Here is a 115,343-nt window from a genome sequence, read left to right as displayed (position 1 = left end):
CCAATGCAATGGCCATTTTTATGTTTGTCGGTTATTGCGCTTGCGGTGATTATAGAGCGTCTTTGGGTGCTTAGCCGCGCTTGGTTTACCGTCCTTGAAATCAAGCGTAAACCTCACTTTTTTCGTAGCAAAGCAGTCGGCGCTTTGCGGTTACAAGGGTATGTTTTTGAGTGGCGTAAGCGGTTAGTGATCTTAAGCATTATCGGCACGCTAAGCCCATTAATGGGACTCTTTGGCACTGTCTGGGGGCTGGTATTAATGTTTAAAACCATTGCCGAAACTCAGCAAGCTGTAACACCCGCGTTATTAGCGGATGGGTTATGGGAAGCTATGTATTCAACTATGGCAGGACTAGCGATAGCCATGCCATGTTTACTTATTTATGGCGTTTTGCAAGCGATGGTTGAGCGTTTTCAAAGCGAGCTTGTGCTTTATATGAATACCCAATTTACCTTGGTGGAGGCAGATAATGCTTGAGCTGCCGACACCCAAACCTCAGCACCTAGGTGCTGATTTAACCGCGTTACTCGATGTGCTTTTTATCGTCCTTGTATTTTTGCTGCTCAGTGTGGCGGTAAAACTCAACGTCTTGGAGGTCAACTTACCAACAGCGGGAAAAAATGGTGAGGTTGTACTGGAAAAAACACCTAAGGTAGTGAGCATCATGTTCAATCATGATCAAATAGCCTATGCCTTAGACGAGCAGCCGTTTAGCGCGGAAAACACGCTGATACAAGCGCTTGGTCATTTAGACAAGTCAGAGGTGATTTATATCGCCGTGGATAAACAAGTACCCAGTGAAGCACTGGTATCACTTTTTGCACAGCTTAGTACACTCGAGATTCAAGTCGCGAACTTAATTGTTAAAAGCGAATAAAAATAATTACCATTTAGATTGGTGTGTGTTATATTGCGCCGCGACAATCGCATTTCATCTTGGATGAGCCTGTTTAGATAAGACAGGACTAGGGAAGATCAGGGGCAAAGTTGAAGTGCGTGTAAAAAATAACGACACTCGGAGTATTCTTATGCGTTTATCTAAATTAACCCTTTTCATCGCGCTTGCCACTTCTGCCACCTGGGTACAAGCTGCTGCTTCTTCCAATGAGGATGTTTCTCAGTCGACAGTGGTAAAAACAGACTTAGATGCAGTGACTGTCACGGCAACGCGTACCGCAAAAACCGCATTGCAATCGGCACAAGCGGTGAATGTTATTTCGTCGGAGCAAATAGAGCGCAAATTAGATAGCAGTGTATTTGAGACCTTAGATACCATTCCTAATGTTTCTGTCAGTGGTGGGCCAAGAGCGGCTGGACATAAGTTCAATATTCGTGGTTTTAGTGACGCGGAAGACGTGATGGTGACGATTGATGGCATGCTGCAAACTTTTGAAAAATATCGCATGGGTAGCCTGTTCACTGATCCGGAATTATATCGCTCGATAAGCATTAAACGAGGCACGAGTACTGTGCTGCATGGGGGCGGTGCACTTGGTGGTGTTGTTCAGTTTGAGCTAAAAGACGCCGCTGATTTTTTACAGGATGGTGAAGTCGCTGGCGCTAAAATTAAGCTTGGTTATGACAGCAACAATGCCCAGAAGAATGCCTCTGTGATCGCTTTTGCAAGGCCGAATGATTCGCTCGACTTACTAGCTGGTGTGGTAAAGCGCGACAGTGATGATTGGGAGCTTTCTAATGATGAAACTTTGGACAACTCGGCAATCGAAAATAGCTCTGTTCTGTTAAAAGGGGAATATTTTTTAGGTGATGATGCCATTGTGGGGGCAAGCTACACCGAAACCACAGATAACCAGCGAACCGAGTTTAATACAACAGATCCGGGCGCATGGGGGACGGTGTACCGTGAGGTAGAGCAGTCCGTTACTAACCTGAGTTATGAACTCAACCCTGCGAATAATCCTTATCTCAACCTAAGCGCTAAGGCCGGTTATACCAGTAGTCAAGTCACTGAATCTGATGGTGTCGGCATGCTTGAGGACTACATAGGTATTGAATCAAACTATGAATACAACATCACCACTCTGGATGTAATGAACACCAGCGTATTGGACTCACATACTTTGACCTATGGCGTGCAATATACCGACAAAGAGCGTATTGGTGAAAAGACCGCATTACCGTGCATAAAACTCAACTACGAGACCTACGCCTGTGAGCAATACGGCACGACAAAAGTGACAGCCGAGATGACATCTCAACCAGGTGGTACACAAAAGCGCTCCGGTGTGTATATCCAAGATGAATTTACTTGGCAGCAACTTACTGTGATCGCAGGACTTCGCTATGAACGCTATAGCACCTCACCAACGGCTAAATTCCAACAGACGTTTGCAGCATTAGATAGTAAAGTGACACACAGTGATTGGGCGGGGGCCCTGAGTGTAAACTATCAACTAACACCACAGTGGGCGGTGTTTGCAAACCGCCAAGAAGGTTTCCGAGCACCACTCATTGACGAATTATACGATCAATACGGTGGCAGACAACCAGGATTAGCGTTAGACGTAGAATATAGCAACAACACTGAAGTTGGCGTGACCTATCAGGCAAATAACATACTCACTGACAATGACACATTAACAGCACGTTTTATCTATTTTGATATCTCGGTAGACGATGAAATCACGTCGGTCACCAGTAATGTGACCAATCCCGTACCAGCACCGCGTTATGCGAATCGCGCTAGCAATGATAGAGACGGCATTGAGCTGGAAGTAAACTTTGCAACACCGCGCTTTTACAGCAACTTTTCTTACAGTGACATAGACGGAAAAGATCAAGACAACGAGCCTTTATGGTATTTGCCTGCAGACAAAATGGCTTTGGATTTAGGCGCCTCGTTATTTGATAAAGCCGTTCAAGTTGGTGCACAAATAGTAAGGCGTGGCGATCGTGATGTGCAGGTGATGGACCGTGCAACAAGACAATACTCAACGCAAACACAAAAAAGCTACATTCTGACCGACTTATACGCGAGTTGGGATATTAATGCTGCGTTTAATCTAAGAGTTGCTGTCGATAATGTCTTTAACAAAGAATACAAACTGATGGCTGGTACCGGTGGTGGAATAGGCGATTACGGTTTTGGCCGCAATATTAAAACCCAGATCAGCTGGCGTTTTTAAGGAGAGATCATGAAGCAATTAATTCAAGACTATAAAACCTTGTTAGCGGGTGAGCCAAGACTGCGGCCCGTTGATGCAGCGATGCAACTTGGTGTAAGTGAAGCCGAGTTATTGAATGCTCAACAGGAAGAAGCGGTGACTGCCACGGTAACGCGCTTAGACGAAACGCAGATTGCCGATATCCTCAAAAGCCTGAAAAAACTGGGTAAAGTGATGGCGCTGACGCGTAATGGCAGTGTGGTAAATGAAATTAAAGGGTTATACGAAAAGCTCTATGTTTCGGACAATAATGGCAAACTGAGTGGTATTGCAATCAATCCCGGCGGTATCGACTTGCGGTTATTTTTGTATCGTTGGCAAAGCGTATTTTTAGTCGAAACTGAAAGCCACACGAGCTTTCAATTTTTTGATGAAAACGGCCGTGCGGTACATAAGGTTTATACTACGAATGAGTCGGACTTTAATGAACTGGTGAATATAAAAGCACGCTACCAACTAACATCACAGCGCCCATTTAGCGTGAAGCCATTTGAACTGGTGGAGCCTACAATTACTCAGCCGAGCGCTGAGCAACTAGATAACTTTAGGAGTCAGTGGAGTGAGCTTGAGGATGTGCACCATTTTCCAAAGCTTTTAGAGACATACAACCTTGAACGGTTGCAGGCCTTTGAGCTCGTCGGCTCACCATGGAGCTTTGAGCTACAGAGCTTTGAACTTGCTGATATTTTTCAACAAGCAAAAACGTTTAAGCAAGAGATTATGGTATTCGTTGGCAACCTAGGTGCTGTACAGATCTTCTCTGGGCAGGTTGAAAACCTCAAGCAAGTTGGCCCTTGGTTTAACGTCTTAGATCCTGAGTTTAACCTGCATGTAAAAGCAGACGAGCTAATCCGCGCGTTCGTGGTCAGAAAACCCACGGATAACGGCAATACGGTGGTTACCTCTATTGAGTTTTTCGATGCCAATCGCGAAACGGTACTAACGCTATTTGGCCGCCGCATTGAAGGCAAAAAGCAAACCAATGAGTGGCAAGCCCTCTGTGAGCGATTGATCCACAAAGGACAGGTTGCGGCGTAATATCTGAGCTATAGAAAAGCTATCTTTTACAACCAGCTATATTGAAAAGGGCTCAATAAACGAGCCCTTTGATTTTCTAGTGCCAAATAGGCGTGACTTCTGAGACCAAGATTATTCGTTTAGAGATGGTATTTTGCTGCGCACTCTCCATTCTTGTCGCCATTGCACTATGGCACAGTGGACGGGAAGTACCACGTTGACACTCGTCCATAATCACTCCTGACCCCACCGGTAATTCAGTAAAGAGCCGAAGATCTTGGGTACTAACATTATCTATAGGGGTGTTTACCGCGATACCGTCAGCTATCACAAACTCCCCGCCTGATACATTTTCTCTGGCCAGCGTAAGGATTGAGGTAATCGTTTGATGACTTAACCCGTCGAAATGAAGCGTATTAGGGGTTACCAAGCAATCCGCGTAAGGTGTCGGATAATAGCCAATAAACTGATGCTCAATATGGTACGACGGTGCCGAAATTGAATGTTGGATCAAAAATTCAGTCAGCGCTGTGATCACTGGGTGGTTGCAAATCAATGTACCGTCACTGCAATGTGTTATTGCTTTGAACCACCTTTGTTTACCCCCTGCGTCCGGGTTTAGTTGTTGAGGTAAGCCGTATACATAGTATTGGCCACCTTGTCGGTCCTCGGGAGTGATAAGGTGTGTGTTAGCGTCCTTGACGGTATAACGCACGATACCTCTTGCGTTTTGACCGGATGGAATATAGGTATCTAAGCCTAATTCAGGTTCCACCTGTTTCAGTAACAACTCAATATCTTGTATTGAACCAACGTTGAAATTTGGCAAAGAATATTGGCAGAAACCATTTCTTAACAATGTAGTTTTAGTCATTTTTGATTCTCCTATCTGACTTGCTTGATTTGTTTTCATAAAAATTTCAATAAGCTTTTTCATATGCACCTCATCGGATTTGTTTTGGTGTTTATAGATTTGCATTTAATTTATTGATTTTGAAGGAAATGATAGGAATCTAAACGGAATGAAAACTGAATTTTATAGTGAGTTTTAATGTGAAGGGCTTGTTCGAACGAATGGTTGCTGTACCGTATGCCTCACTCAGTTTTAGCTTAGTGGAGATTAATTGAGCTGGGTAACTCGAATTAATATTAATCTATGCTTTCTCAATAGTTTAAAGGGCTGTGGGCAGGACAAATGGAAAGCCTTTTGGGCTAGTACATCTAGGATGTATATTTTCTCTTGCACTTTGGAGGAAAGCTATGAGTAAAAGTGAGCAGGAACAAGTAGTCATCGGTAGAATCTGAATAAATCCACGAAAACTACTTGAGTAGAGAGCGATTTTTCTATTTACAGTAACAATTGAGCGGTTACTTTGTTAATCCTCAAAAAATGCAAGTATATTAGGAATTGTACGGCCATAATCTATTTTTTTACTATTCGAATCATTTAGATACAACTTTAAAGAACCTCCACTGTCTAGAGTCATGACGTTAGACATATTGAGTCCATACATCTCTAGCACATCCTTTGCGTATCTATAATTTTGACACTGGCTTACCAGAATGACTAGCTTTTCATGCTTGTTTCCTGGGTTGTTATCAGCATCAACTGTACCGACAAATCCCCTTGGATAACCACCTCCAAAGCTGCAGTTGTATCCTTTTATGGAACTTAAATGATTGGTAGTAAAGGCATATGCGTAAGATACTAAATTACTGCGCCGATATGTTGCATTATCAAAGTCAGTCAATGCTGCAAAATAATCTCGTGAATCATTGGGTTGGAAGGAAGTGACATCATCAAATTCATCAACACGCCCTACAAATGCTTTACCGCCACCGATTTCAAGCTTAGCTAAATTATCAAGAGCGTAGTGCCAAGTTTGGTCAATGCTATCCTCGTAATACCCAGAATCTTCATGATAAAAGGAATGTTTTAATTCTCCTCCCTCCATCCAAATTGAATGTGAGCGGTTAGGAAATAATATCCCTCGCTTTTCACCTACGTTTGAACTAACAGGGCCAAAGTAACTTAAGTTAGTGAAACCGACATATGATTGAGTCAAATCAGTGTCTAAAGCTTTTAAAGCATTATGAAATCCGTATCCGCTGGCTGCTTTGAAGTAATAATATGGGGTGCTATCTTGGTGTGAATTTCCCCCCATCATCCAGGACTTGGCCGCAGAGTGCTTTTCAGAGCTAATTATTAGTGGGTGTCCGCCTTTATCTAAGTTAACAATTATCACGTAATCGTCGGCTCCGCTGCTATAACTGATTTTATACACATCAACACCGGATCCAATAATGCCATCAGTATTGCTAAAGGTTTTATAATTGGTGGCATTAACCGGGGCGCTAGTCATAGCATCATGAGTAGGTAGCGTGAAGGTAGCCTGTGATTTGAGTGAGTAACTAGACAAAGCGATAACACTCAGTATTGGTAGAAATTTCATATTAAACTCCTTTTGTTAATTTCCCTTAACTTTATTGACTTTTAAAAACTCCGTTAAGGGTGGTTATTTCTACCTTGACGCACCTGTTTGAACTAGGAAGCAGTGCTAATTCTTGCTTGCTAAATAAGAGTGTTTGATGCTGCTTTACATGGTTATAATTTCTATTGTTATGATTTTTAATGGCTTTTTATCTTTTTTTGAGCAAGATTTCGTAAAGTTCACAACGATGCAAGTTACCGAAGGGCTAGTGACTTTCATAATTTATTATTAAGGTAACAAAGTGAAATTATATTTGAAAATTATGTTTTAATTGTATAGAAATGTAATATAAATGTGGTTTTTAGACCGGTAAGTGAGATTTTTTGGTATGCCTGAGGGTAAGGAGCGCGAAATGGAACAAGTTTATAACTTTGCGGATGAGATGCAATTAGAGTCTTTAAGGCAGCTAATTGTTGAGAAGATTAATCAGAAAGGACTATCTGAACAGCAAGTTATAGACAGTGCTTACATGAGTGATAGAAGCCTTCGCAATTATAAGACAGAAGGCTACTTAGCCAGTTTAGCGCCACTCTCGTCATCGACGGTAAGTAAGCTAAAGAATCTATTGACTGCGCTTAATATTGAGCCTGAAGAAGTGCTAGAGTACCACCAAAAGCGAATAGAAAATCAACAAAACAACCACCACTCAGACCCTACAAATCAAAATGGACAGCAAAGCAATACTCAGTTTCAAGGGTGCACCTTTAACGGCGGGGCGAATGCACCAAATGTCATCACTGGTAATAGGGACATTACGCTTAACTTTGGTGCTAAAGACTAAAGGTAGCCTTAAATTCCGATAAGGGGTGGTTTGACCCTGTAAATTTAAGCTAGTTAAGAAGCTTGTATCTTTCATAGCGAAGTACTCGCTATTTGAAGCTCTTAAGGCTTAATTGCTCCCGTTTTTAAAATTTTAAAAGTGATTTTATATGAGTGCTGATCCAAAGGAAGCAGAGGTTGGTTCAAGCATTGGCATCGAAACCAATGCATATGATAATGATGTTCCGCAGCAACTAAGCCAATTTGATAGTAGTACGTTTGAAGAAGCTGTGATCCAAGGGAACAGAGATGTTCAGGTCAATAACTATTTCTCAAATGCTGATAAGAAACCACTGAAGTATGAAGCACTTCAGTTAAGAACGTTTCCAAAAATTGCGAGTAATGAGGTCATTTTAGATGACGTCAAGTTAGCCGAACTTAACAATTTCCTCATTTGTCACAACTGGCTGATTATTGAAAAAAACAACGAGAATGCCTTTTATCTCTCAGAGGCTATTGCTGCTGCTTTACAGCAAACCGAAATATCATCTTACTACATACGTCACAATTCATGTCGAATGACTGAGTACTTAGAATCAAGATTTCCTTACGTAGAAAGTCAACACGCGTATGTTATTAGGCAACCAATAGAAGACCTAGAAAGTTTCGAGCGCTTTATCGAAACCCGTGAAAACCTAAATGCACTAACGTCTAAACTAAAAGCACGCAAGGCGACGTTGCTTATGGTATTGGATAGTAAAGGCGATAGTGATTGTCCTAGAAGGATCCAGGAATACCTGCGTTTCAACTCTATAAGTGCTATGCAAGGTTATTGGCAGCCTGCAATTCACTTTACACATGACCCGTTACCTGCGGCGGCAATAGATAACGATGATTGGTTGGGGTGTTTAGTTATTTCGCTAACTTGTTGGTTTAACAACATGCCACTGGTGTTATTTCAAACAGCAATTGCTAAGGCATTTGATCATAAATTAAAACAAGCTAAAGAAATGGGGGAAGGGGTAGAAGCGTTAACTCATGCTTATGCTCGTTGGCAGCAAGATCCTGATGCGTTTTTAAAATTAGCTGGGCTTGAGCTCTCATCATCGTCAGGCTTGGACATTTGTTGTATCCGGCTAAGTTCGCTAAAGCAGGCAAGCGTATATCGAGAAAAGTTGCTTACAAACAATCCATTCCAACTAGCTGTACTCTCGCCAATTATTGAGGAAGTCATTTTTGATCAGGATATAACAAACGAACTCCTTGACATAGATGCACTTTTTTCAGACCTTGCCTATCTCTACTTAAAGCTTTCTGAAGCTGGGGTAATGACTGTAAGCAGTGATTATCTATTAAAGATATTTGAGCGTTATCGTCAGTGCCAAGATTCAAAAATAATTCATTTTATTTCATTTGTTAGGGCGCTTTCTTATCAAGATAGATTTAAGTCGGCCATCGATGAATTTATTTATCAACTACTAGGACAAGTGGAAAAGAAAGAGAAAGATTTAATATCTATTTCAGACTTGGAAATTCATATTGAAAACTGGGTGCCTGCATTTAAATCAACCTATGAAAATAAGCTTAAAGAGGTGGTATGTGATTTCAAAAATCACCTCTATTTTTTGTTTAATACTCTAGCCTACTCAATTGAATTTGAAAGTGAGTCTGAAGTTTTGTCATTGGAGTATATATTTTCTAAAAGCTATGAGCTTGGGTTGGATAAGGGTAAAAAGTGCCCTAGTTTTGCGGTGCTTCGTTACTATTTTTCTGGCTATTTATATAGTGATGCATCTCATTTATTAAAAATACTAAAAAGTATACTTTCTGATAGTGAACAGTGTGTTTTAACTTTAATGATTGTAAGAATTTTTGTTTTTAGTCTTATGCACCGTGTGTTAGAAGGAAATAATCAACTTGACGATAAGGCAACCTCTTACTTGATTACGTTAATTTTTGAAGAGGGAGCGGAAGAGTTAATTTACCAATTGCTCGCGATGCCTAGTTTGAATGAAAGTTTAAAGAAGAGAAATATCACTGCATTTTTAACTGCATCAATTTATATAAAACAGACGCTGATCCAAGCGCAATATGTCACCGATGAAAGCGCATATGAGCATTACGACATGATGCTTACAGAGTTGGATGAAAAATTCAAACGATTGAATCAATTGTTTGCCATTGCTTGCACCAGAAAACAGTACGAGCAAATTAAAGCGGATTTAAGAATTCAGCGAGATAAGGCGTTAGCGCAGTACAGAGATTGTAGAGCAGATAAAAAGCTGAGGATGCTACTAAAGCTAAAAAAAGGCGTGTTAAGCGAAGCTATTAAACAATTTAAAAAACCTAGAAGAGAATCCTACCATGCATGAAAGCGTCTCTAATTTGAGCAACTTAATCAGAAAAGTCGATACTAACTTTCACAATCCGAGAGTTCATGGAGAGGGATTTGTTGTCACTTGGAATAAGAAAACCAACCAAATCGTAACCAAGCAAGGTTTGCTATCTGATTTATTTAATAAGAAAAATTATGAATATTTCTTTGTTAAATCTCATACAAAACCAATCGTCATTAGCAAAATTCCATTTGAATGGCATGAAGGTGCAAGTGAGATTGCACTAGAGTTTTATGCTACTTTTCAGCTTAAAATTACAGATCAAACTGAAGCGCATAAGTTAGTCGAAATCTTAAGTATGTCCGGTACGCCGGAAAAAGGATTATTTAATTTAATAGATAAGCACCTGCATCACTGCATGTCGAAAATGTATAAGAAATGTTTGGACTCACAAAATAGCAACTTATTAGATGAGTTTTATCAGCTAGAGCTACAGCGTGGAGAAAGCAGTGAATTAAACACGTCGGTGTGCGAGCAAATGCAGCAAGAATTAAAAGGAATGGATTTTAATATTGGCTTCACACTGCGTAACGCACCAGAGCGATATGCCGAATTTAAATATAGTACCAAGATTAAAGAAACGGGCTTAGAAGTAACGTCCGAATGTCAAATGACATTGAATAACTACCAAGCCTATCGCAAGTCTGAAATTAGCGATATCGAGGGGGTGGTAGCACACATGAAAGCGGGTATTGATAGAGCAATCCGTCAGCATATTTTGGGCAAATCTGAAATGGATTTGCTGAGCAACTTCAAAACGGCAACGAGTCAAGACGTCTCTATCTCCGATCAGGTTAAAAATAGTGTTAAGCAACAAGCTACCGCAATTGGTTATGAACTTAATTCATTTCATACATTACCAAACATTGCTCCGCTGAGGTTATTGAATGGGTTGATGCTCACGTTTGATAAAGAAGATGGCGCATTTAAAACGGGGATGTTTGGTAGCCGTGTAAGGTTAAATATTCGCATGGAAGTTAAGGCGAAAGAAGGAGAGTTTGAAAAATATCGTCACTTATTTGCAAGTAGTGAAAACGACAATCAGATTGATTTGTTAGCGATAACGCAAGCACAAATTCTCGACAGAATAAAAGTACTAGTACACGACATTTGCAAAGAAGTGATGTTGAATGACAAGTTTAATCATTACAAAGCATTAAGTCAGTTTGAAGAATTAATTCGGCCTCAACTTGAAGGTGAAATTGGCAAACGATTAAGTGAACAGCATGGCTTGGTGGTAAGTATTAAGTCACTAATGGCAGTTGAATCTGAAGATGCCATGAGGCTTGAAGAGCTAAGAGGTAAAAAAATACCAATCCAATTTAAGCATTTTTTTGGTGGACAAGACGGGATTGGTGCCGAGTATTCATTCAGTGGCGCATTTGAAGTGCTCGGTCTAGTCGTCAGTGATGCCGGTGGTGAACATAGTTGGGAAACGTTTGAAAAATGGGACTTTGGTTACCGAATCGATTCTCCTGAGCGTCATACCAACACAGCCCTTAAAGGGAATGACGATAGAGTCTGTAAAAAATTGGCGATTGAGAATGAACTAGAAGATATAAAACAGGAAGTTATTAGGCTTTTCAAGGCATCAACATTACTTATCCCTTCCATTACGCTTTGGGTAAACAAACGTGAATATAACGCAAAGTTACAAGATGAATTACTCAGTGAGGTATCGGCTCTGTTGAGGCGCAGTCGAGGAATGGATCTACTGATTGAAAGACTAGAAATTAAAGACGAAAGCCTGATCCAAGCGCAGCTTGATAGTCGAGATCGTAAGCTCAAATCAATTGCCGATGTCGATAGTATGCGTTTAGAGCAGCGTTTAGTTGATTTAAAACAAAGCAAAGACGAAAAGCAAAAGCTGGCAGACGAAGTTACAGAAAGAAGGTTGAGTTTCCTGCGCGACAGCGATGATTTTGAGGACTTACTAGAAGAAAAAGAGCGTATCGAAAATGATTACCGTCATTTAAATACTAAAGAGTCGACCATAGAAGAGCTACTACCTGCCCCTAACAGCCATGCCTCGAGCGATATCGAAGAATTAGCTGATGTACTTACTAAATCCAATAACCAGTGGGAAACGAACGATGAAAAGTAGGAAAAACCTTGTTGCTGCTTCAATCATGACAGCTTTGCTATCCGGGTGTGCAATGACTGACGACACTAAAACTCGAGCTGAGGGAGCATCGACAGGTGCGCTCATTGGTGGTGCGCTTGGTTTGGTGTTAGGTGACAATAAGCAAGCCGCTATGATTGGTGCATTGATTGGTGCTGTTGCCGGTGATCTTTATGCCAAGAGTGTGGTTAAGAAGAAGCAGGATTACGCTAATACTGAGTTATATATGCAAGATGTGATTAAAGGGGCACAAGAGAAACTTATCGCAGCAAAAAATGAAAGAGAAAAAATTCATTTGGAAATAGAAGGTTATACCGCTCAGTTAGAAAGCATTGAGGCAGAGTCTCAAAAACGCAGTGCTGAGTATAGTGGCTTAGAAACGCAAAAAGATAGCTTGTCTAAAGCGGTTTCCAAGTCAGCTAAGTTAGTCGAGATATTGACTGAAGAAATTCAGTACCAAAAGGATGTGCTGGCACAAGAAAGAGAAACAGTTTCTGTACAATTAGCCTCACATAGTGAAACGGTTATTCAACAACTTCTTGCTGAAAAGAACGAGCTAGAACTCATGCAAGCCCAGCTAGCTTCATTAGATAGACGGAAATTATACTAATGCTGAAGCGGGTTATATATTGCTTGTTTTTGTCTTTGCTATCAGGTTGTGAGACGACAGGTGATCCAACAACTGGTGGGCTGTATGGATGGAGCGAAGAAAAAGCAAAGCAACGACAGGCACAGCTAAACCGAAGGGTAGTGGATATCGAAGCTCAAATGAATGCGATTGAAGAAGAAAATCAAGAGCTTGAAAGTGACAAGGTACAACTAACGCAGTTGATAGTAATACAAAGTGAGAAGTTAAACGCTTTAATTGCAAGCCATGATGCGTTGCTGGGTAAGATAGAAACATACAAAGGTCTTGAGCGTATTAATCAGACAAAAATTAGCCAGCTGAAAACACGCTACCCATGGCTCGGTCTGAGTCGAGAGGAGGTCTTGAGACAATTTCAAGAAGCGGCAAGCGAATCACGACAACAGCAAATGCTAAACCAGCTAGAGAGTGAGCTTGAATCACTAGCACAAGAAATAGATATGATACTTTGAGTAATGTAGATGTCGATTAAACCAATAAAAGCACAATATTATTGCAGCAATATAGAACACTGTAGTAATGCTCGGGCGCATAAGTTATTTACTAAATCATATGCCAACAAGTGTGGTGTTTGTGCTCAGCCATTACTGTTTGCGCGTTGGCATTTTTCGTTTGTTACTTCCTTTAGTTGGGTACTTTGTTTATCAACATTAGCAGCGCTGTCTTATCCATATTTCTTTCCTAAAGAATATGAAAATATTACTTTTTCTGGTGTGAAGACTGAAGTTCAAGAGTCTAGTGCTGTCGTGGAAGTTACTCTTCATCGAACAACCAACATTGATTTAGTACAACAGATTGAGTTGATAACAGAAGATGGTACTGCAAAAGCAGCTGAGGACTATCGAGCTCTTGATATTGCTTTACAGTTCCAGCCTGGTGAAGTGCAAAAATCAATAAATATTCCTATTATTCCTGACTCTGATGTCTATGAAAACAATGAAATGTTTTACATTAAGCTGAAAAATGTGAAAGGGCAGCCGTCACATATCGTGATGATTGTCGAAGCTGGAGTAAACAAAGACTTAGTGGAAAAAAGCAGCCTTTTGGTAAGTAACCTTTCAGCTCTTGCTGCGGACCTTTCGAATGATTTGAAACAGCTTGAGATCCTTGGTAACTATTTGTCAAGAAAAGAAAACCCAAAGGCTAACTTGGTCAAGAATTACCGTGATACTCAAGATAATATTCAAAGAGCGAGAGAAAAATACATTATTCTGTTTAATGAAGCTTTAGATTTGGATCCTAATGTTTTGAGAAATGCACTGGACTCCCACCTTGAAGCGCTGAAAAAACAACAGTTTCATACTCAATATGAAGCAACAACAGTGATGAAAGCTCAGTTACTTGACTACTTGAGTTCCAGAGTTTCTAACTCGCCTAAGTGGCTTGAAGAGTTAGGTGAGGTGGTAAAACTTGAAGTGAAAGCAAATAACAATGGTAGTGTTATCTAATCTGGGTTGCTTGTTTATTGGGCTAACTTTCAACTAAGCCAATGGGCAGCGCACTCAGCGCTGCTGCATACTCCCCATCAACAGAAGTGAAAATCGAGAGAACTTTTGTTCATTATTCGATGAGTTAGCAATAGCTCATTGAAGCACCCTCAAATACCACGAGCCTTCAGCTTAAGGTGTTTAAGTTCAACCATTACATCGAACTACAATATTTACCTGCAAAACTTTCAAGCAAACCGATTGCTGGCTAAAGAGCTGGCAGAGTGGGTTGTCTGTAATTGACGTTTGTAAAAATACTGAGCTAGTTTGAAATCGTTTTATATCAAATGCTACAAGTAGCACCTTCCTTTTTCTAATCTATTTCCTATTTCTTTCCGAAGTTTTTAACTTATTGATATTAAATGGCTTATTGGTTTGTGATTTTGCCAAATATCGGCCTCTGGCATCTGCCATTATCGCCTTAACCTTATGTCTATCGGGCAAACAAGCAAATGCCTGATGCAAGGTGAACTCTGGCTGCAGACAGATTTTACCTCTCCTTTAAAAACAGAATGAGAGGAATTTACTATGTCTTTTAAAATTGAAGCATGTAATTTTAATAATATTGATGTCGCAGTTAAAACGTTGAAAGAAAACTATGTGGAAAACTTTCCGGCTATCAGAGTTACCAAAGATAAAATCTTAGGTAAAGGGATTTCTCTATACCTACTTAGTGATATAAGCCAAGTTCCACATAATCCAATAGCCACTTTTGGATTGAGCAGCGCGTATGAAGATGAAGATGTTTGGAAAGAAGTAAGGGCATCATTAAGCGATGGCTTTGACCCTAAAAAGGATGCAGTTGTCGGCCAGCTTAGTATATCGAGTAAAGATGTCGCAATTACCAGAGTGGTTTATGGCCTATTATTAGATAAAGCACAACAGATGGGTTTCGAGCGGTTGTTTTTTATCCTGAGAGGGAATGTTGATTTTTATAAAAAGTTATTTAACGCTATACTGATTAAAAATGATTGCAACTATGATATTGGGGTTAATAGGAAAATATCTGCTCTAGTTGTTGAAACGAAAGAAATAAAGAAAAGGGGGCTTCGCTTCCTAAATCGAAACTTATCATCTTGCTTTAATAAGAGTGATTGTCTAATTAAAAGGGAAATTATGAATAAATCTCATTGGGATGAATATAGTAGTGCATTTGACTCTATTATTACTCCACCACAAGTCGAACTTTATAATACAATTGCTCCGCTTTTGTCAGGAGTTGTTCTGGATGCTGGATGTGGAAATGGAAACTTAGCCGCTTTTGTTAATGGTGAAGTTTCTACTTATCACGGTGTAGATACGTCTCTTGATATGGTGCAAAAAGCCAACGCCAATCTGCAGAGACTGAAAGAACCACAGCGATTTCAAGCATTTCATGTCCAACTAGAAGAGTTTGTTAATACGCATCAATACGACGTGATTACATTAATAAACAGTGTTTACGCGATGGATAATCCGTCTTTGGTTTTTAAACACTGCTATAACTTACTTGCTCCGGGTGGTCTGTTAATTATCGCAAACCCCAATGAAAACATGACAAAATCTCACATGGAAATGATGATTGAGTTGTATGAAGCGCAATTTAGAGACAATCCTGCTGTTGCAGATTTTAAGAGATTGAACTTACAATTTGTCACACAATACCAACATTCTTTTTATACTTTAGATAAAGTTGAAGGTTGGCTAGAACAAGCTGGACTGTCTGTAACAAACAGAGATTGCACTCACTTTCATGGTGCAATGAATTTAATCGTAGCTAAAAAGTAGGAAAATAAAAATGCGCTATCAAGATCTAGTCGATTTGTTGAATGCTTCGAATCAAGCAGAATACACTGCAAGTTTTTATCGTGCCATCTCACATATCGGATTTGATAGCGCAATTTATGGTTTTTTGCCAAGCCATGAATTTGTTAAACACTTGAACCAAATGCCTATCATACTCGCCACCGAAAACGCCCCTCTGGATTATTTAAAGTACTATCAAGAAAATGAAATTTTTAAGCCTGAGACAGATATCTTCGTAGCTAAAATACTTGCTGGTCATCGAGATCCAATAAACTGGTGGCGGGACCTACATGGTTTCAACCCCACAGAGTTACAAGTTGCTACCTTGACCCATGCAAAAAACGAATTTGGTCTCAATAACGGTTTTGTCGTCCCGCTCATGTGCGACCACAGAGGCTACGCTTGTGTTACTTTGTATAGCAATTTAAGTGATAAAGACTTTAATCACCTCGTACAGGAAAATGAAGAACAAATCGGATTATTTTGCTCAGCGTTGAACAGCAAAATTTTCTCAGATCCAAACTTAGTTGCTGAGTTATACGACAATTATATAAAAATGAGCGATACAGAGCGTCAAGTGATGCGATACTTGGTTTCGGGGAAACCGATGAAGCAAATTGAAGATCATATTGGAATAACCTATCGCTACGCTGCAAAAGTAATTGATAAATTTAGAAAAAAGCATGGAAATGTTCCAAAAGATAAATTGCTTTATTCGCTAGGGCACTACTTTAGTTGATTTAACGCTAGTATTTCATATCTGTAAGCCAGCGGGAAGTTGCCACCACGCAATAGACTAGCGATTTTATAAGAGTCAATCTTATCGTTTTTGGCTTTACCACCGTGAATAGCTTTCATGCAAAGCGCATGACCAAGCACAAAATCAATATCATGCTCAGCACATAAATCACTACCCAATACCAACAATGCATGCATGGAGGTCAATTCCACAATAATATTTATGAAAAGTAGTATAGAATTTCATTGAGCTTTCTCCTTTTGGTTTGTTCGTCTTGAAGTTTAACTGTTCGCTAAACTTCGGGGTGAAGGTTCAATAGGTATCAAGAAAAGCAACCGGCCGGTTTCACTGCCGATTCTTTTGGCGTTAGAGTATTTGGGAAGGAGTTCAAATTTTGAGAAATATTAAAGATCTTACTGGGATTAGGCCATCTTGGCAGTTCGGTACTATTCTTTTATTAGTAATAATCGTTTTCGGTTTCTTATATTCATTATCTCAGGAAAATGAACTTGATAAGTTTTTGAATGAATGTGTCGGGTGCCTCGTTGATATACAAGAAGTTAACAATCAACAAGTATTTGAACTTGCTATGGCTATTTCAATATTTTCATTAGCAATTTCAACTTTGATTTTAATTATTTCTTTGCCTTTATACCTTTTCTCAAACGATTCTGATAGAGCCAAAAAAGCTGGTAAGTTAACAAATACCTCGTTCGGTTTCATAATAGCTTCTGGAACGGCTGTTATCGGAACATTAAGCTTTGGTTAAAAATACTCTAGCAAGTCTCTCAATTCGGGACTGCTAACAGCTTGTTTGGCTCCGCTTAGCTACACAATTTTAGCCAAGCTTTATCTGCCTGATAGTAGGGCGTTAGTCCATAGAATTCTTATGCGAAATTCACCTAATATAGCCGACGACATAGCTCATTTCTGTCCAAATACGAGTTAGGCGAACGTCCGCTATCGTAATTAGATTTAAGATATTAAGTTGCTGTTGAACCGCCGAGTGTGACACACATACAACAGCCAAGTTTAATTTAGCCCTGTTATTCTGGTTTATTAACGTCAGGTGGTTTAGTTGTGGTCTCTAATTAAGTCAACTCGGGCTAGATTTTATGGCCCACTCATCAAATTGTGCATGAGTGGGCCTGCTTTATTTTTAGTTTGTTGAGCGATCACTTACGATAGGTGATGGCGGGTTTTTGGGCTTATTACTCTGGTGTAGCATAAAGTAATACTGTTGGCGTTCATTGGGTTGATTATTGATATCAATACGTGCAACTCCTGCGATTACATCTAAACCATCGGCACTTTTCACCAAGGGGTAGTCGTTTGGACCGAGAGAGAGTAGTGATACTCTGTTGAACACTAAAGTTTCTACATTCTGAACTGTTTGATGTTGGTTATCTTCACTGACATCAAAATAGTGGTCGCCGCCGTATACATCTTTTCCAATGTTACGCATAAATGCCCCCATACTGATAAGGAAGTTGTTTTCAACTTCAATGCCTTTTAGTCCATAGAACAGCTCGTGCTCACCGACAAATACAATTCTTCCCCCCTGCGCAGCAAATTGTTTTAAGCGACTGACTTCATCCGGAGAATATGAGTTAAGTGGAGTCCAGAGTACGATAAGTTTTATTTGTGGGTCATCAAGATCCCAATCTTCTAGAGACTGATATGTAATAACTTCAAAGCCTAAATCTTCCCAAGTACTGTACAGGTAATTAATAGATTGGCATGACCAACTGCAGCGAGAATCATGAGATCGATCTAGGACTATTTTAGAACCTCGGGCACGGAGGCTGTTTCCTGAAAAACTGGCTAGGTTTTTCGCAAACTGTGTGTTATCAGCTTTGTAAATCCGTTCATTATCTAGAATATTGACATCATTGAATACAATTAAATCTCCACCAGCTGCAGGTGCGACGTTACTGTCAAACGTAAAGCCAATAATTGAATTAGCTCGGCTCCCCTTACTATCTGTCGCAAAGAGTATAATGTTGTTTTCACCTTGAACAAAAGACTCCGCTGGTTGAGTGAGTGCGAAACTGCCACTATTAAGCGCAAAGCTAATGTCTCTTTTAGCCTCTCCATTTATAGAAATAAATAATTTGGCGATACTTGATTGAACTGTTTCAATCTTGCCTTCTATTAAGATGTTACTACTCAAAATTGCGCCAGGTGTTGGAGACAATACTGTGATTTGTGGTGGAACTTTTAATGTTAACTCAGATGTTGGCTCGGAAATTGCGCGATAAGCGCTTAAATCGCTTTCGTTTCCTGTTAAAGCAACATCTATGATGCATGCTTCAAGCCTGCTTTTTATGCTTACATACTTTTGGCACACTTCTTTAACCCGTTGATATTCCGCACTACCAATTTGTGCCTCTAACCTCGCTTGAGTTAACAATGTCCGTGGAAAGTTAAGGTCAACGAAGCTTTCAGGAGTCTCATCATTGAAGTAGTCGAACAAAGAGGATTCGGATGTTACACGCCAACTATTACCATAAATATCATAAAGTTGATTAAAGTTACCTTTGTCTTCAATTTGCTTGCCGTTAGCATCCGTTAAGTCATTGTCGACGTTGCCATCAAAGTATCCAAGTAATCCATTAACGCTGCCCGCACGAGAGTTTGGTAAAAGCACTTCTGTCTCGACAAACTCACCCCGTCTATACACCTTTAGTAATGAGGTGTCTGGCCAAGTTATTTCGTAATGACGATTATTTTGTTTAAAGATACTTGCTTGATTAGGAAGCTCACGAGCACCGTTATTCAATGTTTGTAATTGACCATCAATAAGCACGGCAAGGCCTTCATCATTTGGGTAAAAGGTGACTCTTATTCCTGCTACATTTGCGGCGACAGCGGCATTGAAAGACACATGTTGATTGCCAGGGACTGCGACATAACGGCCCTGAATCTCAAAAGAGTCGATATTGGACTTGGCTAAGATATACTCACCAACACCATTAAATCCATAGTTTAAGCCGTCAAACGTACGTAAATTTGGGTCTCCTGTGACACGAGCTTGTTTGCGCGGGTTGCCTAGGTTGTCGTCAATTGGGTTGCTATCATCTACGGGCTCACCACTGAGCAGAATTAATTGAACTGGTTGGTTGGTGTCCTCGGTAACGGTGATTGTAATGCGCTCTGGTTGAAAACCCGATTTAGAAGCGATGACATGATAATCACCAACCGCGAGTGGTGAAGAACTAAAGGCGCCACTGGTATCGGATGATAATTGTTGAGAAAGCCCAGTGCTAACGCTTGTTAGTGAAACATCAGCACCCGTTATGGGGCTGCCGTCAACATCGGAAATAGCACCTGTAAGCGTATTGAATTGAGTCTCAAATGGGCAAACTTCAGAGCTCCAAATTGGTCGATTAAAATCGTAAAGAGGAATATTTTTGTTTTTTTCTTCGTTGGTTAAGCCAAGAATATCTCCAACAAATCCATAATCTAAATTGGCATCAACACCTAAACCTAATGATAGCGCTAAGCTGCATTTGACTGTCTGTTGTGTATTGTTAAGTACTGCAGTTGCGATATATTCAGCATATGGCCCCATTGCTAATCCTGCTCCTGGGCCATCTAACTCTATTTTATTACCAAAAGGTAATGCGACAGATAACTCATAAGCAGAAAGCATAAACTGTAGTTCGGCTTCTACTTTTGCTGATGTTTCACCTGATAGTTGGTATTCAGGTCCAATTTGAGATATGACGGGTACAAAGCTGTTAACTGGGCTCAGTTTGTCGTTTTGATATTTGAATCCGGTTTTATACTCTCCTGAAGCACTAATACCCATTTTTAAATGGGCTTCACCTGCGACGCCCAAGTAAGCACCTAGTTGCGGATGTAGTTTAACGTTCAAAAACAAAGGTATTGGTCCAACAAACAGCTTTATGTTTTTGTTGACTATAGGGTTGAATACTTTGCTTTTGCTCAGACTGCCTTGATATTCATAGTCAGCATTAAGGTAGGTCTTAGTTAGATAATCTGCTTGAGCAATTGTAGAAAAGTGAGTTACTTCACCTCGAATAATTGAAAACTCTATCCCAATTGTAGCGCTTGAGTTCATCTCGAGTTCTACAACTGACGTGACCTCAGGGCTTAGTTTTTGCTGCAGTGTTCTTGAGAACGTTAAGATAGGAATATCTACACTTGACTGTACCGTATTACTAGCAGTTGAAACCGACTGATTAAGTGTTGCAGCTTGGTTCGTTATAACAAGGTCTAGTTTAACGTCAGCATCTGGAAAAGCTTTGTGTAATGGTGCATGGGAAGTAGTTAAAACATTACCATTAATATCAAGAACCTCACGCATAAACCCGGTGTCATCATCAGCGGTGACACCGACTATAATATCACCGACTTGTATGTCGCTTAACGCACCTGCGGTGATTGTGAGTCTACCCATCTCCGGGGTAATTTCTACTCCCGATTGGCCATCAACGATGAAGGTCGTGTAACCGTCAACGCCTCTTGTTGCTGGCTTCAATTCGCTGCTCGGGTCTAATGTCGCGATGACTTCAGCATCTTCAAGCGGTTGCTCGTCATGATCACCTGTGTAGTCAACAAAATCTATTGCTTCAGCAACTGCCACATGGGCGCTTGCAGAGGTAGAGTAGCCTGATTTATCTGAGGCTGTGACTGTAAACTCAAGGTTATCTCCAGTGTAGTCTTCAGGGATTTTTAGTGAAGCAAAATCAGGTTTATCATTATCAATGTTAAGAACTATATCTGTTGATTCTTCCCATACGATGCTGTCAATTTCAACGGCACTTGATATATCCGCTTTTAATTGTGCCCACGATCCTTTCGCGATGCTCTGAGGTACTTGCAATTGAATCGTTATGTTGTTCAGGTTGTTTACGGTGACAACTACCTGATCAGTAGCACTTCCTCCCTCATCATCAATAACGGTTAATTCGAAGCTTAACTCCTCGTTTTCTGTGACATCTGGAGCCACGAATGAGGAAATTGCGTTACTTTGGTCCAATAACAAAACAGGGGGGCCTGACAGTTGCTGCCATTGATAGCTTTTAATCACCCCATCGTTATCCGTGCCACTACCGCGTAACGTGACGGTTGCCTTTTCATCGACCGTTTGATGTTCTCCTGCTTGAGCAATCGGTAGGCTGTTTGTTGGCTTATTTATATCGTTATCTGAGTCCCCACTGCATGCGACTAAAGCGCCTGTTAACAACGTAATTAGGGTTGTGCGTAGAGGAATGCATTTATGCAGATCCATAACCATCCTTATGTATTTAAGCGAGAGCAAGTTGCTTTGAAAAATAAGAATGCGTGAAAAAGTCTGCATGAAACAGGGTCGAAATTTCCACCTTGTTCAGTATTGATTCATTGAATAAGTTATCTAGGTGTTAACAAAAATGAAGGGTTTATGGACATGGAACACGGCACTATATCACAACATTTTATTTCGACACCTAAATTCGGTGCTTGGAAATTGATTTTTACGCTATGCTCATTTTTTCTAGTGATGCAATTAGTTGGTTGTAATGCGATGCACACTGCGGTGAAAAAGCGAGATTTAAGAGTTGAAACTAAAATGAGCGACTCTATATTTCTTGACCCAGTCAGTCAAGACAAGCGTACAGTGTTTTTACAACTCAGAAATACATCGGATAAGCAGGATTTAGTCATCGCTAACGAGATACAAACTGCATTACTTTCAAAAGGCTACAAGGTTGTTAATGACCCAGATGCAGCGCACTTTTGGATCCAAGCGAATATTCTCAAAGCTGGCAGAACGACCGCTGATGAAAATCGAGGAATTTTAGCCCAAGGCTATGGTGGGGCTGTAGCGGGTGCTATTGTTGGTGTTCAGTTTGGTAGTGGTCGAGGACAAGCAGCTGCAGGCTTGCTTGGTGCAGCTGCAGGCTTTGTTGCTGATGCAATGGTGGAAGACGTTTATTTTAATATTGTTACTGACTTACAGGTTTCTGAGCGCGCGAAATCTGGTGTTGAAGTACAAGAAGGAAATAGAGCTAAGCTAAAGCAAGGTAACTCAGGCTATAAATCGGTGACTTCAAACGAAGTGACTGACCGTAAAAAGTATCAAACACGGATCGTATCTACAGCGAATAAAGTAAATCTGGAATTCGTTGAGGCTCGACCTAGGCTAGTCCAAGGTTTAGTAAATTCTATTTCGGGCCTGTTGTAGCTAGGTGTGCGGTAATATTGAAAATATAGTACTAGGGTGGAAGTATCGTGCCAATACTATGTTTCCATTTATTTTTAACGGTTATAGCGAATAGCAGACACCCGTCATAATATAGATGCAAATTGTGATGGGGGTCTGTGTTAGTGCTCGATTGGCTTGTTATACAGCTTTTAACTCATGAGTCCAATCTTTCCATGAAATCGACTTGCCCGGTAATGCTATTTTTGAGAAAGGCCACACTGATTGAAGCCAATTTAAGACAGTCTGATAAAGTATTTTTTCTAACGCAATACTATCATCTCGAATCCACAAGTAGACTTCGCAGTCATAATTTAGTGATCGGCTTGGATCTATATAAACAGAGCCTAGGCATTTTTCCTTTGAATTGTTAAATATGGAATATGCAAAAGCATCCCTTGATTCAAATTCTTGTTTATGAATTTTTAAGCTTTCTATATTTTCTTCGAGGGTCATATTAACTTTAGGCCACTCAGTTTCAGGGCCAAATATTCCTTGTAGTCTTTTTTGACTGGACATTACTGCTTCAAAGTCTAACTCAGCAACTTCTTCTTCAAGCACTCTGAAGTGAAAATTTTCACTATCAAAGAACGTCGGAGGCTTAAACGATTCAGGAATAAATGGATTGGGCATACTCTGGGCTATCCGTAGTTGTATAACATTTTAGTATTTATGCGACACGCAGTTTGTGTTGCATAATCGCTGGTCGGACTGAGCCGCTACCTGCTCGGTGCGTCAGAGTTGGTGTCGTTTATGCTGTGGGCTTACTTAGAAAAAATAGGCTTTTTGGAGGCTTTAGCGCTCTTTGCTAGTTTGAACAGCTAATCTATTATTAATTAAGCTTTCCCTGCATCGCTCAGTGTTTATTATGTGCTCATTACACCTAAATTTGGCTGGATAAGCAATTATATTTTATAAGTACAGATAAAGGACACCCACCATAACATAGATGCGAATTATGGTGGGTATTTGAGTTAGCCCCAAGTCCCAAACCTCAGGTTAAATAATATGATTAACACTCAGGGCTGTGATTTATAGAAGCTTTCTAACTTATCTAAAAAATCATACAGTTTTTGGTTCATTTCGTCATAGTTATGACTCAGTAAAACTTCTGGCTCATCTACAAATCGATACAGTAAAGCGTCATTGAGATCGTCATTTTCAATCAGTAATGCGACGATATCTTTGGTAAATTCCATATGGCACTGAAAACCGTATACTAAGTCGCGGTAGGCGACAATTTGCCTTGGGCATCCTTCGCTATATGCAATCACTTGTGAACCATTGGTGAGCCCTGGCATATCATTATGCCAATGACCGACATCCAACACTTTTCCAAAATGACTAAATAGTGGGTGTGTCATCCCAGCTTCCGTCAAGGTTATCGGGTACTTTCCGATTTCACGTTCAGGGCTAGGTTCAAATGTTGCACCTAACGCTTCACCAATGAGTTGCGACCCTAGGCATATGCCAAGCACAACTTTTCCGGCGGTAATTGAGTTCAAGATGACTTCTTGCTCACCTTTTGCATCGAAGTGCGGGCATTGCTCAATAGTTGTTGACGGAGCTTGAGGTCCTCCCATGACAATCAAGAAATCTAAGCCTTCGATACTTTTTGGGAGCGGTTCTCCTTGATAAACTCGTGAGTAGGTAATGGTATGGCCGCGTTTATTTGCCCAAGATTCATAGGCGCCGGGCGCTTCAAAATGTTCATGAACGATAAAGTGAATATGCATCTTTGTGCCTTTTAATTTGCGATAGGCTGTAGATGGTATACTAAATTCGGATGGCGTAATTTATACTAACAGACGTTTAATGTTGATAAGTCGCCAAGATGCAAGCTAATGACCTCATCAAAGGTTCTTCTGATAAACAAATCGTAACTAAAACGATTAATATGGCTTCTGGCTATATTGATGACTTTCACTCACATTCGTGGCATCAAATTGTGTTTCCTTTGCAGGGGCTGCTGCAATCAAGTATCGGGGATAAAAGCGGGATCGTACCTCACAATGGTATGCTCTACATACCCGCAAATACAGTGCATAAATCCATAGCGATTACAGATACACAGTTTTTGGCGATTTACCTTAATCCCGACAAATATGTTCAGTATGGAGACAAACCAAAATCCTGTCTGGTAACGCCATTTATAAAAGCATTAATACTGCTTTTATTTGAAAACGAGACGCTCACTCAAGCAGAGTCCAATATCACACATTTGCTAACCGTATTGCGAGATCAGATCGAGATCGCAAACCGTTATGAAATACCCCTACTAATACCTACCGATAAACGCCTTTTATCCATCTTCTTACAGCTTAAAGAGCAACCGGATCTGCCATTTACGTTAAAGGAGTGGGCAACAAAAGTGGGCGCTTCTGAGCGCACTTTGTCGCGATTGTGCTCAAGAGAGTTTTCTCAATCATTTTCACAGTGGAGACAAAATGTAAGGTTAGTTTTATCTTTGCAATTGTTAGGGTCGCAAAAGAGTATACAAGAAATTGCTATCGAGTTGGGGTACGCTTCTGACTCAGCGTTTGTGCAAGCGTTTAAGAAATTGTTCAACCAAACACCGAGAAAGTACCGAATTGCCAACTTACAGCACAACGTAAATTTATTTTGATCAACTTATACCGCTTGCTCGCGACTTGCACTAGAGAAGAAAGTATCTTATCGCGAATGCTTTTAAGTTCTGTCGGGTTTATGTAGTCTAGGTGAGATTTGATTATTGGAGGCATTTCGCGATGTTGCGAATTCTTTTATGTGCTAGCTTAGGATTAGCACCAAGTTTTGGGTTGGTTGCCAAAGAGGTAATGACTCCTGACAAGCTTTTGCAAGTAAAGCGCGTGAGTGCGCTTGGATTATCTAAAGACAACACCCATGTGATTTATAGAGTTACGACGCCAAACGTTGAAAATGATGACTTTGATAGCAAAGTCTATCAAGTGCCGTTAAAGGGTGGGGCGTCTCGACTTATAAGCGCGTATCAAGGGATATTGTCAGACGATAATATTTCGCCTGATGGCAGCAAAAAACTATTTCATGATACTGTAAATGTTGAAGCTGTGCTGGCCACGGATAGACATAAAGCGCTTACGAAAGCCAATGCTTACGTGTTTGATGATTTAAACTACCGCCATTGGGATACCTGGAAAGACGGCAGTGTTAAGCATGTGTTTTATCAGGATCTAATCACAGAAGAAAAAGTCGACATCATGAAAGGGATGCCTTTTGATAGTCCGACGTCACCATTTGGTGGTTCAAGCGATTATGTTTGGGGTCCAAAAGGTGAAAATATCTACTATGTCAGTAAAAAGCTGACTGGCGCAGAATATGCTAGCAGTACCAACACGGATATTTATCGTTATAACTTAGCCAGCAAGAAAACCACCAACCTAACCGAGCAAAACTTGGGTTATGATAAAAGCCCAGAGTTCTCATCCACAGGGCTGCTGGCTTTCTTACGTATGGATGAGCCCGGTAACGAGGCGGATAAGAATGACATCATCGTTAAGCAGGGTGACAGAGAAGTCAACTTAACTGCGCATTGGGACGGCACGGTAAGCAGTTTTGAATGGGGTCATGATGGTAAGCATATTTATTTTATTGCACCAGTTGACGGCACAATCCAGCTATTTCAAGTAGCGGTGAACACCAAAACCAAAGCCAAACCAAAAATTAAACAGCTAACCAAGGGTATGTTTGATGTTAATAGCATTGTAGCGGCTCTAGACGATCAGTTAGTTGTTACTCGCAATAGCATGAATCAAGCAAAAGAGATCTTCCGCTTTGATCTGAATAGCAAAAAGCTTGTTGCGCTGACAAATGTGAATGAAGCGCTTTATGCTGATTTGGATTTACCTCACGTTGAAAAACGAATGGTGAAGACAAAAGACGGCGAAGACATGCTAACTTGGGTTATTTACCCGCCTAATTTTGATAAACGCAAGCAATATCCAACGCTATTATATCTTCAAGGTGGCCCACAAGCACCGTTATCACAGTTTTACTCCTTCCGCTGGAACTTCCAAGTGATGGCTTCACAAGGGTATATTGTGGTTGCGCCAAACCGTCGTGGTATGCCAGGGCACGGCGTGAAGTGGAACAAAGATATCAGCCAAGACTGGGGTGGTAAGGCGATGCAGGACTACCTTGATGCAATCGACGATGTTGCGAAAGAGTCATATGTTGACAACAAACGTATCGCGGCAGTTGGTGCCAGCTTTGGTGGTTACTCTGCGTTTTACTTAGCTGGTAACCACGATGGTCGTTTTAAAACCTTTATCGCGCACTGCGGCATTTTTGATTTGCGCAGTATGTACGGCACAACCGAAGAAATGTTCTTTGTGAACAACGAATTGGGTGGCGCGTACTGGGAGCAAAACAATGCGGCCATTAGCAAAGCATACAATCAGTTTAACCCAATCAGCTATGTGGATAAGTGGGATGCGCCGATGTTCGTGATCCATGGTGGTAAAGACTACCGTGTACCGCTGAGCCAAGGGATGCAAGCTTTCCAAGCCGCAAAACTTCGTGGCTTGAAGAGTCGTTTCCTTTATTTCCCTGAAGAAAACCACTGGGTACTGACACCGCAAAATGGGATAGTATGGCAGCGTGAATTCTTCAAGTGGTTAGAAGAAACCTTATAATTGCTGTAATTAGCATCTTTATTGAGTAGCTGCATTGAGCACGGAATAACAACTCGCTTTCTAGCCGTTGTTATTCCGAAACAAAAATTGATCGCCAAAGCAATATTGTTCGATTGGCAAGACAACGGGCTTGGTTATTTATGACGGTGTCAAAGCTGAACCCACCGATGCGAAGCAAGTTGCTTCAACTTCTAAGCCATAATCAACCTATGTAAATGAAGCAAGCGTTGAGGCGCGATACATTGTAGTCACTTTACACAATTAAGGTGATTTACTCATGATTAAACGGTTATTTTTAATTTTTATTTTAGCTACTTTTTCTTTTCCCCCATTGGCAAAAACATCGGATGACCACCGTGTATTAATTGTTCTTACCAGCCACGACCAACTAGGAGATACTGGTCGAAAAACAGGGTTTTGGCTCCCTGAGCTAACGCATCCGTATTACCGTCTAAAAAAGGCCAACATCAAAGTTGATATTGCAAGCATCAAAGGCGGTTTTGCCCCAATAGATGCGAGAGCACTGACAGAGCCTGATAGTTATCATCAAGTTTTTTTAAATGACGCAGAGTTGATTAATAAGGTGATAAATACCATTCCACTAAATAAAATAGATGCAAATGATTATGATGCGGTAATTTTTAGTGGCGGATCTGGGCCTATGTGGGATTTCCCTGACAATCGTGATGTTGCGCGTGTCGCTTCCGATATTTTAAATAAAAATGGAGTACTTGCTGCTGTTTGTCATGGTGTAGCAGCGATCACGAATGTTAAGCTTGCGAACGGAGACTATTTAGTTAAAGGCAAGCAGGTTACAGGGTTTAGCAATCAAGAGGAAAGTGATTTAGGAACAACGGATATCGTCCCATTCCTATTGCAAAACCGGCTTATCGAACGTGGTGGTATTTACTCTTCAGCAGCTGCATGGCAGACCAATGTAATCGAAGATGGGCAGTTAATTACCGGACAAAACCCTGCATCAGCCACATTACTTGCAGAGAAAATTATCGCAAAGTTAGATAGAAGGTAACTAGCTCCAACACATCATAATCATTTGTAAACCAAGGGGATATAAGCCTATGTTACGTTAAGTTCTTGCCACCAAGCAGAAGGCGGACTGACAAGAGGCTAGCATAAATAAGTCGGTTTATCTTTTTGGTTTTCGTTTCAGATAGTATCCGAATTGTAGTGTGTTCAAATAGGAGGCATACTAAGTCAATCAAAGGAAACTAGAAGGGTGAACAAATGTCTAAATGGATAATAGCTGGACTTTGGTTACTTATGTTGGCTATGAATACAAAGGCAGCTGAAGAAGCGTTAACGATTGATAATGTAGTGCCCAACAACATGGCATTAGCGTTTGCGAATGACGCAAATATCTATCCAGATAGTAGTGACTTCAAAGTACTTAACGCGGTGTTGATGAGTAATGAAAGCGGTGAGCGCTGGGCTGTGGTTACACTCAAGAACCAATCAAGTGGCCGCCGCACGTTAACACATAAACATCTATTGGCACTGACGGCAAATGGTCAACGGATCGCGCCAATGAAACTCTCTGAAAACTTTGATGGCGGGGAAACGCTTTCACTTACATTAGCTTTCGGTGAGAACAAGTTCCCGTTGCTGAGCGTATATACGCGTAACTGAATTAAGTTGTTCTGGTCTCAAAATAGCCGACTTTTGAGTTGGGCTTTTGTTACCAATGAAGGCCTAACAACTAATACTGCGCCTCTCCAAATTAGTTGTGCGATCATGTAACTGGTATAAACAACGAAAAAGCCCTAACAGATGCGTAAGGGCTATATTCGATGTGTTTGCAAGCAATATCTATTCTGCTTTAAAGACGTTTTATTTGAAGGTGAAACCCGGCCTCCACCACTTTAAAAATCTATTTAATAAATAAGATTTCGCCTTGCCTGTACGTTTAGTGCAGGCAAGAGGCGTAGCAGTTTTATAGCCAGGTTTCCTTACCTAGAAATAGTCTTGTTAATTAAGCCGATTAATAAATATGTCTCGCTGTAACATCACTGGGTATTAAATTCCCAAGACTTAGTTTCTTCTTCCGCACAGCTAATCACCATAGCGCTGTTGGTATACTGATTAAGGTATTTAGAGCTGAGGCACTTACCTGTAATGCGGTTGCGGATCTGATATTTATCGTTGTCATAGGGGCCAATAAAATCCCAGATTGAATTGTTACTTGGTTCTGTCGGTGCAGTTAGGCCAAAATGGTCGTACTCTGCGGCGCCCGGATCTGTCAGATAATGCCCATCTAGTGGATCATGGATCAAGTAACCCCCTTGCATACCTTCAAGCGTGACGCGTTTCATGCTCTGCTCGCAGCCAGCCGATAAACCGTATGACATTTTAGAGCCTATGTAGCCAACTGACCACAAGCACATACCATTTTGACCCAGCTTGAGGTGGCGACCTAGCGGTGGTGCTTTGCGGTCAAATGCCCAAGTCTCGCTGTTATCACTACAGTTGATATTGATTAGGCTACCATTGTTTGTTGCTAGACACTGCTTGGTATCTTTATTGCGTAGCGCAAATTTATTGTCTCCGTTGGTGTCATAGATATACCACACTGCAGCAGGCTCAGTAATGGTTTCTGCAGGCCCAAAAGGGGAGCCCGGTGTGATAACACGATATAGCCGGGCATTAGAAAAGCCGATGTTATTCTGGCTTCTTAAATGTTTGCCGTCGGTAAAACGGGCAATTTTATAGCCATCATCTAAATGAGTAAGCCTCAGCTCGTAGCTGTTTGCATTACAGTCTTTGCTAGCGCAGGTATTGTTACTGGTGTCACGTAGACGAACCAGCGCGTTGTTTGTCGGTACGTGGCTGCCGTTGATCTCCCACTGAGCTCCATTACAGCCACCGACGGACAGCGACTCCCCAGAGACAGTCAAGCACCGGCCAGTGGACTTATTTTTTAGTTCATAACGGCCTTGTCTATTGACTGAGCTGAGGTGCCAAGTTGCGTCACTACCTCGATCCGAATATATCTGAAAGCCAGAATCGCCGCCCTTGTCTTTAAGGTAACGGTTATCTTCAGCACGTTGGATTGAATAACCGTCATTAAAAGGTTCAAATACGAAGTGGCTGGCACCATAGGTACAAATGCTACGCACTTTAGATTGCTGGTCTACACAAAGGTTGGATGCACCATGTTTTAGACGAAGGGCATTGTGAAAATCAATAGCTCCCGCGTTGCTCGTCAACTCATTGCGAGTCATGATCAGGTTATTGAGGTCCCATGAGTCTATTACATGTGCAAGGTTGTACATCACTTCCTTCACATCCACATGTCGGGATGTTTGATCTAAAAAGGAAGGGTTGCGGATCTGACTGATACGAGAGTTGTAGTTACTATCACAATGAGAGCCATTCATTGAATAGTTGTCGTAGTCATCAGTGTAAGAGTTATGACGACATGGTGAGATAAAGGCTTCTCGGTACTGGATCAGTTTAGAGTCTTCAAAATTTAGGCTCACAGAAATCAGGCTTGGATTTCGGCTATTGGGCACGACTTCAAGGCCAATCTGACGCAAAGCCTCACCCCAGTTGCCGTCTTTTAAACTCATGAAGTCGAAGAAGGTTGCATAACCTAAAGTACAAGAAGCATTGTTTGCACTGCTCTCTTCCGGTCGGGTAAACAGGTCGGTAAGGTACTGATCACCAGAGCGAATATCATATAAAGTAGTATAAGGAACGAGTCCATCGTCACTGAGATTATGCCAATAAGGCGGTGTATCCAAGTTCGCGCACATATTGTCGAATTCTGCTCGGTGCAAAAAGGTCATTTGCATCGCACTAACAAAGCCTGGGATAACACTTCTAGTGAGGGTATCAAATGTGGTTTTGGAGACAGAACCTGTGTCTATCTGTTTGAACTGGTTCTGGATCACAGTCGCAAGGTCATCTGCCATCTTGCTATATTTCTCGGCAAGACTATAATGTAACCCTTTTAGGTCCGAAGTGGCATCTCTATGTGCTGATTTCATAAGATGCTGAATATCATTTAATGGTCCTGTTAGCTGACTGACTTCCAGATTCGATATACGCGCTTCGAAGTGGGATAAGCAGCCAGCCAATGTTGGGTCCGCACCGTTAATAGACTCTTCGTTCATAGAGTCCATTATCGTGTCGTGAAGTAACGGATAGACTACGCTTAAAGCAGGGCTGCTTTCAAAAGCTAATCCTGCAAAGTTGTTTGCCAGAGACAGCGCGCCACTTTGATAATCGACGGTGGTGGAGGTACTGCTGGTACGCGACGCGTAATCAAAACAGGGGCCTTGTAAATTATTTGCTAATGATTTTTGTGAGATCAGAAGCGAACTTAGTCCTAATGACACACTGAGTGCCAAGGTGAGTTTTTTCATTATTTTTCTCTAATTTGAATTTTTTTTGTTTTTGATGCTGTTACCGTCCCTTTTGGTGATTAAATTTACCTTCTTTGGCATTTTTCAGCTTCAACATGATTGACCCTTATTGAAAAAGTTACCTCCTAACAAGTTACAAAATGGTTTGGAAAAGTAACATCTGAAAATGGAAGGTCAATTAAAAGGTTTTAAAATGAGCTTGTGTTACGATGTTATGTATTTTTAATGTAACTAAAATGATGCTTAAGCGTGAGTTATTACTTATTTACTTAATACAATTGGTATTAGCGCTCAACTCTTGCTTAACAAGCTAAGCAAGAGTTGAATGATGCAGCAAAGTCAGGACTAAAAAGAGAAATAAAGCGCTAGGCTAAGCGCGTAAGGTAAATTTTTGGATCAATTGTGCCAGCGCGCTTGCTTGCTCGCTAAGTTCTTCACCTGAGTGCGCAGCAATTTGAGTGTCTTGCAAAGAGCTGCGACTAGATTCTTCAATATGCGAAACATCACGTGCCATTTCACTTGCAACCACCGATTGTTCCTCTGTTGCTGTTGCAATGGATTGGATCATGGTCGCGATTTCCGATGCACTTTTGACAATTTCTTCAAGTTGCGAGCCTGCTTCTTCAGCCATCAAGACACTTTGCTCAACTTGGTTGACGCTACTTTGCATCGACGTAACAGCATGTTCGGTTTGTAATTGTATAGACTGAACTGTTGATACCACTTCTTCAGTCGCCTTTGACGTCCGTTCTGCTAATGTCCTAACTTCATCAGCTACCACAGCAAACCCTCGGCCTTGTTCACCTGCCCTTGCAGCTTCAATTGCTGCGTTGAGAGCCAGTAAATTAGTTTGTTCTGCAATGCTGCCAATAACACCGATCACATTGCCGATTTGACTACTTAGCTCCCCTAGGTTCGTTACGTTGCTGGCAGTATTTTGAACATCTTTCGAGGCTGCTCGGATTTTTTCAATAGTTTCACCTACCGAACCTCCACCTTGTATGGCAAGCTTTTTTGCCTGCTCGGCATGGCCTGCTGCTACTTGGCTTTGTGTCGCTACCTCTGAAACGGTCGCACTCATTTCTTCAATTGCAGTAGCTACTTGTGTTGATTGATCTGAGGACGATTGGCTTCGTACAGCAATTTGGTTATTGGTTACAGCAATGTTTTGGCTAGATGCACGAACCTCACCAACCACTTTACTGATTTCTCTGAGTAGATTGTTTAACGATGCCGCCATCTTATTCGTTGAAGACGCCAGGCTGTCGATTTCATCTTTACTTTGGTGAACAATATCAGGCTGGGAAATATCTCCATTACTGACTCGCTCGGCAATTTCTAGGACCTGATTTAACCGATTAATAATGGATTTATTCAACGAATAAGCCACTATCGCACCAATTGCGGCCGCAAGTATACAAATGATAATTATAATAAAAAGTGTTGAGTTCAAGCCATCAACTAAATTATCAAGAGACCTTGTTGCATCATCTCTTTCTTCGTTTGCTGATACCGTTAAGATTTTATTCAACGGTTGAAGATATGTTTCATCAGCAATTTTTAACGCTCGACGACTTATTTCAGTACTTGTATTTTTAGCGAAAAGATCGTCGTTAATACGTTTTTGGTATTGAGATATTAAACGCATGATTTCAGACATTTTTTCACGGTCAGATGCTTTGCTTGATTCGTAAATGTAGAGTGTTTTATGCGTTTCCTTAAAAGCTTCAAATAAACGTTCGAATTGAAGTTTTTTACTTGAATCGCCATTGGCATATTCAAGTGCTGAAGCCTCTAGTCGATGGCCGATATCTAATAGCTGGTTGTAATAAATCATACCTGGTAGGTCGTCGTTTTTGATTTCTAGAGCACGGGATGTTTCTACGGAGACCTTTAACCATACGAAAACGCTGGATAATGTCATGAGTAGTATTATTGTGCCAAAGGCAAGGAATAGTTTTCTACTTAGCTTCATGGTTACAACCTGAATATCAAATATGGATTAAGTTCAACTTTGATGCGAAATGACACTATTTACTACCTTGTTACGTAATAATGAATTGTTCAGTGCATTCATCGAAGTACGAGTTTAAGTGGACTATTTTTTGATACTGCTCTTTGAGCGTATTTCTCCTAAGGGTACATTGAATATAGCATATCTTCACAGGTAGCCTGAGTTTCGATAGTTAGTGTTTTTATAGCAGTCTGTTTAGCACTTACTACGACAGTCATCGTGTCTTGCTTACAGGTTATAGTAGATAGCAGGACGCGAAAGTGGGGTTATCTCCACAGCTCTCTTGCTGTTCAAGGAAATAATTTAAGGGCATTTAACAACAATAAAGAGCCCGCTCACTATCTAACACCAGATTAAATGTTTTATTTGTTCTGTTTATTTATACACTTTAATTCGGACTGGTGTAGTGTTTGTTGCGTTTAGTTGAATCTTTTTTGACTTAAATCAGACACAGTCAGTGAGGAATTTTGAACACTAGCGCTAAACTACTCTTAAGGGGCTGTGTGTTCGATGTTTTTGTAGTTAATATAGGCAGGCGCGATGGCCTGCCTGATAGTGGATTAAAACTTAGACGGTGCTGGAGGCACTGTCAGTGCTTTCTTCGGGTTATCTTTTAACTCCTGCAATAGCTCTTTTACCGCACGCTCGACCGACGGGTCTTTACCTGCATGAACCAGCTCTGGTCTATCGATCACTTCGATATCAGGGCTGACGCCCTCATTTTCGATGATCCAATTGCCTTCATTATCAAGAATGCGGAAGGTTGCAGCGATAACCTGACCTCCGTCAACAAGACTTGGATTACCTGAGATACCGATAAGGCCACCCCAAGTGCGAGTACCAATTAGTTTGCCAAGACCTGCCTGACGGAAGTAATAAGGTAGAGCATCACCGCCTGAACTTGAATAGCCGTTGATCAACATCGCTTTTGGACCATCGTGAGCAAATTGTGGAGTTTTTGTTGGCTCAACACCACGACGTTTCCAGTAATTAAGCGGTTTACGAGCAAGCCAAGTGATCATGTGCTCGGGGATAAAGCCGCCACCGTTATATCGGTCGTCGATGATCAGCGCATCTTTACTCGTTTGTGGCATAAAGTTCTTAAATAATGAACGGTTACCATCATAATGAGTATTTGGTAGGTGAACGTAGCCAATCTTACCGTTTGATAATTTATCCACATAGTCAGCGCGTGATTGAACCCATGCCATATAACGTAAGCCTTGTTCGCTGGCGACAGGTTTTACCGTGGTTTTCCAGCTATCATCAGCGCTTGGCGATTTACTCAATACCAACTCAACTTGCTCGCCTTGGGTATTTTCAAGTAGCTCGTAAAAGTTAACTACGTCTTTTACCGAGCGACCATTTACCGAGATGATGTAATCTCCCGCTTTGGCATTCACGCCGGTTTCGTCGAGTGGTGAACGGTAGTCTTCATGCCAGTTCTCACCTTTGTAGATACGCTCAATTTTTACGTAGCCAGACTGATGAGCGCTTATTTCTGCGCCAAGTAAACCATGCTTTTTGCGTTCGGCTGTTGGGGCATCACCAGATTGTACATAAATGTGACCTGCATTGATTTCACCCGCAATTTCACTAAGTACATAGTCTAAGTCGCTACGGTGTGCGACAGCGCTGGCAAGTGGTTGATATTTATCTAAAATTTCATCCCAATCTTGACCGTGGTGATGCTCGTCGTAGAACCAATCACGTAATGTACGCCAGCCTTCCACATACATTTGTTGCCATTCAACTTTAGGGTCGATTTTCAGTGTCATCTTAGATAGGTCAAGCTGACTGCTCTTTAAGTCCTGTTTTGGCTTAGGCGCGATAACACTGTAATTATTGCCAGCACGAGCAATTAGATGCTTACCACCAGCGGCAACCTTATAGCTGCTTACCCCTTCGGCAACCGTCTCTAGTTTGCTATCGGGTTCTGTGCCTAGGAGCTTCAAGGCACCGCCCGTTAAGGTTAGTACGCCACCTTCAACACCTGTAAGCGAACCGTAGTTACCCGCTGGGGCTGAGAGTGATACAACCCGCGACATAAAGCCGTTGGCCTCAATATAATTTTCTTGTTTGTCACTGTCTTTTTTCGTCTCGCCGTCTGATTGAATGCTTAGCTCATCACTTTCAAACGCGTTTAATGGCTTGATATGACTATTCACCGCAACGCTATAAATGCGTGTGGCATTATTAAACATATAATCAAATTCATAGCTGCTAAAGGTGAGGTTATAGTCGCGCTCAGAAGTGAAATAAATGTAGTTACCGTCAGGAGAGAAAGTCGGGTTACGCTCACTGGTCATGTTGTCAGTCAGCCGAGTGATCTTTTTATCCTCAGTATTATAGTGCCAAAGCGAGGCGTAGCGGTTTTCATTGTTCTTAACAAAAACAATATCTTCACTATTTGGCGACCATGTATATTCGGTTAAACCATCTTCGTCGTATTTGGCGGTGTCAATTTTATGCATATCGCCAGATTTCGCATCAACCCACCATAGCGTATGGTTTTTATCAGCAAAGAGCAGTTTGCTGCTATCAGCCGACCAAATTGGCGTAAAGCGCCAGATGGTACCATTGTCGGTTAACTGGATGGTTTTGTTGTTATTTGCTCTATCTTTTAGATAGATCTCATATTCACCTGTTTTATCGCTCATGTAGGCAATATAACGACCATTTGGTGACCAGCTAGCTTCAATTTCGCGGCCTTCTGGCGTGTAAGAAAGATTGCGGGTTGGGCCCTGTTTTACTGGGACTGAGAATAGCTCACCACGGGCAGTAAACAATGCACGCTTACCATCGTGTGATATATCCATTGAATCAATAAAGTCGCTAACGTTTTTACTATATGGCATGGCATATTGACGCACACCTGAAACATCAATTTTTAGCTTCTTCGCGGTCTTTGTCGCTTCGTCAAAGCGATATAAATAACCGCCATTTTCATAGACAATGGCATCTGGTCCAGCTGATGGCCAAAGCACGTCAAAGTCTTTGTGGTCAGTCATTTTTATCGGTGACTTACCATCGCGATATTTATAGAGGTTGAGCGTGTAGTCACGATCAGACACGAAGTAAATACTGTCATTCACCCAAGTTGGTTGCTGATCGGTTGCTTTGTCAGTCGTAAGTTGTTTGGACGTATTGTTTTCAAGATCGTAAATCCAGACATCCTGTGCTCGACCACCACGAGAACGTTTCCAGGTTCTAAACTCTCTGTCGATTGGTGTGTAAACATACTTGCTACCATCAGGGGAGAGCATACCACCACCGGTTTCTGGGATGGCCATCGGCTGCTCAAGTCCACCCTCTACTGGCACCATATATGGGCGACCCATACGTTTGCCCCATGGTGTGCGATTTGCTCTAAAAACGATATGTTTGCCGTCAGGCGTCCAGTCCATCACACGATAATCAAAACCACCGCGGGGAGGCATTGGGCCAACGTCGTTATAATATGTGAGTTGTTTTAAACCAGAACCATCGGCATTGATCACATAGATCTGACGGCTGCCATTATATTCAGCGGCAAAAGCGATTTTGCTGCCATCTGGTGAGAACTTGGGGAAAGTTTCAAAACCTACATGGTCGGTCAATCGTTGGCTTTTACCTGAATTGGTATCTGCAATATAAATGTCGCCAGCGTACACAAAAGTGACTTTATCTTTGTGAATATCTGGAAAGCGGAGTAGGCGAGTATCTTCTGTCTGATACGCCGAAACAAAAGGCGCGGCTGCCGTAGCAATAGCGAGCACGAGTGTTTTTATCTTCATCATAATATAGGCATTTCCGTTATAATTTTGATACATAATAACGATTGGGAAGTGAAATGCACCCAATTTAGATGAGTAGCTTGTTTCAAAATGTGAAAAAACACCCCACCGCGGAGTGTGGTCGCGATGAGATGTTGAGTAGTTGGGGGAGTATCAATGAGGTACTGGTGTACCTCAAGATTGTGTCAACTTAGAACTGTGCAACAAAAGTTAGGTTGCTTGTTTCGCCGCCATCTGTGTCAACAACACTACCTTTAAGGTAGTAAGTGTCATTGAAGAAGTATTTAGCTTCTACCGCTAGGTCTGAGTCATATGAACCTAGACCAAGCGCAAAGTTGCGAGTGAAGTAGTAGTTTGCAAGTACGTTTGTTACAGAGTCATCTACAAAATCTGTATCAATGCGATTGTGTTCTACGTCGATTGTGAAGTAGCTTTCACCACCTACATGCATGAAGTAGCGTGCACTTAGGTTTAGATAATCAAATTCGTCTTCAGTTTCAACAGTGAAACCAATGTAATCTGTAGAATTTAGTTCGTGATTATACTCAGCTTTGAACCAAGTTACGTCACCATATTCAAACTCTTCGTGGCGAACGCTTAGTTTTAGGCTGTCGTTGTATAGGTAACCAAAACCGATAGAGTAATGGTCGTCAGCCTCGCCAAGATCTGCGATGCTACCAGTTACAAACCATTCTTTAGTAATGAAGCCTTCACCACGCGCTGAGAAAGCATTTGAATAATCATCGTTAAAGTAACTTACGCCTACATTGCTGTCCGTATCAAGGTAGCCAAAGTCATCCCATACGCCTACTGATTCTTGAGGTGCGAAGAAATAGCGAGAAGAAAGCATCAGTGCGCTGTTGTCAGAGCCGTCATAATCTGTATAACTAGCAGTGTTGAACCACTCTTTTTGTACGTTACCAGTGTTAGCCTGAGCTGCTGCTGAAACAAGTAGTGAAACAGCTGCGATAGATAGTAGTTTTTTCATAGTCATCCCTTTAATTTCCATATATTGAGCTACATCGACTCAACGGCGCGCATGGTAGTATTAGAAATCTGAACGGAAGCTGACCGTAATGAAAAAAGTTTGGATGTTGGCAAAAAGCTGAGACTTAATTATGCTTTTTGTCTATGAGATAAACGTAACGGAAGAGAGCATGACCAATCCATTCCATGGCATATCAATAGGCACTGAACGCTTTGGAGATGATATTTATCTCACACTTAAGCCGACAGGTAAACTCACTCATGAAGATTATGTTGTTATTACACCAATAATTGAGAGTGCACTGAAAGCAGTAACAAAGCCTAAAATCTATGTGTTTCTTGATGCGACTGATTTTGAAGGTTGGGAGCCAAGGGCTATGTGGGACGACTTCCGGCTCGCCTATGAACATAGTACTGAATTTGCCAAGGTAGCATTATATGGCGGTAAAAATTGGCATCGACTTGCTGCAACAATAGGTAACTGGTTTGTTACTGGTAAAGTGAAGTATTTTGATGATAAAGAAGATGCGCTGAAGTGGGTTAATGAGAGAGATTGATTTAAGTTGAATTAAATTCATTATATATGCGTTGTGGCTCGAGACACTATTCAGATGTGCAAAAAGTGGATTATTCAACCTATCATCAGTATAGTGAATTAACACCATTGGCTTTTGTCATAACGGCTTAGGAGCTTCTACTGTGAAAAAAATACTGATCACTGGTGCGAACCGCGGTATTGGATTTGCGTTAACTAAAACCTATCTACAGGCCGGTTGGCATGTATTAGCGACTTGTCGAGACCCACTTATTGCTACAGAGCTGAATTCTCTCGCACCAACTTTTCCTGAACTCCAAGTATTTGCCTTAGATGTCACTAATTTCGACCAGATGGAAGAGTTAAGTGAGAAACTGGCCCCTGTTGCCATTGATATCGTTATCAACAATGCGGGTATTTATGGGCCGAAAGGCTACGCATTTGGTGAAACCGATATAGAAGCGTGGCGAGAGGTGATGGAGGTTAATGTCTTTTCCACCATGCGACTTGCAGAACTATTTTACACTCACCTTTACAATGGTAATGAAAAGATTTTTGCGGCCATTTCCTCAAAGGTAGGCAGCCATACCATGAATACCAAAGGTGGTGGCTATATTTATCGCAGTTCGAAGGCAGCGTTAAACTCAGTGATAAAAAGCTTGTCTAATGATCTACTAAGTGAAGGGATCCGCACCGTTGCGCTTCACCCCGGTTGGGTCCAAACCGAAATGGGAGGCTCTAACGCGTTAATCACTCCAGACGAGTCTGCCAGTGGGATCTATTCAGTACTATCTCATTTTGTGGATGCACAAAGCGGTGGCTTTTATGACTATAAAGGTGATGCTATTCCTTGGTAATAAACAGATAACTAATTGCGTTAACAAGAGAAATAAAATACTCTGCTACTTAACGAAACAGGTAAATTAAGTAGTGCCTGCATAGTAGTAAAGGAATGTACATAAAGTGGTAGAAGTTCAAAATTTGGTCTTCACACGCCGTGATGGTGAGATGCATCGAGCTGTTTTAGATAAGCTCAGTCTTAGTATCGCGGCTAAAGAACAGGTTGCTATTGTTGGTGATAGTGGGTCGGGTAAAACTACACTGATCCATCTTATTGGTGGCTTGTTAAGACCTGACGATGGCAGGATTATTGTTGAGGGGCATGATATTGCTCAGTTAAATGACACCGAGCAAGCGCTATATCGTCGCAGTCTGGGCATGATATTTCAACACTATCAACTGCTTGCTCCTCTATCTGTCTATGACAATATCGTCTTCCAAGCACAGCTCAATCAATTGACCCCCAAACAAAGTGATGTCAATGCACTGGCCGAGCGCTTGGGGATTTTGCATAAATTAACTGCCTATCCTCAGCAATTGTCAGGAGGGGAGCAGCAACGAGTTGGTATCGCGCGCGCCATGATCAACAAACCTAAGTTACTATTGGCTGATGAGCCGACAGGAAACTTAGATGCTGCAAAGAGCGAAGAAGTGGTATCACTGCTGCGTGAGCTGTGTGAAGAGCAAGGCGTTAACTTGCTTATGGTTACGCACAGCCAACATCTCGCTGACAGCCTCGATAGAAAAATCACCATTCAAAATAACCGTGCTTATGGCTAAAACAATGAAGCGCCTAAGTGCATTATCAGAAGTTCGACTTGTACTCTTTGTTTTTATCCAATTTTACAAAAAACATCTTTGGTTGTTTTTGCTGTTCGTCTTTGGCTTGTCTTTGGGCAGTGCTTTGCTTGGTTCAATTCAAGGACTAAACCAAGAAGCAACGGAGCGCTACCAGCAAACCAGTGCGCTTATTAGTAATCCCATAAGTCATTTTGTGCGCCCAAGCGCAGGCCGAGATATGTTAACTACAGACGTGTGGCAAGCGCTTCGAAGCGCTGGCATCGTTTCGGCTGAGCCAGTTTTGGAAGGTGTATTGACTCTGCCGAACGGTAAAGGACTTCGCATTAAAGGAGTAAATACTTTGCAATGGCTTTCTGCGCCTAAAACACAATCACGGGGAGGCAGGTCAGGTAATCAATCAGCACCATTGCAGTTCGGGTTTAATACTATTTATGTATCTGACACGATGGCTCAACGGCTGTTGCTCAGTAATCATGAAGCGCTCAAGCTTTTTGATGTGGATGTGCATTTCGTCATTTTATCAGAGCTTGCAGATGGTATAGCATTAGCCGATATTGCATTAGTTGACTATTTACTGAATTCGTCAGGTCGAATTAGTTATATAGAGATCTCAAACTCCGTATTAGACGAAGCAAAAGTTAGGAAGATCATAGGTGACGAAGCACAGTTGCAAAATGCGCAAGCGCAGTCTTTCGATTCGTTGTCAAAGGCGTTTTTCTTCAACCTGCAAGCCCTCGCACTTCTTGGCTATCTGGTCGGTGCTTTCTTGAGTTTTAACGCTATAAAGCTGTGTCTGCACGCGAGAAAAAAACTACATCAGCAGCTCACACTACTCGGGTGTATTCAATCAAATGTGGTCGCAGCTGTAGTTATTGAGGTGCTCATCTTAAGCTTGATTGCTGCACTGGTGGGTGCAGGTGTGGCTTTCTTGGGGGCAAACCTACTGGTGAGCGAGATCTCTATGGCGTTAGAGAGTTTATTTGCATTAGATAGGCATTTACCGGTTCATTTCAGTTGGTTAGTCGTACTGCAAGCATTCATATTAAACCTTTTAGTGCTGGCAAGTGTGGCCTATTGCCAGGTAAAACCTATCACTTTTTATAACTCTTGGCAGAGTAAACTAGCCAGTGGAATTTTACTGGTTGTGGTTGCAGGGTACTTTTATATTGATAGTGACGCGCCATTGCATGCGCTTGGTTTATGTCTTTGCCTTCTGTTGCTCTTTTTTATGATAACACCAGTGGTACTTCGAGCCGCGTTCAAACGTATTTCAACTCAGCACCCATTAGTCAAATGGATGAAAGCTGACAGTGGCGAGCAGATCAGAGTACTTGCAATCAGTGTTTATGCCGTATTGCTTGCGGTTGGCACTTCTGTTGGGTTGCAAATTATGGTGAGCAGTTTTAGTTCTGCTTTGCAGATCCATTTAGATGGTCGTCTTAGCGCGGACCTGTATGTGAGGCCTAGCAAAGTATCTGACGCGCAATATCAATGGCTGTTAAACCATAAGGAAATCGATAAGGTTGGCGTATTCTGGCGCGCAGAGATAAATTATGACCTGAATTCAAATCCACGAGACACTCTACCTGCGAGTTTGATGAGCTTTGGTAGCTCTGGTGAACATCACCACAACCTTACTTTGCTTTCGGGAACTTCGCCTAAAAGTGATGCGCTTTATTACGATGCGAATAATAACGTGAGTGGGTGTCTTGCCAACGAGCCAAGTAAGCTATTGTATGGCGTTCAGTTGGGACAGCGTGTTCAGTTGCAACAAGGCAAGAGATATATTGACTGTGAAATAACGGGGTTTTATTACGATTATGGTGAACAGCGTGCCGTATTCGTCGCCGTTAGTGACGCGATTAAAAATGCTGGCTTTAACTATGAGGCATATGGCTTCTCAATTGTTCTAAAGCCAGAGGTTGATACCGCTTTATTTAAACAAAAAGTGATGCAGCAATTTCATCTAAATGATTCTCAAGTGGTTCAGAATCAGCGCTTTAAACAGTACGCGACGCGTCTGTTTGAACATACGTTTTACGCGACGCATGCCTTAAATTTAATGATAGTTGCCATTGCGCTATTTGGGTTGTGGGTATCATTGCTCACACTCGGTGCTAAGCAAATTCGCCCGTTGGCTATATTAAAAACGTTAGGTGTCACCACTTGGCAAGTGTTTGCGATCAAATTAGTACAGAGCGCTATGATTTTGCTTGTGAGTTTAGTAATGGCGACGATACTTGGGGGGATGCTCGGGTGGATTTTACTTAAATTTGTAATGCCAATTGGATTCGGCTGGACGATCCCTTTTCTATTACCCTATATGGACATCACGGTTTTTATCACGCTTATTTTTGGTTTAGCTTTGTTTGTTAGTGTAGTGCCTCTACTCAAACTGAGTCGTTATGATACTGCGGATCTGCTGTATGAAGATTAATCCTGTTATCGCTTTATTGTTGTTGTTCTTGGTAGCCGGTTGCACACCAGAATTATCACAAGTACCTGCTTCAAAAAATGATTTTTTCAATCTTGAGTTAGGTGAACCGGTCTCTCCCTCATATCAGTTAAGTTTTCCGTTTGATCATGGCAGTCATCCTGAGCAAGGCATTGAGTGGTGGTATGTTACTGCAAACTTAAAAAGTGATTCAGGACAAGAGTTTGGTGTTCAATGGACGTTATTTCGAACCTCCGTTGCTAACGTTCAATACGTTAGTCCTTGGTGGGATAATGAGCTCTATTTTGCGCATTTTGCAATTCAAGATAATACTAGTCATCAAGCATTCGAACGTTACGGCAGAGCAGGGCAAGTAAAAATTCAAGCTAACCCATTTGTCACACAGCTAGATAATTGGTATTTGCGCAGCGAGACGGAAACATTTTTTCCATTAACGCTTCATGCTGAGCAAGAGAAAAACCGTGCTAATTTAACGCTTGATACAAGCCCAATGGTACTACATGGAAAGAATGGCTACAGTGAAAAAACATCCGATGGTCATGCCTCTATGTATTATAGCTACCCTTTCTTAACGGTTAAGGGCGAGCTCACTTTTCAAGGTGAAACACATCGAGTAAGCGGTGATGCCTGGCTAGATAGAGAATGGTCTTCCTCGTTTATCAGTAAAGCACAACGGGGGTGGGATTGGTTTAGCATTCGTGGTCAAAACAGGTCGAATGGTGCACTAATGGTATTTTGCATTCGTGATAATCAGCAATTTTACAAAGACTGTCGAGGCACCGAAATTTCAGTTGAGGGTAGGGCGAGCGAAATCGGGCATAAGGATATTCAATTAAGTGTTTTAGAGCAGGTTTCGTTAGATGGCGTGAGTTATCCATTTAAGTGGCAATTACGGCTAAAGCACAAGTCACCTATTCTAATAGAAAGCATAAATCGTGATGCGAGAAACCAGCTTACAATCCCATATTGGGAAGGAAGAGTAAAAGTTTCTGGCGGCTATATTGGTGAGGGATACGCTGAGTTAGTTGGATACGAATAACCTACTCTGTATTGATTATACCGAATAGTCTGTACCCATATTTTTATGTAACGCCGCTCATGAGATAGTGCTAGACCAAAAGAAACAAGAATTTATCCTGAAATCTTGTTTTGGCAACGATTTTTTCTGTCAAACTCGGTCCTAGAAAGCTAGACTCTAAGAATATCTTACTATCCGTGTTGCTATGTTAAATACGTTTTTTGTAACCGACCCCGCACCTGAGTTGCTACTTAACGGAACTTACGATGCTACGCTTGTAGCGTTATCTTTGCTGGTGGCTGTTATTGCCTCATTTTTTACGCTTATTCAGATCGACTTTGCAGAGCAAAATCAAAACAGTCGTATAAATCGGCTCGCAAAATTTGGCGGTGCTGTGGCCATGTCTGGTGGTATTTGGAGTATGCACTTCATTGGCATGTTGGCGTTTTCGCTCTGTGTTGAAGTGGATTACGATCCTTGGCTTACTGCGGCATCGATCTTCCCCGCTTTTTTAGGCTGCTGGGTTGCATTTGACCTGATAACTCGACCAAATGTGACACTGGTGATCAAGGGTATCGCCGCTGTTATTTTGGGAGCCGGTATTGGTACTATGCATTACAGTGGCATGGAAGCCATGCAGCTTGGACCTATGCTGGGTTATGATCCTACACTTTTTGGTTTATCAATTGTTGTTGCAGTGTCACTTGCCTTCATTGCAATTCAAGCGAGAAGTAAACTGCGCGATTATGTCAGCGATAACAATACCAGCATGGTCAGATGGTTAGGAGCTTTAGCGCTTGGTGCATCGGTATCGGGAATGCACTATACAGGTATGCAGGCGGCGAAGTTTGTATCGGACTCACCAGTTATTAGCCTAGAGATGCAAGAGCAGCACACGCAATCACTTGCGCTGTTCATTGCCGCCGTCAGTATGATCATTAGTGCTTTATCCGCGCTTATTCATACAGCTAGCAAGTACCGTTCGGTTGCAGCAGACAAAGCTGCGAATGAATCCAGGCTTGCAGCTATTCTAGAAACGGCAGTTGATGGGATCATCACTATCAACGGTGAAGGGATCATTAAGAGCTGCAACCCATTATTTGAACGAATTTTGGGGTGGTCTGAGCAAGAAACGCTTGGCCGCAATGTTGCCGTATTTTTGCCTAAACCTAAAGAAGCGCAAACAGACATAGCCTTCGACACCGCTTATCTTGAGCGATTTAAAGGGGTTGGCCGTGAGGTAAAGGCGCTGCACAAGCAAGGGCATCTAGTGCCTATTCGGCTGGGAGTTGGTGAGGTTGAGTTAAAAGATCAAAGCGCGTTTTATGTTGGCTTTATTACAGATTTAACAGCGCAAAAGCAAATGGAAAAAGCGCTGATTGAACAGGAAGCGCGTTATCGAACGCTGTTAAATAACATGCCTGGTGTCGCTTTTCGCTGCAATATTGATAGCGACTGGACTCTATCTTTCGTAAGCCCCATTGTGGAACAGCTTACTGGCTATCGGGCAGAGGAATTTATGTCGGGGCAAGTCCATTTTGCGAGCTTGATTGTGGAGGACGACATCAGTTTAACTCACGATATCGTTGAACAAGCGCTGCAGTGTGGCAAAGCGAGTTATTCTTTGGAATATAGGATATTACACAAATCTGGCCATACCAAGTGGGTACTTGATAAAGGCTCATTTGAGTATGATCAAGCGGGTAAGGTCGAAGGGATCGCTGGCGTATTGCTCGATATTAGTGAGCGTAAACACATGGAAGACGAATTACGTGCCGCGAAAAGTATTGCTGAGAGTGCGGCAGCTTCTAAGCAGGCGTTTTTAGCTAACATGAGCCATGAGATCCGCACTCCGATGAATGCTATTTTAGGATTCAGTGAAGTGCTTAAAGAGTCTGAGCTGAAGTCTGATCAAAGTAGGCATGTAAATACCATACTGACAAGCGCAAAGGCGTTGCTGCACTTACTTAACGATATTTTAGATTCAGCTAAGCTGGACCAAGGCAAACTCGATCTGGTTGAAAATGATTTCTGTCTATCTGAGCTACTTGATAACGTGGTATCCACATTTTGGTATCAAGCAAAGAAAAAAGGCTTAAAACTTGAGCTCACAATGAGCCGTGACTTACATCAAACCTATCATGGGGCTTCAGACCGGTTACGGCAAGTATTGGTAAATTTGTTGGGTAATGCGATCAAGTTTACGGCTCAAGGCGTTGTAGAGCTTTACGTTGAGGCATCTCATGACAATCATGTACTATTTAAAATCACGGATACGGGCATAGGGATAGCTAGCGACCGGTTAGACTCCATTTTTAGTCCGTTTGAGCAAGCTGATGAAAGTATGAGTCGCCGCTTTGGTGGTACAGGCCTTGGCACAACCATTAGTCGCCAGCTAGTCGAGCTAATGGGCGGGAAAATATGGGCACTTAGTGAGCTTGGTAAGGGGTCTACTTTTTATTTCACAGTGCCACTGAATAAAATTGAGGCATTCGCAGTCACACAGGATGTCCATGTTGAGCTTCCCCCGTTAAGTATCTTAGTTGCTGATGATATTCAACAAAATACCGAGTTGTTGAGCTTATTACTTGAAAAGCAAGGTCATAGTATAGAGGTCGCAGGAGATGGGCTTGAGGCCGTCGAAAAAGCCAAAGCGCAGCAATACGATCTTATTCTAATGGATATTCATATGCCCGGTTGTGATGGGCTTGAAGCGACGCGGGCTATCAAAGCATATGAACGAGACAATAGGCAACAAGAGACACCGGTAATTGCTCTAACTGCGAGTGTGTTGGGCGAGGATAGAGCAGCAGCAAAGGCTGCTGGTATGGCTGCATTTGCCTCAAAGCCTGTGGTGATTGAAGATCTAACTCGTACAATTGCTGAGACGCTCAATATTAATATTGCTCGTACGGCGATTGGTTTAAGGCAAGCCACCAACAAACAGCTGATTAACCGAGCTCGTGCGGTAAATTTATGGGGCAGTGAGACTCGGTTTTTGAAAGAACTAGCTCGCTTTTGGGATAACAAGAGAGAAGAAGTAGTAGCACTCTTTGCTCACGAAGGTCAGTTTACGAGTGATGTACTGCAGAATATTCATACCATTAAAGGAATTGCTGGAAACTTGGCTTTGGAGACACTGTTTGCTCTGCTAGAGCAAATAGAGAGTAAAAAGGGAATTGACGAACGGCTGAGGGCCAAATTGGCACTCATTATTGAAAAACTTGACGATGTTGTTGGGCTAAGTGATGAAGAAGTCGTAACCAACGCATTGAGTGAGGGTGATGTTTTTTTGTTTAAGCAAAACTTACCACGAGTAAAGGAGATGATAGATGAGTCGCAAGTTGAAGATGATGTGCTAGACGCATTGTTAGAAAGTGCTCCTCTTGCTCACCGAAGCCAGGTAGAGGCGTTGAAACATGCATTGGATGATTTTGAATTTGAACGTGCGGAGGAAATTCTTGCACAATTAATGAGTACTGATGTGTAATGATAAATGACCATAAGCCTCTGATTTTAGCCGTTGATGATGAAGCGACAAACCTGCAAATTCTAAAACAAACGCTCGGCAATCAATACCGTATGAAGTTTGCAAAGTCAGGAAAATTGGCCTTGGAGCTAGTAGATAAGGAACTACCCAATTTAATTTTACTCGATGTCATGATGCCAGAGATGACTGGCTTTGAAGTCTGCTCTAAATTAAAAGAAGACCCTATCACAGCAAGGATCCCAGTGATTTTTGTGACCGCCTTGAGCGAAGAGTTTGATGAAACTAGGGGCTTTGAGTTAGGTGGTGTTGACTACATCACAAAGCCAATCAGCCCCGCTATAACCAGAGCACGAGTGAAAACGCACTTGTCTTTGGTAAGTGCGACTGAGCTTAAAAGTGCGTATGTCGAATTGATGCAGCGCCTAGGTCAGGCGGCTGAATATAAAGACAATGAAACAGGGCAGCACATAGCTAGAATGAGCCGCTACTGTTATGTGCTTGCTAAAGCTTGCGGTCTACCAGAAGCGTATGCAGAAGATTTGATGTTGGCCGCCCCGATGCACGATATTGGCAAAGTCGGTATTGCTGACAGCATTTTGCTGAAACCCGGACGTTTAAATGCCGAAGAATATGAGGTGATGAAACAGCACGCTGAATTGGGTGCGAATATACTAGCGGACTCCGAGTCCAAACTCGTCAAACTTGCATATCTCATGGCAATGGAGCACCATGAGAAGTTTGACGGTAGTGGCTACCCAAAAGGATTAAAGGGGGAAGAAATCTCACTTGAAGGAAGGATCTGCGCACTTGCAGACGTATTTGATGCACTCACTTCAAAGCGCCCATACAAAGAGGCTTGGTCTATTGAAAAGGCATTGGCTTTTATCCATTCTGAAAGTGGTAAGCACTTTGACCCAAAATTAGTTGAATTGCTGGGTGAAAAATTACCAGAAATTCTAAAAATTAAAGCCCAGTATGACTAAAGGTTGTTTGTCTCTGCTGACACACAGTTTGATTTGAATGACCATCGTCTTATTGATATTTATGGTGGCTATCCTATGCATATATTGAACACAGCTTATTCTGGCTGAGATGGGATATCGTTTTACCAATAATATTTGCACAAACGTGAGCGATAGAAATGCTGAGGCCTATAATACCGTCAGTCTAAATTTGGGGTATGACAATGCCCCGTCATGGCGTCCACTTCCAAATGTCCTAGCTAATTTTCGTCCACTTGGATGACGACACTGAGCTAAACTCGATAAAGTTAACGCTTTGATTAATAGTAACAAGTTTTGTTACAAAGTCATTTTGTATTTGTTTTAGGTTCTGGTTGTATTTATATGTAATTTCAGTAGTATGCGCCACGAATTAAATACGAGAATGATGGAGTGGATCGTGAATTCAACTTTAAAGCAAGTGGCATTAGTATCAGCACTATTTGCATCAACAGCCTGTCTAGCAAACTCAACAGACTTCGTTGAACTAGGCTACGGAAAAATCACGCTTGATGGCGTTGATGAATTCAAGCCTACGGGTATCGCAGTTACGGTCAACAAGGCTTTTGACGGCTTTTATCTTCAAGGTACTTATGCGGCATTAAGTGATGACTTTAATGATACTTTAATCGAAAGCGATTATTACGCAAATATAGAGGCAAGGGTTAAAGTTGAGACTGATTTAAATTATCTTACCCTTTTAGTTGGTCATCAATTTGATGTAACAGATGCAGGTTTTGTTGATGTATATGGTGGTTATTCTAGATATAAATTAGAACTAGATTATTCAGGCATCACAAATATTACATCTAACGATGGTTACCGTTATCAAGAAAGCTTCTCTGATAAAGATAGTGACACGAGTGATCATTACCATATCGAAGCTGCCTACGAGCATTCGTTTGGAGATCTGAATGCGCGCGTTGGTCTCGGTGTTGAGCGCATTCAAGACGATGAAAGCGAAACTAACTTTGTATACTTAGCCAAGCTTAGTTACCAATTTACCGACAGCATCTCAGCCAATATCAGCTATAGAAATGTAGACGAATACGATAATTTTGGTGTGAACTTAAGATATAGCTTTTAAGCGAGCGAGATACAGTCGCTAACCGGCGGCTGTATCTATACATCTTTTATGTTACCTTTGCGCGACATTCGACAAGTGTTTTAAAGTGTCAGATGAACGGAAAACGTTATTTTCAATTTCCCACTCATAGAACGTAAACGTAAATTTTCCAACGTTAGTTAACCCATACTTCTCATAAAATAGGTTTGCTTGATTCTCTACCCAAGTATAGAGCCAAAAACAAGGGCCGAGTTTTATAGAAGCATAGTTCATTAGCTGAGAACCTACTCCTTTCCCCTGAAAATGTCTTAACACATATAGCTTTTCAATTTCATAACCATAATCTTCGTTATTATAATCTGAGTTGTGATTGGTCAGAATGAAACCTAAAAGGTGACCGTTTTGCTCAGAAACGAAAATATTAAACTCGGGCTTTTCAATGCGTTCCAAAAAGTAAGCCGATGAAAAAGTTTCTAGCGCGAATTGAGCATACTCATGACGGATCCCTTTTTGCGCATAGGTATCAAGCCAAACTTGAATAGATATCGCTGCAAGTGTCACTGCATCAGAGGGAACTGCCGGACGAATAGTAACGTTGAGCATTACGTAACCCTGTCCATTATTTGTGCATATTGGTAATACGCGAGTTGACCTACTCTCCGTAATCGTGGCATTGGAAACTTGGGTAGTGGTTTCGTATAGATAGGTAAATTAGGTACTTTACGACCCATTAACTGCTCAGCGAGACGAATACTTGCCTGTGCACTAAACGCCACACCTGAGCCGCAATACCCAAGTACATATCCGGTGTTATTTTCACTGTAGATATGGGGAAGATCATCAAGCGCGGCGGCAATATAACCACTCCAAAAATAATCTACTCTAGCATTGAGGTTAGGAAAGCAGTCGTTAAGTGCTGAGCGCAAGTTATGTTGATATTTTGCATTGTCCTGATCATGTCCAAACACCGCGCCTCGCCCACCAAACAAAATACGGTTGTCGGGAAGGCGACGATAGTAGTATTTAAGCCGTCTGGTATCCATGACAACTTGTTCTGTCATTAAGCCCTTGGCAGCAAGTTGCTCATCACTAAGAGGTTCAGTCACGATAATGCTACTTAAAATAGGCAAGTAACGCCCTTGAGTTAACGGCGAAAATTGTCGTTGAGCGTAGGCATTCGCTGCGATCACCACCTTATTTGCTGAAACTTTGTGGCCGTTCACTTCTAGCTGGTGGTTGCCATTTGGGTTCTGGTGGTGGGTGACCAGGCTATTTTCGTAAAGTTGCACACCAGCTTGTTGAGCTAATGCCTTATAACTTAGCAACAGCTTCAAAGGGTGAATACCAAACGCGTTGTCAAATCGCAATGCACCAAACCCTTGTTGGTTGTGCATATACGTTTCGGTCAGTTGTTGCTGAGACAGTAACTGATGGTTCTTGCTACCCATAGTCGCAGTGAGAAATTCAGACTGCGCTTTTAGTAGCGAAAATGCTTGCTGATTGTGTGCAACTTTCAAATAACCCGATGCCTGCACATTGCAGTCAATATGCTTGGTGTCGATATGCCCACGGACTAAGGCAACGGCATTGTTGTATTCTTGATATATGGCTTTACTGACAGCTAAACCATACTTTTTGGCCAGTTGCGCATAGCCAAGTCGGCCCGTACTGGGTAGCACAAACCCTGCATTTCTCGCGCTCGCGCCAAAGCCAACTTGATTTGCTTCAAATAGGGCAACGCTTTGATGGTGAGTGGTTGCCAAGTGGTAGGCGGTAAGTAAGCCCGTAAAGCCACCACCGATCACCGCAATATCTACTTGTAACGGTTTATCTAGTGAAGGGGTGGGCGCACCTAAAGGGCAAGTTGCAGCCCAGTAACTGTTAGCAAAAGCTTGGCCTTGGCAATGTGGCTGAGTGAGAGGATCAAATCCTGACATTTTAAAACTCCAATACCATTTCTGCTGCTTGGCAGTGGCATTCAGTACCACAAATAGTACAAACATAGCCGTGATAGATACAGTCGTCTAACCACTTATCATCATGGACTTTGATCAGTTTGCCACCGGCCTTAGTAAAGTATTTTACGGCTCCGTTACCTGGGCTTTGTTTCCAAAGGTGTGAAACGCCAGCTTTTGCACCTTGTTGCTTCAGTGCTTCTATCGAGTATTTTAATAATTGTGGGCCAATGCCTTGTCCCTGAGCTGAAGGTGCGATAGCAATGCATTTAAAGTAAGCCATATCAGCTTTGTCTACAGGCCACAATGTTGGCGAGCACCACTTATCTATAGGCCATTGCCCTGCACTGTATGATGTTCTAAAACCGAGCAACTCACCTTCATTGTTTAGCGCAACAAAGGAAGCATTAATGCCCTCTTTACAGCCTTTTTGGTGCATTTGTTCAATACTTACGTCATCAAGATAATTATCACCATGAACGAGATTGCCAAGTGCGATGACACTGTCGAAATGTTGCGACTGTAAAGGAATGATTTTCATAGGCTGCTCCATTATTGTTATTTGTTGTGAGGTCCTAGCATACCACTTTAATCATGTACCAAAAACGCGAAGATTCGGCAATTTTAACTGGCGCTTTTTGAGTAGTGGTAAGAATAAAAAGTGAACAAAATTTGACAGCGATGTCATTTTGTTAATAATTGTTGAACCGGTGATCTTCACCGTTAACAACAACATGTAAAGGAAAAATATGAAAATTCTAAAATTAGCGACCGCAGTTTCGCTTGCTATAACTGCAAGTCAGGTGATAGCAATGAGTCCGCAACCCGATCCACAAAACCCCAATGGTTATATTGTCTCTCGGGTGGCGTTAAATAATGCAGAAAGCGCGAAAACCAACAACCCTATGTATGCTATTTGGTCTAAAGCACTGGAAACAAGAGAAAATACGGTTGTAGAGGCGATAGTGCCGGGCCTTGTAAGTAATCCTGATAATGTAAAAAGAGCTGAGCGGGTATTTGGTCAAACCCAGTGGCAATTTCTTACCCAAATGGCGGCGCCTGAATACACCTACACGCGTTTTTTACGTGCCATTGGTAAGTTTCCCGCATTTTGTGGCGACTATACCGATGGGCGAGATGCCGATGCAATCTGTAAACGCTCAATTGTGACTGCATTTGCGCATTTTGCCCAAGAAACAGGGGGGCATATTGCTAAAGACAATACTTCTGATAACCCTCTCGGGTTAGAAGAATGGCAACAAGCTTTGGTGCATGTGCGTGAAATGGGGTGGTCAGAAGGACAAGTTGGTTATACCACGGGGTGTGGACAAAATGACTGGCAAAACCGCCGCTGGCCATGTGGGACGGGACAAGGGTATTTTGGCCGAGGCGCTAAACAGCTTTCATATCACTTTAACTATGGTGCATTTAGTGAAGTCATGTTTAATGGTGATGCCACGGTGCTATTAAATAATCCGGGTTTAGTAGCCGACTCTTGGCTAAACTTAGCGTCTGCAATTTGGTTCTTTTTAACGCCGCAAGCGCCAAAACCTGCAATGTTACATGTCATTGATAGAACTTGGACACCATCTCTGCGGGAAAGTGAGGCGGGGATTGGTTATGGCTTTGGCACCACTATTAATATTATTAATGGTGGGATTGAGTGCGGCGCGCAAAATAAAGACAAAGGTCAGCCAGTTAATCGCATTCGTTATTGGGAAGGACTTTCTCATTATTACAACATCACCATTGAAGCTGATGAAGAAAATACCTGTTGGCAGCAAACACCATACGGAAGCTTAAATCTTGACGGCGCAACTGATGTCCTCTACACCAACTGGGAAGGTGATTGGGCTTATTATGCAGATCGCCCCGGAGGATATTCATTTGAGTGTAAACTCGTAGGGTATCAAACGGCTTATTCAGCGCTTGTGCCTGGAGATTACGAAAAATGTGTGACAAATTTTTATCAATCACACGCAAGCTGGCCTGAAGTACGAGTTGTTGATGAGCTACCAACCAATCCTACTGAGCCACCTGTAGGTGGCGTACCTGCTTGGGATGCCAGCAAGGTTTATCTAAAAGGTGATAGAGCGAGCTACAATGGGGTGATCTATGAAGCCAAGTGGTGGACCAAAGGAAATACACCTACTTTCGACGGCTCTGGCCCTTGGTTGGCTGTTAATTAGATAGTATTGGCGGGTTTCCCGCCTCTATTTCTATTAGATTTATTTTTACTTAAAACTCGCCTTTTATTACGCTTTATTCTATTGAACTTTTCAGAATTCCTCCTCTTATTAAAAATTTAATCATATTTTATTGTTATTTATTTAAGGTTTTTAAATGCTTGTTTATTTCTTTGTGTATGTTTTTGGTTTTTTGCAAAAAGGGCAATGTTTAGAAAAGCTAGGTGTTGTGTTTTTTGTTTTATTTTGTTTTTTCGGTGGTTTTAATGTGTTTGTTTTTATCTCTTTGAAATGAATGCTAATTCTATTTTTTTATTCGGCTTATCTAAATTGTTTAACCCACGTGTGTTTTGTTGTTTTTTTGTTTTTTATGTGTAATTTTGATGTCGCTAAAATGTGTTTCTATGTATATCTGTAGTTTTAGTTGTAGTTTGCATTGCTTTTTTAGTCGATATAAATCGGAACTTACTTTGATTTTTAAAATAAAAAAGGAAAAATCATGAAAAAAAGGAAAATAACACCGTTGTTATTGAGCCTTATGCTTGGGTCTACAGTTCAAGCCGCTGAGTTTTACAGTAACTCTTCAGGAACACAGGCGATTAAAGACAGCTACATTATTGTGTATAATACACCGTCTGCTTTAGTTAATGCAGATATCAGCACTAAAGCAGCATTTACGGCATCTTTAACGTCGAAGTTAAGCGCAGAGTTTGGGTTAGATGTTGATTATCAATATGATAACTTAGCTGGTGTTGCTGTTAAAGCAAACTCCGAGCAGTTATTGAAGTTGCTTTCCCACCCAGACATCAAGTTCATTGAGCAAAATGCGACCTTTACCATTGATCCACAGTTCTCTGATTTCCACGCGTTACAAAACAACCCTACTTGGGGTTTGGACCGTATCGATCAAAGAGATCGCCCATTAGACAAGAAATACGTTGGTGCGAATAATGGTCAGGGTGTCACTGCTTACATAATCGATACTGGGGTGTTAAACAGCCATAATGATTTCGGTGGTCGTGCTAGAAATGGCTATGATTTTGTTGATAACGACGCTGTTTCTCAGGATTGTAATGGTCATGGTACGCATGTTGCCGGTACAATCGGCGGTTCGCAATATGGTGTTGCCAAAGCAGTAGATTTAGTTGGTGTGCGGGTCCTTAATTGTAGTGGTTCGGGATCATATGCTGGCGTAATTGCGGGGATCGACTGGGTTGCTGGTAATGCTTCTGGACCATCTGTTGCAAATATGAGCTTGGGTGGCGGTAAATCTCAAGCTGTTAATAACGCTGTGGCAAATGCAGTGAACCGTGGTATTACCTTCGTAGTGGCTGCGGGGAATGATCGTGGTGACGCTTGCTCTAAATCACCGGCAAGTGAGCCTTCTGCAATCACCGTTGCCTCTTCAGATATCAACGACGCAAGATCTGGTTTTTCCAACTATGGAAAATGTGTCGACGTATTTGCGCCTGGATCTTCAATAAAGTCAGCATGGATTGGCTCCAACAGTGCAACTAAGACGATTAGTGGTACTTCGATGGCATCGCCTCACGTTGCTGGTGTAGCAGCGCTGCATTTGTCTAAATCGCCAAACCTAAACCCTGCTCAGGTGACCGCTGCGATTAACAACAATGCTTCTGAAAACAAAATCTCGAATGTCGTCGGTTCACCAAACAAATTGGTCTATGCCAAATTTGAAGATCAACCAGGAGATGGCTTAGTCGAAATAGTAAGCGGTAACAAAGGCCAGTCGAAGGTATTCCCTTTTAGTGTTGCGTCAGGCACGAGCAAATTAGTCGTTAGCTTATCTGGTGGGACGGGTGATGCTGATCTTTATATCAAGCATGGCCAAGAACCTTATCCAATTGATAACGACTGTGCCTCAGAGAATCCTGACACTTCAAACGAATCATGTGTCATCACTAACCCAGCAAGTGGCACTTGGTACTTAACAGCCTATGGGTATAGCGCTTTTAATAATGTCACCCTAAAAGCTGAAGCTGTGAAATAAACTTCAATTTACATTAATTACAAGGAAATTTTTCTATGAGATCTTTGATGATTTTATTCACTACGTTGTTTGCACTTGTTGCATTCAAATCAGAAGCTGCAATGGATATTGCTGCTTATCAAAGTCAAGCGACTACCGATAATGCCGCTCATGGACGTTGCGCGAAAAAGGCTATTTCAGCGACTGAGTGTGTTAAACGTATAGACTGGGCTGTTCGTGAAGGCTATATCACTGCTAGAGCTGGTGAGTGGGGTAAAGCTAATGGCTTCTATCCTGTTGTCGACTTTTACGACAGAACGGTTGGTGCAGTATGTAAGTGTGGTTGTTTTGAAGCGAATACATTAATTCGTGTCACCAAAGGTGGTGATATTGTTGATGTAGCAGCAAAACATATCGATGATAGCTATGGTTTGGTTGGCTTAGCAAAGGATGCTTCTTTGAGCTTGCTATCGACAAACACGTTTGAAATGAGAGCGCGTACTAAAGGTGCTGAAGAATCAGATCTTTACGTGTTTATTTTAGAAGATGGCTCTGAACTTAAAGTGACTCAGCACCACGGTATGCTTTTAGGCAATGGCGCGATGGTTGCAGCTAAAGATGTTGAGTTAGGCCAAACGATGTTGCGTGCAGATGGCGTTGAGCTTTCAGTTGCTTCAATTACTCGTGAGCCTACCGAGCTGGACGTATACAACTTTGAAACTAATGGTGCAGAAGTAGTAAATCACATCATTATTGCAAACGACATTTTAGTTGGTGATTTGACTTGGCAAAATCAGCTACAAGCTGAATTAGGTCAAATTGTGGTACGCCAGTAAATAATTTTTAATAGGGAAGGCTATTCCTTCCCTTTTTCTACCTGTTCGATTTGAAGCTTGGCTGTCATACGAAATAACAGCCCTTACTCATGATTATATTTTTATCTGTTTAGTAGCTCAGTCACAAATACTTTTGAAAAGTTATTCTGGCTATGGTTATTTTCATAATGAAGTTAGCACTATTTTTCAGCTCGAACACGAACAGATTTCCATCTTTCAAACTATTTGTCGTTCAATATTTAGGTTTTATTTTTATGAAAAAAAGTATTTTGATTACAAGTTTGGTCGCTGTGATAGCACTGGCAGCTTTTAAGTTTAACTTGTTTTCTGTTGCAGAAGTTGGGGCGGAAAATGAGGCAAGAAATAATCCAACAACAGTTCTCACTAAAAGTGAGGAAGTGAAATTAAGTAAACTCGATGAGTTAGACAAAAAGCTTATCAATGAAATCAATACTAAGTTACCTAAAGCTGATTCTAAACTTGCCACCCCTGAGGTTCGACTACTAACCGCTTTTGAGAGAATGCAATTGTCAGTGGGTAAGTTTAATTCAGCCTCTTTTATTAGCGAAGAAATGCAAGACTTATTGCATGACGCTAAGATGATTGAAATTGCAAAGCAAAGCCTTGTGGATTATGAGCACGCTGAAAAGACATTTGGTGAACAACAAGCGTTAGTTAGAGTGTTTTCAATTCGTTTGTTAGATGAACTTGCCAAAGCGGGGGAGCCGGGGCCTCTGTATGAGGCTACTGGACAAGTTGCACGAGCATTAAATGCTAAGCTGGTAAACGGTGAGACGATTGAAAAGCGCAGAGACCTAGATCTTGAAGATTTGGTTTATGCTTCTATTGCTACCTATGGAGATAAGCAAGTGATTGATTCTCCGGAGACTGTAATGATGGAACTTGGATATTACGACGATTTTCACACTGATATCAGAAAAATTTATGCCAATCAATTTGGCGCAATTATCAATCGCAAGAAAAGCGTAGATGAAACCATATTAATTGTACAGAAGCTATTTAAAAAGCAGTCATAAAATAGTGTTTTAACTTACTTCATCGTAAATCAAGATATTAAAAAGAAGGACTTTGTAATGGGTAACTCCGCAAAAGCTGTTTTTTTATTGAGTGCTTTATATGTAGCGTCAAGTCATGCCACTATTCATCCTGTTAAACCATTTGCTCAACAATATATTTCAGATTCAATTAACTGGATGACGGAGCAAAATATTGTCTGTGATTTGGCCGAACAATCACACCCAATGTGTGACTCTACCACTGTTCATTTTAATGATGGTACTTATGATCCACAAAGAACTAAACCTCAGCAGACCGTATTAGTGCTAGATTATGGTTTGGATTTGCAAACGGTTTTGCGTTATCGAAGCCGAGTCATCGCGACGTATAAATATGATCATCAGAGTCAGTCTTTTGTGGCTGATAATCCATCGGTGACTATCTCAAAGTTAGGAAAAAAGCTGTTAACTGAGCTTGACGGATTTACCTATCTCAATGACGAGACAGGGTATACCGAAAGTGGCTTTTTGCCTGCGGCATGGCTTGGAGAGTTAGCTGCTAAATATGTTTCGATAGCGAAACATGATAAATATGACCATATAACTGGAAAGCCCCATTTTAGTCATGGAACTAAGGTTTTTGGTTATTTAGCACAACACAATCCCGATGCCGAATTTGTCATTGTTGATACTGAGAGCTTTTCTCCATTTATCAATCACAAAGATGCACTTTGCAGCCGCAATATCGAAGGGTTACATGCCAAAATGCAAAGGGCTGCTAATTCCTTACGAGCCGATGTTATTGAGCAGCATGGTGTTGAGTATATAAACTATTCCGGCGGCTTTGAAAGAGCCGATGTCCGTAATGCTTGGTCTGCTAGCTCATGTAAAGGCCAATTGAGCAATAGTACCGCTACCGAATTTGTTAAGAGTATCAAGCCTATTTATGATGTACTGTTTAATACCCACGGAGTGCTGGGCCTTCATGCCGGTGCGATTGGCGCCAGTAGCAGTGAGAATCCGTTAGATGTGACTGAGTATCCTAACCGGGTACGCGTGATGTCCTACACCACCGGTCCAGTGGACACCAATATAACGGCTACAGGTGATTTAAATTGGCAACAGGTTTTTGTAGATCATACATCTGAGTTTAATGGAGATAAGTATATCGATCTATATGTAAATTTTGGCTATGGCAGAAGCGACTTCTGGGAACAAAATAGCACGCCGAAAATGGCTTCCGATGTTTATGGAATGCGCTACGGTGCAGATTGGGAATTTCCATCGTCCTCTTGGGCTACGCCGATCGCCACTTCCTATGCGATTGCGACACAAGCTCAACTTGAGCTTGATAAGCAAATAACTTGGTTTGACCCTGCACTGTTAAAACAGACTTTGTTACCAAATCAGTGTTTTGACAATGGTGGCTATTTCATCAACTTTAAGTTATCTCAATTTATTCGTGATGGTGAAGGTGTATGTAGAATTCAAGATCCATTGAAGCATCGTATTGATGAACTGAATCGTCAGCAGTATCTAAACTAGTAGCTAATTAGGACTTTGTACTAATTTGTTACTTTATGGTGCCTGTTTGACAATCCATGATATAGTCGCTAAGAAAATTTTTTGTTAATTTATTGTGTTTGAATATTTTGCTTGGTAGGCAAAATATAATGTATCGAGCACCATTCTAAGGATAGGTTTTATGGTTAAAATAACAGGTACTTTAATTGCCGTTTCGTCTTTGTTATTTGTTTCTGGTTGCGGTGGAGGGAGTGATTCAAATGAACCTGTACCGGATCCAATTAAACCGCCGCCAGATCCTGTTACAGTTGAGCCCGATCCCAGTGTGTTTATGGATGCAATTGAACAGCAGGGCAAACAGTACGTCTCTGATGCAATTGAGTTCATAACCTCGCAGGGCATAGACTGTACGGATACGACAGCGACCCATGAAATGTGCGCTATCGTCAATGTAAAGTTTAATGACGGAGTGTTTGACCAATCTCGGACAAAACCATCGCAAACATTACTCGTTTTGGATTATGGAATGGACTTTCATACGGCGCTGAGATACCGCTCTCGAGTCAAGGCTGCTTTTAAGTATGATCCCCAATCCAAAACTTTTATCGCGGATAATCCTGAGGTAAACCTTTCAAAGCTGGGGGTTAAGTTATTAACAGAAGTCAATCAGTTTGCCTTTACGGATGACAAATTCGATTCTCCACAGCCTGCATTTTTACCCGCCGCGTGGTTATCTGATCTCGCTGTCAAATATAGAGCTGTCGTGCCTGATGATACTGCTGATAGGGTTACAAAGCGCAATTTTAATAGTCATGGCACTAAGGTATTTGGTTATCTTGCTCAGCATAACCCTGAGACAGAGTTTGTTGTTATTGATACCGAGTCTTTCTCACCTTTTATTCAGCATAAAAACGCTCTATGTGCGCAAGATATTGGCGAGTTTTCCAGTTACATGGCAAGTGCCGCAAGCTCGCTGACGGCGGATATCATTGAAGCAAATGAAGTTGAATTTATTAACTATTCGGGTGGCTTTACGCTACAAGATGTGTATATCGCATGGGAGCAGAATGCGTGTGCGGGAGAGCTGAATAGCGCAAAAGCTACTGAATTTTTATATGCTTTGAAGCCTGTTTATGAGGCAATATTTAGCTCACCCAAAGCGCTTGCATTTCATGCTGGTAATACTGATGCTGTGACAAGCAAGGATGACTTGGATCTCATGCCGTTTAGTAATCGAGTTCGGGTATATCAGTATTCGACTTTAGCAAAAAACACGACTATCCAGCCATTTGGAAAGTCTGAGTGGCAACAGGTTTATGTAGAGCAGCCAGACAGTTTTGTTGGCAATGAAAGTATTGATTTGTACATTAATGTTGGTTATGACCCATACGACAGCACGGCAAAAAATAGTACACCTAAAATGGAACCTGATGTGCTTGGTATGCGCTATGGTGTAGAGCAAGCCTTGTATGGCTCCTCTTGGACAACACCAGTTGCAACATCATACGCGATAAATGAGCAGGTAAAGCTTGCTACTGAAACTGGTGTGAGTAACTTGGACCCTCAGGTGTTAAAAGCAAGATTACTACCAGACTCTTGCAATGATTCTGGTGACTATCAAGAAAATGAGGCGCTCGCTAAGTTTATTGAACAAGGGCAGGGGATGTGTCGTATTCAGGACCCATTGCGTCACCGAGCTGATGAGCTCAACCGTATTGGATATTTAAGCCGATAATCGACTGGCTGTAATAATGTAAAAATGAATCGAAGTCGCATATTGTTGTGTGCTTCGATTCATTACCTTAATTTTAGCTAATATCATAAACTCCAATTGAAGCCCCTTGGTATGCGCGCTAAAATAGTGTTTTAGCAATAATCGAGACCATATTGTGTCTGTAACTCGCTCGTTAGTTCAAACTCTGTCTGAGTGCATTGAACATGTACTAGATACTTCTCTTCATGCCGATAAAGCATTAACTCAACTGCTACAGAATAACCCTCAGTGGAGCCTTGATGAAAGGCAATATGTGGTAAGTAACTATTACCATATCTTTCGCTTTAAGCGGTTACTGGCTTACTTACTTGAGCATGAAGAAATGCCGTTAGACGGATTCGGCTACTGGTTAACTTGCCAAGTTGTTACAGCGCAGCCGCTTCCTGAATGGTTGGATACTGAGCGTTATAATCTGGAAAAGCTACAAAGTTTAATCGAGCAGGCGCCTCAAGCTGTTCGTTTATCTTTACCTGATTGGTTGAATGAGGTTGCAAATGAGCAACTGGGTGAGCAGTGGCCTGCGGTTGCATCCGCGCTAAATCAAAGTGCTCAACAATATTTGCGAGTAAATAGCCTAAAAAGCGATATTGCAACAGTGACAGAGTCCTTAGCAAAAGAAGGGATCAAGGTTTCACACGTGGCGCTTGACTCTCATGTCGCGCTAAAAGTTGAGTCCAATAGCCATCTGTTCCGCTCTCAAGCATTTCAGTCTGGTTGGTTTGAAATGCAAGATGCAGGTTCTCAGCAAATTGTACCTTTTTTAGAAGTAAAACCTGGTCATAAAGTGGTTGATGCCTGTGCAGGTGCTGGTGGTAAGAGTTTGCATATAGCGGCGCTGATGGAGAATAAAGGTCGCTTGTTGTCTATGGATATTCACGAACATAAGCTTGAAACACTAAAACAGCGAGCGAAACGTGCAGGTGTGCATGTTGCTGAAACGCGTGTTATTCAAAATAATAAAACCATTAAGCGCCAAAAAGAGAAGTTTGATCGCGTGCTATTAGATGTGCCGTGTTCAGGTCTTGGTGTATTAAAGCGGAATCCAGATGCAAAGTGGCACTTGAATTCGCAAAATTTAGACACACTTATTGCTTTGCAAACCGATATTCTGGCGCGCTACAGTCAAATGTGTAAAGTGGGCGGCAAACTGGTGTATGCAACTTGCTCCATTCTTCCTTCTGAAAATGAGCTGCAGGTTGAGCGCTTTTTGGAAAATAACCCCAATTGGCAGTTAGAAGACTCACTACGTTTACTTCCAGGAGTAAATTCAGAGTTTGACGGTTTTTACGCCGCACGATTAGTAAAAAATAGTTAGGAAACGAAATGAACCCAATCATTGCATTACTTAAAGAGCACAATATTTCGGATGAACAGATCCAAGCGGTATTTACCCAGTTGACTGAAAATCCAATGATGGCGATGGCGACTATTCAACAACTAGGTATTCCACCTGAAAAGCTTCAACAGTTGATGGCTTTGGTAATGCAAAATCCCGCATTGATCAAAGAAGCTGTTAACGAATTAGGTCTTGATTTTGAAAAGGTTGAGGCTGCAAAAGCACAGCTAAAACAGTAGTGCCTTTGGCTAGGCAAGAGTAATCTTGTCTAGCCAAATATTTAATTATCAAACAATATAGGTGTTAAGGCCCACTTTTCCAGTACCCCATCTGAGCTTATCGTCGTAAGCATATTGCTATCTGAGATGTGAAGATCATAAACGGTGCTGCCCAGATTCAGTTGTGCAATTGGCCAACTGACAACCTCTTTTCCCGACGCTAATTCCCATAACGAAATATATTCCTTAGACGAAGTGGTTAGCAGAAATTTGTCGTCAGCGACAAACTGTGCACCACGAAAAAATTTGAAGCGCTGAGGATAGGATAGAGATAACACTTGTTCACCTGTATGAGTATCAATGAATTTTTGGTCTTGCAGTGCGTCAGATACGAACAGCCAGTTTTCATTTTGTGACAATGCCAAACTGGTAATACGATGAGGCAGCTTATAATCTACGGTGACTTCTTTACTCTGTAACTCAAGCCTTTTGGCGTGACCGTCTAAAGAAGCAGAGTAGAGCGAGGTCAAGTTACGATTAAAAATCAAATGTGTAATGCTGCTTTCATGTAGGTTTATTCTGGTGATGATCCGCTCGTCTAAACTCAAAAGTAGTACGCTACCATCATTGTAGCCAAGCGCGATAAGCTCTTCGTCACTTGACCACAGAGCCTTAGTAACGCGAATAAATGAGTCAAACTTAGGTAATGAATAACTGACAACTTCGTTTGAATGCAATTGCCAGATGTTGAGTTGGGTGTCCGAAATACTCAGAATACTGCGTTTGCTCGGTGCTATTAAAGCGTCATGAAAAGTAAGTTGGTATTTACTTCCCTCAATTTCTTTAATCAGTTGTTGGCTTTGATTATCCCAAACTTGTAGTAAATGATCGTCAATGAGTAGTAAGGTTAGCGCCGCGTCACTTGAAAGTTGTGCGAGACTAACCGGCAACTGAGTCAATTGTATTTGCTCTGCTGGCACTAAAGTTTGCCTTTTGCTGCACCCGGCGAGGAGAAGCAAAGCGACTATCATTGAGTAAAACGCGAGTCTCATTCTGTACCTTAAGTTTTAGCCTTTCCCTCTTTCTTAAAGAAAGTTAAACACATCCTAATGACAATACCAAAAATGGCTTGTGCTGTATTTATATATCGGCGTAAGGTAAAGCTCCATTAATATTAACCTTGGAGTATGGAGTGAAAGGGTTTCTTGGTTTGGTGTTACTTGCTGCAATTTGGGGTGGCTCATTTTTATTTATGAAAGTAGCTGCTGGTGTTCTTGGTCCTGCTGTACTCATTGAATTTCGAGTCTTATTTGGAGCGCTAACGCTCGCCGCGGTTGCTTTAGTATTAAAGCGCAATTTACATTTTTGGCGGTACAAAAAGCACTTTTTAATCCTCGGGCTGTTTAACTCAGCATTACCTTTTATGCTATTTGCTTATGCCGTGCAAACGCTAGATGCTTCTATGCTCTCAATTTTAAATTCAACCGCACCATTTTGGGGTGTGCTAATCAGCGTGTTTTGGCTAAGAGTGCCGACTCAAAAATCGGTGTGGCTAGGTTGTGGGTTTGGGATTGCAGGTGTTATCACGCTAGTTGGGTTGGATAGCACAGTATTGGATGAGGGCGCATGGCTGCCTATTATTGCAACCCTGTGTGCGACTCTGAGCTATGCAGTGGCCTCTCATTACACCAAAACGGCACCAAAAATGAGCGCATTTAATCATGCCCATGGTAACTTATGGGGCTCTGCGCTATTAGTATTGCCTTTTATTTGGTTTATGCCAATAAGAGAAATGCCTGACACTACAGAGATAAGTGCGGTAGTCGGACTTGGCGTATTATGCACAGGTGTTGCCTATATTCTCTATTTTAAGTTAGTTGAAGATCTCGGTGCTGCGTCTGCTTTATCCGTTACTTTTTTAATTCCTGTGTTTGGGATTTTATGGGGACATCTATTTTTGCAAGAGCAAATAGGTGCTAACACAATCCTTGGCAGTATTTTAGTTTTGCTTGGAGTGAGTCTAGTGACTGGGCTACAGGAAAAGGTCTTTCCAGCAAAAGCGATAAAGGAGTCGTAGATGAGAGGTGCAGGCCCCTTAACAAAGGGCGGTCAAAAAAGCGTTTCTCAGAAACGATAAAAGGGCCTAAAAGGCCCTTTGGTGAAGTATCGTTCAAGTTAGTGTGGTCACTTTAACCCCTTAAAGCAACCAACCAATTGTTTTGCAACTGCGGCTTATCTCAATAAGTTTCTAAGCTAGCGAGAGGAAGAAACCTGCAATTGCTGCACTCATGAGGTTAGCCATAGACCCTGCTAACACTGCTCTGAGCCCTAGGCGAGCGATATCCTTTCTACGACTTGGGGCCATACCACCAAGTCCGCCTAGTAAGATGGCAATCGACGATAAGTTAGCAAATCCACATAAAGCGAATGTGACAATCGCTTGAGTGTGTGTGCTCAACGTATCGCGATAATTCATATAATCTAGGTAGGCAACAAACTCGTTAACTACCAGTTTTTGGCCGATAAAACTACCTGCCGTCACGGCTTCCGACCAAGGTACCCCAAGTAGCCAAGCAACAGGGGCAAAGACGTAGCCTAAAATTTCTTGTAGCGTCAGTGTTGGGTAATCAAAAATTCCACCAATACTGCCTAGTAAACCGTTTAGTAGCGCAATTAGTGCCACAAACGCAAGTAGCATCGCACCTACGTTCAGTGCTAAGTGCATACCGCTTGATGCACCTGATGCTGCTGCATCAATTACGTTTACTGGTTTATCATCACCACTATCTACATCAGATAGGTTTTCGTGTGGCTTCTCAGTTTCTGGCACAATCATTTTTGCCATTAAGAAACCACCAGGGGCTGCCATAAAGCTCGCGGCAATGAGATATTTAAGCTCAACACCAATCGCCACATAGCCCGCCATAACGGAGCCTGCCACTGTCGCCAAACCGCCTACCATAACTGCAAACAACTCTGATTGCGTCATTTTTGGAATAAACGGTTTTACGATCAAAGGAGCTTCCGTTTGACCGACAAAAATATTTGCCGTAGCTGAAAGCGACTCTGGTCGTGACGTTTGCAGCAGCTTTTGTAAGCCACCACCCAAAATTTTAATGATCCAGTTCATAATACCAAGGTGATACAACACAGCTACGAGCGCTGAGAAGAACACGATCACTGGTAACACCTGAATCGCAAAGATAAATCCTAGCGAGTCTTGTTTGGCTAATGGCCCGAACAAGAAACCGATACCGTCATTAGCATAGCTAATCACCTTGGCAACTGCGCTAGACATCGAAGCTAGTACATTTTTACCTGCTTCAATAAAGAGTACAAAGCCACCAATAAGGACTTGTAGTAAAAATGCAACGCCTACGGTGCGCTTATTAATAGCACTGCGATTTGTAGAACACGCAAATGCTACGCCTAGGAGCATCATCATGCCCACTAAGCTCATAATTGTTGTCATGCCAATTTCCCGTTATTCTTGTAGCAAATATTTTATTTTACTTTTAATAATATCAATCGCAACGCGATTCATACCGCCACGGGTCACAACCAAGTCGGCATTATGCTTGGATGGCTCGATAAACTGATAAAACATCGGTCTTACCGTCGCCTGATATTGTTCTACCACAGATGACAGACTTCTTCCTCTGTGCTCTATATCTCTTTGCATGCGACGCAGCAAACAAATATCCAAAGGTGTATCAATGAACACCTTGATATCAAACTCTTCACTTAATGCAGGATCGCTCAGCAGTAATATACCCTCGACGATTAGTATCTTAGCAGGGTTTACTATTCGGGTTTTATCACTACGTGTATGCTGTCCGTAATCGTAGGTAGGAACCTCTACGGATTCACCTAGGCGAAGCTTAGTTAAATGCTCGCGTAACAACTCGTGTTCAAACGCATCAGGATGATCATAATTCGTTTGAGTACGATGCTCTATAGGTAAATGCGATTGATCTTTATAATAGGCGTCCTCTTCGATTACCGCGATAGTGCCTGAGGCAAGCTCATTCACTAATTCGTTGTAAATCGTTTGACTAAAAAGAGACTTACCAGACGCAGATGCGCCAGCTATGGCTATAATAGTTCGTGTCACTAAAGTTCACACCCAGCAGTTGTTTATGTTGGAAGATCACAATAGCAAAAAAGACACGATTAATCTCTTTTGCCTCGCTTAATGAGCAAATTTAACGGGTTTGGCGTACTCAAAACAGGACTTATGTCCGCTTGAGGGCGACAGAGCTAAATTAGCAAGATCGCAGCTTTTCGTGAATTTTGTGACTATTTTATTACAGCGGACTTATGTCCTGTACGATTTTTTTAACCAAACATAAAGTAACCAACGCTTAAGGTAACCATGTATTTAAGAATAAATAACAGCCTGAGCAGTATAGAGAGGTATCTATGGCAAGAGCAATCATTTTAATGGCAGATAGCCTAGGTATTGGCGCAGCACCGGACGCAGAAAAGTTTGGTGACGTAGGCGCGAATACTCTCGCTCATTTATTGCAAGCGTATAAAGACGAAAAAGGACAAGCTTTAGACTTACCTAATCTTTCTAAGCTAGGCCTTATTGCAGCGTGTGAAGCTGCAGGTAAAGAAACCTGCGCTGTGGCGCAAACCATAGAGCCTAGTGCTGCTTGGGGATATGCAAAAGAATTATCGAGTGGTAAAGACACGCCATCTGGCCACTGGGAAATGGCAGGGGTGCCAGTATTGTTTGATTGGGGTTATTTCCCAAATACTAACCCATGTTTCCCACAAGAATTTATAGATGAATTGTGCAAACGTGCAGAGATCCCAGGTATTTTGGGTAATTGTTACGCATCGGGCACAACGATTTTAGAACAGCTGGGTGAAGAACATGTGCAAAGCGGTAAGCCGATTTGTTACACCTCAGTTGATAGCGTCTTTCAAATAGCCGCTCATGAACAATCGTTTGGACTTGACAAGCTTTATCAAGTATGTGAAATCGCACGGGCACTGCTTGATGAAATGAATATAGGACGAGTGATTGCGCGGCCATTTATAGGCACTTCAAGTGCCGACTTTATTCGTACCGGTAACCGCCGAGACTATTCGGTATTACCACCTTCGCCGACTGTGCTAGATAAATTAGCCAATGACGGTGGTGAAGTAATTAGTATTGGTAAAATTGCAGATATCTATGCGCATCAAGGGATCACGCAAAAGCACAAGGCGCCGGGTCTTTTGAATTTGCTAGCGAAGACAAGCGAAGTGATGGACACAGCGCCAGACCACAGCCTTATCTTCACCAACTTAGTCGACTTCGACGAAAAGTTTGGTCACCGCAGAAATGCAGTGGGATATGCAGAAGCACTTGCTGAGTTTGACGCATTTTTACCGGAAATTATTGCCAAACTAAAAGCTGATGATTTGCTTTTAGTGACTGCCGACCACGGTTGCGACCCAACTGCTGAAGGCACAGATCATACGCGAGAGTACGTGCCTGTATTGGCATATACACCGGGTATGAACAATACTCCGTTAGGAGAAAGACAAAGTTTTGCTGACATAGGTCAAACGCTTGCCCAGTGGTTTGATTTAGATGCAACGCAGTACGGTGAAGGCTTTAAGGCCGAGATAAAAGCCTAACTAAAGGAAACAATATGAGCACTCCACACATTAGCGCAAAGCCAGGTGATTTTGCAGAAACGGTATTAATGCCGGGCGATCCACTAAGAGCAAAGTACATTGCAGAAAACTTTTTGGAAGATGCTCGTCAGGTAACTGACGTTCGCAACATGTTTGGTTTCACTGGTACTTATAATGGTAAACCAGTTAGCATCATGGGTTCAGGCATGGGCATTCCATCTATGTCTATTTATGCTCGTGAGCTTATTGTTAGCTTTGGTGTTAAAAACCTGATCCGCATCGGTACATGCGGTGGTATTAGCCAAGACATCAAGATCCGTGATGTGATCTTTGCGCAAGGTGCAAGCACAGACTCAAATGTGAATCGTGCTCGTGTACGTGGCTACGATTTCGCTGCGATTGCTGATTTTGGTTTACTAGAAAATGGCGTAAATGCTGCTCGCCGTTTAGGTATTGATGCAAAAGTTGGTAATGTTTTCACCACAGATACTTTCTATCAAGCTGATGGTGAATTTTATAAAGAATTAGATAAGCTAGGCGTAATGGCTGTTGATATGGAAACAGCCGGTTTATATGGCGTAGCTGCTGAGTATGGTGCAAAAGCGATGGCATTGTTCACAGTTAGTGATCATGTTATTACTGGTGAAGCAACGCCACCAGAAGAGCGTCAAAGCACGTTCAATGAAATGGTTAAAATTGCACTAGAGTCCATTTAATACAATTTGAAAAGTTCCTTGGTAACGTAATCGCAGAGTTTTGGAGACACGCCTAAAACAAAGCGAATCACACCCAAAAAAGCCGCTTTAAGCGGCTTTTTTTTTTGATCTTTGTCCATCCGAAATTCCCATATCTAGTTTAAACTACATAAAGGTGGTAGAGTTTTTCTAATGATAAGGTATTGGTGTTGGGCGATGGCTATTTTTGTTTTGGGCTTTTTAGCATTAATGGCGAATGCCGAAGTTGACTTAGATGCGTTTGAGTCTCTGGTCAAAAATGCGCCTGATGACGCGCTTAAAGTATACCAAAACACGATTACTCGGAAGGATCTTTCGGCTCAAGATTTATACCAACTCCATTATCAAGCGATTAGAGCAAGTGCGAGCACATTCAATAATGTCATTTTGATTAAGGCGGTAGATAGTCTTAAAACACCACCTTTTAAGGCTTTGGCGGATGAGGATAGGGCGAAGATTCTGACTAATATTGGTGTTGGGTATCGTCGTCGTAACCAGAATGAACAAGCTATTTGGCATTATCGGTGTGCAATGAATGCCACGGCCAGTTTACAGTACAAGTCTGCACTAAAAGTAAATATTGCGATTGCGTACACACGCCTTGAACAACCCGCTATCGGTTATAGCCTCTTAAAAAGTGTGGATAGAGAAATGTTACCAAGCTTTATGCAAGCGGGACTGCTAACAGCACTTGGCAATGCAACATTTGCACTGGGTGAAGTGGACAAGGCACTTAGTTATTTCATTGAAGCGGCGACCCATTATGCACAAGATGAAAACTATAGGGCTGTGAAGCAAGTATCAATCAATAGCCTTGGTATATATGTACTCAACTCTGACTTTTCCAACTATCATAAGGTGCTTGCTGATATTGCGTTAGAGTCCTCTCTAGTCGATGATAATCAGCATTACCTTGGTTGGTTGCGAGAGCTGGTATACCAGCTAGAGCAAAACCAGCCAGTAACCGTGTCGACAACCATGAAAGCCTACTCACTTGGCGCCGCGAATGCAGGATACGCTTCTATGGTGAATGCGCATATCGACGAATTTAATTTGTCGCTGCCGAAGGTCACTTCACAGCTTACTATCAGAGATCCGCTTCCTGTTGAATTGGGGAAAGCCTGGTGTCCGAACCGTTGACAAAGCTAATTTTTTTGCCATGGTTATGTTATTGCTAAATAAATACAGCTTGTGAGTCTAGGAGAAATAATGTCGCAATGGGTAAAAGGAGAAATCGTCGAAGTCATAGATTGGACGCCAACATTATTTAGTATCAAATTTAAAGCAGATATCGCGCCGTTTAAAGCGGGTCAATATACTAAATTGAGTTTGCAACAAGGGGATAAACGCATTGCACGAGCTTATTCCTTTGTGAACCCGCCATCAGAGTCAATTCACGAAGTTTTGTTAGTCGAAGTGCCAGGCGGCAACCTTTCTGTGCCTTTGCATCAGCTACAGGTTGGTGATGTGCTTGACGTAGCTTACCAAGCAAATGGATTTTTTGTACTAGATGAATTACCGCCTTGCGATACACTTTGGATGATAAGTACAGGTACGGCTATTGGGCCATTTTTATCTATGCTCAGAGAAGGTGAAGTGTGGCAAAAGGTGAGACAGGTGATCCTTATTCATGGCGTGCGACAGAATGCAGACTTATATTACCGCGAACAGCTTGAGCAATTGCAACAACAAAGAGACGGCTTTACTTATGTGCCGCTCGTTACGCGGGAAAAGCCAGAGCTCGGTTGTCAGGGCCGCGTCACTGAACTGATAGAAAATAAGCAATTATTAACTCATCTAGGCTATAAGCAGTTTCCTGATAATAGCCATTTTATGCTTTGTGGTAACCCCGAAATGGTGAAACAACTAAGTGCTCACTTGCAGAGTATGGGATATGAACGCCACAGGCGAGCCAAGCCTGGGCAGATCACCGTTGAACAATATTGGTGATCCTATGCAGGCTCGTGTTATTGATCTCTTGTGCATATTACTGCTGGTAATCGCGAGTATGGTGTCTGCAGCTCCAAAGGTAATTAGGGTCGTGGACGCAGCTGAAGAAAATGGCACACCGCAGAACCAATATTTTTTGTCAGTCTTGCGGCTAGCATTGGATAAGTCACGAGAGCAATATGGTGAGTACTGGATAGAGCCGATTGATCTACCAATAAATCAGTCAAGGCAATTTAAGGAGCTGCTAAAACACAACATTGATGTATTCTGGACGGTCTCAACTGCCGCTAGAGACACTCAAGCAAAGCCTGTGGCCATTCCCATAGCGTTTGGCAGCTTTGGTATAAGGGCACTGGCAATGAACGTGGCCGACAGCGGCCAGCTGAATGTGCATTTATCATTAGCTGAGCTACAAAAGTTCAACGTCATCTTAGGGCAGGATTGGCCTGACGTTCAGGTTTTTGAAAAAGCGGGATTTACGGTAGAAAAATATGTTGATGGGTTGGCAGTTTACAGAGTGCTTGCAAATAGTGCCGGTAAGATTTTTCCACGAGGTATCATTGAAGTCGTACCTGAGCTCAAGGCGTTCGATAACAAGCAAGTGATTTATGGCGAGAAGAACCTGTTGCTCTATCCTTCAATGGTTTACTTCTATGTCCGCAAAGAAGATATTAAACTGTATAAACGTCTGGAATATGGCTTAACACAAGCGCTTGAAGATGGCTCTTTGGCTGCGCTTTTTTACGACAGTACGATGATGGCTGAGTTGAAAAAGCACTTTAATTTACAAGGTGCCGCCATCCATCAAATTGAAAATCCGTTGATTATTTCTAAAAAGCAGCTCGACTCGATTTCTCAATTACAAATCGAGCTGCTAAAACACCTTAATTATTCACCAGCTCGTTAAAGCTTTGGTTATCTGCAAGGCTTGCAAACGCTGGCTCGTGTTGTAACTCGTTCTTTAAGTTAGGCGCATACTCCAAAGCCATACGGATGTCGGCCATCGCATCTGCGTGCTTATATAGCATGGAGTAAGCACATGCTCGTTGCCAATAGGCATAACCATAATCACTGTCAATTTCTAATGCTTGATTACACAAAGCAATTGCCGTGTTGGTTTGACCAAGCTCTAACAACGCATCAGCTTTGTAGGCAATCGCCTCTACATCTTCCGGTTTGCGATTTAGGATCTCATCGTAAATCTCAATTTTAGAGTTCATATCACTCTCAAGGTTTGCCCGCATCCACAGAGAGTGTACTTCATTCGTTATGGATATCTTCTTCTGGTTATTGAGAATTTCTTCAGAGCGTTCGCGTAATTTCTCTTCAATAACCTGAAGGCGCTTTTCATATTCATCGGTGATCGCGCCAACGCGCAGACTAACTATATCTTCAACTTTACTCTTAATATCTCTAAAAGAAGTCCAACCAACGACAACTAAGATAGATGCAGCTGCTGTGATCAAAAAGAGCACATTATTGATGGTATCTGTGGTGTAGGTAATAGCGCGATCTGCAGTATCTAGCTGAGAGTGACTGATTTTCTTCTCTATATCAGCTCTTAAGCGCATTTGATCTTCTCTGACTGCTCTTAATTCATCAAGAATATAACGCTCAATTAGAGGTCTATACATCGGCTCCTGTAATTGTGACAAAGCCTGCTGTTGTTGGTTTTCTGTCGGTTTTTTTGGCGTGGCTTGCTCATTCGCCATGGAAGTAAAACTACAAGCGACGAGAAAGAGAAATAGTACTATGCTTTTCATATTGATGTTCTTGAAACTTTATATTCTTAATATGGTGCATGAGTTAAGGTGGAATTGCAAAAAGTGGAGAAGAAATATTGCCTTATGTGACTAAATTAGCGGTTTATTGCCTGATTATACTCTCTTTAATCAATTTGAGTGCTTATGCAAAAGATCTACTAGTGGTAACCGAAGAGTGGAAGCCATATAACTTCACCAATGACGAAGGGGAGGTTGTTGGGAGAGCAACAAAGAAGGTGAGGGAGGTACTAGTAAAAGCAGAAATTGACTACGAGATAAAAGTGTACCCTTGGGTACGGGCGATGAAAATTGCTAAAGAGCGCCCTAATACAATGATTTACTCAATTTACCGTACTGCTGAGCGTGAAGCTGACTACGAGTGGGCATGTCCTTTGATCCGCCCTGTGGGCGTGTATTTTTTCAAACTAAAAACGCGCAAAGATATTAAAATTGCCTCATTGGAAGATGCTAAGCAGTACACCTCTGCGGTAGTAAAAGGCAATATCTATTATGATTTTTTGATTCAACACGGGTTTAATCAAGGAGAGCACTTAGTCGTTGCCGCCGATTCTAAAAGCTTTTATAAACTCTTTTTCAAAGGGCGTATAGACCTAGTAATGTCAACAGAATATATCATGAGTGAGGAACTTAAGGCGGCTGGGCTCAATTATGATGAGGTTGTGCCTCTGATAGAAGTAACCAAAGCGACTCAACAGCGTGGCTGTATGGCATTTAGCAAGGAGACAAATCCTGTACTTATAGATCGAGTAAGACGCGCACTGGCGAAGCATAATCAAGAATTTGTCGGACCATAAAGGCTAATGCTAATTTGATAGTTATGGGGTGATTTTTCATCATCAAGTACTGGTTATCGATTACCCTGTTTGAAGCTAGGCTAAGTATAAAAAGAAAAGCGCACCAAGCGGTGCGCCTAATCAGTGCCATGGTGAAGGGGGAGGTTAATCAAAGGTGTTACACCAATCAAACCCTTCAATATGGTAAACGAATGCACAACAAAAAAGGATCAACACATTTTAAAGTTTTGCAGCTTGCTGCACGACAATAGCGTGACGTTTTGCCAGTCTTTGATGATCTCTATCGTACCCACCGCCAATCACGGTCGCAACGGGAACACCATATTTTTGACATAGCCTAAGCACCAATGCATCTCTTTTAGCAATGCCAAGCCATGATATGTCTAATTTACCTAAGTTATCACCTTGCCAAACATCGACACCCGCGTCATATAGTACAATATCTGGATTGAGGTCAATCAACAATGACTCAAGTGTGTGCGCAACCGTTTCTAAGTATTGTGTATCACTGACCCCTATTTCTAAGCCAATATCCAGATCACTAGCGTGTTTACGAAATGGGAAGTTTTTCTCACAGTGGATTGAGCAAGTGTATACATACGGGTTGTGCTTCAACATGGCGGCGGTGCCGTCACCTTGATGAACATCCAAATCAAAGATTAACGCATTGGTGATCTGATGGCTGTTGAGCAGATGTGTGGCTGTATAAGCGAGATCGTTCACCATGCAAAAACCAGAGCCAAAATCATAATGCGCGTGGTGCGTGCCACCGGCTAAATGACATGCAATGCCATGTTTTAGCGCAAGTTCTGCAGTCTTTAGCGTTCCAAGCGGTGCAGTAAAAGTACGTGCCATAAGCTGCTTCGACCAAGGTAAACCTATACGTCGCATCATTTTATCGTCGAGTTGGTTACGCCATAAGTCCCAAATATATTGATCGCAGTGTACATTTTCGAGTGGTGAGGGATCACCAATTTTAGGGCTAATAACATTGTTGTGAATGAGCCCTAACGCATCAACTTCTTGATATAGACGCGCAAATTTACTCATTACAAAGCGATGCTTTGGATCAAAACTAAACGAATAATTCGAATGATAAACGAGCGGTAAGTTTGGGTTGTTCAAAAATAGCTCCGTGAATAGCGACAATTCAGTTTAGCAATATTGCCCTCCAAAGCCGAGTGCTTTCCTCGCTATCTTGTTTGCATTATTTCATCTACAGGTATTTGTGACACGCTTATTCCTGTTCTATGTTTATGTAACAATCTTTTCATAATTAGGGATACTTAGAATGAAAAGTGTTAAGGCAAAACTTATTTCCGCGGTCACCGCCGGTTTAGTAGTAATGCTCGTCGGTGCGATGCTCACCATCTTTGTGATGAAACGTGTTGCAGAGCAGTATGACGGCATGATAGCTAATGAATTGGCTGCTCGCGAGCAAATTAACATGGTGCTCGATGATTTTAAAACTCAAGTTCAAGAGTGGAAAAATGTGCTTATTAGAGGGAGTGACTCTGCTCAACTAGAGAAGTATTGGTCGAGATTCGAGACCAAAGAAGCAGACGTACAAAAACAACTCAGTTCAATTGTATCCGCTCATTCGTTACCAACTGCTCTAGAAAACAAGTTACGTGAATATCAAAAGGAACATCTACTCTTAGGGCAAAAGTATCGCGAAGCGGTGGAGTTATTCAAAAGTTCAAATTTTGATATCAGTCTCGCCGATGCATCTGTAACTGGAATAGATCGGCAAGCAAGTGTTTACTTACTTGAAATTAATGAACAAATTAATGCATTAGTAGACGCGAGAACGAGTGAAGTAGTTGCGACAAAAAATCAACTGGTTTTTTTTAGTACCATAGCGCTTATCCTTGTTGCGCTTGTGACTTTGGGGTTATTGACTTGGTACATGCAGCATTTAATCACTCGTCCAATCCGTCGCGCATCCGATGTGGCTAATGCAATTGCAAGTGGTCGACTAGATAACAATATTGTTGTTCACAGCGATGATGAAATAGGAATCTTGCTGGACAACTTACGCCAAATGCAAGCTAATTTGCTTGAGGCAACTCAAAAGCTAGAGATGCAAGCAAAAGAGAATTTACGGATCCGTTATGCGCTAAATAATGTAGCCGCACCAGTACTTTTGTGTGATGGCAATAACCAAGTGATCTATGTAAACGCACAATGTGAGTCTTTATTCAATCGCTATCGCACTGTATTAAACGTCCCTGTCGAAGTTGTTGATCATCCTATCCCCGAGGTATTACTTAGCAGCTCCACTGCATTGCACCAAGCTGCTGGGCAATTAGTACGCCAGTTGGAATGGGAGTGGTGTGCAGCTGACGTAATCATCGCGGCCACTGCTAATCCGGTTTCCGATCAAGGTGGTAATGTTTTGGGTACGGTGTTTGAATTTAAGGATTTAAGTCAGACGAGACGTGCAGAACAACAGGTTGAGCAGCTCATTAAGTCCGCTTCTGACGGTAAGTTAAGCGAACGTCTTAACCTTGAAGGGTATGTAGGCTCCATGAAATTAATAGCCAGTGGACTTAACAAACTACTTGATGCTGTTGAGCAACCCATTAGCCAAACAAAACAATATCTTACTTCGCTTTCAAGAGGAGAAATTCCTGAACAGATCAGTGGTGAGTTCAAAGGGGAGTTTGCGCAAATTCATCTAGCCTTGCAACGTGCCACCTCATCGCTTTCGTTGCTTATTGAGGATACTTACAGTTTAGTTGCTGCTGCGGGAGAAGGGGAGCTCTCTTCTCGGGCAGATGAGGATAAGCACCAAGGCGAGTTTCGCAAAATCATTCGTGGTGTCAACGAAACGCTTGACGCGGTCTCCAAACCCGTTGCTCTCACAAGCGGATATCTAGAAAGTATCGCAAAAGGTGAATTACCAGCCTTAACGAATGATGGTTATAAAGGGGAGTTTGATAGCATTTATCAAAGTCTCTCGGCTTGTGTTGGTGCGATACAGTTAATGCTAACAGATGCTGAAAAGCTTGCTGAAGCGGCCAGCGAAGGAGACTTACATCATAGAGCTGATATCGATATGCATCATGGAGCTTATGCCAGCATAATTGACACAATGAATGAAACGCTAGACTCAATAGAAGCCCCGCTTAAGGAATGCATGAATGTGATGGATGGGCTTTCTCAAGGCAACTTAACACGTCAAGTTGAAAAAAGTTATGCGGGCGATTTTGCACTGTTGAAACAATCGGTGAATACCAGCGTTGGCAATTTAGCTAATATGATGCAAAAGCTACTCGCTATGGCGGAATCCATTACTGTGTCGGTACAGCAGATCACTACAGGTATCGAAGAGTTAAGTGAGCGTTCTTCTTCTCAAGCTGCATCTGTTGAGGAAACACGAGTGTCAATTGGTGAAATTACCGAAACTGTACACTCAAACGCCAGTAATGCGCAATCTGCTAATAAGTTGGCAATTGAAGTAAATCAGCAAGCTCAGCAAGGTGGGAAGGTAGTTGAAGCAACGATTGAGGCAATGACCGAAATTAGTAAGAGTGCTAAAGAAATACTCACCGTCATCGAGGTCATTGATTCTATTGCGTTTCAAACTAACTTATTAGCGCTGAACGCTTCTGTAGAAGCAGCAAGAGCTGGAGAAAAAGGAAAAGGTTTTGCTGTCGTTGCCTCAGAAGTGAGAAACTTAGCGCTGCGAAGCGCAAGCGCCTCAAAAGACATATCTGAGCTGTTGGGAAGCAGTAACATCAAAGTGAAGCAAGGATCTAAGCTGGCCTCAGAATCCGGTGAGACGTTAAAAACCATCGTGGAAAGTGTGTACGGACTTGCATCCCAAGTGCAAACTATCGCGGAGGCTTGCAACACACAATCAAGTGGTATTGAGCAAATTAATCTAGCCATTAAGCAAATTGATGGTATCACACAACAAAACAATACCTTGGTAGAGATGACGAATGCCTCAGGGCTGTCATTGTTGAGTAAAGCCAATGAATTGCGAGAGATGGTTGAGCAGTTTGATATCGGCAAGACTAAAGCGGAGTTGATGAAAGTGGTGAGCTAAGGGTCAGCAAAATCTAGGGCCTGTTGATCTTTCAAGTTTGTTTTTGCAGCAGTTTGATTGGTATTTATACAAGGCAGAGCCAGCGTAGCATAGTCATTCTATGTAAGTCTGGCGATAAAGACTTTGTGCTCCTGCAAAGTCACCTTACCCCACATCCTTGTGGGGCAACACAGTAGAAATGCTAATCAAGCGCTGCCCTTTGGGTTCATCTGAGTGCGCTTTGTTCATTGTTGCTCAACTTTTGCCTAGATTACTAGGCGGCAAGTCGAGCGTCGCGACCAAAACACACTCAGAAGAACAAAAATCAAACAGCAAAGGTCAACAGGCCCTAGCACATACGGTTGCTAATTTTATTGTTTTTAGGAACATCACATGACATGATTGGACTAATTTGATGGCTTTTTAGCCGCTAACAATGTTGAGGGATAAGGCATAAACCATGGTTACACCAATCATCATTATACTGTTGCTTTGCGGCCCGTTATTACTCGGTATCATCTATTCAAAGATAAGAGACGTACAGGTAGAAACAACAACGCTTGCCTGCTGGGGTCTCGGTATCGCATTTATGTTCTTTTTTATTGGCCATATCGTAAAAGCACAGGGAATGGTAGAAATGTTGCCTAGTTGGGTGCCATATAGACTCCCTCTGGTGTACTTTACGGGTGTTATTGAACTTGTTGTGGCTGTTTTATTATTTATACCCAGTTATCAATTGGTTGCAGCAAAAGTGGCTATTGTCATTTTTATTCTGTTTTTTCCAGCAAACGTGTATGCAGCATTTAATAGTGTTGGATTGGGAGGGCATCAGTGGGGACCAGTTTATTTGCTCATTAGAGCACCACTGCAAATCATATTGATTGCTTGGTCATATTATATGTGCATAAAGCCGCTATCAATGCCAGCGGCTGAAATTAAATAAAGCTCAGCTCAAATAGAACAAATAAACAGAAAGAAGAGTGAGATTTACCCGCTTCTTTTCTGCGTTTTGCGACTATTAATCGTTTATTTTTCACTCTTTGGGCAAGGCTTCCCAGCTAAATGACCAGCCACGATTTGTGCTATTTTTTCTGTTAGCCAGCTTGGACCTTCGTCAGTCATGTCATTGTGTTTTGCATTCGCTATCGTGACAACACAATCGTGGTATTTTTGCTTTTCTGCAGGGCTTGGCAACACCCCTTTGTCTGCTGGAAAATCGCTTGCTCGTATCGACAATACTTTTACATCAAGACTTCGCGGTAATGGCACTCTGCGATGGTCTAGTGTAATGATATGGTTTGCAAACGTAGCGCCGTGATTGATTAGCCAGGCTGAAATATCACCGCCATTTGAATGGCCAATTAAGAGGATATTTTCAAAATCAAAATTGGCGAACTTCGGCCTAAAGTGATCGCGAATAAACACCAGAGTATCTGCGCCTCGCTGCCAGTTTTCTGCACGTGTTTCGTATAAGTTTCCCTCAACGGAAAGCGGAGGATCCGTTGCAAGTTCATGACCCACAGTGATAACCAAATATTCAGCTTGGTTTAATATCTTGACCAAAAATTGATATTCGGTATGTGCAACACCATAACCGGCGCTTAGCAGTGCAACGGGACAAGTCTTGGTAGCTGAGCAGTTAGCGGTATTAGATGGTTGATGAATTTCCACAGGAACTGCTCTATCTCGGGTGTTGTCTACTATCGTTTTAGCTAAGGGAGATAATGGTAATAAGAATAATATTACCATTATTATCCTGCTCATATATTCTTCGGATAGTAAGCGTTGTATATGCATCAAAATGCCTTGTAAGAGTAATTTTTGTTACGAATTATTCACAATAATAGTAGCATATTCAAGTCTCACTGATTACCAAATGAGTAAAGAATCCATACTTTCTTATCTACTTGTACTTCACTATGTGCTCTAGCTTCAGATAAGCTCCCATTATGGTTAACCAGTATAATAACCGTGACTTTGGCTTTGGCTTGTAATAGTTCATTTTCACTCCTGCTGCTGTCTCAATAACCTGAGTTCAGGTACTTAATTTATGACTGTATTTTGGGTCAAAGTATGGCAGGATACCAACGATAGTTAATTACAATAAATATAAGTTGAGCTTATGGATAAGAGGTTAAGGCACTTAAGTGCACTACGCTGTTTTGAGAGTGCAGCCCGGCTTCAAAGTTATACCCAAGCTGCACTCGAATTAAACATTACTCAGGCGGCAGTAAGTCAACAAATGCGTCAACTGGAAAGTGCACTTGCAGTTAAGCTTTTTGTAAGAAAAGGTCGCAATATGCACTTAACTGAAGCCGGAGAAGTGTTGTTGAGGTCAACTCAAGGCGCATTCACGCGCATAATTGACGGGCTGAATCAGATCCAAACGCAAGAGCTGGCGGGCAGTTTAACTATTACATCAACCCAGTCCTTCTGCTCTTTATGGCTAATGCCTAACCTAAGCTCGTTTTACGAAGCTCATGACGACATCCAAATTCGTGTGCTGGGCTCTAATCGCTTCGAAGATATTCGTTTAAACCATATTGATATCGCGATCCGGTTTTCTAATAAGAAAGAGTTAGCGTGTCCCACCGGACTTGAGCAGTTATATCTGGGGGAAGATAGCAACTACCCTGTTTGTTCACCTAGCTACAAAGAAGCGCTACAAATTAAACGTCCAAGTGATTTAGCAAGATGCAACCTTATCCACCACGATGATGATAAAGTGAGCTGGGAGCAGTGGTTTGAGACTCAAGGGATATGCGGTTCAAGTATATGTGCCAAAGGCCCACACACTCGAGTCTCTTCTAATGATATGGCCCTGAGTGCAGCACTTAAAGGCCATGGTGTGGCAATCGTTTCCAAAGAGCTATTTTTAGACTTTCAACAAGCTGGACTTATTGTGCAGCTTTTTGACATACCTCACCCTGTGGTATGGCAACGCTATGTGTTATTTGATCCCTATTCACCAAAAAGAGCTCGGATCCAAGTATTTATTGATTGGCTTATCAGCCACTTGCCATAAGGCCTAGTTATGACTCACTAATTGAGCCTCTTTCGCATTATTTCATGAATGCGGAAGCAAATGTGAATTTGAAATAAATATTAAACTAAAATTTAACATTGCCGAATTAGACTTCGTTCCCGCAAGGAAAACTAGCAAGGATGCCGACATTCAAATACCGAGGAAACGATGAAAGCTTACACTCTCACACCAGCCGTATTGATGCTTACAAGTAGCGTTATCAGTGCGCAGCCGGAAGTTCACTACGAGTCTTGTAAATCCACTTTTAACTATTTAGCCGCACAGTATCAAGGTACGACAGATAAAAATAATTCAGGGTCGCAGTGGTGCTATTTAAAACAAAGCATCGAAGGCGCAACATGGGGTCATGTCAGAACAGAAACTATCCCAGAATTCAAAACGGTAACCGGAAAAGCGTGTAAAACGCCATCGGAGTATCAAGGTGAAAGGTTTTATGGCTGTACAACCCGAAATCACACCGCACCTTGGTGCTATGTCGAAGAGGGTGGCTGGGAAGAATGTCAACCAGAGGAGCCGCCAGCGCTGTTATCTCACACTCAACCCTTACAAAGTAAACGATTAGATAGAGTTGCGCTAGGCTCATGTTTCAAAACCAAAGGTGATATGCCCGAAGCGCTCGCGAAGTTAATTGGTCAGCAACCGGATTTGTTTCTTTGGTTAGGGGACAATATCTACGCAGATACCACTGATATGGCTGTGATGCGCCAGAAGTACGATGATAAAAAGAATAATAGTGAATATCGCAAGTTTTTAGAGGCTAAGATCCCGGTGATGGCGACTTGGGATGATCACGATTTTGGCTGGAATAATGAAGGCAAACATTATCCACAGAAAGCAAATGCGCAGAAAGAATATTTGCGTCACTTTGATGTCGATAAGACTGATCCAAGACTAAATGGTCAAGCTGGTATTTACGAAGCAAAAATGCTGGGTGGCTCGGGCGAAACCACACATGTGATCACATTGGATGCCCGTTACTTCCGCTCACCAACTTTCTCAAGTTATGGTGCGTGTGAAGGTGAAAGTAGCACCATATTGGGAGAGGCGCAGTGGCAATGGCTTGAGCAAGAGTTGCAAAAACCGTCAGAAATCAAGCTTATTGCAAGCGGCATTCAAGTGCTGCCCCCGCTACATCGAGGTAGAAGTAAAACTAGCTACTGTGCTTACGGAGACGGCAAAACGTTTAATGCTGCTATCGAGTCATTAGAAGAAACAAATATGTCAGGTACTAGTTATGAATCTTGGGCAGAGATGCCAGCACAAAGAGAGCGCTTGCTAAGGTTAGTACAAAAATCTGTGAATGAAGGAAAGACTAAAGCCGTTGTATTTTTGTCTGGCGATCAGCATTGGGGAGAGCTTCTGCAAAAGACTATTCCAGCAAGCAGCACATATGGCCAAGCGGTTAACGTCTATGAAGTAACAGCATCAGGGTTTGGTCAAAACTGGCCTTATCATATCGAAAACCCATTAAGATTACCGATTTACGCAGACGACAAAGGGGATGGCAATTTTGCCAAAGCATGCCAATTACCGTTCAAATATGCAGGTGTAACCTATCAAGGTTGTATCACGCGAGACAACGATAAACCTTGGTGTTATACCCAAGTGGATGATAACCAAAAAGGTATCGAAGGTGACTGGGGCAACTGCGCGCCAGCAGGTGCCATTATTCCAACCGGACGAGTTGGTGCGATAAGCAAAGACATCGCAAAGTTGACAACATCTAACCGCCATTTGATCAATAAGTCGGGAAGTAATTACGGCTTGATAGATATTGATTGGCAAAATCGTGAACTAAAGATGTCTATTGAAACGGCAGACGAGGAAGCAGTCTCGACTATCATCAAGTTTTGATGTTTACTTATCAGCTGAGCCTAGTGTTCAGCTGATAGGTTAGTAACTCTTTGTAAACTATCGAAATAAAATGTATATTGCGTGCAATTTTAGAAAAAAGCAGTTAGACTGCTTACAGGAAAGTAATTAATACCAAATTAAAAGGACATTAATTTGAAATTTATCATCTCACTCATACCCGCATTTTTTTTGACTAAGTTAGTCTTTTACGTTACTAATTTTGAATATTTTTTATTCGAAGATCCCTTTGACTTCGGTAAGTTACTTATTGATATTAGCGTTTTTGGATTCTTTTATTTTATCGCTGTTTTAGTTTACGAGTACTTTTTCGGCGAAAAGTTAGAGCTCAAGCGGCAAGTATCGAGCAAAAGAACGAAAAGTTCAACGTAAGTCTATTGCGAACTCGAAGGCTTTTTATACGGTTCTAGTAAGCGAAATACCAAAAATCCGACCGCGCTTAACACAATTGCGATTTCATATCGTTGATATGCGCTTGAGATCCCTATTGCACCGGTTAACCAAATACCTGCGGCGGTTGCAGTGCCATGCGTGGAGTTATCGTTTTTCACAATCGAGCCGCCACCAATAAAACCAATTCCAGTAATAACACCGTACATTACTCTTGCTTGCGCTTCGTGTGACTCATAGACATCCATACTTGTTAAGATAAATGCACAACAGGAAATAGCGACTAATGGGAATGTTCTAAGCCCCGCGCTATCAGAGCGACTTTCTCTATTAATAGCCAAAGGTAATGTAAGTAAAAACGCAAAAATTATTTGGTAAAAGTGATACCAAATGAGTGCTAAGTCAAGATTAATCCAATCTGGCATTTTTTATCTCCTATACTGTTGTTGGGTTAATGCAAAAGGCATTCCTTTGAGTTGGCATAACCCATGCAACATGAAAGCGTCTATAACTTTTAGGAGAGAACAATGGATTTATTGAGGATCATAATTGCAATATTGCTTCCACCACTCGGTGTATTCTTACAAGTCGGTCTTGGCGGGGCTTTTTGGTTAAATATTTTGCTGACATTGTTGGGTTATATACCAGGAATTGTACATGCAGTGTGGGTGATCGCCCGTCGGTAAAAAACGGACAACAAGTAACAATAACACGGTAATCTTTGCAGGGAATTATCCTGCAAAGATCTCCAGCACGATAGGCATTACAGACAGTACAAGTAATGCAGCCATCACAAAATTAAACCACCTAAGGCTTTGCTCATTTTTTAACACGTACTTGAGTGATGAGCCAAACACCAACCAGATCCCAACACAAGGAAATGACACCAATAAAAAGACAATGGTGATCATCAAGTTTTGGCTCATAAAATCTGCGCCAGTGGAGGTATAAGTTGAAATAGCACCTATTGCCACAATCCACGCTTTTGCGTTTACCCACTGAAATAGTGCGCCTTTTACAAACGAAAAAGGTTGAGAGCTTGCGTCTGCATCCGTTGTAGGTGAAGACATCGCGACAAGGTAGGCAAGATATAGAAGATAAATGACGCCAATGCACTTTAAAATAAAGTGTAAATTAGGAAACAACTCAAAAAGCTGCGCAAAACCTAAGCCGACTAACAAAAGCATAATCGAAAAACCTACACAAATACCGCTTAGTAGTGGAATGCTTCTCCTTAAGCCAAAATTAACACCAGACGTCATTACCATAATATTGTTTGGCCCGGGTGTTACGGAAGATGCAATTGCAAATAAGGTAATGGCAACCAAATAGTCCATTAAACAGTCCTTTTTACCTACTGATAGCTTTATCGTTGTCGGATTATTAGTTCACTATTGGGGTTGTGTGTTAAATAGTCAATAGAAGAATAGCTGGGATGTTGTTTTTATATTTGTGATAAGATAACATATTTAAAGTTATGGTATAACATAAATATAAATAGGATCTCTCTCATGGTATTAAAAGGTAAACTTTTGGCAGTTGCCATTTCCGCAATTCTCCTTTCCGCTTGTGGTGGTACTGAACATACAATCGTAAAAGTAGACCCGCCAACACAAGACAATGGTAACGATAACGATGGTCATGATGATCACGATCATGGAGATGCGATCACAGACGCAAATGGTCGCCTGATAGTCACTAGTGCAGATAGTAACGTTGTGAATGTGTACTCAACGGCGGATAAATCACTTATTGACTCAATTGGTGTTACTCACTATCCAAAATATGTATATAGCTCTGAAAATCACCGCTTTGCTGTGTTGGTGCAACGAGACCAAGGTTTAGTGGAATTTATTGATGGTGGTTTATATGAGGAAGAGCATGGCGACCATCACCATACTCATGAAGAAGCGCCTGCACTTGCTTCGTTCCATTTAGAATCAGTGAAGCCAACACACGTTACAGTGGGTGAGTCGGGTATTGCTGTATTCTCTGATGGCGACAAAGACAGTCAACAGAATGCCGGTGCTGCAATGTTCACTGAAGCGCATATTAGCGGCGAGCAAAGCGAAGTCGCTGCGCTACATTATGACACTTACATGCACGGTGCAGCGCAAGCTCGAGGCGAATTTCTAATTAGTACGATCAGAGACCCTCAAACCGAAACTTCTCTACCTTCGCAAATTGGTTTATATCATGCGCATGGTGACCATTTCCATCAAGAGCAAGTATTTAACGTAAGCTGTCCAGCACTTCACGGCAGCGCGCAAAATGAAGAAGCAGTGGCATTTGGTTGTGGTGATGGTGTTGCGCTTATCACTCAGCAAGGCGAAAGCTTCAGTGCAGTAAAACTCGCCAATCCAGATTACTTTGCTGACGGGCAGCGAATTGGCACCCTTAAAGGTCACCATGATGCAGAGCAGTTTATCGCATCAGCAGGTAATGATGTGCTGATGGTTGACCCAGAGCATGGCCATATCGAAAAGCTTGAATGGCAAGTAAGTGATAACTATCGCATCGCGAGCTTTGGATTTAGCTTTGCGGGTGAGCATGTTGTAGTGATGGATACTGCAGGTAAGCTCAGCATTTTTGCCGGTCATGATCATGATGGCGAGCACCATTTTGAAGCAGCAGGTGAAGTACAAGTTAGCGATGCCGATTTAACTACGATGCCAGAAGGTCACGGTTTCCAAATTACATTCTCTCATTCAGAGCAAGCGGTATATGTGAGCGATCCAATTGCAAAACAAATCAAAAAGTTTGATTTAGAAGAAGCCAAACTAGTAGACACATTTGAACTAGATTACGTACCAGAAAAACTAGTATGGCTTGGTATTGCAGCAGAGGAGTCTCACGACCATTAATACTTAGCTAACTCATGTAGTCCCTGACAATTTTTAACACTGTAGATAGTGGCTTTGCCACCTTAGTTAAGCTAAGGTGGCTTTTTTAAGGAAAAAATATGAAAATTAGAGCAGCCACCATCAACGACTTAACCACACTTCTAGACTTAGAACAGCAAGTGATCGAAGCGGAGCGTCCGTATAACGCAGCAATCAAATCGCAAGACGCCAAATACTATGATCTCGAAAAATTACTCACTTGTTCGAATACGTTAGTGGTTGTTGGAGTAGTGTCAGAGCAAATAGTGGCGACAGGGTATGTGCAGATCAGAGCATCGAAACAGCAGCTACAACATTCGCAGCATGCTTATCTTGGGTTTATGTATGTAACACCTGAGCATCGTGGTAGAGGTTTGAATCAAGAGATCATGGAGCACTTAATCGCTTGGTGTAAAACCCAAAACGTCAACGATTTTTACCTTGATGTATACGGTAGTAACGCCGCAGCAATTCGCGCTTATGAAAAAGCGGGATTTACACCTTGTCTGCTGGAAATGAAGCTACACCTCTAGGTCACAGCCAAAGATCACAGCCAACCTTTGTGTTTAAAGAATAGGTAAGGCGCAAAACCAGACAGTAGCATAATAGCAATGGCAAAAGGGTAGCCCCATGCCCAGTTTAGCTCTGGCATATTATTAAAATTCATTCCATACACACTGGCAACCACAGTGGGTGGCAAAAATACGACAGAGGCAATGGAGAAGGTTTTAATAATTTGGTTTTGTTCGATATTGATAAAACCCTGCGTAGAATCCATCAAAAAATTCACTTTATCGAAGAGAAAGGCGCAGTGCGACATCAAGGTTTCGATATCTCGTGTGACTTCCCGTAGCGTTTCTCGCTCCTCAGATTGCACCCCCACATGACGCATTAAAAACGAGATATTGCGCTGCGTATCCATCAAACATAAGCGCACTTTACCATTGGCATCTTCGAGCCTTGAAATACGACTAACGGCTTCTTCTAGATCTGAGTCTTCTTCCTCAAGTACATAGGCACTGAGCTTTTCAAGCTGGTGGTGCATATCCTCAAGCATATCCGCGTGGTTTTCGACTTTTTGATCGAACAAAGTCACTAACAGCTGTTTTGGGTTATCGCACGCCACTTGCCCTTTACGCGCACGTAGTCGCAGCAATCTAAAATCCGCAAGCTCGTCATCACGAATGGTTAATAAGCAGTTCTTTTGTAATAAGCAGGCCACGGTCACCGTATTAAAACGCCCATCATTGGGAGACATAAACAAAGCGTGTACATGCAGACCTTCGCTGTCGATAAAACAGCGCGAAGAGGCTTCAATTTCCTCTACGTCATCCGCACCAGGAAGGGTAATATTTAGCGTGTTTGCAAGGGCAACTCGCTCCTCCTCAGTGGGATTAATAGTATCTATCCAATGGGCGTTTTTAATTGCTATTTCAATCGGGGTGTCGGCGCTTGGTTCCATTTCGGAAATTACACCGTTTTCAATCGAAAAAAACCTCAGCATCTCATTACTCTACACGACGACTCTTTGGCAAAGTATAAGAGTGAATGTATTAATCAACAATGACAATCCAAAGGTTATCTGCAGATTATTCAGCTTGATAGGTGTAGATATTACGTGCCGCAACCGAGTTATTCATGATTGTTGTATAATTAGCAATCAATTTAAAACCATGACGCTGAAATAAATGATTCACCGCTAAGGCATCTACTCGACAACGAGTGTGAATAGGTTGGCGAGTAGCGGCTAAGGTGTCTTGCAGTAATTGCTTGCCAATTCCTTTGCCGCGAATATTCGCATCAACCATAAAGTTCGAAATGTACAGGCCTGATGTAAGATCAAAGCGCGCCTTATCTTTAAAATGGGCGATTGGCACTAGCGACAAACTACCAATAAGTTGCTTTGTTGAGTCATCAAAAATAACGCGTACTTCGCCTTCTTCGATTTCTCTTTCCATAAGCAAGCGAATGGCTGCTTGGTCTATTTCTTCATTACGTGGCGGCGCTGAAAAAGTCGCGATGTATAGCTCAGTAAGCTGCTCAACAATATCGCGGGTTGGGGTAGAGATTATTTCAATCATGCAGATACGCTCCGTGTTTTTGGATCAGCTTGATAACTTTCAAGTAAGTGCTCAATATTACGTTTAAACAACTCGCTGGCATGTTCTGTTAGTACCGTATTTTTCGCTATCGCATGGCCTAGATATAAATTGTATAGCTCGTACGCCGCGCACTGTGCATCAAGCTCAGGATGAAAAATACCGCTTTCTATCCCTTGCACGATTTTATGCTTAATATAGCTAAATAATCGGTTATGTTGCTCGGTAACTTTGGTATGAATAGGGCTGTCTGTATGGCAATTAAATTCAACTAACGCTTTGATAAACGGGCAAGTTGAATGTGGCTCATTAAATAGTTCACGAGTCCAGTCTGCCCAAATAGAAAAGAGCATTTTGAGTTGTACAAGGGGATCTTGGTGTCGTGCCGGTGCGACGACATGCAGCATAAATTGATCTTCACAGTAATCGAGGATCGCCAACTGCATATCTTCTTTACTGTCAAAATGCGAGATAAGCCCGCTGCGAGACAAGCCACAAAGCTTGGCCATAGAACCAATAGTGACTTCTATCAAGCCATATTGGCTACTAAAGCGCATACCTTGCTCTAAAATGGTTTGTCTCGTTCTCTCGCCTTTGTTCATCACTTATGCAGTTATTCTTTGAGTAATACGTTGAATAACGCCAGTATCGCCTAAAATGCGGCGATGTCCAAGGCCTGAGGTTTGGATTAAACGCTCAGGAGTGGCTGCGATAAGCGACTCTACGTGTTCAAATGGCGCAAATCGGTCCTCGGTATCGTGAATAAATGTCGGCTTAAACTTAAGTACACCGTCGTGGAATTTATCTCTGATCAAATGCCAATGCGTGCCATATCTTGTGGTGATAGCGCCCAATACTTGGTGTAGCATTTTTTCAGAAATGCCCGCTCGCGCAACGCGCTCAAACATCAGCTCAAAAAACTGCACGGGAGTTGCAACATTTATAACCACGCGATTTTCTAGGCGATAATCCGGTAAGTTCATCAGCGCCACAGCGCCCATAGAATGTCCCACCAAAGCTACGATATCATGGCGATCAGCTTCTAGCTTCTCAATCAAAGTATCCAGTGCCTCAACAAAAGCCAGCAAATGGGCTTGCTTACCATGAGATTGTCCATGACCAACATGATCAATCGCCACAACGCAAAATCCCGCCGCAACGAGTTCTGGGATCAAAGTATCAAAGCAACTGCTGTTATCGGCCCAACCATGACTTAACACAACGGTCTTCGGGCCAAGGCCAAACACGTTTACATGAACGCGACCAAGCGAGGTCAGAATATTGAACTCACCATTGGGTTTTTTATTTTTAAACTGATATTGACGCTTACCATGCGGGCTCATCAGTAATACCTGACCTAACCTCGAAGTAATAGGTGGCGCAAGCGTGCACATAAGCCCTGTGATCCCCCGGCTTATCTTGGTGATAAGCGAGCCGTCTTTATCGTTAAAGTAGCTGAATTTCATCCTGACCTCTAAAAAAGAACACTTGTACTTTTATTAAAATAGAACAACTGTACTTTTTTGTAAAGCATAACAATCACCTTTTAATATTGCAGCTGGTTAACTATGCGATACACCCCCATCATGTTGGAGCTGGTTCACCCAGCGATACACCTCCGCGTAGGAGCTGGTTTACCCAGCGATCTTTATAAGGCGTCAACCGCTGCACAAAGCCCCTTATACTGACTCCAGACCACCGCGTAGGAGCTGGTTCACCCAGCGATCTTTACCAAGCACCAACCGCTGCACAAAGCCCCTTATACTGACTCCACACCACCGCGTAGGAGCTGGTTCACCCAGCGATCTTTGTAAAGCGCCAATCGCTGCACAAAGCTCCTTATGATGACTCTATACCTCCTCGTAGGAGCTGGTTCACCCAGCGATCTTTGTAAAGCGTCAACCGTTGCACAAAGCCCCTTATAAGGACTCCACACCACCGCGTAGGAGCTGGTTTACCCAGCGATCTTTGTAAAGCACCAACCGCTGCACAAAGCCCCTTATACGGACTCCACACCAGCGCGTAGGAGCTGGTTTACCCAGCGATCTTTTTAAAACGCCGGCTGCGGATTACTCAAGGCTATGAGGGGCATACCCTCAAAAAGGTTTGTCTCTAAAAGCACCGTATAAAGTGAAAAACGATGAAAATATTTCAATTTACGTAAAATTTCCCTGAATTTATGTACTTTTTATGTGATGTGGTCGTGATTGGCTTGTCTTTATATTTAACTAAATGTAATGTTTGGGTTAATTCGAATAATGCCGTAAAATGACAGTGGATTAATGCAAACACCAGAGGAATATGAGGTAAGCCAGCGGATAGGCAGGTTAATACTTGGGTTAAAGCGTACCAGAGGTATGACCCGAGAAGATGTCTGTAAACGTTTAGGTATAGGTTCGCGCACGTTAGACAATTACTTAAACGGGGTGAGCTCATTTAAACTTGGAACATTGTTAAAGTTTGCGGATCTTTGCAAGGTAAAGTTGGCTGATATCTTGGATGATACCGAGGCGCTGAAGCGCTTGTATCCTGAGAATATTAAAGACAAAGGCAATATCTTTTTGCTATTTACAGGCTATTTTGTCGGCGTTATGGTGCTTGAATTTACCTTATTTGCTTTTCTTATTTTGTTATTGTTTTATGCGCGTAATGACAAGAATAGCCAAAGCATTGTTGCAATTTTTATATTTGCTTTTTCGTTAGAAATCGTTGTTGCATACTGGTTGAATTATGTCGTCTTCCCAGCTATTGAAAGCTATTACATTGAAAATATCTATGCTTTTGCGACACAACTTTTACTGAGTTTACTGCTGGCGTTAATGATCAAATACAGAATGTTTTTAGGTGCGTGGTTTACCAAAGGGAATTCAGCCAGCATTTTTGAGAAGAACCAAGTAGATGCGCCGCTTTATGCACTCGCATGTACTTTAGCTATGATTGATTTTGCCGCATTGATGGAAAACTTTATCCGTAACCTAGAGCGTTTAGGAATAAGTGAAGAAGTTGCCAAACCATTTTGGGAGCTAGCCTTTATTTATAATTACTTTGCTTATATCAAAGCCGTGCCTTATCTGCTCTGCATGTTTGTGTTATACGCAGGAATAACAGCGCGCCGTAAGCAGGTTTTAAATAAAGCAAATGCTGCGCCCATACAATAAGGTGAAGATTTTCCCATAAAAATAGAGAAGTCTGTGTGTTTTTAATTATTGATTTTAATGGTCTGCAAAACAACAAATAAGCGGGTGTAGTAAGGGTTGCTTAAATCGATTGATACCAAAAATTCAAATATAATGGTAAGTTTGTTTCTGTTTTGGGATGTTTTGCGAGTGTGCCCCTAAAAATAGTACTGTCATCTACTTGTCTTTATATTTAACTAGATGTAAACTTTTGGTTAAATTGGTTGGGGTGATTGAGAGATATGGTGGGGCGATGCAGACGCCAGAAGAATACGAGGTAAGCCAGCGTATCGGCCGACTGATACGTGGGCTAAAGCGCAAAAAAGGGATGACCCGAGAAGAGGTTAGCCGGCGTTTAGGTGTGGGTGACAGGACCCTTGATAACTATTTAAATGGCTCTAGCTCCTTTAAGCTTGGGACATTGCTTCGGTTTGCTGAAATCTGTAAAGTAAAGTTATCAGATATTTTAGAAGATACAGATAAGCTCTCTGGTCTGTATGGAGAAAAACATGAGGAAAGGAACAATGAAGGCTGCACAGAAAAAGCCGACAAAAATAGTCCTTAGTAGCTCATTGTGCAAATTAATATCTGGAGCAGGTCTTCAAACTGGAAGTGGGTCTAAAGATCAACAAGCTAAATCTACGCAGAAAAAAGATAATAGCCAAGGTTGATCAATGGATTGGTTTGTTTAGTTTATTAATGTTTACAAGCGCCATAGCGTTATTGTTAGTTTTTGCAGGTGCAAGTAAGACAAGCTTTTGGATCTAAGCTGAGAAAACATGAGGAAAAGAACAATGAAGGCAATACAGAAAAACCCAACAAAAATGGCCCTCAGTCGCTCATTGTGTAAACAGATTTACGGTGGTATTGGTACTTCAAAAGGAGAAATTCCTAGGGGTGTAGAGGCGGAAGCTACTAAACCTGACTCCTAGACGATGTTTAAGTGAAGCCAGTAATTAGAGAGTAAGTATATATGAAAAGTTTATTTAGCCTGACTTTGCCAACGAATCAAAAGAAGCTCATAAACGAAGTTCTTAGTCATTCAATGTGTAAATTGGTATGTGACGCTACTGTTGTCAAAGGCGGGGATCTAAGAGATCAACAAGAGGCTTCTTCACAACAAAAGTTGAACGGTTAAGGTGTATCATGAAAAGTTTATTGAAATCGGCTTTTTCAACAAATCAAAAAGAGCCCAAAAACTCAACACTTGAACGTTCACTTTGTAAGCGAATTCATGGTGGTTCGGGCATGAGTAAGGGAGATGGGGTTAAACCTCAAGCACAAAAGGCAGATAGTAAGGGGGGGGGGATATGAGGAGCCTGTTTAATATAGCTTTGCTAACTAGTGTTTTAGCAACCCTGTCTGTTGTGTTTATTAAAGTATCCATCTTAGAATTTATAATTCCTGTTGCATTGATTATATTAGTATTTATGTCAAAAAAGGATGTTAATAGTCAGTTGCTTACACTTTGCTTCGCTTTCGTTTTTGTTCTAACGTCAGCAGCTATGTACACTTTCAATACAATAATTAAGCCTGCTGAGCCTAATGTATTTTTTCAAAATATTTATGGTTTTCGATTAATTTGACATTGAGCTTAACTTTACTCTTCATACTCAAACATAGAATGACAGTGGCTGTATTACTTACAAAAGGCAGAACGGCTTCTGTTTTTGAAAAGAATCATGCAGAGGGTCCTCTTTATTTCTTAGTTTTAATCCTTGTGTTTGTTGACTTTATGGCTCTGTTGGAAAATTTTATTCGTAATCTTGAACACATAGGTGTAAATGAAGAAATAGCTAGAGCTTTTTGGGAATGGACATTCTTTTATGATTATTATGAGTATCTTAAAGCCGTACCTATTTTCTTGTGTATTGCACTTTTGTACGTTGGGCTGATTGTCCGTACTAGAAGACAACCAATTCAAAGCCAACCTTAAACCCAAGCAAGCGCAGTATCCCCATTTGTCGTGATACTGCGTTTTAGTATTTGCAACTGAGGTCAAATTTACTATTTAAGAACAAAAATTTTTAATTTTCCGTGTTTGTAACTTCAATTCAATATTGTTCGCTCATCTCAATCCTAATGTATGAACCGCTTAAATATAAACTGCCCTGAACATTTACTTGTCTTTATATTAAACAAAATGTAATGTTTGGGTTAATTTTGTGGTTTGGTTAAAGGAAGTGTGGGGGCGATGCAAACGCCAGAAGAGTACGAAGTAAGCCAGCGCATAGGGTTGCTAATAAAAGGTCTAAAGCATAAACGCGGGATGTCTCGAGAAGATATATGTCGCCACCTCGGGATTGGCATGCGAACGCTAGACAACTATCTCAATGGTGTTAGCTCTTTTAAGCTTGGTACGTTAATGAAGTTTGCTGACTTATGTAGAGTCAAGCTTGCCGATATTTTAGATGATACCGAAGCGCTCTCACGACTGTATCCAGACAATATGAAGGACAAGGGGAGTATTCTAGTCTTGTTAATGACTACGGTAGTAAGTGCTACAGTTTTTGAGCCGATCACCTGTATTTTACTTTTTGTCTTAGTTTATTTATGTAAAGAAGATCAAAATAGCTTATCGATAACTTTGATTTTTGCTGTTGTGCTTTCACTAGATGCAGTAATGGTATTTTACTTAAAAAATATTGTTTTTCCGGTGGTTGAAAGCTATTACATCGAGAATATTTATGCCTACGGTGGTCAGTTAATCTCAAGCCTACTGCTGTTATTTCTGCTCAAGTATCGAATGTCACTTTCAGTTTTTTTCACACGTGGTAAATCAGCCTCGGTATTCGAGAAAAATTACGCGGAAGGGCCATTGTATTTCTTAGCTTTAACGTTAGTGCTTATAGACTTCTTTGCATTGATGGAAAACTTTCTTCGTAATTTAGAGCGCCTAGGTATGGATGAGGAAGCTGCTAAAATATTCTGGGAAGTTACGTTCTTTTTTGACCACTTTGCGTATCTAAAAGCTTTTCCGACACTATTGTGCATTACTCTGTTATATATTGGATTGCTCGCACGTAAGAAGAGCCGGCAGCAGCTATCACACTTTTAATAACAATAGATTAATTATTAGATTCAGGAAACGGTAGGTCGATGCAAACGCCAGAAGAGTACGAAGTAAGCCAGCGTATAGGACTACTAATAAAGGGCCTTAAGCATAAACGGGGAATGTCGCGAGAAGATATATGCCGCCACCTCGGGATTGGCATGCGAACGCTAGACAACTACCTCAATGGTGTTAGTTCTTTTAAGCTTGGTACGTTAATGAAGTTTGCTGACTTATGTAGAGTCAAACTCGCCGATATTTTAGATGATACCGAAGCGCTCTCGCGACTATATCCAGACAATATAAAGGACAAGGGCAATATTCTTACGCTTATCTTGGGATCTATTGCTGGGTATTTTCTTTTTTTCGAATCTATCGTGTTCCTCCTTCTATTACTTTTGTTTTGTTGCTGCTACAAAGATAAGAATAGTCAAACTATCACAGGCATTTTCCTCTTTATTTTTGCACTTGAGGTCGTTGTCGCATACCTCTTGAGGTTCATTATTTTCCCAGCTGTTGAAAGCTATTTTTTCGAGAATATTTATGCTTTTGGGTTGCAGTTAACTCTTAGCCTCATGTTACTGTTTTTACTTAAACATAGAATGACGATTAGTGTATTTTTAACTCAGGGAAGATCTGCATCTGTATTTGAAAAGAATGGCATAGAAGCCCCAATTTATTTTTTAGCAATGACGTTAGTGCTTATCGATTTTTTGGCCCTCATGGAAAATTTTCTGCGTAACTTGGATCGCTTAGGTATGAGTGAGGAGCTAGCTAAAACTTTTTGGGAGGTTACCTTCTTTTATGATTATTTTGAATATCTCAAGACTATCCCAGCTTTTCTCTGCATCGCTTTACTCTATGTTGGGTTTATAGCTCGAAGACATGCTCCGTTACAAGTTAGAGCTACACTGTAACTTTAGTAATAACAGGTTCAGTACTAATTGATAGTTTAATATAAAAGGATAGTGAGGCGATGCAAACGCCAGAAGAGTACGAAGTAAGCCAGCGTATAGGACTGCTAATAAAAGGCCTTAAGCATAAACGCGGGATGTCTCGAGAGGATATATGCCGCCACCTCGGGATTGGCATGCGAACACTAGACAACTATCTCAATGGTGTTAGCTCTTTTAAGCTTGGTACGTTAATGAAGTTTGCTGACTTATGTAGAGTCAAACTCGCTGATATTTTAGATGATACCGAAGCGCTCTCACGACTATACCCAGACAATATGAAGAACAAAGGCAGTATTCTTACGCTTATCTTGGGATCGGCTTTTGGCGTAATTATTTTTGAATCTACTTTATTTATCTTATTGTTAGTTTTGTTCTTTTACTCTTACAAAGACAAAAATAGTCAGCTGTTGACGCTTTGCTTTGTAGTGGTATTTTTGTGTTCAACGGTAGCTGTTTATGCGCTGGTAAATGTTATTTTCCCAATTCTTGATAGTGGATATCATAAGAATATCTGTGCGTTCACCATTCAATTTTCGCTCAGCCTTTTATTACTCTTTTTGCTAAAACATCGGATGGCTTTTGCGGTGTTGCTTACCCGAGGAAGAAGTGCCTCTGTGTTTGAAAAAAACTATGCTGAGGGGCCATTACATTTCTTAGTTTTGACCTTAGCGTTAATAGATTTTTTTGCGTTGATGGAAAACTTTCTTCGTAATCTGGAGCATTTAGGTATAAACGAAGAAACCGCAAAGGTATTCTGGGAAGTAACCTTCTTTTATGACTATTTTGCTTACTTAAAATCAGTGCCTATGTTGCTGTGTGTCGCGGTGCTTTATATCGGGTTTATAGCTCGAAGAAATGCTCTGCTACAAGTTGGGTATCTTGGGGCTGTATGATTCTACTAACAAGCCGAACTAAAGCTGGGGCAGTTGCAGATACAACTAAGCGGATCACTTGCAATTACCTCTCAAACCTCATATCCTAAACACATACCATGCGACTAGGAGCATCTCCGGTCATTTTGCAAGGTCACTACAGGCTATGAGTCATGTTACGTCCGTGTAGATACTCTTTGTGAGTTCTACGCGGAATAGTAACTCTTTCTATTACTATCATTTATCAGATTCACCAGACCTACTACTTTTTCAATTAATCCAACCAAGTATTTATTCGCTAATTTTCATTGTGCCAATCTTTATATATTTGTATTTATTATCTTGTAGTATAACTAGCTCAAAAGGTTCCTAAGTTGTAAAGTGTAGAAAGTACCAAAAGCTTGCTATTGAGGAATCAGCGCGTTGAACAATGAAAGCACTAAACGAAGTCTAAAGGATATATTTAGTTCGACGTTTCATGACAAAATGTCATTCGATGACTTTTTGCGTTTAGACGTAAACCGTGAATTTAAAACTATAAATCTCAGAAAGAGGTTAGTGTATGCTCCTTCAGCAAAATTGAAGCAGGTGCATCGCTTTATTAACAAAACCATCCTTGAGTTTGCTGACTGTAATACTAATGTTGTTTTCTCCTACAGGAAAGGGGTTAGCACCCGTGACGCAGTAGAAAGACATTCACACAGCAACTATATATTTCAAACTGATTTATCTAAATTTTTCAATAATATTCATCGTGACGATGTGATGACAGCTTTGAAAAGTCAGCTGTCGAATGCACCAGTATCCGACATTGATTTGTTCATTGAGAAGATTGTTGATTTAGTTGTAATTGATGATCATATTCCTGCTGGTTTCTCTACCTCTCCACTATTAAGCAATATCTGCTTGTTTAGGTTTGATAATGCATTAGAAGCATACTGTGAAGCTAATGAACTCAAGTATACAAGGTACTCAGATGATCTAATTGTTTCTGGGAGTTTAAACGACTTTACGGAATCAATAGAAACGGTCATTGATAATTTACTCATCGAGCACGTAAATAATTCTCTCTGTATCAATAAGGCAAAGACAAAGACACATAAAGTTGGGCATAGCTTTAAGATACTAGGGTTCAACATTTTACCTAATGGCGTTGTGACAATCCCTAGTCCGGATAAAAAAGAAGTAGAGTCGCTACTGTACTTCTTCTTGACGGATGATCAAAAGTTTGAGGATTTCTTTAAAAAATGCGCTGATAGTAAAACACCAGAAACGGATGATAAAACAATCAGAGAAAGAGCCATCGGCATGTTGTCTGGTAAGCTTATAGCGTTTAATGCGATGGATAAACAGTATGTTGCAAAGCTCAGAAGAAAATACGGGAATACTGTGATCGATATGTTTATTCGTAAGTCGGTGACCTAACTTGAAAGTAACAATAACTATCAATAATGTTCAGCACCTTGCTAGGCAGCAAGTTACGTTTGATTTGTCCGAAAATAAACTGACTTGCATCGCAGGTAAAAACGGTATGGGAAAAACGACCCTAATAAGGGCTATTAAGAACTTATCTGTTAATAATACATTCCAAGAAACCGCTGCTCCATACATTTTTACCTCCGAAAGCTCTATAAGCTATGAAATTGAAGGGGTTGGCGCGATAGAGTTTACATACAACCGCTTTTTAAAGAGCATTGATAGCAAGCAGCATATTCCTGACCACGTGCGTTCTATGATAAATGTAGAGCTTCCTATCCCTCATGGTGAAAGGTTTAATCATTTTAGGCTTTTGGCAGATATTGACGAAGATCTCAGAGCAAACATTGCTGTTGGTACATACACTAGACCAGAAGAACTGATCGCTTTCTTAGAAAAGGTTTATGGTGACCAAAGGTTTGAAAATTTAAAGCAGGTTGAAATAAAAAAGAATATTTATTATTTCATTCTTAAAGATGAAAAAGAGCGATTCTATATCCGCGAAGATTATTTCAGTTCGGGTGAGTACTTTGTTATAAATTTATACAAACAAATGCTTCGCCGAAAAAAACTCATTGTAATTGATGAGATTGATATATCTCTAGATGCTAGCGCTCAAGTTAACCTTGTTGGACTTCTGAGAGAGTACTGTACACAGTATGGAATAAATATTGTATTCACAACCCACTCCCTAGCACTAATGAAAACGCTGGAAAAAGGCGAACTTTACTACATGGAGAGCACCGGCCAAGGCAATTCAGTTTCATTATCACCGCGTTCTTACAACTTCATAAAAAGTGTTATGTACGGGTTTATCGGATTTGACAGATACATATTAACCGAAGATGAGTGTCTAGAAGAGTACATGAAGTATTTACTGTCAACTGATAATACACATACGTTCTTTAGGTACCAAATTATTCATATTGCGGGAGGCACTCAAGTGGTTGACCTTATGGATAGAAATGAAATTGACAAATTCCTTTCTGAGTCAGATAACGTAATCGCTGTATTAGACGGTGATCAGAGAGGTCAACGCTATGTGAGAGATAACAATAGTGTTTTCTTTTTGCCATTTGCTAGCATTGAGAAAGTCATATATGAGCGTTACCAAAACAACGATGCAAAGATCCCGAGAGTCGAATCAATTGAAGGTGGTACTCCGACCAAGCGAGCTAAAAACCTGTTTTGGAAACTCACCAAAATACATGCGGGAAATCAACTAATGTCGAAAGACGCTATTTATTCTTACCTACAAGAATTAGACCCCGAAGGTGTTAGTATATTTAAGCAATCATTGATCGATTTTCTTGACCCGAGATAACCACAAAATTGTACGTCACCTTTTTAAATGAGGCTGCGCAATTAATGTTCCACTTTTGAATTGTATTGGATTGTTTGTAACCAGAGACTATTTGGGTTTTATTTCAACCAAATAGCTTTGTTACCTTTAAGCTTGGAGATACCTGATATCAACAATTTTGCCGTTTTAATACTATGTTTAGTTTGCTTGTGCATAGGTATATTTGGTGCATCGATTCTAGTAGCCAGTGGCGACTTTGATCTGGCTAATTACTTGGGGTTAGTAAACTTGCTGTCCTCCTTAGGAGGTTTTTTTGGTGGTTGTGCAGGAATAATAGCTGCTATCACAGCTTATAGAGGTATTGATGTATGGAAGAAGCAGCTAAAGTACGGAAAACATATATCGCTTATATGGAGTTGTATGGAATCGTTAAGGAAATTTGAGAGTCTAAACATGCAGTGGTATATATCGGCATACGCTAATTCAACATCGCAAATAGAATCTACCGATTTACTTGAGGTAGAAAAACAGCGAATAGATGCGGTGCTTGAGGAACTTTCATCACGCTTTTGCACTCTTGATACGATAGTAGTAAAAAACCAATGGCAGTGGGCTAACTATGCGGGTCAATTATCTAACAATATTGCTTGTTTGGTAAGTATATTTGAAGAATATAAAAACAAACCATACTGTTCCATCGAACTGTGCAAAAAACTAGCAGAAGTAAATGAACGAATGAAACACGATGTTAAATTTCTTGAAACAGAGCTAGATAAGCTGGAGGTTCAGTATCATTGATTTCACTAATCAGCTAGGAAGGCTATTTATACTGGCTCAGGTGTACTAGCTCAGACTTGACCTGACAGTTACCCACTTTCCTATCGGTGACTGTCGGTTTAGATTTGAACAAAGTTCTTGTCACAAAATTCTTATCAGCCCAAACTCGTTTCCCATCAAGCGGCGGATGGGATGGATGACACCCATCACTAATTGCATTGATGTTTTAGGAAAATGAAAATTTGAAATTTGTGGTGGGGGTCTGTGATTTTCGTGTCAATGTGAAGGGTATTTTTGTTAAAGATTTATCTCGCATATTTTGCTTTTAAATCAGCAATTGATTTGCTCACGCTCTCTTTTTTAAAGCTTAGACCTTCGTATTTAGCGCTTATTTCAAAGTTGCTCATTTTAGGTATAAATGTTTGAACATTTTTTGCTTTTTTCACCGAAGTAACAGCCATAAATACACCTCTTGTCTGACTTCTTAAGTATAACTTAGCACTATAGTTATGCCAATAGTTCAAAACAGCCCGCTTCTTTTACTTACACCCTAGCTTAGCGTATATGAAGCACCATTCGATTTTGATAGTTTGATATGATATCTGACAATTAATGATGACTCAGGCCCCTTGCAAAGCTAGCTTCGTGTGTGGGTCATTTTGTCTATGTGCTTAAAAAACTCAGAGGACAACATGTCTAATAAAAGTCTTAGTGCTCGAATTCCTGCCTATAAAATGGTATTTGCAAGTGGCGAACTGCAGAAAACCTATAAGGATCTCGTCTCTATCGTTTAATCTTTAAATCTATTTAACTCCATTTCTAGCGAAAAAAAGAGTGCTAGTAGTAGCACTCTTGTCAATGCAAAACTCAACAGCAATAACCTTTAGTTGCTAGTCCATGCTTGGGGCACTGGAGTACACCAACTCAATTAGGTTATTCATCGTTCTTGATTTTTGCATATAAGCTTTTTCCATATGAGCAAGCTCTTGTAGTTCAAATAAGGTCGTTTCTACGAGTGCCAGCCACTTTTCTGTGGTGTCTGGTACCGCTTCACTTTGCTTTGTTGCTTTTTTTAGTGCGTCGTAATAAATAGTTAAGTCACGATATTGGCTTTGATAGTCCATTGTTGTTCCAACCCGTCTCTTTTAATTTACAGCAAGGTAACAGGAATTCTCAGCAGAAATCTGCGGAAAATAATTTTTTTACAACTTTTTAATTCGAAAGATAATTAATATTAGCAAAGGCGGAGATCACATCTTTCGCAAAAGCAATGCGAGGGTGCTTTAACGCGCCCTTTTTCCATACCAAATAGATGCTGTTTTCGGGGCCTACAGGGCCAAGCTGGATCAGTTCACCTGCTTTAATGAGATCTCGGCAGAGATAATCGGGGAGAACGGAGTAACCTATTCCAGAGCGAATGATGTTAGCAATTGCTCTAATGTCTGGGCAAATAGCAATAACATTAGAGTTGCAGCTCGCATTAAATACACGGTCAAAGTATTGCCTTACCAAAGGTAAGTCTTGGTCGTACGTGACGACGTTATAGCTTGAGAGTAAGTCGGCGGTAATATCGCTGTCTTGAATTTCTCGGCCCTCTAAACGGTTCATCACTAGCCACAGTTGTTCTTTATCTAGAACGAGATAGTCAAAGGTTGTGGGGTCTGGCGCAGAGGCGGCAATAGCGATGTCTGCGGTGTCGTTTATTAGTGCGTCGAAAATGTTAATTTTATTGCCAATATGAAGTACCACGTTAATGTTGCCCGCTTGCAATAAGTTGGCGATTTGTGGACCGGAGACAAAGCTTAAATACTCCGCGGGGCCGGCAATATTTAGTGTGCCAAACACCGCATTGGAGCGTGCCCGAATTGAGGTGATTTTCTGCTCTAAAATATCGATATGACCAGACACCTGCAGCGCTAAGTCATGTGCTGTTGGCGTTGGTTTTACACCTCGTGCTTGGCGTTCAAACAAGGCTTTTCCTACTACCGCTTCCATGGTTTGAATATGTGCAGTGACAGCCGGCTGCGACATCCCCAAGTTGGCCGCAGCCTTGGTGATATTTTTGCAGCGGTATACTTCCACAAAAGTTTTTAGTTGGGTGAGATGAGACATAAAACACTCAAGCCATAAATATTCTGATTGCTCCTACCAATTTATCCGAATTCTCCCGTATCCGCAAATCACCTAAACTTGTCGATATTGAACTGGTATGAGGAGGCTGGATGAACAAGAGTTTAGTGAATACGATAGTGTGGGTGTCATCGTTGTTGGGTGCAGCACTTGCGCTTAGCGCTCATGCAAGTGAAGGTGAGGTATTAGTGTTGCTTTCGAGCGAAACCTCGATGGAGCTTGCCAGTGGTGAGACAATAGAAACAGGTTATTACCTCAATGAGTTTGGAGTACCTGCAAAGGCGTTGGTGGATGCTGGATATAAACTGGTCTTAGCAACACCAAAAGGCAATGCCCCTGCTGTTGATCAAAAATCAGTGACGGTTGATTACTTTGGCGGTGATGAGACTAAATTACAAAGCATCAAAAAATTTATTGCTAATCTGCCAGACATTAACGATACCGCAAGTTTTAGCGAGATCCTCGCTGCGGGGTTAGACGAATTTGATGCGGTATTTATTCCAGGCGGACACGCACCATTAATTGATTTGGCGAACAATCCGCAGGTGGGTGAAATTTTGCGCCATTTTAACCGCGAGAATAAACCAACAGCCGCGATTTGCCACGGTCCAATTACGTTGCTGTCGGCACAAAGTGAACCAAAAGCGTATTATCAGAGTTTAACAACACAATCACCTGTTCAAGCGAAAAACTGGATTTATGACGGATATCAAATGACGATATTTTCGAACCCAGAAGAACAAGTATTTGAAAGCACGTTAAATGGCGAAAAACTCAACTTTTACCCAGCAGCCGCGATGTCCCAGGCTGGAGGAGAGATGCAGTTTGCAAATGCATGGCAGCCAAAAGTGGTTGTTGATAGAGAGCTAATTACAGGGCAAAACCCGTTTTCAGACAAATTACTAGCAGAAAAGCTGCTAGAAATGTTAGCGAAAGAACCGAATATTAAACAGTAAGGAATTGAGCATGCTTAATTTTGTATTTAAAAATCAAACCGAAATTCTTTTTGGTAAAGGCCAAATGAGTGAAATCACCTCACGATTACCAGAGACAGCAAAGGTGCTGCTACTGTACGGCGGTGGCTCAATTAAAAACAATGGTGTATACGACCAAGCTATGAGTGCATTGACAGGTGTTGAGGTTGTGGAATTTGGTGGTGTGGAGCCAAACCCAACATATGAAACACTAATGCAAGCGGTCGCGACGGCAAAGCAAAATGATGTGAACTTTATTCTTGCGGTTGGCGGCGGCAGTGTTATCGACGGCGCAAAGTTTGTGGCGGCAGCTTTTAATTTTGACGGTGAGCCTTGGGACATTTTGGTAAAAGGTGCAAGCTTTAGCAATCCATTACCGATTGGTGCTGTGCTTACTTTACCTGCTACAGGCTCTGAGAGTAACGGCAACTCAGTGGTTACTAAAAAGGCAACTTCGCAAAAGCGTGCATTTTCGTCACCGACGGTACAGCCGCAGTTTGCGGTACTCGATCCAGAATACACCTATTCACTGCCGCCTCGCCAAGTGAGTAATGGGGTAGTGGATGCGTTTGTTCACGTGATTGAGCAGTATTTAACATATCCAGTAAATGCGCCACTGCAAGACAGATTCGCAGAAGGTATTTTACAAACGCTTATCAGCGAAGGGCCAAAGGCGTTAAGCGAGCCTAACAATTATGATGTAAGAGCAAACGTTATGTGGTCTGCAACTATGGCGCTAAATGGCCTTATTGGTCAAGGCGTGCCACAGGATTGGTCAACACATATGATTGGTCATGAGCTAACGGCATTGTATAACCTTGACCACGCGCAAACGCTTGCGATTGTATTACCTGCGGTGATGTATGTGCAACGAGACAAAAAAGCCGAGAAAATCAAGCAACTTGGTGAGCGTGTATTTGGTATTGCAGCTGCAGACGAAGCACAGCAAATTGACCAAACGATAAAAGCAGTTCAGGACTTTTTTGAGTCGATGGCGGTGCAAACGCGTTTAGCTGATTATCAATTAGACGAAAAAGCAGTACAAGAAGTTATCGCTAACCTAGAAAAGAACGGCATGACGGCACTAGGTGAGCACGGCGATATTGATTTAGCGAAGGCGAAAGAGATTTTAATGCTGGCGTTGTGATTTAGATATATCAAAAAAGAGCTGATTGATTATAGTCAGCTCTTTTTAATATCAATAGATGTTATTTAGCTACTCAACAGTGATATCTTGATGTCCGACTTCTGTCCAAGAGTTGTCAATCCACCGGATCTTCGCTACAACACGAAATTGTCCTGGTTGATTGAAATAGGCAACTGCGCGAGCGCTCCTAGAAATTTCCCCTCCCGATAGCGCATAATTATTATCACTTAACTCAGACAATGTATAAATAGCATCTGATGAACGGTTTGAAGAGTCATACTTCTTCATATTAAACAAAAAGTTACCATTTGAGTCATGTACTGCCAAAGCGATATGCCTAAAATGGTACGGGGTACTATTCGTTATGTTCTTAACTTTAAATTGGGCGTCAAAGTTTGGTCTAGATATTGTTGCATCAGGATCGGCTGCTATTCTGTGTCCGCTCACCCAAAAGTCTTGTACTCGCATACCTAGCAGATAATTATTAAAAAAACTGCGATTACGCACTATGCCATTAGGATACTGATTATTCGACTTGCAGTTTTGTTCTTGCACTGTGAGATTGTTACCATCAATATTTGCCACCCAAGCAACATGTCCGTAATCTCCATTACGACTATCTCTGATAGCTACACTGTTTAATGCGGGCTCTCTTCTGTAAATATAGCCCGATGATTTATTGATGGCCTTATAAGAGTCGACATCCCAACGATATGCATGTCTGGGATAATCGTTTAATTGTAATGAGTGGCCCCATACATCTTTTGCTTTTTTCCAAGCGAACCAAGTGCAATTTCCTTCTACTTCATCTGCAGATGTACAACAAGGAAAAGGGTTATTAATAGAGGTTTGTCCACCGCAGTAGTCAACTGCTTGTGATTGCGATGCAAAAAATCCGATTGAGGCTAACAAGATTGATTGCTTTAAATTCCGACTTTTTTTCATAGCTGTTATTCCTTAGGTTTGAATTGAACGAGAAATATCATGGCATATCACACTCTCGCAGAGCGTGGAATTGTGTGTCCGAGCATCTGTCCGAAAGAGTCGTTGTTATAAAGAAAAATTATAACCACTAAAAACAGTTGGTTATGTGTTTTTGTTACATGTGATACAATTGTGTTATATTTTTGTTTTTGTGTTAGATGCGTGTCGAATTTAAAGGATAAAATAAGACAAAGTGCGAAAGCTCGTAGCATGCAAATGAAACAAGTGATCTACGACTGTCAATGTAGCCAATCCCACTTTTATAAAGTATTGGCAGGTAAGCGCCCTCTGAATGAGCATATTCGTAAATATCTTGCTCAGCTTTTAAGTGTAAGTGAGGAAGAGCTTGAGGACTTAATATGTAATAAGTCCACAGTAAGAAAAGAGGCACCACATTATGCAAGCAAAGTAACCAAAAACCATAAAGCGATTACCTGGAAACGCACTTTGATCACTATCATTTTCCTCAGTGTGTTGCTTTTATCGTATCTGTTTGAAGATATTAAACCGCTTGTTGTTGAGTCTAGGTATTCAACGAATTCAGAAATCCAAGATATTCCGATCTTTGTCAAAGACGTGACAATTCCCGATGGGACAGCAATACCGGTTAATACTGAGTTTGTTAAAATTTGGCGTATTAAAAATGGTGGAGGGGTGATGTGGTCAGGGCGTTATTTACAGCGTATGACGATTGCTTCACAAGGCTTATGTCAAAGTCCAAATCGAATACCTATCCCAGAAACTGCACCAGGAGAAGTCATAGATTTAGAGGTCACCTTCAAAACACCATCGCTACCAGGGTCGTGCAGAACTGATTGGAAAATGGTAGACGATCGAGGAAAACTAATTTACCCAACACTCAGTGGACTTTACAGTATTGTTCAAGTCGTGCAGATTCAACAAAGAGCATATGATAAAACTCATTAAGGATCATGGCTTTTGCTGTAACTGCTCTATGCCTTGTTCAAAGCTTGGGTGTATGCTTAGCCAACTATGCTGTTCGTCGCTTTCCTTGTCGGACTCTCAAATATAGAGAGCATCGCATCACTCTTACTAAACTGCGGCATTAGCTTTTATGTGCTAACAAATAGTTTAACTAGTGTGGACAGCCACTCAAACTTGAATGGTTATCCACGCTATGTCTGCTGGTAAAAGACCGCATACAGTTGCGGGTGTCTTAAAAGTTAAGATGGCAGTAAAAGTACGGTGTACTATCTCGATAAGCTATTTGAACAAGAAGCGTCCTCAGGAAATACGATTTGGTGAGCTTATATTAGCGATGTAGCAATATTAAGTTATGACTCAAGCGTAAAGCGCTATCAATTACGCTTTACGCACAAAGACAGATTAGGCAGCACAACCACACTGAGTGACGAAGTGGGTAATGTGATGGCTTATCGTAACTTTGATGTATTTGGTAAGCCGAGAGGAGGAGATGGTCAAGTCATTAGCCCAGCGAAACTCAGTGGCAATGTGCTAGATTTAGAGCTGTTTTCATCGCGAGGATTTACCGATCACGAACACTTAGACGAGTTAGCATTAATTCATATGAACGGTCGGGTGTACGATTACAACCTGGGTCGGTTTATGTCGGTGGATCCTATGATTCAATCCCCAGGGGACAGTCAGTCTATCAACCCTTATTCATATCTTATGAATAACCCGTTAGCAGGAACAGACCCGACCGGATATTGCGCCGCAGCGACAGGTACTCATATTAAGTCTTGTGGCGATATGAAGGTTGAAGTTAAGGTAGATGGTAAGACTGTAGGTAGTACCGTTGTGAAAGATGTTAATTTCAGAAATGGTGCTGAAGTTAGTGGTGCTATGGCTAAAGGTGCCGGACAAATAGGGCAAGCTATATCTGATTTAGGGAGCCAGCAGAATATTGCTAAAAATCAAGCTCCTGCATCATCTGGTTTGGAAAAGCATGCATTTGATGGACAGCAATTAGGGGCTGTCATAAACCCTGAGGATCCCAATTATCGATCCAAAGTTGACGGAATGGATTCATTATTTAAGGATTCAGAAGTTGGCCCGGGAAGTGATTTTAACAGTGAGAGTGAAATTGTTAATTTGCTCGATACCGTCGTTCATCCATACGCTGAAAAAATAAAAATGGAAATTGGGACCAATATTTATACAAAAGATAATGGAAAATTAACATTTGCACCATTGGTTTTGGCTGACATAAAGACTCCTTTAAAAGTTGATACAGAGCGTTCAACAATGAACATTCGAATAGCTCCATCTCGGGTAACAGCAGATTGGCATTCTCATGCTCGTGCTGCAAACGAAATGTCAGGACCAGATCGTGATTTAGCTATTCTCTTAAATAGAACGTCTTATGTTTCCTCTAAATATGGGATCGCCACATTTAGGGGGAGCGAGTATAACGCGGCGAGAAGACTTAATTCAGATGCATATCAGTATATGTATCGGGGACGAATGAGGACGGAATATATGGAAAGAAGTCCCGCAGTAGATCCTAATGACTTTTATTCACTACACGAAAGGTAAGATAGTGATGGATAATATTTTATGCAAATTCGTTTTCACATTTGTGCTGGTCGCTATCAGCTATATATCAGATGTCCAGGCTGCGAGTTGTTCCAAGTGGAGTAAGTTAGACAGCGGTACCGATTGTGCTGTATCGATCATAAATGTGTTGGCTTCCCCTCAAGATTATGAAGGAAAGGACATCCGTTTGACTGGAATCGCCCATTTTGAATTTGAGAGAAACTTACTTTTTATTGATAAGCTTTCCAATAAATATAGTGTTTTCGAAAATTCGATTGAGTTAATACTTTCTCTTGAAGATCAAAGGCCTTTAGAACAGTTAAATGGGGAGCTAGTAAAGGTTTATGGGAAGTTTCAGAAATTAAATGATGGGAGTTATTCTCTATCTGAAATCTCACATATCAACTCCATATCTAGTGGTTCAGTTGCTTTATTCGATTACTCCAACGGAACAGCGGCTGTCAAAGTGATTAATCGAAAGGAAAATAGCTGGAAAAATGGGTCGGGGAAAAATGGGGCGGAGTAAATTAACCCCAAAATACACTTCCTAGATTATTGAGCCCGGCCAAGCCCCGGGCTTTTCTTTGCCTGAAGTGATCAGTCTGACCAGCAGCCCGATCAGCATTTGCCGGTAGAGGTGTTCAGTGTTTGCCAGCGGGGCGTGCTGTTCGGGCCAGCGCCGTCATTCAACTTAGAATATTTTGCCGAAAGCGTTCGGAATGAAGTGCCAAATTACATAGGATCTGATGCTGACCCTGTTTGGAATAAGTGCCGATGTTGAGTGGATTTTGCACTTATATATTAGCCCAGCCAAGTGTTGGGCTTTTCTTTGTAAAAGAGTGCAATATCGCTCACATCTGTATAGGGCGACTTGGTTAAAGATAACTTCAGTAGAACTAAGATAAATACCCCTGTTAGAAACTCAGGTTCCAAACACAAAGACTAATGTAAGGCGATAAGCTGAATTTTGTAACATGTTGATAATTATCTGAAAACAATATACTGTTATATATGTTTTCACCTATTATAAAGGCATAATCGAATGGAAGCATCAAGCGAATTATCTAACACACTCGGTACATCTTTTGGTGAAAGGTTTATATCTGATTATTTGGGCCATAAGATGTCTTCTGATCCATTAGTTGCGATAGTCGAACTTATTGCCAATGCATGGGATGCCGGAGCGAAAAATGTATCTATAGAATGGCCTTCGAAAAATATAAACGTTTTCTCCATTACAGATGATGGCCATGGTATGACAATGGAACAGTTTTCACTGAGGTGGACCCAACTTTCATACAACCGTCAAGAAGGGCAAGGCAGCTCAGTTGAAATTCCTAAAGACAACAATATTCATAATGTGCGTAAAGCGTATGGCCGAAATGGTAAAGGTCGCTTCTCGGCACTTTGCTTTGGTGACAAAGAATATTTCATAGAAACTAAACGAGACGATGAACATAATTGCTTTAAGGTTAGAATGTCGTCAGGAATGCAGCCGTTTAAATATGAGGCTGTCTCGCTACCAGCTCCTTCAAGAATAACTGCTCAACATGGAACTTCTGTTTTTGTTAATAATCCAGGTCATATTGGAATTACTGAATCGAAAGTTCGCTCTGAAATCGGACTAAGATTTTTGACCGATCCTGATTTCATTGTAAAAGTTAACGGTAAACAGATTAAGTTCAATGATATTGACCGTCAAAAAGTAAAAGAGTTGTTTTTTGAATTCAACGGCTCAATGGTATTGATAAAGGCAATTCAAACTGAAAAGTCAGACAAAACAACTCATCAACATGGAGTTGCATGGCACGCCAATAATAGATTAATTGGTGAGTGTGGCTGGTCAGGGCTGCGAAATGACCATATTCTGGATGGAAGGACATCACTTGCTAAGCAATATACCTTTATAGTGGATGCGTCCCTCATTTCAGATGAAATCGAAGCCGACTGGACCGCATTTAAGCGAACCGACAAGGCTCTATCTTTTTATGACCTTGCGAAGGAAACAATAGCAAATTATTTGTTAAATTTGTCATTGGGTCAAAGAAAAGTAACCACGAATAGATTGAGAGAAGAAAATAGGTATGTACTGAACCAAGCTGGGTTGTTAGGGGTCAGCCGCTGGAGTACGTTTGTTGATACTGTTCAGGTGGAATGCCCTAAAATTAAAGAGCCTGAACTAGAAGCATTAGCAAGTATTTTAGCAAAACTAGAGGCCTCGACTTTTCAATACTCGCTTATTCATAAACTGAACGATTTTACTTCGAATGATTTTGATGACTTACACGAAGTGCTGGCTGATTGGAATATTAGCTCAGCAAAAGCTGTACTAGACGAAATTAAAGCTCGGTTGACGCTAATTGAAAGCATTAGAGAAAAAGTTAAAGACCCTGCGACCCTAGAAGTACAAGAGCTTCAGCCATTATTTGAAAAAGCTTTATGGGTATTTGGCCCAGAATTCGAATCAATTGAGTTTACTTCAAATGAGGGCATGACAAAGGTTATTAAAAAGTTGTTCAAAATTGATGATAACGGCAGCCGAAATCGACCTGATTTTGTGGTTCTCCCAGATAGTTCTATTGGGTTGTATGGCAGATATGATTATGATGATTCGGGCTATGAAATTGGTCTGAAAAAAGTAGTAATTGTAGAGTTAAAGAAGCCGAGCGTACCACTAGGTGAAGAAGAAAAAAATCAGTGTTGGAAGTATGCGAAAGAGTTATATGCGAAAGGTGCAATATTAAGTAATGCAAAAATAGATTGCTACTTACTTGGTGATTCAATTCAACCACAAGAGTCTGGAATTGATACCAAACGCGATGGAGATGTACGAATAGTTCCGCTTGTGTTTGACACAGTTTTGAAAAGGGCAGAAACTAGGCTTCTCAATTTACATAAGCACGTAAAAGAAGTGCCTTTTCTAGATCAAAATGAAATACAAAGCTTTTTAGATAAAAATACAGTGCAGCTTAATCATCAGGCTAGTTTACTTTAAGCTTCTTTGTTCTAGGCCGTGCTTAAAAGCCTGCGCCAACAATTAATATGAATCTATAGGGCCAAATATTTCAATGCCGGAGCGAGAAGTTCTTGGATAATAGTTTTCAATTTCGCCCAGCTCGACTTCTGTTCGGCTTAACGCGTAGCTGCCTCGTACTTGGTGCATTTGATAAAATTTAAGGTCGCCTTCACTGTTTTCAAGAGTGCGGACGACCGAGTGTACAATCGACGAAGGACAGCGTAGTCCAAAAGTGATGTCGATCATTGATAACGGTGGAGGGTGTTCATAATTCTGTGTCAGCCTACAGAGTCGAATAGCCTCCATTCAGATTCATAACTCCACGGTGAGGCTTTTCTCAACAATACGCTATTATCAAGCTCTTCTCTGGCTGCGGTTTCATTGTGAAGAACGGCTCTGGCAATTAAGCTGGTCTGTAATGTCCGTTTGTCGTCATAAATAACTTTGTGCATAAATGGTTTTGGGTTTCTATCTAGCGTGTAACCAATGCAAAGTCCTCTATGCTGGTCGCCGTAATGACTCCAAAGCAAAGAATTGTCGGGAGCTTCAGAAAAACAGCAAACACCTTTGTTATATTGTTTGAGTAATTCAGCCTGAATATCGCAGGTTAAAAGCCAGCACTCAGCCTCTTCAAATGACATGTTGTGCTCTTCATAATCAGGGTTTGTAGCGTGATAAGAAATATTAGCCAAGGTTTGTTCAGCAGCATTTTGCGCTAGGAGATTGCTATGTTGATATGCATTTTCTCCATTCAACTTGGCTTTTTTCAATGATGTTAATACTTCAGAGCTGACCCGTCGCTTTATTAATTCGCGTAAAACTGCTTGCAGCTCTTCTTTGCTTGAATCAGCGACAACAGTCGGCTGACAGTCCATCGGATCATTGAATGTATTGGGCGCGGCAAAGTACAGTTTGTCTTGGCATAACGAGTCGATTGTTAATTCGCCGAAATCTCTGTATCGGTATACTTTTTCAGGTTGTTCTATTGGCATTTATTATTTCTCAAGCTATCTCAAGTGGTTAAGTTATCCAGTCATGTTGCCAAATACAATAGTTATGTATTAACCTTGAGAGGACTGGTCGATGCGCTCTGCCAGCAAAGCTTTGTGAGCTTGCCCTCCCTTTTTATGGCGATACACAAAAAATCCTACAGCTAAGTTATGTTTAATCGCAATTTACTCTGTAGTGGCAATAGGGAGACCATTTGCAGCAATAAATTGAGGATATGCATAATGTTTCAAATGCAATTAACATCAAAAGTTGATGTTCACCACCTAAAAGATAAACTGCGCCATGCATGTGACGAGCAAGGCATACGCTTAGGCAAAGACCAACATAAAGCTGAAGCTATACTAGCCACGTTACTAGGTGTCAAAGACTACAACACGCTACTCGGCATGGCTAGTAAGCCCGTTGCTAATGCCCCAGTTGATCCCAAATCCATTCAATTTTATCAGTTCGTGTCAATTGTTGAGCGCGTAAATGTACCCAGTACAACCTACGGCGCAGCCGCTAAAGTGATGGAGAGGATTAAATCTGCAAAAGGCATTAAATTGATAGTTTTCGCAGTAAGAGATGGTGAGTTAAACAATTCGGCTACATCGATTTTAATTGTTGCTGAATCAGGCTCGTTCTTATTCGATCAGACATTGATAACCGTTGAGCGCAGACCAAGAGAGTTGGAACTAGTTGATATTTTCTCGGTGCTTCAAGACAAGGGAGTACTTGATTTAACTCGATACATACCTAAAAGAGTAGGAAAAACATCGACAAGATCCTGTATTGAAGTAGCCCAAGAGATGGTTAATACACCTTTGGAGCCGATATTCCCAGATTGGCAGGGCTTCCTGGCTATGTATAGCAAAGAGTTGAAGCGATACGGCCCAGGTATTTTTGCTGATGATAGTTGGGATGAATTTAAGGAACAAATTAAATAAAGCAATTAATCAGAATATCTATCGATAAGGCTTTGCTTTAGCAGGGCCTTTCATTGCGAGCTAGCTCATAGTCGTATGTTGAAATGGTGCATGGTAAATATGGAAGCATTACCATGCTTGAGCCTCAGGTATTACCACCAATAAAAGCTTTAACCTAAATAATTTGATGATGGAGTTCGTCTTACGGTCCATTGACATAATGCTGGTCCACAAAAAATAGAGTACTGGCCGTAAAATTCAGAATCGCGGTCCAAATCCCGCATAATTTGCAGGTGCATATTATGTTTAAATCATCCACTAATTCCATTTAGGCCGGACCAAATTCTGAAATCTATGGACCATAGTTATGGGCAGTGGACCAATGGGCAGATTTGGATCAATGGTAAAAAGTTGCTGATACAGATTTGGTTAGGTGGGATTGGATGTACGAAGGGGTATTGTTCTGCTCTACATTTTTTGATGCTTTCAAAAGTAATTTTTCAAGGAAACTGAGTAAGCCATCGCCTATGTGCTGGCTTTGATAATAGTAATACAGCAGGCATGCAAGCGAATTGTAATCTGACTGATTGCTCAGTAGTTCAAGATATTTGAATGTTTGCCATGCATTGCCTGTTCTTAGTTTATCCGGAAGCATAACACTCCGCTTAAATTGAGTGATGAAATACGGTAGCGGAAAATGTTTCAACTCACTCTGTATGCTTGTTCCGTCAATCAAGTTACCAAGGGTCAGCAATTCAAAAAGTGCATGATCCAACAACTTATGCGCTTGTGGAAACATTGCCTCAATCCTTTCAATCTTGTGGTGACTTCTAAGCGGTTGTCCTTGATTTTTTAAATACCAAAAATGCGACTTCTCCTCGCTTGAGATTGCGTTGTCGTCACCTGAATTTTTAAATGCTCTGACCAATTCGGCAACAGAGGTTACATTGAATTGCTTCATCAAATATTGAACAAGCCCGGACGTGGCCAACCTCTTAAATTCAGGGGCGACCCAGGGGTAATATTTGAGTTGGAGCGGGCTCATAACAGTCACCTTAACAGCGCAAAATATTGCTCTATACTGGTGCAAATCAACAAGACGAATTTATTTCTTATACACCTTTGTTGTTTGCGGGTGCGCATAACCCCTGAAAACAATACTACCTAGTCGTTTGTTTTAATTCCTTATTTCAGACTCTTGGCTCAAGCTCAATTCTTAATAGTCATTTCGACTAACTAACCCAATGTCATTTATTCTTGAAACTACAAATATGTTGTTATTTATCAGTGTGATAGTGCTATTTACACATAGCCAGTACAGTCTAGTCTTAGATAGTGCATATCTCAAATAAGGAGGGGCAATGCATGATGAAGTAGACGAAGACATAAAGAGGCTAACTCATGTGTTAGAGCGCGATTTATATGAGTTGTATAAAACACCGATGTTGTCAGGAGAAAACCTTCAGATGGCGTTGGGTTTTAGCAGTATTGATGCATATCGACGGGCACTAACGCGTAAAAAATTGCCGATACCGGTTTTCAAACTTGAAGACAGGCGCGGTACCTATGCTTTGACCAAAGACGTTGCTGCTTGGCTGGCAACACAATCGGTTAATGCCAAAAGGAAAAATATGAAGAGTAAATAAATTGGTAGGCGCATAAAGCAAAAAACCTCGCGACTGGTACTCGCAAGGTTTCTCTAATCAGTGTCTAGATTTGTTCCCAGACATTGTTAGCTTAGCCGAAGTTCAGGCTATGTCAAATATTGGTGTTCTCATCAGTAATGTCTTTGTGCGCCTGTTTTTCAAATATAAAACAGGAGAACACAGATGAATATTGGTTCCAGAATGCGTGATTTGCTGCGTATTCGATTTAAAACAAATTACAGTAACCGCAAGATAGCTGAACTGTTGGGTTGCTCTCACCAGACCGTTGGGCGCGATTTAGACCTGTTAAATCGATTGTCGTTAACGTATGAGCAGGTGGTTCAGCTTGATGACGATGAGCTCACCTTGTTATTGGTTCCTGCTGCCCCGCTTACAATAAAGAACAAGCGGTTGCCGGACTTCGAAGTCTGGGTCAAAGAGCTGACCAAGAAACATCAGACAATCTATAACTTGATTGCTTTGTATACCAAGGAAGACCCCAAAACAGCGTATGCCCCCAGCACGCTGTACCAACATTTCAGGGGATATTTGAAAACCAATAAACTGGAAGCGTTGTTAGAGCATCGACCAGGCGAAGAGGCCCAGTTTGACTTTTGTGGTCAAACAGTATTCTTATCTCCTCATGGTTCAAGTAATAAGATTAAGTGTTCGGTATTTGTTGGCATAATGTGTCATTCAAAATACTTTCTAGCGTACGCGACACCGGGTCAGACGACCAACGATTGGATAGCGGGTTCAAAAGCCTTTTTTGAGTACATAGATGGTGTTCCAAAGATTGGCATACCAGATAACCCCAAAGCCGTTGCAACTCAACCTCGGCCGAATTTAAAACTCAATCTCAAGTATGCGGCATTTGCGGAACATTATGACTTTATTGCTATGCCGGCAAGGCCTGGAGAGCCCAGAGATAAGGGAATTGTCGAAGGGGGAGTTAAATTTTTAACCGAGCGGGTTTTGGTCAACATGCAGTCTATGGTGTTCCGGACTATTGATGAGATCAACCGATACCTCAAAAAAGAATGCGACAAGCTGAATGCTTTGCAATTTCAAAAGCGCTCAGTATCTCGACTTGAGTTATTTGAAAGTAGCGACAAACCAGCATTAATGGCATTGCCCGATAAGCCGTTTAAACCAATTGAGCGTGCCTTTGGTTGCACTATCCCCAGCAATTACCGAATTATGTTTGAAGAACATCTTTACTCTGTACCCTGGCGGTGGGCGAATAAAAAAGCAGAGGTTATTGTCACGCAGGATGAAGTCACCATCACTCATGCCAATAAACCTCCAATAGTACATCAGCGTTCGTTTGAAAAAGGTAAAGAGACGGCTGTTAATAGTCATTTGCATCCTAAACATCAGGGTATGGCTTTGTTGCCAATGTCAGAATTTATTCACTGGGCTGAAGGTGTTGGAGAGCAAACAACGCAATTTATCCAGCAACTGTTTGCCGGTAAGCCTGATG

At 41.5% G+C, this 115,343-nt stretch carries 99 protein-coding genes and 2 pseudogenes (2 of these 101 cut by a window edge); 69 read left to right on the top strand and 32 right to left on the bottom strand.

What is annotated here, in order from left to right; all coding sequences use genetic code 11:
* The 4 genes from DRB05_RS13990 to DRB05_RS13975 form a co-directional block, all read left to right on the top strand.
* Positions 1 to 477: the 3' portion of a MotA/TolQ/ExbB proton channel family protein gene (locus DRB05_RS13990; protein ID WP_045963679.1), read on the top strand. The gene continues 27 nt to the left of window position 1, outside the view; 477 of the gene's 504 nt are visible here — the last part of the coding sequence; the start codon falls outside the window, past its left edge; the stop codon is at positions 475 to 477.
* Entirely contained in the window at positions 470 to 877 is a 408-nt protein-coding gene (locus DRB05_RS13985) for a biopolymer transporter ExbD (RefSeq protein WP_069021332.1), read from the top strand. Before DRB05_RS13990 ends, DRB05_RS13985 begins: the two co-directional genes overlap by 8 nt.
* A gap of 151 nt (positions 878 to 1,028) precedes the next feature.
* The gene (locus DRB05_RS13980) at positions 1,029 to 3,146 is read left to right on the top strand and encodes a TonB-dependent receptor (RefSeq protein WP_128727500.1); all 2,118 of its coding nucleotides are present in this window, start codon (positions 1,029 to 1,031) and stop codon (positions 3,144 to 3,146) included.
* A 9-nt stretch (positions 3,147 to 3,155) separates the two neighbouring features.
* Positions 3,156 to 4,223: a ChuX/HutX family heme-like substrate-binding protein gene (locus tag DRB05_RS13975; RefSeq protein ID WP_128727499.1), complete on the top strand. Its 1,068-nt coding sequence runs from the start codon at positions 3,156 to 3,158 to the stop codon at positions 4,221 to 4,223.
* A 76-nt stretch (positions 4,224 to 4,299) separates the two neighbouring features.
* Here DRB05_RS13975 and DRB05_RS13970 read toward each other — a convergent pair whose 3' ends face one another.
* Complete coding sequence (locus tag DRB05_RS13970) at positions 4,300 to 5,076, bottom strand: 2OG-Fe dioxygenase family protein (RefSeq protein WP_161568694.1); 777 nt, start codon at positions 5,074 to 5,076, stop codon at positions 4,300 to 4,302.
* Between the two features lie 502 nt (positions 5,077 to 5,578).
* Positions 5,579 to 6,655, bottom strand: a complete 1,077-nt coding sequence (locus DRB05_RS13965; protein WP_128727497.1) for a hypothetical protein — start codon at positions 6,653 to 6,655, stop codon at positions 5,579 to 5,581.
* 391 nt (positions 6,656 to 7,046) lie between these two features.
* Here DRB05_RS13965 and DRB05_RS13960 point away from each other — a divergent pair, with 391 nt between their 5' ends.
* From DRB05_RS13960 to DRB05_RS13925, 8 genes are all read left to right on the top strand, one after another.
* Complete coding sequence (locus DRB05_RS13960; RefSeq protein WP_128727496.1) at positions 7,047 to 7,475, top strand: hypothetical protein; 429 nt, start codon at positions 7,047 to 7,049, stop codon at positions 7,473 to 7,475.
* A 148-nt stretch (positions 7,476 to 7,623) separates the two neighbouring features.
* Positions 7,624 to 9,825, top strand: coding sequence for a hypothetical protein (locus DRB05_RS13955; RefSeq protein WP_128727495.1), 2,202 nt, complete (start codon positions 7,624 to 7,626; stop codon positions 9,823 to 9,825).
* Positions 9,818 to 11,953: a hypothetical protein gene (locus DRB05_RS13950; RefSeq protein ID WP_128727494.1), complete on the top strand. Its 2,136-nt coding sequence runs from the start codon at positions 9,818 to 9,820 to the stop codon at positions 11,951 to 11,953. Before DRB05_RS13955 ends, DRB05_RS13950 begins: the two co-directional genes overlap by 8 nt.
* Positions 11,943 to 12,581 carry a glycine zipper domain-containing protein gene (locus tag DRB05_RS13945; protein WP_161568693.1) on the top strand — a complete coding sequence of 213 codons (639 nt, stop codon included), beginning with the start codon at positions 11,943 to 11,945 and terminating at the stop codon, positions 12,579 to 12,581. The genes DRB05_RS13950 and DRB05_RS13945 overlap by 11 nt, the downstream gene beginning before the upstream one ends.
* Entirely contained in the window at positions 12,581 to 13,069 is a 489-nt protein-coding gene (locus DRB05_RS13940; protein ID WP_128727492.1) for a hypothetical protein, read from the top strand. The genes DRB05_RS13945 and DRB05_RS13940 overlap by 1 nt, the downstream gene beginning before the upstream one ends.
* Before the next feature lie 9 nt (positions 13,070 to 13,078).
* A complete protein-coding gene (locus DRB05_RS13935; protein WP_128727491.1) occupies positions 13,079 to 14,065 on the top strand; it encodes a Calx-beta domain-containing protein in 987 nt (328 codons plus the stop codon).
* Positions 14,066 to 14,632: 567 nt separating this feature from the next.
* Entirely contained in the window at positions 14,633 to 15,871 is a 1,239-nt protein-coding gene (locus tag DRB05_RS13930; RefSeq protein ID WP_128727490.1) for a class I SAM-dependent methyltransferase, read from the top strand.
* A gap of 10 nt (positions 15,872 to 15,881) precedes the next feature.
* The gene (locus tag DRB05_RS13925) at positions 15,882 to 16,628 is read left to right on the top strand and encodes an autoinducer binding domain-containing protein (RefSeq protein ID WP_099032015.1); all 747 of its coding nucleotides are present in this window, start codon (positions 15,882 to 15,884) and stop codon (positions 16,626 to 16,628) included.
* Positions 16,629 to 16,645: 17 nt separating this feature from the next.
* Here DRB05_RS13925 and DRB05_RS13920 read toward each other — a convergent pair.
* Positions 16,646 to 16,874, bottom strand: a pseudogene (locus DRB05_RS13920) (IS110 family transposase); the annotation flags it as partial.
* 148 nt (positions 16,875 to 17,022) lie between these two features.
* Here DRB05_RS13920 and DRB05_RS13915 point away from each other — a divergent pair.
* Positions 17,023 to 17,397, top strand: coding sequence for a hypothetical protein (locus DRB05_RS13915; protein WP_128727489.1), 375 nt, complete (start codon positions 17,023 to 17,025; stop codon positions 17,395 to 17,397).
* A 390-nt stretch (positions 17,398 to 17,787) separates the two neighbouring features.
* On the opposite strand, the gene DRB05_RS13910 is transcribed toward DRB05_RS13915, so the two are convergent.
* Positions 17,788 to 21,888: a VWD domain-containing protein gene (locus tag DRB05_RS13910; protein WP_161568692.1), complete on the bottom strand. Its 4,101-nt coding sequence runs from the start codon at positions 21,886 to 21,888 to the stop codon at positions 17,788 to 17,790.
* A gap of 156 nt (positions 21,889 to 22,044) precedes the next feature.
* Between DRB05_RS13910 and DRB05_RS13905 the strand changes: the two genes are divergently transcribed.
* Positions 22,045 to 22,821, top strand: coding sequence for a complement resistance protein TraT (locus tag DRB05_RS13905; RefSeq protein ID WP_128727487.1), 777 nt, complete (start codon positions 22,045 to 22,047; stop codon positions 22,819 to 22,821).
* 159 nt (positions 22,822 to 22,980) lie between these two features.
* Here the strand turns inward: DRB05_RS13905 and DRB05_RS13900 are convergent, their stop codons facing one another.
* Entirely contained in the window at positions 22,981 to 23,472 is a 492-nt protein-coding gene (locus tag DRB05_RS13900; RefSeq protein WP_128727486.1) for a hypothetical protein, read from the bottom strand.
* Positions 23,473 to 23,858: 386 nt separating this feature from the next.
* Complete coding sequence (locus tag DRB05_RS13895) at positions 23,859 to 24,575, bottom strand: type 1 glutamine amidotransferase (protein WP_128727485.1); 717 nt, start codon at positions 24,573 to 24,575, stop codon at positions 23,859 to 23,861.
* Positions 24,576 to 24,673: 98 nt separating this feature from the next.
* Between DRB05_RS13895 and DRB05_RS13890 the strand changes: the two genes are divergently transcribed.
* The 4 genes from DRB05_RS13890 (at position 24,674) to DRB05_RS13875 (ending at position 29,138) form a co-directional block, all read left to right on the top strand.
* Positions 24,674 to 25,465: an AraC family transcriptional regulator gene (locus DRB05_RS13890; protein WP_128727484.1), complete on the top strand. Its 792-nt coding sequence runs from the start codon at positions 24,674 to 24,676 to the stop codon at positions 25,463 to 25,465.
* Positions 25,466 to 25,586: 121 nt separating this feature from the next.
* Positions 25,587 to 27,491, top strand: coding sequence for a S9 family peptidase (locus DRB05_RS13885; RefSeq protein WP_128727483.1), 1,905 nt, complete (start codon positions 25,587 to 25,589; stop codon positions 27,489 to 27,491).
* A 277-nt stretch (positions 27,492 to 27,768) separates the two neighbouring features.
* A complete protein-coding gene (locus DRB05_RS13880; RefSeq protein WP_128727482.1) occupies positions 27,769 to 28,521 on the top strand; it encodes a type 1 glutamine amidotransferase domain-containing protein in 753 nt (250 codons plus the stop codon).
* A 215-nt stretch (positions 28,522 to 28,736) separates the two neighbouring features.
* Positions 28,737 to 29,138, top strand: a complete 402-nt coding sequence (locus DRB05_RS13875) for a hypothetical protein (protein ID WP_128727481.1) — start codon at positions 28,737 to 28,739, stop codon at positions 29,136 to 29,138.
* A 377-nt stretch (positions 29,139 to 29,515) separates the two neighbouring features.
* Here the strand turns inward: DRB05_RS13875 and DRB05_RS13870 are convergent, their stop codons facing one another.
* The 4 genes from DRB05_RS13870 to DRB05_RS13855 form a co-directional block, all read right to left on the bottom strand.
* The gene (locus DRB05_RS13870) at positions 29,516 to 31,876 is read right to left on the bottom strand and encodes an RICIN domain-containing protein (protein ID WP_128727480.1); all 2,361 of its coding nucleotides are present in this window, start codon (positions 31,874 to 31,876) and stop codon (positions 29,516 to 29,518) included.
* 370 nt (positions 31,877 to 32,246) lie between these two features.
* The gene (locus DRB05_RS13865; RefSeq protein ID WP_128727479.1) at positions 32,247 to 33,851 is read right to left on the bottom strand and encodes a methyl-accepting chemotaxis protein; all 1,605 of its coding nucleotides are present in this window, start codon (positions 33,849 to 33,851) and stop codon (positions 32,247 to 32,249) included.
* Positions 33,852 to 34,450: 599 nt separating this feature from the next.
* Positions 34,451 to 37,702 carry a S41 family peptidase gene (locus DRB05_RS13860; RefSeq protein ID WP_193554571.1) on the bottom strand — a complete coding sequence of 1,084 codons (3,252 nt, stop codon included), beginning with the start codon at positions 37,700 to 37,702 and terminating at the stop codon, positions 34,451 to 34,453.
* Positions 37,703 to 37,856: 154 nt separating this feature from the next.
* Positions 37,857 to 38,654: a putative porin gene (locus tag DRB05_RS13855; protein WP_128727477.1), complete on the bottom strand. Its 798-nt coding sequence runs from the start codon at positions 38,652 to 38,654 to the stop codon at positions 37,857 to 37,859.
* Between the two features lie 169 nt (positions 38,655 to 38,823).
* Here DRB05_RS13855 and DRB05_RS13850 point away from each other — a divergent pair, with 169 nt between their 5' ends.
* The 8 genes from DRB05_RS13850 to DRB05_RS13815 all read left to right on the top strand — a co-directional run bounded on the left by DRB05_RS13850 (position 38,824) and on the right by DRB05_RS13815 (position 49,880).
* On the top strand, positions 38,824 to 39,210 hold the full coding sequence (locus DRB05_RS13850) for an STAS/SEC14 domain-containing protein (RefSeq protein ID WP_128727476.1): 387 nt from the start codon (positions 38,824 to 38,826) through the stop codon (positions 39,208 to 39,210).
* A gap of 142 nt (positions 39,211 to 39,352) precedes the next feature.
* Positions 39,353 to 40,045, top strand: a complete 693-nt coding sequence (locus tag DRB05_RS13845) for an SDR family oxidoreductase (protein ID WP_128727475.1) — start codon at positions 39,353 to 39,355, stop codon at positions 40,043 to 40,045.
* Positions 40,046 to 40,151: 106 nt separating this feature from the next.
* Positions 40,152 to 40,808, top strand: a complete 657-nt coding sequence (locus tag DRB05_RS13840) for an ABC transporter ATP-binding protein (RefSeq protein ID WP_128727474.1) — start codon at positions 40,152 to 40,154, stop codon at positions 40,806 to 40,808.
* Positions 40,809 to 40,812: 4 nt separating this feature from the next.
* On the top strand, positions 40,813 to 43,266 hold the full coding sequence (locus DRB05_RS13835; RefSeq protein WP_240036253.1) for an ABC transporter permease: 2,454 nt from the start codon (positions 40,813 to 40,815) through the stop codon (positions 43,264 to 43,266).
* Positions 43,256 to 44,323, top strand: coding sequence for a lipocalin-like domain-containing protein (locus DRB05_RS13830; protein ID WP_128727472.1), 1,068 nt, complete (start codon positions 43,256 to 43,258; stop codon positions 44,321 to 44,323). The genes DRB05_RS13835 and DRB05_RS13830 overlap by 11 nt, the downstream gene beginning before the upstream one ends.
* Before the next feature lie 184 nt (positions 44,324 to 44,507).
* Complete coding sequence (locus tag DRB05_RS13825; RefSeq protein WP_128727471.1) at positions 44,508 to 47,792, top strand: MHYT domain-containing protein; 3,285 nt, start codon at positions 44,508 to 44,510, stop codon at positions 47,790 to 47,792.
* On the top strand, positions 47,792 to 48,775 hold the full coding sequence (locus DRB05_RS13820) for an HD domain-containing phosphohydrolase (protein ID WP_128727470.1): 984 nt from the start codon (positions 47,792 to 47,794) through the stop codon (positions 48,773 to 48,775). The genes DRB05_RS13825 and DRB05_RS13820 overlap by 1 nt, the downstream gene beginning before the upstream one ends.
* 418 nt (positions 48,776 to 49,193) lie before the next feature.
* Entirely contained in the window at positions 49,194 to 49,880 is a 687-nt protein-coding gene (locus DRB05_RS13815) for a porin (RefSeq protein WP_128727469.1), read from the top strand.
* Positions 49,881 to 49,931: 51 nt separating this feature from the next.
* Here DRB05_RS13815 and DRB05_RS13810 read toward each other — a convergent pair whose 3' ends face one another.
* The 3 genes from DRB05_RS13810 to DRB05_RS13800 are packed head-to-tail and all read right to left on the bottom strand — an operon-like array spanning position 49,932 to position 52,355.
* Complete coding sequence (locus DRB05_RS13810; RefSeq protein WP_045963723.1) at positions 49,932 to 50,462, bottom strand: GNAT family N-acetyltransferase; 531 nt, start codon at positions 50,460 to 50,462, stop codon at positions 49,932 to 49,934.
* Positions 50,462 to 51,796, bottom strand: coding sequence for an FAD-dependent oxidoreductase (locus DRB05_RS13805; RefSeq protein ID WP_128727468.1), 1,335 nt, complete (start codon positions 51,794 to 51,796; stop codon positions 50,462 to 50,464). Before DRB05_RS13805 ends, DRB05_RS13810 begins: the two co-directional genes overlap by 1 nt.
* A 1-nt stretch (position 51,797) precedes the next feature.
* Complete coding sequence (locus tag DRB05_RS13800) at positions 51,798 to 52,355, bottom strand: GNAT family N-acetyltransferase (RefSeq protein ID WP_128727467.1); 558 nt, start codon at positions 52,353 to 52,355, stop codon at positions 51,798 to 51,800.
* Between the two features lie 208 nt (positions 52,356 to 52,563).
* On the opposite strand from DRB05_RS13800, the gene DRB05_RS13795 reads away from it, so the two are divergent.
* The 8 genes from DRB05_RS13795 (at position 52,564) to DRB05_RS13760 (ending at position 62,715) form a co-directional block, all read left to right on the top strand.
* A complete protein-coding gene (locus DRB05_RS13795; protein WP_128727466.1) occupies positions 52,564 to 54,003 on the top strand; it encodes a chitinase in 1,440 nt (479 codons plus the stop codon).
* Positions 54,004 to 54,499: 496 nt separating this feature from the next.
* Positions 54,500 to 56,011 (top strand): S8 family serine peptidase, encoded by a 1,512-nt coding sequence (locus DRB05_RS13790; protein ID WP_128727465.1) that lies wholly within the window; start codon positions 54,500 to 54,502, stop codon positions 56,009 to 56,011.
* Positions 56,012 to 56,046: 35 nt separating this feature from the next.
* Complete coding sequence (locus tag DRB05_RS13785; RefSeq protein WP_128727464.1) at positions 56,047 to 56,826, top strand: Hint domain-containing protein; 780 nt, start codon at positions 56,047 to 56,049, stop codon at positions 56,824 to 56,826.
* Between the two features lie 254 nt (positions 56,827 to 57,080).
* Complete coding sequence (locus tag DRB05_RS13780; RefSeq protein ID WP_128727463.1) at positions 57,081 to 57,863, top strand: hypothetical protein; 783 nt, start codon at positions 57,081 to 57,083, stop codon at positions 57,861 to 57,863.
* 57 nt (positions 57,864 to 57,920) lie between these two features.
* Positions 57,921 to 59,387 carry a hypothetical protein gene (locus tag DRB05_RS13775; protein WP_128727462.1) on the top strand — a complete coding sequence of 489 codons (1,467 nt, stop codon included), beginning with the start codon at positions 57,921 to 57,923 and terminating at the stop codon, positions 59,385 to 59,387.
* A gap of 160 nt (positions 59,388 to 59,547) precedes the next feature.
* A complete protein-coding gene (locus tag DRB05_RS13770) occupies positions 59,548 to 61,101 on the top strand; it encodes a hypothetical protein (protein ID WP_128727461.1) in 1,554 nt (517 codons plus the stop codon).
* Between the two features lie 154 nt (positions 61,102 to 61,255).
* Complete coding sequence (locus DRB05_RS13765) at positions 61,256 to 62,455, top strand: RsmB/NOP family class I SAM-dependent RNA methyltransferase (RefSeq protein ID WP_128727460.1); 1,200 nt, start codon at positions 61,256 to 61,258, stop codon at positions 62,453 to 62,455.
* Positions 62,456 to 62,463: 8 nt separating this feature from the next.
* Entirely contained in the window at positions 62,464 to 62,715 is a 252-nt protein-coding gene (locus tag DRB05_RS13760) for a DUF2999 family protein (protein WP_039496508.1), read from the top strand.
* Between the two features lie 41 nt (positions 62,716 to 62,756).
* Here DRB05_RS13760 and DRB05_RS13755 read toward each other — a convergent pair whose 3' ends face one another.
* Complete coding sequence (locus DRB05_RS13755) at positions 62,757 to 63,674, bottom strand: hypothetical protein (RefSeq protein ID WP_239966013.1); 918 nt, start codon at positions 63,672 to 63,674, stop codon at positions 62,757 to 62,759.
* A 212-nt stretch (positions 63,675 to 63,886) separates the two neighbouring features.
* Between DRB05_RS13755 and DRB05_RS13750 the strand changes: the two genes are divergently transcribed.
* Positions 63,887 to 64,771 carry a DMT family transporter gene (locus DRB05_RS13750; RefSeq protein WP_128727458.1) on the top strand — a complete coding sequence of 295 codons (885 nt, stop codon included), beginning with the start codon at positions 63,887 to 63,889 and terminating at the stop codon, positions 64,769 to 64,771.
* Positions 64,772 to 64,942: 171 nt separating this feature from the next.
* Here DRB05_RS13750 and DRB05_RS13745 read toward each other — a convergent pair whose 3' ends face one another.
* Both DRB05_RS13745 and udk read right to left on the bottom strand, forming a co-directional pair.
* Positions 64,943 to 66,166, bottom strand: a complete 1,224-nt coding sequence (locus DRB05_RS13745) for a NupC/NupG family nucleoside CNT transporter (RefSeq protein ID WP_010369948.1) — start codon at positions 66,164 to 66,166, stop codon at positions 64,943 to 64,945.
* Positions 66,167 to 66,178: 12 nt separating this feature from the next.
* Positions 66,179 to 66,808 carry a uridine kinase gene (gene udk, locus DRB05_RS13740; protein ID WP_010603723.1) on the bottom strand — a complete coding sequence of 210 codons (630 nt, stop codon included), beginning with the start codon at positions 66,806 to 66,808 and terminating at the stop codon, positions 66,179 to 66,181.
* 308 nt (positions 66,809 to 67,116) lie between these two features.
* Between udk and DRB05_RS13735 the strand changes: the two genes are divergently transcribed.
* The 5 genes from DRB05_RS13735 to DRB05_RS13715 all read left to right on the top strand — a co-directional run bounded on the left by DRB05_RS13735 (position 67,117) and on the right by DRB05_RS13715 (position 71,919).
* Positions 67,117 to 68,328 carry a phosphopentomutase gene (locus tag DRB05_RS13735; protein ID WP_128727457.1) on the top strand — a complete coding sequence of 404 codons (1,212 nt, stop codon included), beginning with the start codon at positions 67,117 to 67,119 and terminating at the stop codon, positions 68,326 to 68,328.
* 14 nt (positions 68,329 to 68,342) lie between these two features.
* Positions 68,343 to 69,044: a purine-nucleoside phosphorylase gene (gene deoD / locus DRB05_RS13730; protein ID WP_128727456.1), complete on the top strand. Its 702-nt coding sequence runs from the start codon at positions 68,343 to 68,345 to the stop codon at positions 69,042 to 69,044.
* Positions 69,045 to 69,239: 195 nt separating this feature from the next.
* Positions 69,240 to 70,202 carry a hypothetical protein gene (locus DRB05_RS13725; protein WP_128727455.1) on the top strand — a complete coding sequence of 321 codons (963 nt, stop codon included), beginning with the start codon at positions 69,240 to 69,242 and terminating at the stop codon, positions 70,200 to 70,202.
* A gap of 69 nt (positions 70,203 to 70,271) precedes the next feature.
* The gene (locus DRB05_RS13720; RefSeq protein WP_128727454.1) at positions 70,272 to 71,012 is read left to right on the top strand and encodes a ferredoxin--NADP reductase; all 741 of its coding nucleotides are present in this window, start codon (positions 70,272 to 70,274) and stop codon (positions 71,010 to 71,012) included.
* Positions 70,957 to 71,919 carry a hypothetical protein gene (locus tag DRB05_RS13715; protein WP_240036252.1) on the top strand — a complete coding sequence of 321 codons (963 nt, stop codon included), beginning with the start codon at positions 70,957 to 70,959 and terminating at the stop codon, positions 71,917 to 71,919. Before DRB05_RS13720 ends, DRB05_RS13715 begins: the two co-directional genes overlap by 56 nt.
* On the opposite strand, the gene DRB05_RS13710 is transcribed toward DRB05_RS13715, so the two are convergent.
* On the bottom strand, positions 71,897 to 72,724 hold the full coding sequence (locus DRB05_RS13710; RefSeq protein ID WP_235956734.1) for a tetratricopeptide repeat protein: 828 nt from the start codon (positions 72,722 to 72,724) through the stop codon (positions 71,897 to 71,899). The genes DRB05_RS13715 and DRB05_RS13710 overlap by 23 nt on opposite strands.
* Positions 72,725 to 72,861: 137 nt before the next feature.
* Between DRB05_RS13710 and DRB05_RS13705 the strand changes: the two genes are divergently transcribed.
* Positions 72,862 to 73,590: a transporter substrate-binding domain-containing protein gene (locus tag DRB05_RS13705; RefSeq protein ID WP_240036251.1), complete on the top strand. Its 729-nt coding sequence runs from the start codon at positions 72,862 to 72,864 to the stop codon at positions 73,588 to 73,590.
* A 219-nt stretch (positions 73,591 to 73,809) separates the two neighbouring features.
* On the opposite strand, the gene DRB05_RS13700 is transcribed toward DRB05_RS13705, so the two are convergent.
* Positions 73,810 to 74,715 carry a histone deacetylase gene (locus DRB05_RS13700; protein WP_128727450.1) on the bottom strand — a complete coding sequence of 302 codons (906 nt, stop codon included), beginning with the start codon at positions 74,713 to 74,715 and terminating at the stop codon, positions 73,810 to 73,812.
* A gap of 166 nt (positions 74,716 to 74,881) precedes the next feature.
* Between DRB05_RS13700 and DRB05_RS13695 the strand changes: the two genes are divergently transcribed.
* The 3 genes from DRB05_RS13695 (at position 74,882) to DRB05_RS13680 (ending at position 78,569) form a co-directional block, all read left to right on the top strand.
* Positions 74,882 to 77,647 (top strand): methyl-accepting chemotaxis protein, encoded by a 2,766-nt coding sequence (locus tag DRB05_RS13695; RefSeq protein WP_128727449.1) that lies wholly within the window; start codon positions 74,882 to 74,884, stop codon positions 77,645 to 77,647.
* Positions 77,648 to 77,825: 178 nt separating this feature from the next.
* Complete coding sequence (locus DRB05_RS23135) at positions 77,826 to 78,023, top strand: hypothetical protein (protein WP_010369908.1); 198 nt, start codon at positions 77,826 to 77,828, stop codon at positions 78,021 to 78,023.
* A 63-nt stretch (positions 78,024 to 78,086) separates the two neighbouring features.
* Positions 78,087 to 78,569, top strand: a complete 483-nt coding sequence (locus tag DRB05_RS13680) for a hypothetical protein (protein ID WP_128727448.1) — start codon at positions 78,087 to 78,089, stop codon at positions 78,567 to 78,569.
* Positions 78,570 to 78,652: 83 nt separating this feature from the next.
* Here DRB05_RS13680 and DRB05_RS13675 read toward each other — a convergent pair whose 3' ends face one another.
* Positions 78,653 to 79,375 carry an alpha/beta hydrolase gene (locus tag DRB05_RS13675; protein ID WP_239966008.1) on the bottom strand — a complete coding sequence of 241 codons (723 nt, stop codon included), beginning with the start codon at positions 79,373 to 79,375 and terminating at the stop codon, positions 78,653 to 78,655.
* A gap of 373 nt (positions 79,376 to 79,748) precedes the next feature.
* On the opposite strand from DRB05_RS13675, the gene DRB05_RS13670 reads away from it, so the two are divergent.
* A complete protein-coding gene (locus tag DRB05_RS13670; protein ID WP_128727447.1) occupies positions 79,749 to 80,651 on the top strand; it encodes a LysR substrate-binding domain-containing protein in 903 nt (300 codons plus the stop codon).
* A gap of 168 nt (positions 80,652 to 80,819) precedes the next feature.
* Positions 80,820 to 82,526: an alkaline phosphatase D family protein gene (locus tag DRB05_RS13665; protein ID WP_128727446.1), complete on the top strand. Its 1,707-nt coding sequence runs from the start codon at positions 80,820 to 80,822 to the stop codon at positions 82,524 to 82,526.
* 392 nt (positions 82,527 to 82,918) lie between these two features.
* Here DRB05_RS13665 and DRB05_RS13655 read toward each other — a convergent pair whose 3' ends face one another.
* Positions 82,919 to 83,359 carry an MgtC/SapB family protein gene (locus DRB05_RS13655; RefSeq protein ID WP_128727444.1) on the bottom strand — a complete coding sequence of 147 codons (441 nt, stop codon included), beginning with the start codon at positions 83,357 to 83,359 and terminating at the stop codon, positions 82,919 to 82,921.
* Positions 83,360 to 83,461: 102 nt separating this feature from the next.
* Here DRB05_RS13655 and DRB05_RS13650 point away from each other — a divergent pair, with 102 nt between their 5' ends.
* On the top strand, positions 83,462 to 83,620 hold the full coding sequence (locus tag DRB05_RS13650; protein ID WP_010369885.1) for a YqaE/Pmp3 family membrane protein: 159 nt from the start codon (positions 83,462 to 83,464) through the stop codon (positions 83,618 to 83,620).
* A gap of 45 nt (positions 83,621 to 83,665) precedes the next feature.
* On the opposite strand, the gene DRB05_RS13645 is transcribed toward DRB05_RS13650, so the two are convergent.
* Positions 83,666 to 84,271, bottom strand: coding sequence for a LysE family translocator (locus DRB05_RS13645; RefSeq protein WP_128727443.1), 606 nt, complete (start codon positions 84,269 to 84,271; stop codon positions 83,666 to 83,668).
* Positions 84,272 to 84,445: 174 nt separating this feature from the next.
* Between DRB05_RS13645 and DRB05_RS13640 the strand changes: the two genes are divergently transcribed.
* Both DRB05_RS13640 and DRB05_RS13635 read left to right on the top strand, forming a co-directional pair.
* Positions 84,446 to 85,798, top strand: a complete 1,353-nt coding sequence (locus DRB05_RS13640) for a hypothetical protein (RefSeq protein WP_128727442.1) — start codon at positions 84,446 to 84,448, stop codon at positions 85,796 to 85,798.
* A gap of 98 nt (positions 85,799 to 85,896) precedes the next feature.
* Positions 85,897 to 86,349: a GNAT family N-acetyltransferase gene (locus DRB05_RS13635; protein ID WP_128727441.1), complete on the top strand. Its 453-nt coding sequence runs from the start codon at positions 85,897 to 85,899 to the stop codon at positions 86,347 to 86,349.
* Between the two features lie 14 nt (positions 86,350 to 86,363).
* Here the strand turns inward: DRB05_RS13635 and corA are convergent, their stop codons facing one another.
* The 4 genes from corA to DRB05_RS13615 all read right to left on the bottom strand — a co-directional run bounded on the left by corA (position 86,364) and on the right by DRB05_RS13615 (position 89,381).
* Positions 86,364 to 87,320, bottom strand: a complete 957-nt coding sequence (gene corA / locus DRB05_RS13630; protein WP_128727440.1) for a magnesium/cobalt transporter CorA — start codon at positions 87,318 to 87,320, stop codon at positions 86,364 to 86,366.
* A gap of 85 nt (positions 87,321 to 87,405) precedes the next feature.
* Positions 87,406 to 87,897, bottom strand: a complete 492-nt coding sequence (locus DRB05_RS13625; RefSeq protein ID WP_128727439.1) for a GNAT family N-acetyltransferase — start codon at positions 87,895 to 87,897, stop codon at positions 87,406 to 87,408.
* Entirely contained in the window at positions 87,894 to 88,517 is a 624-nt protein-coding gene (locus tag DRB05_RS13620) for a TetR/AcrR family transcriptional regulator (RefSeq protein WP_029215706.1), read from the bottom strand. The genes DRB05_RS13625 and DRB05_RS13620 overlap by 4 nt, the downstream gene beginning before the upstream one ends.
* A gap of 3 nt (positions 88,518 to 88,520) precedes the next feature.
* Positions 88,521 to 89,381 (bottom strand): alpha/beta fold hydrolase, encoded by an 861-nt coding sequence (locus DRB05_RS13615; RefSeq protein WP_128727438.1) that lies wholly within the window; start codon positions 89,379 to 89,381, stop codon positions 88,521 to 88,523.
* Positions 89,382 to 90,197: 816 nt separating this feature from the next.
* On the opposite strand from DRB05_RS13615, the gene DRB05_RS13610 reads away from it, so the two are divergent.
* The 11 genes and pseudogenes from DRB05_RS13610 (at position 90,198) to DRB05_RS13570 (ending at position 99,548) form a co-directional block, all read left to right on the top strand.
* Positions 90,198 to 91,073 carry a helix-turn-helix transcriptional regulator gene (locus DRB05_RS13610; RefSeq protein ID WP_039496550.1) on the top strand — a complete coding sequence of 292 codons (876 nt, stop codon included), beginning with the start codon at positions 90,198 to 90,200 and terminating at the stop codon, positions 91,071 to 91,073.
* A 271-nt stretch (positions 91,074 to 91,344) separates the two neighbouring features.
* A pseudogene (locus DRB05_RS13605) lies at positions 91,345 to 91,590 on the top strand (helix-turn-helix transcriptional regulator); the annotation flags it as partial.
* A gap of 295 nt (positions 91,591 to 91,885) precedes the next feature.
* On the top strand, positions 91,886 to 92,023 hold the full coding sequence (locus DRB05_RS22660) for a hypothetical protein (protein ID WP_161568691.1): 138 nt from the start codon (positions 91,886 to 91,888) through the stop codon (positions 92,021 to 92,023).
* Between the two features lie 214 nt (positions 92,024 to 92,237).
* Complete coding sequence (locus DRB05_RS22655; RefSeq protein WP_161568690.1) at positions 92,238 to 92,405, top strand: hypothetical protein; 168 nt, start codon at positions 92,238 to 92,240, stop codon at positions 92,403 to 92,405.
* 316 nt (positions 92,406 to 92,721) lie between these two features.
* Positions 92,722 to 93,027, top strand: a complete 306-nt coding sequence (locus DRB05_RS23025) for a hypothetical protein (RefSeq protein ID WP_240036249.1) — start codon at positions 92,722 to 92,724, stop codon at positions 93,025 to 93,027.
* A 258-nt stretch (positions 93,028 to 93,285) separates the two neighbouring features.
* Positions 93,286 to 94,149: a helix-turn-helix transcriptional regulator gene (locus DRB05_RS13595; RefSeq protein WP_128727437.1), complete on the top strand. Its 864-nt coding sequence runs from the start codon at positions 93,286 to 93,288 to the stop codon at positions 94,147 to 94,149.
* Between the two features lie 41 nt (positions 94,150 to 94,190).
* Positions 94,191 to 95,060: a helix-turn-helix transcriptional regulator gene (locus DRB05_RS13590; protein WP_128727436.1), complete on the top strand. Its 870-nt coding sequence runs from the start codon at positions 94,191 to 94,193 to the stop codon at positions 95,058 to 95,060.
* 59 nt (positions 95,061 to 95,119) lie between these two features.
* Complete coding sequence (locus DRB05_RS13585; RefSeq protein ID WP_128727435.1) at positions 95,120 to 95,992, top strand: helix-turn-helix transcriptional regulator; 873 nt, start codon at positions 95,120 to 95,122, stop codon at positions 95,990 to 95,992.
* A gap of 402 nt (positions 95,993 to 96,394) precedes the next feature.
* Complete coding sequence (locus tag DRB05_RS13580) at positions 96,395 to 97,396, top strand: reverse transcriptase family protein (RefSeq protein ID WP_128727434.1); 1,002 nt, start codon at positions 96,395 to 96,397, stop codon at positions 97,394 to 97,396.
* A 1-nt stretch (position 97,397) separates the two neighbouring features.
* A complete protein-coding gene (locus DRB05_RS13575) occupies positions 97,398 to 98,771 on the top strand; it encodes an AAA family ATPase (RefSeq protein WP_128727433.1) in 1,374 nt (457 codons plus the stop codon).
* 117 nt (positions 98,772 to 98,888) lie between these two features.
* A complete protein-coding gene (locus tag DRB05_RS13570) occupies positions 98,889 to 99,548 on the top strand; it encodes a hypothetical protein (protein WP_128727432.1) in 660 nt (219 codons plus the stop codon).
* A gap of 284 nt (positions 99,549 to 99,832) precedes the next feature.
* On the opposite strand, the gene DRB05_RS22755 is transcribed toward DRB05_RS13570, so the two are convergent.
* From DRB05_RS22755 to DRB05_RS13560, 3 genes are all read right to left on the bottom strand, one after another.
* Complete coding sequence (locus DRB05_RS22755; RefSeq protein ID WP_017217632.1) at positions 99,833 to 99,988, bottom strand: hypothetical protein; 156 nt, start codon at positions 99,986 to 99,988, stop codon at positions 99,833 to 99,835.
* Positions 99,989 to 100,417: 429 nt separating this feature from the next.
* Complete coding sequence (locus DRB05_RS13565) at positions 100,418 to 100,651, bottom strand: hypothetical protein (protein ID WP_010369844.1); 234 nt, start codon at positions 100,649 to 100,651, stop codon at positions 100,418 to 100,420.
* 88 nt (positions 100,652 to 100,739) lie between these two features.
* Positions 100,740 to 101,639, bottom strand: coding sequence for a LysR family transcriptional regulator (locus DRB05_RS13560; protein ID WP_128727431.1), 900 nt, complete (start codon positions 101,637 to 101,639; stop codon positions 100,740 to 100,742).
* A 110-nt stretch (positions 101,640 to 101,749) separates the two neighbouring features.
* On the opposite strand from DRB05_RS13560, the gene DRB05_RS13555 reads away from it, so the two are divergent.
* Together DRB05_RS13555 and DRB05_RS13550 are read left to right on the top strand one after the other, a co-directional pair.
* On the top strand, positions 101,750 to 102,613 hold the full coding sequence (locus tag DRB05_RS13555; RefSeq protein WP_128727430.1) for a type 1 glutamine amidotransferase domain-containing protein: 864 nt from the start codon (positions 101,750 to 101,752) through the stop codon (positions 102,611 to 102,613).
* Positions 102,614 to 102,623: 10 nt separating this feature from the next.
* Positions 102,624 to 103,778, top strand: a complete 1,155-nt coding sequence (locus DRB05_RS13550) for an iron-containing alcohol dehydrogenase (protein WP_128727429.1) — start codon at positions 102,624 to 102,626, stop codon at positions 103,776 to 103,778.
* 69 nt (positions 103,779 to 103,847) lie between these two features.
* Here DRB05_RS13550 and DRB05_RS13545 read toward each other — a convergent pair whose 3' ends face one another.
* Complete coding sequence (locus tag DRB05_RS13545) at positions 103,848 to 104,723, bottom strand: CHAP domain-containing protein (RefSeq protein ID WP_128727428.1); 876 nt, start codon at positions 104,721 to 104,723, stop codon at positions 103,848 to 103,850.
* A 249-nt stretch (positions 104,724 to 104,972) separates the two neighbouring features.
* Between DRB05_RS13545 and DRB05_RS23020 the strand changes: the two genes are divergently transcribed.
* The 4 genes from DRB05_RS23020 (at position 104,973) to DRB05_RS13520 (ending at position 110,277) form a co-directional block, all read left to right on the top strand.
* Entirely contained in the window at positions 104,973 to 105,689 is a 717-nt protein-coding gene (locus DRB05_RS23020) for an NBR1-Ig-like domain-containing protein (RefSeq protein WP_235956708.1), read from the top strand.
* A 462-nt stretch (positions 105,690 to 106,151) separates the two neighbouring features.
* Positions 106,152 to 107,282, top strand: a complete 1,131-nt coding sequence (locus DRB05_RS13530) for an RHS repeat-associated core domain-containing protein (RefSeq protein ID WP_240036248.1) — start codon at positions 106,152 to 106,154, stop codon at positions 107,280 to 107,282.
* Between the two features lie 7 nt (positions 107,283 to 107,289).
* Positions 107,290 to 107,808, top strand: coding sequence for a hypothetical protein (locus DRB05_RS13525; RefSeq protein WP_128727427.1), 519 nt, complete (start codon positions 107,290 to 107,292; stop codon positions 107,806 to 107,808).
* A 516-nt stretch (positions 107,809 to 108,324) separates the two neighbouring features.
* On the top strand, positions 108,325 to 110,277 hold the full coding sequence (locus DRB05_RS13520; protein WP_128727426.1) for an ATP-binding protein: 1,953 nt from the start codon (positions 108,325 to 108,327) through the stop codon (positions 110,275 to 110,277).
* Between the two features lie 42 nt (positions 110,278 to 110,319).
* On the opposite strand, the gene DRB05_RS22835 is transcribed toward DRB05_RS13520, so the two are convergent.
* Both DRB05_RS22835 and DRB05_RS13515 read right to left on the bottom strand, forming a co-directional pair.
* A complete protein-coding gene (locus DRB05_RS22835; protein WP_205125736.1) occupies positions 110,320 to 110,544 on the bottom strand; it encodes a hypothetical protein in 225 nt (74 codons plus the stop codon).
* A gap of 32 nt (positions 110,545 to 110,576) precedes the next feature.
* Entirely contained in the window at positions 110,577 to 111,290 is a 714-nt protein-coding gene (locus DRB05_RS13515) for a DUF2971 domain-containing protein (RefSeq protein WP_205125735.1), read from the bottom strand.
* A gap of 240 nt (positions 111,291 to 111,530) precedes the next feature.
* Here DRB05_RS13515 and DRB05_RS13510 point away from each other — a divergent pair, with 240 nt between their 5' ends.
* Positions 111,531 to 112,235, top strand: a complete 705-nt coding sequence (locus tag DRB05_RS13510) for a hypothetical protein (RefSeq protein WP_128727425.1) — start codon at positions 111,531 to 111,533, stop codon at positions 112,233 to 112,235.
* 376 nt (positions 112,236 to 112,611) lie between these two features.
* Here the strand turns inward: DRB05_RS13510 and DRB05_RS13505 are convergent, their stop codons facing one another.
* The gene (locus tag DRB05_RS13505) at positions 112,612 to 113,259 is read right to left on the bottom strand and encodes a hypothetical protein (protein ID WP_128727424.1); all 648 of its coding nucleotides are present in this window, start codon (positions 113,257 to 113,259) and stop codon (positions 112,612 to 112,614) included.
* 316 nt (positions 113,260 to 113,575) lie between these two features.
* On the opposite strand from DRB05_RS13505, the gene DRB05_RS13500 reads away from it, so the two are divergent.
* Together DRB05_RS13500 and istA are read left to right on the top strand one after the other, a co-directional pair.
* Positions 113,576 to 113,860, top strand: coding sequence for a hypothetical protein (locus DRB05_RS13500; RefSeq protein ID WP_128727423.1), 285 nt, complete (start codon positions 113,576 to 113,578; stop codon positions 113,858 to 113,860).
* Between the two features lie 183 nt (positions 113,861 to 114,043).
* Positions 114,044 to 115,343, top strand: partial view of an IS21 family transposase gene (gene istA, locus DRB05_RS13495; protein ID WP_128727422.1) — the 5' portion only. 239 nt of this gene lie beyond the right edge of the window; only the first 1,300 of its 1,539 coding nucleotides appear in the window; its start codon is at positions 114,044 to 114,046; its stop codon lies beyond the right edge, outside the window.

The organism is Pseudoalteromonas sp. A757, from assembly GCF_004103285.1.
Lineage (GTDB): Bacteria > Pseudomonadota > Gammaproteobacteria > Enterobacterales > Alteromonadaceae > Pseudoalteromonas > Pseudoalteromonas galatheae.
This window is presented reverse-complemented; position numbering and strand designations above follow the sequence as displayed.

What these genes read in the sequence shown, in the direction of transcription:
- DRB05_RS13720 (WP_128727454.1), top strand. Translation starts at nt 70,272, where the DNA reads ATGTCGCAATGGGTAAAAGGAGAAATCGTCGAAGTCATAGATTGGACG.
- DRB05_RS13860 (WP_193554571.1), bottom strand. Translation starts at nt 37,702, where the DNA reads ATGTATCAAAATTATAACGGAAATGCCTATATTATGATGAAGATAAAA.
- DRB05_RS13870 (WP_128727480.1), bottom strand. Translation starts at nt 31,876, where the DNA reads ATGAAAAAACTCACCTTGGCACTCAGTGTGTCATTAGGACTAAGTTCG.
- DRB05_RS13905 (WP_128727487.1), top strand. Translation starts at nt 22,045, where the DNA reads ATGGAACACGGCACTATATCACAACATTTTATTTCGACACCTAAATTC.
- DRB05_RS22755 (WP_017217632.1), bottom strand. Translation starts at nt 99,988, where the DNA reads ATGGCTGTTACTTCGGTGAAAAAAGCAAAAAATGTTCAAACATTTATA.
- DRB05_RS13530 (WP_240036248.1), top strand. Translation starts at nt 106,152, where the DNA reads ATGGCTTATCGTAACTTTGATGTATTTGGTAAGCCGAGAGGAGGAGAT.
- DRB05_RS13865 (WP_128727479.1), bottom strand. Translation starts at nt 33,851, where the DNA reads ATGAAGCTAAGTAGAAAACTATTCCTTGCCTTTGGCACAATAATACTA.
- DRB05_RS13935 (WP_128727491.1), top strand. Translation starts at nt 13,079, where the DNA reads ATGTCGATTAAACCAATAAAAGCACAATATTATTGCAGCAATATAGAA.
- DRB05_RS13585 (WP_128727435.1), top strand. Translation starts at nt 95,120, where the DNA reads ATGCAAACGCCAGAAGAGTACGAAGTAAGCCAGCGTATAGGACTGCTA.
- DRB05_RS13885 (WP_128727483.1), top strand. Translation starts at nt 25,587, where the DNA reads ATGTTGCGAATTCTTTTATGTGCTAGCTTAGGATTAGCACCAAGTTTT.
- DRB05_RS13595 (WP_128727437.1), top strand. Translation starts at nt 93,286, where the DNA reads ATGCAAACGCCAGAAGAGTACGAAGTAAGCCAGCGCATAGGGTTGCTA.
- DRB05_RS13640 (WP_128727442.1), top strand. Translation starts at nt 84,446, where the DNA reads ATGGTATTAAAAGGTAAACTTTTGGCAGTTGCCATTTCCGCAATTCTC.
- DRB05_RS13835 (WP_240036253.1), top strand. Translation starts at nt 40,813, where the DNA reads ATGAAGCGCCTAAGTGCATTATCAGAAGTTCGACTTGTACTCTTTGTT.
- DRB05_RS13890 (WP_128727484.1), top strand. Translation starts at nt 24,674, where the DNA reads ATGCAAGCTAATGACCTCATCAAAGGTTCTTCTGATAAACAAATCGTA.
- DRB05_RS13725 (WP_128727455.1), top strand. Translation starts at nt 69,240, where the DNA reads ATGGCTATTTTTGTTTTGGGCTTTTTAGCATTAATGGCGAATGCCGAA.
- DRB05_RS13715 (WP_240036252.1), top strand. Translation starts at nt 70,957, where the DNA reads ATGAACGCCACAGGCGAGCCAAGCCTGGGCAGATCACCGTTGAACAAT.
- DRB05_RS13665 (WP_128727446.1), top strand. Translation starts at nt 80,820, where the DNA reads ATGAAAGCTTACACTCTCACACCAGCCGTATTGATGCTTACAAGTAGC.
- DRB05_RS13645 (WP_128727443.1), bottom strand. Translation starts at nt 84,271, where the DNA reads ATGGACTATTTGGTTGCCATTACCTTATTTGCAATTGCATCTTCCGTA.
- DRB05_RS13795 (WP_128727466.1), top strand. Translation starts at nt 52,564, where the DNA reads ATGAAAATTCTAAAATTAGCGACCGCAGTTTCGCTTGCTATAACTGCA.
- DRB05_RS13745 (WP_010369948.1), bottom strand. Translation starts at nt 66,166, where the DNA reads ATGACAACAATTATGAGCTTAGTGGGCATGATGATGCTCCTAGGCGTA.
- DRB05_RS13790 (WP_128727465.1), top strand. Translation starts at nt 54,500, where the DNA reads ATGAAAAAAAGGAAAATAACACCGTTGTTATTGAGCCTTATGCTTGGG.
- DRB05_RS13635 (WP_128727441.1), top strand. Translation starts at nt 85,897, where the DNA reads ATGAAAATTAGAGCAGCCACCATCAACGACTTAACCACACTTCTAGAC.
- DRB05_RS13800 (WP_128727467.1), bottom strand. Translation starts at nt 52,355, where the DNA reads ATGAAAATCATTCCTTTACAGTCGCAACATTTCGACAGTGTCATCGCA.
- DRB05_RS13955 (WP_128727495.1), top strand. Translation starts at nt 7,624, where the DNA reads ATGAGTGCTGATCCAAAGGAAGCAGAGGTTGGTTCAAGCATTGGCATC.
- DRB05_RS13895 (WP_128727485.1), bottom strand. Translation starts at nt 24,575, where the DNA reads ATGCATATTCACTTTATCGTTCATGAACATTTTGAAGCGCCCGGCGCC.
- DRB05_RS13500 (WP_128727423.1), top strand. Translation starts at nt 113,576, where the DNA reads ATGCATGATGAAGTAGACGAAGACATAAAGAGGCTAACTCATGTGTTA.
- DRB05_RS13825 (WP_128727471.1), top strand. Translation starts at nt 44,508, where the DNA reads ATGTTAAATACGTTTTTTGTAACCGACCCCGCACCTGAGTTGCTACTT.
- DRB05_RS13950 (WP_128727494.1), top strand. Translation starts at nt 9,818, where the DNA reads ATGCATGAAAGCGTCTCTAATTTGAGCAACTTAATCAGAAAAGTCGAT.
- DRB05_RS22655 (WP_161568690.1), top strand. Translation starts at nt 92,238, where the DNA reads ATGAAAAGTTTATTGAAATCGGCTTTTTCAACAAATCAAAAAGAGCCC.
- DRB05_RS13855 (WP_128727477.1), bottom strand. Translation starts at nt 38,654, where the DNA reads ATGAAAAAACTACTATCTATCGCAGCTGTTTCACTACTTGTTTCAGCA.
- DRB05_RS13980 (WP_128727500.1), top strand. Translation starts at nt 1,029, where the DNA reads ATGCGTTTATCTAAATTAACCCTTTTCATCGCGCTTGCCACTTCTGCC.
- DRB05_RS13780 (WP_128727463.1), top strand. Translation starts at nt 57,081, where the DNA reads ATGAAAAAAAGTATTTTGATTACAAGTTTGGTCGCTGTGATAGCACTG.
- DRB05_RS13695 (WP_128727449.1), top strand. Translation starts at nt 74,882, where the DNA reads ATGAAAAGTGTTAAGGCAAAACTTATTTCCGCGGTCACCGCCGGTTTA.
- DRB05_RS13675 (WP_239966008.1), bottom strand. Translation starts at nt 79,375, where the DNA reads ATGGTAATATTATTCTTATTACCATTATCTCCCTTAGCTAAAACGATA.
- DRB05_RS13525 (WP_128727427.1), top strand. Translation starts at nt 107,290, where the DNA reads ATGGATAATATTTTATGCAAATTCGTTTTCACATTTGTGCTGGTCGCT.
- DRB05_RS13590 (WP_128727436.1), top strand. Translation starts at nt 94,191, where the DNA reads ATGCAAACGCCAGAAGAGTACGAAGTAAGCCAGCGTATAGGACTACTA.
- deoD (WP_128727456.1), top strand. Translation starts at nt 68,343, where the DNA reads ATGAGCACTCCACACATTAGCGCAAAGCCAGGTGATTTTGCAGAAACG.
- DRB05_RS13960 (WP_128727496.1), top strand. Translation starts at nt 7,047, where the DNA reads ATGGAACAAGTTTATAACTTTGCGGATGAGATGCAATTAGAGTCTTTA.
- DRB05_RS13760 (WP_039496508.1), top strand. Translation starts at nt 62,464, where the DNA reads ATGAACCCAATCATTGCATTACTTAAAGAGCACAATATTTCGGATGAA.
- DRB05_RS13550 (WP_128727429.1), top strand. Translation starts at nt 102,624, where the DNA reads ATGCTTAATTTTGTATTTAAAAATCAAACCGAAATTCTTTTTGGTAAA.
- DRB05_RS13515 (WP_205125735.1), bottom strand. Translation starts at nt 111,290, where the DNA reads ATGCCAATAGAACAACCTGAAAAAGTATACCGATACAGAGATTTCGGC.
- DRB05_RS13875 (WP_128727481.1), top strand. Translation starts at nt 28,737, where the DNA reads ATGTCTAAATGGATAATAGCTGGACTTTGGTTACTTATGTTGGCTATG.
- DRB05_RS13710 (WP_235956734.1), bottom strand. Translation starts at nt 72,724, where the DNA reads ATGGCGAATGAGCAAGCCACGCCAAAAAAACCGACAGAAAACCAACAA.
- DRB05_RS13735 (WP_128727457.1), top strand. Translation starts at nt 67,117, where the DNA reads ATGGCAAGAGCAATCATTTTAATGGCAGATAGCCTAGGTATTGGCGCA.
- DRB05_RS13670 (WP_128727447.1), top strand. Translation starts at nt 79,749, where the DNA reads ATGGATAAGAGGTTAAGGCACTTAAGTGCACTACGCTGTTTTGAGAGT.
- DRB05_RS13560 (WP_128727431.1), bottom strand. Translation starts at nt 101,639, where the DNA reads ATGTCTCATCTCACCCAACTAAAAACTTTTGTGGAAGTATACCGCTGC.
- DRB05_RS13970 (WP_161568694.1), bottom strand. Translation starts at nt 5,076, where the DNA reads ATGACTAAAACTACATTGTTAAGAAATGGTTTCTGCCAATATTCTTTG.
- DRB05_RS22835 (WP_205125736.1), bottom strand. Translation starts at nt 110,544, where the DNA reads ATGATCGACATCACTTTTGGACTACGCTGTCCTTCGTCGATTGTACAC.
- DRB05_RS13925 (WP_099032015.1), top strand. Translation starts at nt 15,882, where the DNA reads ATGCGCTATCAAGATCTAGTCGATTTGTTGAATGCTTCGAATCAAGCA.
- corA (WP_128727440.1), bottom strand. Translation starts at nt 87,320, where the DNA reads ATGCTGAGGTTTTTTTCGATTGAAAACGGTGTAATTTCCGAAATGGAA.
- DRB05_RS13520 (WP_128727426.1), top strand. Translation starts at nt 108,325, where the DNA reads ATGGAAGCATCAAGCGAATTATCTAACACACTCGGTACATCTTTTGGT.
- DRB05_RS13555 (WP_128727430.1), top strand. Translation starts at nt 101,750, where the DNA reads ATGAACAAGAGTTTAGTGAATACGATAGTGTGGGTGTCATCGTTGTTG.
- DRB05_RS13965 (WP_128727497.1), bottom strand. Translation starts at nt 6,655, where the DNA reads ATGAAATTTCTACCAATACTGAGTGTTATCGCTTTGTCTAGTTACTCA.
- DRB05_RS13785 (WP_128727464.1), top strand. Translation starts at nt 56,047, where the DNA reads ATGAGATCTTTGATGATTTTATTCACTACGTTGTTTGCACTTGTTGCA.
- DRB05_RS13545 (WP_128727428.1), bottom strand. Translation starts at nt 104,723, where the DNA reads ATGAAAAAAAGTCGGAATTTAAAGCAATCAATCTTGTTAGCCTCAATC.
- DRB05_RS13850 (WP_128727476.1), top strand. Translation starts at nt 38,824, where the DNA reads ATGACCAATCCATTCCATGGCATATCAATAGGCACTGAACGCTTTGGA.
- DRB05_RS13650 (WP_010369885.1), top strand. Translation starts at nt 83,462, where the DNA reads ATGGATTTATTGAGGATCATAATTGCAATATTGCTTCCACCACTCGGT.
- DRB05_RS13505 (WP_128727424.1), bottom strand. Translation starts at nt 113,259, where the DNA reads ATGAGCCCGCTCCAACTCAAATATTACCCCTGGGTCGCCCCTGAATTT.
- DRB05_RS13565 (WP_010369844.1), bottom strand. Translation starts at nt 100,651, where the DNA reads ATGGACTATCAAAGCCAATATCGTGACTTAACTATTTATTACGACGCA.
- DRB05_RS13770 (WP_128727461.1), top strand. Translation starts at nt 59,548, where the DNA reads ATGGTTAAAATAACAGGTACTTTAATTGCCGTTTCGTCTTTGTTATTT.
- DRB05_RS13985 (WP_069021332.1), top strand. Translation starts at nt 470, where the DNA reads ATGCTTGAGCTGCCGACACCCAAACCTCAGCACCTAGGTGCTGATTTA.
- DRB05_RS13510 (WP_128727425.1), top strand. Translation starts at nt 111,531, where the DNA reads ATGTTTCAAATGCAATTAACATCAAAAGTTGATGTTCACCACCTAAAA.
- DRB05_RS13610 (WP_039496550.1), top strand. Translation starts at nt 90,198, where the DNA reads ATGCAAACACCAGAGGAATATGAGGTAAGCCAGCGGATAGGCAGGTTA.
- DRB05_RS13830 (WP_128727472.1), top strand. Translation starts at nt 43,256, where the DNA reads ATGAAGATTAATCCTGTTATCGCTTTATTGTTGTTGTTCTTGGTAGCC.
- DRB05_RS13655 (WP_128727444.1), bottom strand. Translation starts at nt 83,359, where the DNA reads ATGCCAGATTGGATTAATCTTGACTTAGCACTCATTTGGTATCACTTT.
- DRB05_RS13940 (WP_128727492.1), top strand. Translation starts at nt 12,581, where the DNA reads ATGCTGAAGCGGGTTATATATTGCTTGTTTTTGTCTTTGCTATCAGGT.
- DRB05_RS13810 (WP_045963723.1), bottom strand. Translation starts at nt 50,462, where the DNA reads ATGCTCAACGTTACTATTCGTCCGGCAGTTCCCTCTGATGCAGTGACA.
- DRB05_RS13975 (WP_128727499.1), top strand. Translation starts at nt 3,156, where the DNA reads ATGAAGCAATTAATTCAAGACTATAAAACCTTGTTAGCGGGTGAGCCA.
- DRB05_RS13930 (WP_128727490.1), top strand. Translation starts at nt 14,633, where the DNA reads ATGTCTTTTAAAATTGAAGCATGTAATTTTAATAATATTGATGTCGCA.
- DRB05_RS13625 (WP_128727439.1), bottom strand. Translation starts at nt 87,897, where the DNA reads ATGATTGAAATAATCTCTACCCCAACCCGCGATATTGTTGAGCAGCTT.
- DRB05_RS23020 (WP_235956708.1), top strand. Translation starts at nt 104,973, where the DNA reads ATGCAAATGAAACAAGTGATCTACGACTGTCAATGTAGCCAATCCCAC.
- DRB05_RS13945 (WP_161568693.1), top strand. Translation starts at nt 11,943, where the DNA reads ATGAAAAGTAGGAAAAACCTTGTTGCTGCTTCAATCATGACAGCTTTG.
- DRB05_RS13805 (WP_128727468.1), bottom strand. Translation starts at nt 51,796, where the DNA reads ATGTCAGGATTTGATCCTCTCACTCAGCCACATTGCCAAGGCCAAGCT.
- DRB05_RS13880 (WP_128727482.1), top strand. Translation starts at nt 27,769, where the DNA reads ATGATTAAACGGTTATTTTTAATTTTTATTTTAGCTACTTTTTCTTTT.
- DRB05_RS22660 (WP_161568691.1), top strand. Translation starts at nt 91,886, where the DNA reads ATGAAGGCAATACAGAAAAACCCAACAAAAATGGCCCTCAGTCGCTCA.
- DRB05_RS13615 (WP_128727438.1), bottom strand. Translation starts at nt 89,381, where the DNA reads ATGAAATTCAGCTACTTTAACGATAAAGACGGCTCGCTTATCACCAAG.
- DRB05_RS13900 (WP_128727486.1), bottom strand. Translation starts at nt 23,472, where the DNA reads ATGCCCAATCCATTTATTCCTGAATCGTTTAAGCCTCCGACGTTCTTT.
- DRB05_RS13910 (WP_161568692.1), bottom strand. Translation starts at nt 21,888, where the DNA reads ATGGATCTGCATAAATGCATTCCTCTACGCACAACCCTAATTACGTTG.
- DRB05_RS13680 (WP_128727448.1), top strand. Translation starts at nt 78,087, where the DNA reads ATGGTTACACCAATCATCATTATACTGTTGCTTTGCGGCCCGTTATTA.
- DRB05_RS13820 (WP_128727470.1), top strand. Translation starts at nt 47,792, where the DNA reads ATGATAAATGACCATAAGCCTCTGATTTTAGCCGTTGATGATGAAGCG.
- DRB05_RS23135 (WP_010369908.1), top strand. Translation starts at nt 77,826, where the DNA reads ATGCTAATCAAGCGCTGCCCTTTGGGTTCATCTGAGTGCGCTTTGTTC.
- DRB05_RS13620 (WP_029215706.1), bottom strand. Translation starts at nt 88,517, where the DNA reads ATGAACAAAGGCGAGAGAACGAGACAAACCATTTTAGAGCAAGGTATG.
- DRB05_RS13775 (WP_128727462.1), top strand. Translation starts at nt 57,921, where the DNA reads ATGGGTAACTCCGCAAAAGCTGTTTTTTTATTGAGTGCTTTATATGTA.